The organism is Flavobacterium marginilacus (assembly GCF_026870155.1).
GTDB lineage: Bacteria > Bacteroidota > Bacteroidia > Flavobacteriales > Flavobacteriaceae > Flavobacterium > Flavobacterium marginilacus.
In genome coordinates this window covers 230686-346028 of the sequence record NZ_CP113975.1, presented here as the reverse complement: position 1 = coordinate 346028, position 115343 = coordinate 230686, and the positions used below count along the sequence as shown (strand labels likewise).

Below are 115343 nucleotides of genomic sequence, written 5' to 3'. Positions count from 1 at the left end.
ACTTTCAACATGAATATTCCCATTAACTACAACCAGATTTCTTATCCAACTTGGCATAAGTGTAAAGGAATCAACCACACGACCACCGCTAGCCTCACCACCAACTGTAGGAATCAAAAGACCATTATCAGTTAAATATTCAAATATCTCAATAGCATCTTCAACAAATGATAGTTCTTTATGATTTTTATAGTATGTCCTAGCGTGTCCATTCAGCTTTCTTAGTTTCTTGCCTTTCTTCGTAACGTATCCTGAAGCAATTAACCTTTCAGCTTCTTTTTCAATTTGGTCTATAGTTGGAAGGCTAATGTCCTGATAGAAGCGGATTAGATTCTCACAAATTGGATTCTTTTTGGCTTCACCTAAAACCCTGTAATAGTGCTTATTTAGAAGGCCTATAGCCTCTTTTGTTTTTAAATCACAACTCACTATCCCTTTGCCTAAATAAGGCTCTGTCAAGCGATAAAAATGATTCTTTTCACCAATGATAGGCTTATAGTCACATTCCAGAATTGCCCCTCTTTTCAAGGGTTGTTCTAGTGCTTTGATTACTTTTTTATAGGTCAGGGGACTTAGGCTTAAAAACTCACGTAGATATTCGGCTCGTAGTGATTTCCATCCTTCAGGTTGTTTTCCGTTTTTAATATCAAAATAAGTGGAATTTAATTGGGAACAAAATAACAAACACAGTTCAATAGACACCTCAACATCTTTATGGATTTCTTTTAATAGCTTTCTCGATATGTATTTTCGTATTACGTGTTCCACTTTGCTTGGTATCTTTATTCTATTATTATTGATTGCGAATAGCGATAATTGAGCAGAAATATCAGTAGTGATATTGTCGTCATTATAGGTTGTAACCCTTGGTATATCTAGTATTTCTTTCTCTTTTGGTAATGTGTTTTTATAAACATCATTAATGAGTAGGTAAGTTGATTGATTAGATGATTGAAATTTCCCTAGTAGTGACTCATAAGTAAAGTTATCATGTAATTGGAAGTTATTATCAAAAAAATATAAATTTGATAATAGGGATTGGTTTTGTAGCATGGTTTCATAATTATTCTGCTTTTATGTTATTTTTGGATTCTGCTTCTTTTAACTGGGGCAGAACCCAGATAGGAGCTTACTCTATCTGGACCCAGTAATTGCCTGTTAAAGCAATATTATCAACGATACTTCTTTCTATTGGAATAGTCAATAGGGAAATCATCTAAAAACAATGTTTTTTTAAATTTTCTTTAATGGTGAAACCAAATGAGCAATAACATCAACAGTCATTGCCAATCCAATTGCCTTTAGCTTGTTGGTCTTGGATACTCTTAGTACATCTGAAACATATCCATCAGGAATGGTCATAAGCCTTTCGGATTCTAATACACTAGGTAAACGATAGCATCCGTTTGGGAAATCATATTCATCAAAGCCTGAACGAGATTTTCCTATGTATCCTGATTTGTGAAGTATAAATGGATATTCAAGTAATTTTTGTTCAGTTGGTTGGTCTGCAAATTTTCTGTCCTTATATATAAGGTTTCCAATATTCATTTTATAGTATCTAAAAATTCCGTTGGTTAGGGTGCAATTGCTGCCTAATAATACGTTAGCCTTTTCTTTGTCAACATATCCATTGACTACAATGTCTTGGTACTTTATTAGTTTTGGTTCAGGAACTCCTACATTAGGAATGTTGGTCCAGTAAAGTCTTCTTCTATTGGCTGGTGCAATATCTGCTGAATTTATCTTCACTAATTTCACATCATAGAATATTTCTGAAAGTTCATTAGTAATTATGTCTCGGTCCTTTGCAGTCATACTTGCAACATTCTCCATGAGGAAATATACTTTCTTTTTAGTTGGTGCAAATAAATAGATGTCACGAATGATTCTTTTTGCTTCATAAAACAATTTAGATTCAGTTCCTTCAAGCCCTCTTCTATCAACTGGATTAATGCTAGATAGATTCGTACATGGACTTCCAAAAACTACTAGGTCTATTTCACTTGCTAAGTCTATTCCTTCAATCTTGCAAACATCACCCAATTGGATAAAATTGGTGTCACCAGAATAATGATGGTCCTGAATCGCAAGAGCATGAGGACATATTTCGCTACTGTAATATTTATTGATTTTGATTCCAGCTTTCTCTAAAGCTAATTTGGCACATGAGATGCCATCGAATAATGATAAGACATTTATTCCGTCTTGGTTGATTTGGGTTTGATTCATAATATTTATCTCTTTTTAGATAAATATTTCCCCATGTCAAAAAAGACTAAAAAAAAGAGGTTTAATCTTTAACTATTTTAAAAATCTCTTTATTCACGAGGGCTAACACGTTAAAAAAAAATAAAATATTTTAATTATCCCTGGCGCAGCAAGTAAATTCCTTGTACACTCGCAGTGTACAACAAAACAATAGATATGGAAACCTCAACAAATACAATGGAAATCGCTAGAACAATTTTGGAACAAATCAAATGCGGGGACCGTTCTGCATTATGGGCTTGGGGAGCAACCAATTTCGCAGCTATCTCAGAAACTAAAGAATTTCAAGGTGGATTGGAATTTCAGGTAAACGGACTAACCCATAAAGGTTGGGTTAAGGTTCAGCTTAGATGGGTTGATGATTATACAATTACGTTCGTAAATAAAAAACGTAAAATTGTAAAAACGTTCGAAGGAGCTTATTGCGACATGTTGGTTCCAGTTATAGATTGGATTGAAGGAAAATAAATTTTACTTACTAATAAAAAGTATCATTTTTTTGGAACAGAGTCTTCGGTGTGCCGATATTTGTCACGATATAAGTTGAAAATTGGTTATCTATTTTTAAGGTAATTCCTCTAATTATGGTTCTTTTTTTTAATATTCAATTAATGTTTTTTTAATTAAATATTTAAATGTGATAGACAGGGCTGTAATTATTGACTAAATTATACCAATCTGTACTTTCATCATTTTCAATCCTGGAAATTAATTCCTCAAGATTATATTCATGAGCTTTTAATTCTTTTAATACTGAATCTTTACCTTCTAATAAAAGGTTTAATGAAAATTGGTAAGATTCAAAGAAATTATATGAATACTTTGCTAATCCAATTCCTATCAATGTACCGTAAACGGATGAAATTCTCCAATCTACCATCCAAAGATGAGATAATACATCTTGATTATAGTCAACTAGTAAATTTGGAAAACCTATGTTTTTGAATTCTCCATTTTGAGAATGAACTCCACCTTCACAAATATTTAAAAATATAAGTCTTCTATTTTCGTTTCTATTTCTTAATGAATTGAATTCTCTTATATTTATGCTTTCAGTGTCAGATAATACTATGTGAGATTTATTTGTTTCATAGTGCTCGTGATGTCCATGAGATGATATCCAAATTACATCAAAAATTTCACTATTACATTTTATTAGTAATTCTTCCTTAGTATAATCGTTTGAATTAAGAATGATAAGTTCAATGTTAGAGTAGCTGAAAACTTCTTTAATAGCATTAGTTTCAATTTCAGAAGTCATACTATTTCCTTGCCAATAAAGCACTCTTTCAACTTTTGAGAAAGAATATTTTTCTGTTAAACTCAAGTTTAATGGAAAGGTTAAACCTGTTTGTTCAAGCATTAAAGGTTGAATTGGAAATGAATTTAAGTCAAATTGACATATGGAATATTTAGAAGTAAGTTCTTTAAAATTAATTAAGTCAAATCGATAATAATTAAGAAGTTTACTTTTAAAGATTTTAGCTTTTAGTTTTGTTGGCTGGCCTATTGTTTTATTAGGTACTACTAACTTTTGATTAGTTTTACCTTTTAATAATCTAACTGTATTAAATATTTCATTCTCTAAATCTACAAGTTCGACTAATAAGGTTTTAATATCATTTGGCACAATTGATGTTGTATTGTTAAAACAATATGTTACTCCTTCAGGTTGATTTGGTGATATAAATATGATTTCATTGGAACTACTTGGAAGAATTATATTATAATAGTTAGTTAAAATATTTTCGATATAATCACTTCGCCCATTTGTAACTGCTATTTGTATTGGAGTGTTTAATAAATTTTTAAAAATTCTAGCTCTATTATATGTCAATTCAATTTCTTTTACATTATGAAGAGACACATCATTATTATATGCAGAAATGGCATCGATTAATTCTTGTGAATTTTTATCCAAAATTAAAATATCACAAGAAATAGCTATTGCTGCTTGCATCATATTTAGACTATGTAATAAACCAGAATTTTTCAAGTCTGAATAGATTAATTCTTTTTGCTCAATGGTATGATAATTTTTGAACATTAATAGAGATAATCCAAATTCTGCTTTAACTTTGTTTTTTTCTACATCAGAAGTCCAATTATTTCCATCGTAGGTTAATTGAATAAATTCTTTAATCTTTTTAACGGAATCATGTTTTTCATAAAGCTCTCCCCAAGATAAAAGGGTTGATAAAAAACCAGTATAATATTTAGGAATAAAAGGGTTAACAATTAGTCTGTTTACCAATGCATCATAAAAAAGATTACACCATTCCGATAAGCCAGAAAAAGACTTTGAATAATAAAAAAGTTGATGCAACCATTCGTCAATTAAATCAATACTATTTCGTAAGTACTCACTTTGTGAAAACATGTACCTATACAAAAAAAGAGTATCAAAATATTGCTGCTCTCCATTTTCTGGTACTGTTTCGAAAAGAGATTTATTAAAAATCCCATAGCAATATAAAAATTCACCTTGACAATTAAATCTAGTAGATGCACAAACTCCCCAATTTAATTGTAAATAGGCTAATTTCTCCTCGTATTCGGGTATATCACATCTTCTCCTCAAATCTATTATTTCATCAAAAACAGCATGTGTTATTGCATTGATTTTTTCTGATAGCTTATAATGCTCAACAATTCCAATAAACTCAATTTGCATTAAGTGCTCAATTTCTGCTAATAAACTATCTTCATTCCAATCACAATTTAATTCCCATACAGGATTGTTTTTTGTAACAGAATAAACAAATAACTCTTTAAAAATTTCTTTAACTGTCATATTGGTAGTACTGTCAGGCTTTAAATATTTATAATTAAGTGAATATAGTTAAAATTGATATAATCTAAACCTTTTCATTTAGAACCAATTTATAAGTGTAGGATTTTATAAAACTTTATTCATCTCAAAGATACTTGAAAATCGATGAATCTTTTAAGTTGATATATAGCTATGTACTTATTTTAGCTATATCCTAGATGTAAAGAGAATTAATTATTTTAAATAATTCACCCTAGAAATTTGAATTTTCTTTATTGTCAAAAATAAAACATAAAAAGCTGGCGCAGGAAGAAAATTCCTCTTACACTCGTGGAGTACAGCGGATTCCAAACATCCGTTTAAAGTTTTGCTATAAAACTAAAAAAAAGTCAGATTATAAAGACAAACTATTTTTTTGGACTGTCAATTTTAGATTTACACTATGGTTCTTTTCTAAAGCGGAAGTTGAAAGCTGAAACCCAACAAAACCGATTAGAATGTTTTAAAATAATTTGGACTCTAAAACTAAAACAAAATTCAACCTAAATACCTTAATATTATGAAATACTACTTTTATTCTCGTACCTCAACTGTCCTTCAAAATTCTGCTAGACAAATTGAATCGTTTAAATCGCATGAAGGATTTGACCCCTCCAGATTGTTTGTCGAAAGGATTCAAGGAAATGTTCCGTTTATGGAAAGACCTGAAGCAGTTAAAATGTTTGATGAAATCACAAATCAATCTGAAAGATGTACTGTAGTAGTCGATTCAACGGACCGCTTGGGCAGAAATTTATTGGATATTTTAAATACAATATCTGTCTTTAAAAAAAACCACATCAATTTGAAATCACTTAAAGAAGGATTTTCAACATTCTTGGATAATGGTGAAGAAAACCCAATGGCTAATCTTGTGATTTCCGTAATGGGTAGTATTGGAGAGATGTCTAGAAATCAGATAAAAACCCGTTCTATGGAAGGTATAAAAATTGCTCAGGCTCTTGGAAAATTCGCTGGTAGAAAAATTGGGGCTGTACAAAGTGATGAAAAACTATTGGAACGACACCAGACCGTACAAAAGAAATTACAGAAAGGATTAACTGTAAGAGAGATTACAGAAATTACAGGGGCATCAAGTACTACAATAATAAAAGTTAAAAAAGTTATGAGAAACAGGAATATGATTTGAATCGATTTCTATTAGATTTAAAAAGGCTTCGATTACATAATCGAAGCCTTAACTTTTAATAATGATTGTTAATTTCCACAGTATGCAGATACAAAAGTCGATGGACTATTATATTCACCTCGGGTAAAAGTAAATTCCACTGTTCTTCCATTTACTTTAACTTTATCCCATTTTACATCAATTTCAAAATTTCCATCATTGTCAAGACTACTGCGCCCAACTTGACCTTCTCCCCATTCTTCTACTAAAGATTGATAACCTCTATATTTTACATATGAAATAACCTCTGAACAATCAGAAAAATTGGTTTTTGCTTCTGTTTTCTCATTTTTATCTTCACCGCTGGCAAAAGCTAAAAACACAAAAAAACCTGTTAGTAAAACTGAAGTAATTGTTTTAAAGTGAAAATTCTTGTTTCTCATTTTGATTGAATTTATAGTTAATTATTATTACACTTAAACATAAAGCAAGGATTGTAAAAATTAAGTCTAATATGTCAAATGTGCCAGGGAATAATTTTAACCCTTGTGCAACTTCAACAATTGACCCTAAAATTAGAGGGATAAATAACCAATATTTTCCTTTTTTAAATTGGTCTTTCCATAAAATTAATAATGCTGATGAAAATGAATAAACCCAAAGTGCATCAGGTAAAGAAAAGTAGAACCAAGAAGGAAAATGGCTTTTTGATGGGTGTATTGTGGTACGGATTAATGTTGTTAAGAAATCTATTTTACTCCATTCAAACCAATTAAACATTCTTAAAGATAGACTGCGAAAAGAAATATAAATTAGCCCTCCTAATATTAATGGAACTGCAACATGAATGAAAATTAGTTTTTTCATTATTTACAATCCTAAAATTTGTTTTTTCTTCAAATCAAATTCCTGCTCAGTAATGATACCTTCTTCATGCAATTGCTTCAATTTTTTTAAATCAGAATATGATGTATTTTGGGATGCGCCATCTGTAATTGATTTTCTTCTATTTAAAATTTCCTTTTCAACTTCGGTAATTTTTGAAACTTCGTTATCAAGTGCATAAAACTCAATATTATTTCCACTTTTATTTCCTATTGTTACCAATATTCCATGGTCTGAAAAATGATTATTGATTAATCTACTTAAAAAAGTTGTCTGAATAGCCGCAGAAAATACATATCCCCAAAATATTAAACCTGAAATCAAAAAAGAACAAACAAATATTATTATTGACGACCATGCTAAGAAAATGTCTGATGAACTTGCTGTAAAAAATATGCCACCCCATTCGTCTTTTATTGGTATTGTGATTGTAAAAGCAATAGCCCATCCCAAAACAAGAGTCCTAACAGCTAAAGCAAAAGGAGTAACTCTAGGCTTAGTAACATTTTCATAAGTATAATTGTCTAAATTATCATAGCTTATACTACTATTATAATTGGTACTATTTACATTCAATGAATCATTGAGAAATGTTATATTAACTCCTGTGCTAAAACTAAATTTATTATCTGTACTGTTCATATTTATTAAGTCTTTCCTTGTTAGATTTAAAATTTCAACAAACATAATTATATTTCAATTAACATACTATAGTATGTTAATAAAATTAAGCATTATTCTCAAATTGGCTTCATATGGAAGCTATGGATAACACAAGTGAATTGAAGCGTTTGGGATTGCGGATTAAGCAATTAAGAACGGCTCGTGGTTTATCACAAGCTAAACTTGGTGCACTTATATTTAAAGACCAGCAATCCATCCACAAAGTCGAAGCTGGAGAATTTAATCCTACATATCTCTATCTTCTCGAAATATGTAAAGGACTCGAAGTAACCATGAGTGAATTGCTTGATTTTAACTAATACTTACAATTCCTTATAGTATAGATTTAAAAGAAGTATATAGAACTTTTAAATAAATCAATCCTCTAATATATTATTTACACTAACTACAATTAAACAAATAATTTCTATTCGCTTTTTCCAAATACTATATTTTTACATTCAATCTTAATTTAAAAAGATGAATAAAAAGGAACGACTGGAATACTACAAACTGGTAGAGCCAAAACTAAGAGCAATTTTTATCAGCAATGGATTTACTGCTCCCAACGAGGAGGAATTTCAAAAACTTGACTTATCGAAGAAAAACAGAGAGGAGTTTTTGGCGTATTTCAAAGACAGATGGTTCAATATCGAGCATTTTGGTTCTGAGGAGCTTGCTATAGAATTAAAGGAAAGCTCTGCTTTCCTTGAAAAAAAGCTAGGTTCTGAGGCGATGAAGCACATTTTAGGTTCAGATGAGAATCCTGCCAAATTACAGCTACCCAGCAGTTCAGCACTGTTTCAAATTAGCAGGTACATTGATATTGAGAAATTTTACTATCATTTAGAGAATAGGCACACTTTTATAGTGGTTCACAAACAGACTGGTGCGGTCACAGGCGGTGCAACTTTAAGCACATTATCAATTAGTTATAAAAATGTACTTGAAATTATTAAAAAGGATACTACTCAATTTGAAGTTTTCGAAATAGAAGACCACGTTTTATTCTGTAAGCTCTTGGAAAATGGAGACTTCAAGAAGATAAAAATGGAAAAGTTATTCGAGAATGAAATCTACGAAGTCCCAGATGATTATCCGCTGTCAACTATTTTGAAAAACATAAACCTATATGAATTTGCCGAGGCTCTTAATGAAGGTAAGCCACTAATAAGGTATGATTTACGCATGCGCTGGTACGGTACCTTTAAAGATGTAAACGATTTTCATTCCTTTAATGATACCTATAATAATGTTCTGGAATTGGAAGGTCTTAATCGTATTGACAGGAAAAATGACACAGGATATGTGTGGTTCTATGCGGAAAACCCGCTTCAAATTCGTCAGGAATTGGTCTTTGGAAACTTCAAAATCTTAAAAAGGATAAAAATTATAGAAAATATTTATACTTTTTTACCTAATAATAACGTGTAAAATGAGTTTTTTACTCATTTACCGCACACCTAAGGCGTCTGTAAAACTTGTGAAACTCCTTGATTCGTAGTACATTTGTAAAAGAAAATAAATACAAAATGAAAAAAGATTACAAGAAACATTTCAATATCCATGACATCGTTAGGCTGGTGCAACATCTTGTTAAAGATGAACAGTATGGATATGGTTTTATGCTAATGATTGGGAGTACATTAGGATACAAAATCGGAATGCTATTAGACATGAAATGGGAAAACTTTGTCGATGAGAATGGAAAATGCCTGAGCGAAATCAGAACTGGAATTAGTGAACCTAGGCCAGTTACACTTTTTCTGAAAGGCTTTATTGAATATATATATCAAAAGACTGATAATCCACTATTAGATTCAAGCCCTTTTGTTAATCATGTGACAAAAGAACCATTCAATACCAGAAACCTCAACCGAGAACTCAGGAGAATACAAAAGAAATATGTCTCTATTGTTGGAATGCCTTACCCATTAGAAACAGATACTATGAGGCGGGTCTTCGGGTTGAGTGTTTGGGATAAATGGCATTATCAAAATGCAGCTCTGGGCGTGCTTAGAAAACATTACGGTCATAATTCCGATAAAATGACCAGAGCGTTTCTTATGATACCTGAAAAGCTCACTACTTATAAACCTGAACTCGATTAATAATTTTGGTTGAAAATTTTGTAGAAAAAGGTAAAATTTAGTATATTTAAATTTCTGACAATTAAATATTTAACTAAACTCTACCTTATGATTTGTTTTGATAAAATTACAGATATTTTTTCTATTGTTGATGAATTTTGCAAAGATTTTGATAAAACCACACAGTCTTTTCTGCTAGGAAAACCTTCCAAACGTCCTTCGATTATGTCAAAATCAGAAGTAATTACAATTTATTTACTTTTTCATTTGAGTGGTTTTCGCTGTTTCAAGCATTATTACATTTTTTATGTCCAAAAGCATATGCAAAATGAATTTCCTAATACAGTTTCTTATAATCGCTTTTTAGAACTAATGCAAAGTGTTCTTTTGCCAATGACAATTTTTGCCAAAACCTGTTGCTTAGGCAATTGCACAGGCATTTCGTTTGTAGACTCAACACCAATTAGAGTTTGTAAAAACAAACGAATCAGTAGAAACAAAGTTTTTAAAGGTATTGCCACTACAGGGAAATCTACAATGGGCTGGTTTCATGGGTTTAAACTCCACATCATCATTAATGACAAAGGAGAATTGTTAAGTTTTGCTGTAACTCAAGCCAACGTAGATGATAGAGAGCCACTGAAAAATGAGGGCTTTTTGAATGCTATTTTCGGAAAACTATTTGGTGATAAAGGATATATAAGCGAGAAACTCTCTCAATTATTATTTGTTGATGGAATCCAATTAATTACAAGTATTCGAAATAATATGAAAAATAGTTTGATGGAAATGAGTGATAAAATTTTACTCCGTAAACGTTCAATAATAGAAACGGTTAACGATGAACTTAAAAATATTTGCCAAGTTGAACATTCTAGACATCGTTCATTTACCAACTTTTTGTCAAATCTTATCGCTGGAATAATTGCTTATAATTTTCTGCCTAAAAAACCTTCTTTGAAATACGAAACGATTAAAACTAACCAATTGGCTGTATTTTATTAATCGAGTTCAGGTTATAAAGTAAATGAAATATACGACTGCTATGACCCTAAATGGACTTATGAGACCATAGCCCTCTAAAACCACAATCTAAATTATCAATTATCAAAGCACAAACAATGTTTAATGGCGTAGCTTGCCTAAAATAAAATGACACAAATGACATAAAAATATTCACAAATTTGATTTCAATTAATGAAACAAAAATTCAACTAGTCGGGAGACAGATTGAATTACTTCACAAGACTTTCTACTTCTAGAAAGCAAAAAAATCAAACAGTTTATTAAATCAAAAAAAATCTATTTAAATATGGACAGGAAGAAAACTGCCATAACTCAACCTTAAAAATTTAAAACTATGAAAAATTCAATGACAACAACAGTAAATGATTTCCAAGTAATTAGTGTAGTAATTCCAAGTTTAAATGGTTCTTATGCAAAGCTACTGTTCTTAACTGGTCTAGAATATGCCAAACTTAAGAAGACAAGCAAATCAAACATAGGAAAAAACAAAAAAATATTTTCATTGTATATGGAATCGAATGTTAATCACGATTTGTTGCAATCTGGAATGGGTGTTCTAACAAAGAAACAATTTGATGAATTACTTAAGGAAAACTACAACTCAAAGATGCAACAAGGGCGAGGAGGAAAATTGCTTAGAGATGCAGTATAAAGTTATAATAGTTACCAAGCTTTGACAAAAGATATAATCTAATTTCTCTTTCCGTTCTGGAAAGCAAATAATCAAACAATTTATTAAATCAAAAAAAATCTATTTAAATATGGACAGCAAGAAAACTGCCATAACTCAACCTTAAAAAATTAAAAACTATGGAAAATTTTAAAAATGAAATTAAAAGTATGTTAGAAGAAATAATATTTATTTGTGAAGATAATGAAATTGAATATAACGATGTCATTTTGTATGACATTGCATTTGAAGGAGCAGGCTCATTTTCTTTTCATAATGATATTGAATGTGATGATTTGCCAGATGATTTAGTAAAAATGGCTGATGATATAAATGTCTTGTTCTTAGAAAATATTCTAAAATATGAAGACAGGCAAGATATTATGGATGAAATTATTGATTCAATGATTTAAAAAAATTATAAATTCCCTTTTCACTTACTTTTCATTTCAATTCCGAAAAGAAATCCTAAAACAATTTTATCAAAAACTTTTTTACCCAGCAATTGGGTTCAGGACTTCTTGTGTCCTATTGAAATACAAACAACAATTAAAAATTAAATAATATGGCTGAAAATAGCAAAATTGAATGGACGCATCACACGGCAAACCTATGGTGGAGATGTACAAAAGTACACGCTGGCTGTGACAACTGTTACGCATTAAACTTCGCAAAAAGAGTTGGTAATGATATCTGGGGCAATGATAAACCAAGAAGAATGATTAAAAATGTATGGTCTGAACTTTCAAGATTTCAGAAGGAAGCAAAAAATCAAAGAACAACTCGTAGAGTCTTTGTTGGCTCGATGATGGACATCTTCGAAAAACCAATGCCATTAGTGGACCATAAAGGAAATCCATATTCAGAAGAAGAAAGTGAGTTCTGGAATACGGGTCAATTGAGAGACAAATTCTTTAATGAAGTTGTTCCAAATTCTCCAAATCTAATGTTCTTAATGCTAACCAAAAGACCTTCAAATATCAATAAGTATATTCCTGAGAGTTGGAAAGAGAATCCTCCAAAAAATGTAATGTTTGGAACTTCTCCAGTAAGCCAAGAAACAGCAAACAAATTAATCCTTCAACTTTCAGAAGTTAATGGTTTAAGATTTCTTAGTGTTGAACCTCAATTGGAGAAAGTTGATTTGATGGCAAAAGCTAATGACGGAACAGATAAAGTTTTATTGGACATGGTTCACTGGATTATACAAGGTGGAGAGTCAGGACATCATAGACGACCATTCGATACGGACTGGGGTAGATTGATTAGGAATAACTGTAAAGAAAAAGGCGTTCCGTTTTTCTTCAAACAGATTGATAAAAAATTAGAAATCCCTCAAGATTTATGGATTAGAGAATTTCCAAAATTTAATGATAACATTTAAAAACCTTGCTGGGTATAGGTAACAGTATAAAAATATGGAAAAAAATAACAAATTAGTTTTTAAACTAGAAAAAAAGCAACTCCCAGATTACGAAGAATGTCACAATTATTTGGGTTTTAAAAAGATTGAAATTATTGAATTTAATTACGATGGCAAAGGAAATGCTTTAGTATTTGAAGATGGCGAGATAAGTTATTGCTCTCCAGATACATTAAAGTTTTTATTTTTCGGTGGGTGGTACACTTTGATAAAAAAAGATTGCATTAAAAAAACTAAACAATAAAATTAAATATAAGAAAAATGAAAACAAAAATGAAAAAATTAAAAAGTGCAACTGTCGAAGAATTAAGAATTATTAATAAAAACTCAATTAAAGCAAATTTTAATAGAACTTTTGATATTGATGGCTTAGTAAATGATGGAATCCTCAGTGATATTCCGCATTTTGCGTATAATGTTCAGCTTTGCATGGTTCATCCAAATCAAGATGGCACCATCGCAATGAGAGTTTATATAAGCACTAATACAAGATTTGAGTCATTAATAATGGACATGACCTCAGAAGACTACGATAATTTATTTCGAATGAAGTTTAGAGTAGTTGCTTAATCAATAGTCACTAAGACTGTAAACTTTTAGAGAATTAGGTGCACCATTCTCTAAGTTAAAATCAATTTGTTTTCGATTCCGAAAACAGCAAATTCTAAAGAAAAAAGAACGAAATTTTTTAAACTCACCTAATTGAGTCAAAATTTCTATTTCTAAATTTAAAAATAACCTAAATGTTTTATATAAATAGAATGTACTTAAAGGAGATACCTAAACTAATAAATCGAAAAGATATTAGAACTGCAAAGAAATGGTGCAAGAAAAACCATTTAAAAATCCATAAAGATTCATCAGGCGAATTTGCTTTCCTAAATGATTTTGATTTAGTATTTGATAAGCTTTTAATAAATGATTTGAAGTTGAAGTATGACGATAATTGGGAGGATTATTACCATGCTTACAATAAAAATGAATTGCACAAAATATTGGATTCGCCTCAATCAAAGAAAGTTGTGAAAATGAGTTATGTACCAAAAGGCAAATTGTCATCAAAATTATTTGGCGGGTCACTTAAATAAAGTACACTCGCATTAAACTTAAATTATAAATCATGAAAATACTGAAATATAAAAAATTTACTGGTTTGCATATCGTATGCAAGAAGTGCAACAAACTCATTGAAGTCTCACAGGAGACATACAAAGGCTGTAATCATCCAATTGACAGGCAGAAGTACAAAGCAATACTAAAGCAAAATGGAGGTCGTAAAACGAGAGATTTAAAGTCTGTGGAATACGATGAAGCAATTAGAGAGTTGCTGGATTTTAAACATGAATTGGCTAATCCAATTCGGTTGATTGCTGAGATCCCAAAAGTTGAGGTTAAGCATGAATTGCTGAAAGATTGTATTATGATGTTTGGTGATTGGCTAGAAAACGTAGATGTTCCAAACCATCAAAAAAGACCTCGCTCAAGTAGTCATATTAAAAACACTCTTAGCAATCTTATGAAGTTTAGTAGGTTTCTTGAAGATAATAAATTTGACCTCAACAGATTTAAAATCTATGACTTAAATGATGTAATTATAGGAAAATATTATGACCATTTAGATTTGACTTGCAAGATGGCAACTACTTATAATCATAATACTAAATCCCTAAAAAGTTTTAATAATTTTTTAATTAATCAGAAAGGCTTCAATATTCCTAACTTCTTTGGAAAAGTAAAATTGAAATATGAAAGCATGAACCCAACAAGCATTAAGGATGATTATTTTAAAAAATTATTGAATGCTATATCAAACGAAGATTCTATATGTATATACCCTAATGGGCGCAGAAAGAATGAGTATCGACCTTACACTAGAGATGCTATTGAGTTAGTTGCCTACACTGGAATGAGAATAGAAGAAACCATGAGTTTGAAGTTTTCAGATATTGTGTTAGATGATGATGGAAATATTCAACATTTAGTCGGAACAGATTTAAAATTTGAACGGGCGCATAATTGGAATAACACCAAGGCTCCTAAAAAAGTCTTGATTCCAATTTCAGCAGAGTTGGAGAACGTATTGAATAGATTGGACTATAAAAAATACATGGGAACTGATAAGTATTTGATTGCTGATGATTTTAATATTTCTCGAAAAACACTAGCGACCCAACTAAGTCATTCATTCACGTTTTTTAGAAAGAAAGCAAACCTATCTGATGATTTTAGTATTAAGCATTTGCGAAAAACATTTCTAACAAAGTTGCATACTAAAACTGGATTTATTGAGTCATTAGGTTATCAACGGTCTGCAAAAGTGACATTGAATAATTATATTGATAAGGTTCAGGTTGTAAAGGAGATTAATAAAATAGGGTTTGGATATTTTAATGAATAGTATTTTCTAAGAAAAACTTTAGCGATATACACTTTTCCTTAAGCTAAAAAAGTATTCAACAAATAAAATATTCATTTGATGATTTGTAAAGATTAAAATGTATATTGGGTTTTGAAAAAAATGTTGTACAGAACCGCATATTTAAACAAGTCAGAAAAATAAATTGATGAGTGGATTATTTTTAAATTTCTATCAAGTAGATATTCCAACAAAAGCAGTTTCAATTGATTCAATTGAATACAGTAAGCATTCTTCAAAGGAGGCGTTTATTGCTTTAAAAGATAATTTTCCAAATCTTTTTTTCTATCGTGATGACGATAAATTTTTAATTTGGAAAAACACCAATGAAGCCGAACTTCCTGAAAATGTTAATTCAATAAATATTGACTTTTCCGAGAAACCCAAAATACTTTCAAAAATATTTGAAAGGTCAATTATTGATTTCATAGAACCCAAAGGGTATAAAATTTTCAAGAATAAACATTCCAATTCTTGGGAAATTATTTCATCAAAAGATATCCTTAAGGGTAGTATTGAAGGTTTGATAGTCAACAGAATTGTTAATTTCTCACCTTGCTTTTTTTTCAAAGAAAGCAAATTGCTTTTAGGCTTTTCATTATCAACATCACTAAAAAATTCTTTTACTTGGAGTAAGGCAGAATTTGAAAAACACGGGATTGACATTAAAGGATTGAGGGGAGATGAAGAACGGATTTATGCAAACAGACAATCATTAAAAAGATTCTTAGAGACTAAAGGAGCAACGTCCAAATATGACCAAATCATTAATGATGAAAACAGGAACGCTAAAGTATTCTCAGTAATTGATAGTTTTTACAAATGGCTTGAAAAGAATAAAGCGGAAATTCAATTGCCTTATGGATTGGTGATTAATTCAATTTCCAAAAAATATCTGCCATTTGAAGATGATTTGATAAAATCTGAAATTATTAATAAACCACAACGATACTTTTACAGCAACCGCAAGAACACACAAGGCTTACAATATTACGACCAAATGGTTAAGGCATATCAACCTTATTCATTGGAACTTTATCAAAATAAGCAAATCAATATTGGCATTATTTGCCCATCAGAATACCAAGGTGAAACAGAAGGGTTTGTCAAAAAAACGGAAGCAAAGTTGAAAGAAGTATTTCATTTCAACTCTTTAAACGTTCACTTCAAGACCATTACCAACAAAGATTTAGAAAGCTACAAAGAAGTGCTTTATGATGAAACGTTACTTAAATGTGATTTGGTGTATGTTATTGTAAATGAAGCACAAGAAAAATTAAGCCCTAGCAATTCACCTTATTACGTTTGCAAGGCAAAGTTTATTGGAAATGGAATACCAACACAAGATATTCAAATTGAAACTATTAGGCAAAATTTGAATGCATTTACGATGACAAATATTGCTCTTAACTCTTATGCTAAACTTGGTGGAACGGCTTGGACAATTGAAAAGGAAGAAAAACTAAAAGATGAATTGGTTATTGGAATTGGTTCGACACTTTCAGAAAGTGGACAGTTTGTTTTAGGCATTGCGCAAGTATTTCATAATGATGGCAGGTATATGACAGGGGATTGTTCTCCCCTTTCTTCGTTCGATAATTATGCTGAAAATTTAGAAAACCACCTTTTTAAAACATTACAGCCCTTGGTTGAGGAAATGAGCAAGTCGGGTACATTCCGTTTGATTTTTCATTTGTTCAAATCAGCTAGCGAAGAATACGAAATAAAAGCCATTAACAGATTAAAAGAAAGATTTACTAATTTCAACTTTGAGTTTGCCTTGGTTCATTTGGCTTATGGTCATAATTTCCGACTGTACAACAACGATGGAAATAATGACATCAAGCAAGGAACATATATTCAACTAAGCAAATATTCGGCATTGCTTCATTTTGTTGGCAAAAGTGATTTGCCTTTAAAAATTGATTTAGACAAACGTTCAACCTTTACAAGTTTATTTTACTTAGCAAAACAAGTTTATTGGTTCTCTCACTTATCACATAGAAGTTATATGCCTTCTAAAAGAACCGTAACCATAATGTATCCTTCCTTAATGGCTAAAATGACGGAAGAACTTAAAAAAGTTGAAGGATGGGATTATGAAAGATTAAAAGCAGTAAGCGAAAAATTATGGTTTATTTAAGAGAAATATTAAAACATAATAAGGAAAAGTTGATTCAATACAAGAATATTGAGTTAGCTGCATATTTGCATATCCAATCTTTTGAAGATTTGCCTAATCAAACTTTTGAACTGAGTCCAGAAGAAGAAATTGCGCTGATTGGTTATAAAAAAGAGTCTATTGAAATTGCAAAAGTAATTTCATTAGTTTCTAAACCTTCGATTAAAGGAATAAGTGCAACTTCCAATATTTATAAATTCTCAGGGCTTTATTTATCTGCTAAAAGTGAGTTGAGTCAACAACTGAATGAAAAGTATCAGCAAGGTGATTTAAAACAAAAATACTTTTTGAGCAAAATTGAGCCATCGCTTCAATCTCAATTATCAAAAGAAGTTTTAGGACTGCACAATAATTCTTTAGCAATTCTAATAAAGACAGTATTCGATGTAAATTTGTTAAAAGAAACAGAATTAAATATAGCATTACAAAACATTATGTTAGGAAGTGATATTGATGTTCAATTACAAATCCTATTGGAGGATATTGAAGGCACTTTGATACAAACAAAGTTTGTAAATAAAAATGCTGACGAAATGGTTCGTGATGTGTTGAATAATTTTAGTAATGCCATTCAAAAAATAATAAGTGGAAGAAGGTTAAATCATCCTAATTTTAAAATTGAAGATGAATATGATGTTCAAGATGTTTTGTATGTAATACTAAAATCAATCTTTCCAAATCTTCGGGATGAAGACCCGATTTCAAAAGTAGGTGGAAAATCAACAAAAATAGACTTGATACTTCGAGAAGAGAAAATTTTGATTGAGGTAAAAATGATTAAAGCAAAAGATTCAAACGAAACACATTTCATAGAACAGTTAAAGGTTGATTTTGAATCTTACCATGAATGTAAATGGTTGAGAAAGCTATTTTGCTTTGTTTACGACCCTTACAAAAAAACTCGTGACATTTCAAACTTTAACGATTTGAATGGAGAGAGGACAAAGGGTGAACACAATTTTGATGTTGAAGTAATTGTAACAAATTAAAACTGATTTTTCTAAAAGTACACTCTAAAAGTACACTTAGATAAAATAAAAAAGCCTTACATTTCCGTAAGGCTTGATTTTACTGGTGGAGAATATCGGATTCGAACCGACCACCTCTTGCCTGCCAGGCAAGCGCTCTAGCCAAATGAGCTAATCCCCCAGTATGATGGCGCAAATATAACATATAAAAATAAGAATATGCAAATTTCAAAAAGACTATTCTTGAAATCCAAAAATAATACCATTTTACTTCGGTTACTTTTTTAACTTTACATCAAAATACGGCTTATGCTTGCATCTGATAAAAACGGAACACTTTTAACTTCGATTGAAAACAAAATAGCTACAGTGCAGTTTGGGCATCCAGCGAGTAATTCTTTTCCAAGAATTTTACTTGACAGATTGACCAATGAACTTATTTATTTGAGCAGCAACGAGGATGTTTCTGTGATTGTTTTAAAGAGTGAAGGAACAAGCACTTTTTGTGCAGGAGCTTCTTTTGATGAATTACTGGCGGTAAGCACCCTTGAAGAAGGAACCCGATTTTTTTCGGGTTTTGCCAATCTGATTAATGCGATGCGTTCCTGCAAAAAAATAATTATAGGACGCATTCAAGGGAAAGCTGTTGGCGGAGGCGTTGGTATTATTGCAGCCTGCGATTATGCTTTGGCTAATCTGGAAAGCAGTATTAAATTATCAGAACTGGCTATTGGAATCGGTCCTTTTGTGATTGAACCTGCCGTAAGCAGAAAGATAGGAAAAACGGCGATGTCCGAAATGACTTTGGCTACTCACGAATGGAAAACGGCGACTTGGGCTTTACAAAAAGGATTATATTCTAAAGTTCTGGAAACAAAAGAAGAACTTGATTTGGAAGTTGATGTTTTCTCCAAAAAACTCGCGGGTTACAATCCTGAAGCACTTTCTGAAATGAAAAAAATATTTTGGGAAGGAACAGCACATTGGAACAAATTATTAAAAGAAAGAGCTGCAATTTCCGGCAGATTAGTACTTTCTGATTTTACAAAAAATGCTTTAATTAAATAAAAATGACAGCTGTAATTCTATTGCTTCAGAAAGTAAATGTTGAAGAAAAGATTAAAAATGCTCCAGATTCCGGCTATCAGATAGGCGTTCTTATTGGCTCATATCTGCCGTTTGTCGTATTGGTTTTATTGGCTTATTGGACTTATCATCGGGCCAAAAACAGAAAAGAGTAATTCATTTCAAACCGCTTCTCTTTTGAAAAAAACAATTCTTTTTGGCATAATCTTCTGTTTCTTTATTTCCTGCCGGCAACAGGAACAGCCAGCGGTTTCTTTTTATTATTGGAAAACTATTTTCAGGCTTTCGCCAAAGGAAAAAAGCACACTGACCGAAAATCAAGTCAGAAGACTGTATATCCGATATTTTGATATTGATTTGATCGGACAAAGCCAAAAACCGTTTCCTAGAACTCCAATTCGTTTTGAGGATTCAGCTTCAGGTTTTGAAATTATTCCAGTGGTTTACATCAAAAATAAGGTGATGCTGGACAAGAATTTAAACGTGATTGATTTGGCTCAAAAAACAGACAGTTTCATAAAACAGATTAATTCCAGAAACAATATTTCAGTTCAGGAAATCCAGATTGACTGCGACTGGACACTGGAAAGCAAAGACAATTATTTACGGTTTATAGAAGCTTTCAAAAAAGTTTCCAATAAAAAACTCTCAGCCACCATACGCTTACATCAGATAAAATATTTCGAAAAAACAAAAATACCAAACGTGGACCGAGGCGTTTTGATGTATTACAATATGGGTAAAATTGCCTCTGATTCACTGAATTCGATCTACGACAGAAACATAGCCAAACGCTATTTATCAAGTCTGCAAAATTATCCATTGCCAATAAACATTGCACTGCCAATTTATTCTTGGGGAATTCACATTCGGGACGGAAAAATAATTGGTCTCAGAAACAAAATTGATGTCGATAAATTAAAAAATAACAATAGTTTTGTTCTTACAAAAGAGAATTGGTTTACCGTAAAAAAATCCGCTTTTGCAGAAGGTGTTTTTTACAAGGAAAACGACCAGTTAAAAATAGAATCCATATCCAAAGATGATCTGTTTGAAATAGCAGATGATCTTGAAGAAAATACAATTCAAAATCCGAAGGAAATAATCTTTTATGATTTAGACGAATTCAATTTAAAAAACTATGATACAGCCATTTTTAAAGAAATTACTAGTTGCTTTTAGCGCTCTGATACTTTTAGTTTACGGAACTATTTATGCCTGTTCGGATGGTGATTGGGGCTGGTCGTTTGACTCCAATTTCACTCCCGAAACTTTTGTGGATAAGTCCTATTCTCCTTTGTTTTTATCTTCCGATGTCTTTTACGGAATAGGTTTCGACACCGAACATCTTACCAGATTTAACAGCGAAAATATCAAAGACTGGTCAGCATATCTGGAAGACCGAATCAACGAAAAAGACTTAACCTTTTTCCTGACCGATTCCAGCAGTGCCGATGTTTCCAATTTATATATGTATTACAAAAAAGGAAAGCCGAATAAAACATCTGAAAAATGGAACAAAAAAATAAAGCTGGATGATGTCAAAACCAAGGATTTTCTATTCTTTTTAAATGATGCCCAAACAGTTGAAACTTATTCTACTCAGCGATTCGATTCGTGGAGTTATGACGAGACTATAAAAAACCAAGTCATATCCGATCCCAGATGGATCAAAACATTGGAACAGAAATACAGCGACTCTAAAGATCCTTTTATAAAAAACAGATATTGGTTTTTGACTATAAAAGCAGATTTTTACAGCGACAAACCGGCAAACGGAATTGCTTTCTTTAACCAGACTGAAAAATCCACACCAAAAAACACTTTGTATTACAGAGCATTAGCCTATTTGGCCGGAATTGAATACAGGCAGAAAAATTATGCCAAATCCAATTATCTGTACAGCAAAGTATTCGACAAATGTCCTGCAATGCGTGTGGTTTCGGCCTATTGTTTTCATCCTAAGGAGGAAAAAGACTGGAAACAATCGCTGTCTATGACCAAAAACGATGAAGAAAAAGCCGCTCTTTGGGCGATTCAAGGTTATTATAATGACGAAGAAAAAGCCATTGCCGAAATCTATAAACTACAGCCAAAAAGTCTGCATATCGATTATTTATTGACCCGATTAATCAACAATCAGGAAAACAAAATAGATAAATCTTTCAAAGACAAAACCGTTCTTGAAAACAAAAAAAGAACTAAAGACAGCATACGCAAATCGACTATTGATTTGGTTACCAAAATTGCACAGTCCAACAAAACTTCACAGCCCTATTTATGGAATATTGCTGCTGGTTACCTAGAAACTCTAAATGGAAATTTCAAACAAGCCGACAAAGATTTTGATGATGCCGAAAACAAAATGCCAAAAACACCTTTAGCAATCAGTCAGATCCGCTTATTGCGATTAGTAAATAATCTCAGCAAAATAGACAAGTTAACTCCCGAAAACGAAAAAACAATCCTTGCCGATCTGTCTTGGTTATATTTAGAACTGCCCAAAAATCCTATTGATAATTTCCGTTATGAAAATGCTACGGCTTGGAGCCAAAACTATTTGGCTGCATTATACCGCGCGCAAAAAAATACGGTAATGGCAGAAATTTTCAACCATGATTCTGGTTTTTATGATAATGAAAAACAGCTGCTCGATATGAAGGCTTTTTTGTCAAAAAACAACAAAACCGAAATCGAAAAAATTGGTGCTTCTATCTATTCCTTAAAACTGGATGACATCAACTATTTTCAAGCGGTAAAAGCCACTTTCAATAACAAAATTCCTGAGGCTATCGCTTTCATGAAACAATCGGATAAGCTGCAAAACACAGTTTTTTATGGCAATCCATTCCTCGGAAACATCAAAGACTGTCATGACTGCGACCATCAAGCGCCGCAGAAAAAGAAATACACCATGCTTGATTTTCTTATGATTATTCAAAAATTACAGGATAATATTGACAAACAAACCGATGTCTACAGCAACAGTGGTATACTCGGAAATGCTTTTTACAACATTACGCATTTTGGCAACGGACGTATATTCTATGAAGGAAATATTGCAGGATACGGTTCAACCCCTGATTTTTTCAGAGAGCCAATTATGAAAATGATTACCGACTGTTCTTTGGCGAAAGCCTACTATCAAAAAGCATTTGCATCGTCCAAAAACAACGAACAAAAAGCCAAAACTCAATATATGATTGCCAAATGCGAACGCAACGATTATTATAACAAAAAATACTATTCGCTCAATTTATCGACTTGGGATATTCAGGACGACAAGACTAATTTTATCGCTTGGCAGGGTTTCAAAAATCTGAAAGCTAATTATTCAAAAACCAAATATTATAAAGAAATCATCAACGAATGCGGGTATTTCAGAACCTATGTTCAGAAATAATTTTAGAATTGGGACTGTCAACAATTTGTCCTAATCAGGTCTTGGAGACCTGTTAGGTATGAATTTATTCATCTCGGGATAAATAAAATACCTAACAGGTTGAAAAAACCTGTTAGGATAAACGAAATCAGGAATGTGCCATCGCCATACAAACAATGCTAATCTTGGCTCCAGGAATTTTTAATAACGCTTTCGAACAGGCCTCAAGAGTGGATCCGGTGGTCAAAACATCATCAATTAAAAGATAATGTTTATTAGCATCTTTTTCTGAAAAAGTAACATCAAAAATAGTTTCAATCCCTTCAGTTCTTCCCAAAAAACTTTTCTTTGATTGCGTTTTAGAATATACTTTCCGCTTTAAAATGGAATCATTCAGTGGAATTTTAAAATTTTCGGACAAAGCCATCCCAAAATTTGTAACCTGATTATAACCCCGTTCTTTCATTCTCTTTTTATGCAATGGCACAGGAATAATAGCATCTACATTATTCATTATAGAATTGTCTTTCAAATCGGATGCGTACCATTCGCCCAAAAAAGTACCAATTTCTTCATGACCTTTGTATTTCAAACCGTGAATCATTTCCTGAACCATTCCTTTTTTATGAAAAAATAAAAATGCTGAAACATGTTCGACCGCTACCCTGCCATAAAACTTTTTAAAAGCCTCATTTTCAGGATTCAAATGATGATTCGTTACGGGCAGTTCATGCCGGCAGGACGTACAGATTATGTATTCGTTACCGCCTATAAATGATTTACAGCCAGCACAAACCTTTGGGAAAAACAAATTTATCAGGGAATTAAACATAAAAAAATTGATTTATCCATAAAAATAAGAAAACCTCCTCTTCAAACTTCATTTTTTTTCTTTTTTTAATTTCCCTTTTTATATTTTTGCACCACTATGGCAAAACAAGAAGATTTATTTAAGAATGTCGTTTCGCATGCAAAAGAATACGGATTTATTTTTCCGTCAAGCGAAGTGTACGATGGTTTAAGTGCAGTATATGACTACGCACAAAACGGAGTAGAATTAAAAAAGAATATACGCGAATATTGGTGGAAATCGATGGTTCAAATGAATGAGAACATCGTAGGACTGGACGCGGCTATATTGATGCATCCAACAACTTGGAAGGCATCTGGTCACGTGGACGCTTTCAATGACCCATTGATAGACAACAAAGATTCTAAAAAAAGATATAGAGCTGATACTTTAGTCGAAGATTATGCTGAAAAGTTAAATCAGAAGGCTGTAAAAGAAATTGAAAAAGCAAAGGCTCGTTTTGGAGACGCTTTCAATGAGCAGGAATTTATTACCACAAATGCACGTGTTGTAGAATATCTTTCTAAGAAAAAAGAAATTCTGGAAAGACTTGCAAAAGGTATGAGCGAAGATTTACAGGATGTAAAAGCTTTAATCGAAGAATTAGAGATTGCTGATCCTGAAACCGGTTCAAGAAACTGGACTGATGTAAAGCAATTCAACTTGATGTTCGGAACCAAATTAGGAGCTTCTGCAGATTCTGCAATGGATCTGTATTTACGTCCGGAAACGGCTCAGGGGATTTTTGTAAACTTCTTGAATGTTCAAAAATCTGGCCGTATGAAAGTTCCTTTTGGAATTGCACAGACTGGAAAAGCGTTTAGAAACGAGATTGTAGCAAGACAGTTCATCTTCCGTATGCGTGAGTTTGAACAAATGGAAATGCAGTTTTTTGTGCGTCCAGGCGAAGAAATGCAATGGTACGAGCACTGGAAAACCACTCGTTTGAACTGGCATTTATCCCTAGGTTTAGGAAAAGAAAACTATCGTTTTCATGATCACGAAAAATTAGCGCACTATGCAAACGCTGCAGCTGATATTGAATTTAATTTTCCTTTTGGTTTCAAAGAATTAGAAGGTATTCACTCTCGTACAGATTTTGATTTAAAAGCGCATGAACAATATTCAGGAAGAAAACTTCAGTATTTTGACCCTGAACTGAATGAAAACTATGTTCCTTATGTAGTGGAAACTTCGGTAGGACTGGACAGAATGTTCTTGGCGATTTTCTCTACTTCATTAAAAGAAGAAACATTGGAAGACGGTTCGACTAGAACAGTTTTAAAATTACCAGCAGTTTTAGCTCCAACAAAAGCAGCTGTCTTGCCATTAATTAAAAGAGACGGATTACCTGAAATTTCCAAAAAAATCATCGATGATTTAAAATGGGATTTCAATGTGTCTTATGATGAAAAAGATGCTGTGGGAAGACGTTACAGAAGACAAGATGCTTTAGGAACTCCTTTCTGTATCACAGTAGATCACCAGACTATCGAAGATCAGACTGTTACTATCCGCCATAGAGATACAATGAAACAAGACCGCGTAGCGATCTCTGAATTAAAATCAATTATCGAAAATGAAGTTTCGATGAAAAACTGGTTAATGAAAATGTAATCACATCAAATCAGGATAAAAAAAAGCTTCTCAATCGAGAAGCTTTTTTTATAATTAAAATCGGTATCCCATAGAAAAACCACCGCGTCCTACTATCTGATAATCATCATCATAATAACCATCATTATTGTCGTTTGAACTATTAAATAAATTTCTTCCAACACCTATATTTAGTTCAAATACAAAACCTTTTTTAGTCACCCATTTACCGCCTAAACCAAATCCTAGAGCAAAATCAGTAACTACCTTATCTGGGAAGCTCATCGTAGACACTCCTGTGCTAAAATCGTACACATTATAACCTTCCATCTCATAAGCATTAAGCATCCCAAATCCTTCAACAAAAAATCCTGATGCAGGTTTTTTTCCAAAATAAAATCGATAATAAGGCGTAGCACTAAACTTAACATCGATATCCTTATCAAAACGTGTAAATAAAGCTAATCCCACTCCGGACTCATCATTCAGCAATCGCTCATAAGTAACCTCAAATGCACCTGCAATTAACATTACGGCATTAATTTTTAATTCATTTCTATTAAAAGAAACTGGTTCTTTTTCCTGGCAGTAACCACTGAAACTTATTGTCAAAAGCAGCAAAATTAAAATCTTAGTATTCATATGTGACTTTTATTAATGATTGTTAGTAAATTTTATATCTTAATTTCACCGCAGCCTTTTTGCAATAAACATTTTTTGTCAAAATCGCTTTTTGCTGATTAAAATTTCAAAAAAGACAAACTATTATTTTTTAATTTAAAAATTCTTACAAAGAAGCTTAATTATTTAATAAAATACAAACAAATTTAAAAATAAATTAAACTAGAACAATTTACTAACAGTACTCATAAAACCATACATTCCTAATTAACAGGTATATAGGAAAAATATTTATATTATTTTGAACCAAATTATAATAAAAAAATCATAACTTTGATAGTTTCTATTTTATCTTTTTCAATTATAATCATTTTTTAAATTTGAATTATTCTTTTGAAACCTGCACTTTTAATGTAGAAACCACGATCATTAAGAATAAAATTAAGTATTAAAATTAAGTCGCAAAGAATGAATTACACCTACATTATTATTGATGACGATCCGGAAAGCGTTTTGAGAACAAAGGCAATTGCCAGCGAATTTTCAGAATTAAGTTTTCTTGCCTCCACTGATAATTATGCAGACGGCGTGAATCTAATTCTAGAACATATGCCAAGGCTCATATTTTTAGAAATAGATCCTAATGACAAGAGCAGTAATTTATCATTACAATTAATAAACGGATTATTAATGTATTTGAAAGAATTACCAAAAATTGTTATTACAACCAAGAAAAAGGATTTTGCTTTTGACTGCATAAAATATGAAGTTGTAGATTATTTATTAAAACCATTATTAGTAATTGATTTTGTAAAATTGGTTCATAAACTGAATAAAATAAACACAGAAAACGAAATAGTTCTTGTTCAGAACCCAAGTTCTCAGGAAAAACAGAATCTGGAAAAAATTGAATCTAGGAATAGTAAAAAATCATTCATCTTATGTGTCAAATCATATGGCGATCACAGATACATTGATTCTGATGAAATCTGCTATTTTCAAGCCGATAATAATTCTACAGATATCCATTTAAAAAATGGGGAAATGGTAACGGCTTTCAAAACGCTGAAACATTTTGAAAGTGTATTGACAAACCCTTTCGTTCGAATCCATAATAGTTATATAGTAAACCGTAATTTTATTTCTAGAATCCATACAGGAAACTCTTTGTGTTATATAAAAAAAACTACGATAAAACTTCCTTTTTCTAAGTCATACAAAAGCAATATTGACTTTATAATTAGTGAATTTGCAAATGAAAATTATATAGAAACTTAAAAAATAGCCGTTCACATAGAATTGCTATCCATTCACTATCAGACGAATACCATTGACCATAAACAGCTGTTTTTAAATTGTTTATCCAGGCTTACTGTTTAGTTTTACTAAAGAATTCCAACACAAACGGAATCAAAAAAGTAAAAAATAACAACAACATAAAGCCCAGAAATCATGAAAAAAGCTGTCTTAACAATCGGATTATTTACATTAGTATTAGTATCAACTTCATTCACTTCTCCGACAAATTCAAATTCTTCAATTGCAGACAATACAGAAATAACATCTATCGATGGAACTGGCAGTCAATCAACTGGCGGTAACAAAAAAGTAGATTTTAATGGCAACACTCATCAAAACCAATTTGCTGACATAGACGGAACTGGCGGTCAATCAACTGGCGGTAACAAAAAAGTAGATTAAAAAAATAAATCAAAGCACTAAAAAAGACTGTCAAAATTGACAGTCTTTTTTTATATAGAAAGTTTTAGTATTTTTGATACAATCCAAAACTTTCAATTGAAAAAATTTTATTCCATATTATTATTTTTTTTAATTATTCTCATTGGCTGTACTAATAGAAATAAATCCAAACAAAATAGTATATCTTCCAATGATAGCCTATCTTCATATCTATTATTAGCCAATGATTTTCAATTATCGTATGAGTCCAAACAAAAATACAATCGTAAAGCTTTTGAAATAATAATTAATCAAAAAGACGATTCTATTAACAAGGTTTACCTTTTCAAAATAGCAAATCGCTACTATAATATGAGCGATTGGGAAGGATATTTTAGAACTTCCAAACTTATTTTGGAACGTTCTAAAAACAGTCACGATACCGTCAATATTGCTAAAGCATATACTTATCTTGGGGACTATTACGTCTCAAAATCCGTCTCAGACAGCGCTTTTTACTGTTATTTTAAAGCTGAAAAATTATATATTCTACTCAATGACAATTATAATTTAGCTAAAACACAAATAAGTAAAGCAAACTTAAGATATCATGAAAATGACATTTTTGACAGTGAAATTACTGTTTTTAAAGCTTTAAAGAGTTTAAAAGAAATAAAGGCCAATGATTTGTTATATGAATCCTATAATCTTTTGGGTATTTTATACAATGAACGTGAAGAATATAATAAAGCACTTGAATTTCACCGCAAGGCTTTGGCTACTTTAATAGATCAATCCATACCAGCTGAATTTCAATCCAAGGCAACTTCATTAAACAATATGGGGTATGTCTATTTGAATTTAAAAAATTACAAACTGGCAAAAAGTAATTTTGAAGAGGCCCTAAAACAAAAAAACCTATTTATAGAAAAAACAACTTTGTATGCCATGTTGCTGGACAATTTGGCTTATGCCAAATTTAAACTGAAAGAGAAAAAAGAACTTCCTGATTTATTTTACAAAGCGCTTAAAATTCGAGATAGTTTGAATATTACCTCGGGGATTATTATCAATAAAACACACTTGTCAGAGTACTACGCATTTCAAAAAGATACTTTAAAAGCAATTCAATATGCAAAACAAGCACTTGCTCTATCACGCAGTACCAAGCGATTGAGAAGCATACTTGAAACTCTTAAACAAATGGGAGTGGTAGATCCAAAAAATGCTTCAACATATTCTAAAGAATACATTCTTATTAATGACCGTCTGCAAAAAATAGAACGAAAAATTGGCGAAAAATTCACGCGTATAGAGTATGAAACAGATGAAATTAAAGTAGAAAACACAAATCTGGAAGGTCAAAACAAAAAACTTTTGTTATTTTTTGGAGGTTTTGTTATTTTAGCATTATTGCTTTATGTAATTAATAATCAAAAAGTTAAACAAAGAGAATTACTATTTATACAGCAGCAGCAGCAGGCAAATGCTGAAATATATAATCTATTAATCAATCAGCAGAATACTATTGAAAAAAACAATATCAAAGAAAAGAAAAGAGTAGCAAGGGAATTACACGATGGAGTTCTTGGCAGGATGTTTGGGGTTCGTATCAATTTAGATGGTTTAAATAAACTAAAAGATGACTCAGGAATCGAAATGAGGCTAAATTATTTAACCGAGCTAAAAAATATCGAGCAGGATATCCGCGAAATTTCTCATAATCTAAATAGAGAAAAATCAGAATTAATTAATAACTTCGTAGCAATAGTAACTAATTTATTTGAAGAACAGAAAAAAACATTTTCAACAAAATTTCTGGCCCATGTAGATCCATCTATAAAGTGGGATTCTATCGACAATATTGTAAAGATTAATATATATCGAATTCTTCAGGAATCGCTTCAAAATTGTAATAAATATGCCAATGCAACAAAGATAAAAGTAGAATTTAGAAAACAGAATGATAATTTAGTTTTAAAGATTAGTGATGACGGGTTAGGATACAACGTCAACCGTACAAAGAAAGGAATAGGTCTCCAAAATATAAAAACGAGAACTATAGAATGCGAAGGGACCCTCGAAATAAAATCAAAAAAAGGAGAAGGAACTTCTATAACAATAATAATTCCAATCAAAGAAACACAAAAAACCACTGCATAATGACTATCGATGCAAATGCACAAAAATTAATTAAAAAGAACATTTTAATTGTAGACGATCATCCTTTTATAATTGACGGATATAAAAACGCCATTACCCGTTATAAACCCGAATGCTATGAATATTCATTTACGCAGGGAAAGGACTGCATGACGGGCTATAACATCATTACAAATCCGGAAACTCTTCCATTTGATGTTGCTTTTTTAGATATCAGTATGCCTGTATATGAAGAGAAAGGAATTCATTCTGGTGAAGATTTAGCCAAACTAATTATGGAATACATGCCCAGCTGCAAAATAATTCTGCTAACCATGTATACTGAATTGCTCAAAATAAAAAATATAATTGACACTATAAATCCAGCGGGACTAGTAATTAAAAATGATTTAACCTTTGATGAATTACTTTTCGGATTTGATGTCGTATTGAAAGATGAAATTTATTACAGCCATTCAGTAATTAAAATGGCCAATCAAAACAATAAAGATATTGATGGAATTGACCAATTTGACAAATTGATTTTATTCCACATTTCTAAAGGAACAAAGACTAAAGATATTACCCAATACATTCCTATTTCACTGCATGCTATTGAACAGCGAAAAGTCAATCTTAAAGAATTATTTAAAATTGAAGATGGAAGCGATGTAGATTTAATAAAGGAAGCAAAGATTAGAGGAATTATTTTATAACCTTTCCAAAATTAAAAACCAAAAAACTGCATATAATGAGTGCCGTTTTTTGGTTTTCAACTGACATGCTATATAACAGACCTTTTATTCGCTGATAGCATTCCAGCCTCTAGCTTTTAAAGGTATTTTAGTATTAGCACGAGTTACCAAATGCACACCTTCGCTTTCCTGAGTCATGTGTCCAATTATTGAAAAATTCGGATTTCCTTTTATTTTATCAAAATCTTCCATAGCGATAGTGAAGAGCAGTTCATAATCTTCTCCACCATTGATAGCAACAGTAGTACTGTCGATATTAAACTCTTCGCACACATTGATAAACTGAGGATCAATCGGCAGTTTATCTTCATATAAATTACAGCCTACACCCGATTGTTTACATAAATGTATAATCTCCGAAGATAATCCGTCTGAAATATCAATCATTGACGTAGGTTTTATTTCTAGCGCATGTAATAAAGTACGCACATCTGTACGTGCTTCAGGTTTTAATTGCCTCTCTATCAAATACGTATAAGCATCTAAATCAGGCTGCGAATTAGGATTAACCTGAAAAACCTGTTTCTCTCTTTCCAATACCTGCAGTCCCATATACGCCGCACCAATATCTCCCGTTACTACCAATAAATCAGTTTTACTGGCTCCGTTTCTATATACGATTTCATTTTCTTCAGCTTCGCCGAGAACAGTAATGCTAATAATTAATCCCTTTTGGGAAGATGTAGTATCACCTCCTATTACATCAACTTTATACTCCTGTGCAGCACGCTCAATACCTTCATACAGTTCTTCCAAAGCTTCCAATGGAAAACGGTTGGACACAGCTATCGAAACTGTAATTTGGGTTGGTTTGGCATTCATCGCACAAATATCGGATACATTCACTACTACTGATTTGTATCCTAAATGTTTTAAAGGCACGTAAGCCAAATCAAAATGAACGCCTTCAATCAATAAATCGGTTGATACAACTACTTTCTTTTCTTTAAAATCCAAGACAGCCGCATCATCTCCAATTCCTTTTAGTGTAGAAGGCTGAGTAATTTCAAAGTTTTTGGTTAAATGATCTATCAAACCAAATTCACCTAGTTGACCAATATTAGTACGCTGCGGGTTTTTATCTTCAATCATGATTATTGAGAAGAATGAGATAGAGTTACACTGCAGTGTAACTCTTCATTCAATATTATTGATTTTACAAAATTTTGAGAGTGCAAATATACAAAGAAATATTCGCACCTATTTGAATGGTTTTTTATGATTTTTTTCGCATCTTTATTAATCAAAACATCATAAAAATGAATCCATACGATATTATTACTCTTACTGTCAATCCAGCTTTAGACAAAAGCACTCATTTTAAAGGATTAGCTGCCGAACAAAAAATTCGCTGCTCTGCACCCCGCTTTGATGCTGGCGGAGGAGGAATCAATGTATCTAAAGCTATTTCACGTTTAGGAGGTAATTCATTAGCAGTATTCACATCGGGAGGCCCTTTGGGAAAAATGCTGGAAGAATTAGTTGCCAAAGAATCTATCGACTTTCAGGCTATACCAATCCAGACCTGGACAAGAGAAAGTTTCGTAGCTGTAGATGACAATACTAATTCACAATACCGTTTTGGGTTTACCGGCGGAGAAATTACTAATGAAGAAGAAAAAGCTTTCCTTAATGCTGTTACTAATTTAAAATCAGGGTTTATTGTTGCCAGTGGCAGTTTAAACGAAGGTCTGTCCTCCGATTTTTATCAAAAAATTGCGCAAATAGCAAAACAGTCAGGTGCAAAATTAATAGTGGATACATCAGGAGAAGCTTTGAAAAAAGTACTTGAAACGGGCGCTTATCTGATTAAGCCAAATGTAGGAGAACTGGCTAAATTAATCGGTGTAGAACGGTTAGAAATGGAAGAGGTAAATGAGGCTGCCAAACAGATTATTGCCAAAGGCGGTGCTGAAATTGTGGTTGTTTCGCTTGGTCCCCAAGGAGCAGTTTTGGTAACTAAAGATAAATATGAATTTGTTCCCGCGCCAAATGTTGCCAAAAAAAGCACTGTTGGTGCTGGAGACAGCATGGTGGGCGGAATGGTCTGGGCGCTTTCGCAAAATAAAAACCTAAAAGAAGTAATCCGCTGGGGAGTTGCATGTGGATCAGCCGCTACGATGAATGAAGGAACACAATTATTTAAAGGGACCGATGCTCAGCGATTATTCGACTGGCTAAAAGACAAATAAAACCTTCCTAATACCATTTAGTAATCCTCAAAAGATTTAAAAATATGACCTCAAAAATTGTTAAGAATTATCTTTATTAGATAAAATTAGACGAAAAACAGTTTTTAAAGACTAACTAAACGAATGTATATGTAAGATAAATTCTCTAATATTTTATTTATTTGGAACGAATTAACTCATATTTAAACAGAAATATTAGAATTTCAAACCATCTCCATCACTTCAAGATGTTGATATGCAGTTAATTACACCTAAATCCAATTGTAACCTCCAAAAAATCTGAATAAATAGTTAAAAAATTTGATATTGTATGTTTTTTTTTATATTTTTAGCATACCCCAAATTTATAGAAAACATGAATAATGAATTAACCCATAGTCAAATAGAAGACTTAAAAAAGAAGATCAAAGCAGGAGCTTTTGATATCGACATCGAAAAAAACAACTTGATTTGTTTAGGATTTGAACAGCAAACAGCCAAAGAGCTGGTGATGGATGTAATTAGAAGTCACAAACATGACCTTTTGGATAAAGCTAATGAAAAAAGGGACTATAACGACAGAAACATTATTGCTTTAGGTTTAGCAATCGTTTCTTCGATATCTGTAGGTGTACTAGGAGGTAATAGCGTTTCGATGGTTATGCTTTCTATCGTTCTTGCATGTTTTGCTGGTTACTATGGACACCCTAAAAAAGCAATTCCAGCAATGATAGGATTTACTATTGGCGCAATCATAATGCCATTTGCCTGCCAATTTTATTTTAACAGCAGAGATACATTTATGAATATTGAGCTATTAATCCCAACATTTATCTCATTTGGACCAGCACTTTTGATAAAATATCTGTTATCAAAAATAATGTACTCCGAAGATTAAACATTCGATTAAAGAATAATCAAACCACTAAAGACATTTTGTTCATAGTGGTTTTTTTTTGCTTACAAGTGAAAAACCTAATCTTTTTGCTCCAAGAAACAATAACACTAAGGTTTTTAAATAATTTATAAAAATTGAAAAGCTGCTGACAAACTGTTGTCACCAGCCCTCTCTAATTTTGAAGAAGTAAAATAAAAACTTTAAAATTATGAAAACATTAGCAGCACAAGTTATTACTCCCGAAGATTTATTGAAACACTGGCAAGGACATCGCGCCTTGACACGCCGTGTAATAGAATTGTTTCCAGAAAAAGATTTTTTTGAATTTTCAATTGGCGGTATGAGACCTTTTGCAAAATTGGCCGACGAACTTCTAGCCATTGGCGCACCTGCTTTAAAAGGAATTGTAAATAGAGAAATTAAGCCTTATAATCCAGAAGAAGGAAAATTAATTTTCAAAGCACAATATCTTGAAAAATGGGATGAAGCTACAGCAGAAATTAATGAAAATTGGCAGAAATTAACCATCGAAGATTTTAACGAAACTTTCAATTTATTTGGGCAGTACGAATTCCCAATTATCCATAATATTTTGTATTTTATTGATAATGAAGTTCATCATCGCGGTCAGGGTTATGTGTACTTGCGTGCATTAGGAATTGAACCTCCTTTTTTCTGGGAAAGATAAAAAACTAAAAAAGCTCCTAAAAAATATTTTTTGTTTTAGGAGCTTTTTTTATAAAAGGCGCTGTCTGTTTCTTTCCAGTAATTCCAAAGTTTTGATTTTTAAACTTTCTGGTTCCAGTATCGTTGCATAATCTCCAAACATCAGATACCAGCGCGAAAGGCCTTCCATCGAATCACAAGACATAAAAGTCATTTCAATTTTGCCATCCATTTCCTTTTCCGAAACAAAGCCGTAATATTTCCGGTCGCTTGCCAGATAACTGGCTATTCTTTTCTCCACAAGAATCCGAACTTTGGTAGTCGAAACATTTTTATCTTTATCCAGATACGTCTCTAATGCATTATGTTCTACTGAAAAAGGGATTTCTGTTTTTTGGATTCCATGAACACGGTCAGCTCGAAATTGTCTGTAATCCTTGCGCAGATGACAATAACCAAACATGTACCAATTGTTATTATCGTGAAAAACGCCAACAGGTTCAATATGCCTCACAGTAATTCCCTCTGACTGAATTGCTTCATACGAAAGAATGACCTGTGTTTTCTCTGCAATACTTTCAAAAAGCGTGGCTAAAGTATTGGGAGCTTTATCATTAAAAAGCTTCTCCGAAGACTGCATCAAAATACTGGATTCTATACTCGAAACCCAGTCTTTATCATCGCTCCGTAGTACCGCTTTTAATTTATACATCGCCGACGCATAATGATTTCCAAGAGCTGTGTCAGTGAATTTCTGCATTAACTTATCGGCAGCAATAAAACTGCTGGCTTCCTCACGGGTAAACATTACAGGAGGCAATCGATAACCATCCATTAAAGCATAACCCACTCCAGCTTCACTGTAAATTGGAACTCCCGAAGCTTCCAAGGTGCGGATATCACGATAAATAGTCCGTAAACTCACTTCGAAACGATCGGCTAATTCCTGTGCTTTTACAATCTTTTTGGATTGCAATTGAATCAAAATGGCAACAATGCGGTCAAAACGTTTTGGGGTCTCGTCGAGCATACTCGTGGGATGTTTATTTAGTTTATATTATGGATTTTCGGAAAGATTGAATCATTTGTTGATTATCTTCCAAAACTATCATAATTGTCTTCAGCATATTTTTCAAAACGTTCCAATAGCTTAGAGCCTGTTTAAAAATTTAAAATAAATAATTGTTATGGGTTAAAGAAACCGATTGAAATTTGTCTTTTTGTAGTGACCAAACCATAAAAAGATGTATCCAACCGATTTGACAGAAACCCAGTGGCAATTTATAAAAAAGACTTTAGAATTCGATGATAGAAAGCGGAAATATAATTTGAAAATCATTTGGAATGCGATTAATTATCTCGTAAAAACAGGTTGTCAGTGGCGAATGTTACCTAAAGATTTTCCAAAATGGCAATTAGTGTATTATTACTATTGGAAATGGTCAAATTTGGAATGTTTTGATTTATTACTGTCAAAATTGCGAGAAAAAGTCAGGTTTAATAGAGGTCAAAATACAATGCCAAGTCTAGGAATAATGGATAGTCAAAGTGTACGATGGGGAAATAATCGTTCCTTAAATAGTTTTGATGGCAATAAAAAAGTAAAAGGAATTAAACGGCATATTGTGGTTGATAAAAATGGGTTTCTTTTGGCAATAATGGTAACAGTTGCCAATGTCCATGATAGTAAAGCGGCAGATTTACTAATGAGGACGCTTCACTATTTTTTATGTCCTATAAAAGTAATCCTTGCCGATGGTGGTTACAGAGGCGAAGTGATTGAAAACATAAAAAATAAATTTGGCTATATTATTCAAGTGGTAATGCGTTCAGATGATAGAAAAATGGGGTTTAAACCTATACATAAAAGATGGATTGTAGAGAGAACATTCTCTTGGTTTGACAACGACCGAAGATTATGTAGAAATTATGAACTACTTTTTGAAACATCCGAGAATATGGTCAAAATTGCAACTATAAAATTATTATTAAATAAAATTTAAACAGGCTCTTAATGTTGTTTTTTTCCAAAGAGGTTAATTCTTTATCAACATTTTCAGAAATAGGGATATACCACTCTACTGAATCGAAAAACTGGCGGTAGCTTTTTTTCTTAAAAGTATAACCATGTCGAGCATAAATAGTATTTCGGAGAATTTCCAGCTCTAACTTTTTCAAATTTTTAAGACCTTTTTCGGTCAATTTAGTTGTAGAAGAATTTATTTTTGTAATTATATCCGAAGCAGTACGATAGCTTTCTTCGGTATAGACTTCTGCAACTTCGGTCGTATCAGTCTGCTGCTCAATTATAGTATCGATTCTTGCACTATAATAATCCATATAAGCTCCATCTTTAGGCAGCATAGCATTTGGATTATATTCGAATTCTTGTTTTTTTAATTCAAAAGTACGTTGTGTAACATGCTGGTTTTTATCATTTGAAAACCAAGTTCCTTTTAATACTTGGTGGATTCAACATATAAATGCAACAGTATTCAATTTATTGATTTTTTCGGCGAAAATTTCATTAGGTGTTTTATAGCCAAATCTTTTTCTGGGTCTGTTGTTTAATGTATTAACTACTGTTTTTATTTGTTGTTCTTCGATGTTTTCAAAGTTAGATTTTTTAGGAAAATATTGTCTTATTAATCCGTTTAAATTTTCATTGGCTCCTCGTTCCCAGCTATGGTAGGGTTTGGCAAAATAATAATCGATATCTAAATCTTCTGCAATGGCCCGATGATTGGCAAATTCCTTTCCATTATCCGAAGTAATGGTCTTGATTATTGGTTTCCAATCTTTCAATAATTCAATTGTTTTCTGCTGTATTGCACTAGCTTCTTTGCTTTCTACTTTTCCCATAAAAAGTATTCCAGAGGCTCTGTCATTGATAGTTAGTAACGCTCCTTTGTGATTCTTACCAATGACCAAATCAATCTCTAAATCGCCCAATCTACTTTTCTTTTCTACAATCTTTGGACGCTCGCTAATATCGACCCTACCAATAATAAGTCCTCTTTTATCCTTTAAATGTCCTCTTTTTTTATACTTTTTACCCTTGGTCCTAAGATGTTTATATAAGAGTCCTCCTTTGCGTTTATTTTCCCAAATATATTGATAGATTCTTTCTTTAGAAACCATTGCTCTTTTGTCAATTTTTGCTCTGCCAACAATTTGTTCAGGACTGTAATCTTGCTTTAAATAAAACAAAATATTTGCTTCAACTTCTGAGGTTAAAGTGCATTTTTTGATCTTAACCTTATGCCTGTTTAAAGCTTTTTTATCCGCCAAAACAGCTTTATAAACACCACTTCTTTGATCAGAATTACGTTTTATTTCTCGAAAAATAACTGATTTGTTTTTATCTACCAATTCAGCAATTTCGGAAATACTGATACCGGCATTTCTATATACTTCTATTTTGTATCTTTGTTCTAACGTTAAATGTGCCATCTATTTTGAGTGTTGCAACCCAAAGATATGATGATTTTTTCGCCAACTCTAGTGTTATTCTTTTGACCTAGGTCAAAAGAATAACACTAGAGTTTTTTTTCACGTTGCATTTATTACTTGAATCTAAGCTTTATTTTCAATAGAAAATTTGAATTCCCCATCATATTTGCTATTTCCTGGTTCTCTTAATATAAACTCGTAACCGTTAGCTATCTTTTTAAATTCACCAGATAATGGTCTGCTGCTACCTGCAACAATGCTTCGGCCAGATACTATATTTTTTTCTATTTTTTTGATAACAATATTTATTTTGTTTACATAAACAAAATCGTCGGTAGTATCATGTACACTTGCTACAAAATCGCCAACCCAATTACCATATAAATCTTTATAAGGATCATTTACATTTTCACCTTTTTCTGAAATTTCTAATTTTTCTTTTTTGCAGGAAATCAATCCTAGAATAAACAATAGAATGAATATTTTTCTCATTTATATTTTTGTTTAAATATACAATATTCTATAAATAATAAATTAGGAACCCAGCCTAACCAAGCGATAATTTGATAAACATCCATTGGAGCAGGATGAAATAAAGATACAATGATAACTTTCCATAACCGTAAGGTTACTGCTGAAAAAGTCAAAGCAAAACTCCGCATCATAAATGCTTTATGACATTTGATATTGTTTCTTTTTATCAAAATAAATCCTTTTAATGTAAAGTAAAACCATAGAATGGATAAAATAACAAAAGAAATTTTAGAATAAAATCCGCCATTAGCAAAGATTCCAATAAAGAATCCAGATGGAGACGCTAATACTAAAGTCACAAAAACATACAATTTCCCAATCCATTTGTGTACAGATGGAAATTGTTTTAAAATGTTCGGATTAAATTGAGTAAAGCCAGCAAGTAATGTAAATATAGAAGAGCAGACATGGATATAAAAAATAAAGAGATAGGATTTAATCTCTATAACTTCAGTCTGTTTTATTTGTAAAAAAGCAACATTTGAACTAATTGGAAAATATTTCAATGTTATGAGCAGCATTAAAACAAAAAACCAGACAAAGACTATTAGCCAAAGTGTTTGTTTGTAGTTTTTTAGAATCACTTTTAAAAAAAATATAGGTTTTTTTGAATGCCAAAGTAAATGAATTTGTTTGATAAAATCGTTTTATTTTTTTTAAATTAAACAAAAAAACCTGACAATTTTTACATCATCAGGTTTCCTCTTTATTCTTGTTTCTTTTTTCTATTCTCTAAAAAAAATCTAATCATTCAACTTCAAAACAGCCATAAACGCCTCTTGCGGAATTTCAACATTTCCTACCTGACGCATACGTTTTTTACCTTTTTTCTGTTTTTCTAATAATTTACGTTTACGCGAAATATCCCCGCCGTAACATTTGGCAGTAACGTCTTTACGTAAGGCTTTGATCGTTTCTCGGGCAATGATTTTGGCACCAATAGCCGCCTGAATCGGAATATCAAACTGTTGTCTCGGAATCAGCTCACGCAATTTCTCGGTCATTTTTTTACCAATGTTGTAAGCGTTGCTTTCGTGAATCAAAGCAGAAAGAGCATCCACCTGATTAGCGTTCAATAATACATCCAGTTTTACTAGTTTGGAAGCACGCATTCCAATTGGAGAGTAATCAAAAGACGCATAACCTTTGGAAACGGTTTTCAATCGGTCGTAAAAATCGAATACAATTTCGGCCAATGGCATGTCAAAATTCAATTCCACACGCTCCGTAGTCAAATACGTTTGATTCGTGATAATACCACGTTTTTCAATACACAAACTCATTACGTTACCCACAAAATCAGCTTTAGTAATGATAGTCGCTTTGATGAAAGGCTCTTCCACACGATCCAGTTTTGACGGTTCCGGCAGATCTGAAGGGTTGTTGACTATAACAGCTGTTTCTGGATCTTTTTTGGTATAAGCCAAATACGAAACGTTAGGAACTGTAGTAATTACCGTCATATCGAATTCGCGCTCCAAACGTTCCTGAATAATTTCCATATGAAGCATTCCTAAGAATCCACAACGGAAACCAAACCCTAAAGCCGCCGAACTTTCAGGAGCAAACACCAGCGAAGCATCGTTCAGCTGCAGTTTTTCCATCGAAGCTCTCAGCTCTTCAAAATCTTCAGTATCTACAGGGTAAATTCCGGCGAAAACCATTGGTTTTACATCCTCAAAACCAGTAATCATATTAGTTGTAGGCGTTTTGGCATCAGTAATAGTATCCCCTACTTTTACTTCTTTGGCTTCCTTAATTCCGGAAATCAAATACCCAACATCTCCTGTCGAAATCACACTTTTAGGAACCTGATTTAATTTCAAAGTTCCAACTTCATCGGCAAAATATTCATTGCCGGTAGCCATAAATTTAATTTTTTGGCCTTTCTTTATTTCACCGTTTACAACTCTAAAAATAACTTCAATTCCTCTAAAAGGATTATAATGAGAGTCGAAAATCAAAGCCTGTAACGGTTCTTCTTTATTTCCTTTCGGAGCAGGAACTTTTTCAATAATCGCAGCCAAAATATTCTCCACACCAAAACCGGTTTTCCCCGAAGCATGAATAATATCTTCCAGTTTACAGCCAAGCAGATCAATTATATCGTCACTTACTTCCTCTGGATTAGCGCTTGGCAAATCGACTTTGTTCAAAACCGGAATAATTTCCAAGTCATTTTCTAATGCCAAATACAAGTTAGAAATCGTCTGCGCCTGAATACTCTGCGCAGCATCAACAATCAATAATGCACCTTCGCAGGCAGCAATCGAACGCGAAACTTCATAAGAGAAATCCACGTGACCAGGAGTATCAATCAGGTTCAGAATATATTCTTCCCCTTTATATTTATATTCCATTTGTATCGCATGACTCTTAATCGTGATTCCTCGTTCACGCTCCAAGTCCATATTGTCCAGCAGCTGTGCCTTTTCTTCACGAGCCGTTACCGTTTGGGTAGCACCCAATAATCGGTCAGCCAATGTACTTTTTCCGTGGTCAATGTGTGCAATAATGCAAAAATTCCTAATATGTTTCATTTATGATAATGTCTATGTTATTCCGAACAGCCACTGTCTGTTCTCCTCTTAATATCAAATCTCACGCAAACCCGTCGTTACGACAATTAATCTGCAAATATACTCTAAATTCAACAGTTTCAAAGTTTCAAAACACGAAACTATTTATTTACCATATAAGTCATATAAAGTTTTAGTTTTCAGCCAACAAATCTTAAATGACCTTAAGTTCCCTATTAAGGTTTGAAAATAGTTTTCAGCCATAGTTTTTAAAAACTTATATGACTTATATGTTTCAAAAAAACTCTTTGATTTATTTCAAACAGCACTAAAAATCACGGTTTTAACCCTCTATTAGCAGTTGGCTATTTTCTATTCACTTAAAAGTTGTAATTTTGCAAAAAATTTCAAGGACAATGATTAAGATTGGCAATATAGAATTACCCGAATTCCCATTACTGTTAGCACCTATGGAAGATGTGAGCGACCCTCCATTCCGCCGTTTGTGTAAAGAGCATGGAGCCGACTTAATGTATTCTGAATTTATTTCTTCCGAAGGATTAATTCGTGATGCCATCAAAAGCCGAATGAAATTGGATATATTCGATTACGAAAGACCTGTAGGAATTCAAATTTTTGGAGGAGATGAGGAAGCAATGGCTTTATCATCCAAAATTGTTTCTACGGTAAACCCAGATTTAATCGATATCAATTTTGGCTGTCCTGTTAAAAAAGTAGTCTGCAAAGGTGCCGGTGCAGGAGTTCTGAAAGACGTAGATTTAATGATCCGTCTGACCAAAGCCGTTATCGACAGCACGCATTTGCCAGTTACCGTAAAAACCCGTTTGGGATGGGATGATAGTTCTATAAATATCGACGAAGTTGCCGAACGGCTGCAGGATATTGGCGTAGCCGCCCTGAGCATTCACGCCAGAACACGTGCGCAGATGTATAAAGGTCATTCCGACTGGTCACACATCGCCCGTGTGAAAAACAACCCAAGAATCACGATGCCTATTTTCGGAAACGGAGATATCGATTCTCCCGAAAAAGCATTGCATTATAAAAACGAATACGGCATCGACGGAATAATGATTGGCCGTGCCGCCATTGGTTATCCTTGGATTTTCAACGAAATTAAGCATTACTTCAAAACAGGAGAACATTTGCCTAAACCAACAGTTGCAGACAGAGTTGAAGCAGTTCGCAACCATTTAACCTGGGCAATGCAATGGAAAGGCGAAAGACTTGGAATTGTAGAAACACGTCCGCATTACACCAATTATTTCAAAGGAATACATTCATTTAAAACCTTCAGACAAAAACTAGTAACGCTGGATCGTCCCGAAGAATTATTTGCCCACTTGGATGATATTAAAGAGGCTTATGCTAATTATGAGGCTGTGTAATAATTAATCCTTCTCTTTGATTTTGTAAAATAAAAATTACTTTTGCAAAAAAAGAGTTAATGAAAAAAATTATAGTTCTAGGTTTTGTTTTAATTAGTTTCATCGTAAAAGCACAGGAAGCAGAAAAAGTATCGGTTGAGAAAAATTTATATGGCGTTCAGCTAGGTTTGCTAAGTACAAGTTTTTATTATGAAACTCAATTGCAAAGAAAAATTTCACTTCGAACAGAAATAGGGCTGACATTAATATCTTCTACGAGAGATTATGAAGATCCTGAAATTAAAGATGAAACTGCGACACTTATTAGTCCTTATCTAACACTTGAACCAAGATGGTTTTATAGTTTAGATAGACGTAAAAGACTTGGGAAAAAGACCTATAACAATTCTTCCAATTATATTTCATTGGAAACGTCATATATTTCTAACAAGACTCCATTAATAAATAACGGTGATTTTGATGTTGTATCAGCTATTGCTATTATTCCTAAATATGGAATCCGCAGAGCTTTTGCAAAACATCTCAATTATGAATTTTCAGGAGGCGTGGGTTACCAATATAATATATTTAATAAAAGCAAAGGCTGTGACTGTGACCACAACAATACTGCAGTCGATCTTAAAATAAGAATTGGATACGATTTTTAATCCAGCAGCTTCTTACTCACCCTGCTGCTCGCAATCATCGAAGCAAAAAAACCAAGTGTGACAATAGTCGCCATTACAATCCCAACATTTTCAAAAGTAAAAACCACTGGATAAGCCAGTGTTGGAGTTATCATTATCAATTCATACTGTTGCTGCAGCAACACAATAACAACTCCCAACAACAATCCAATGATCCCGCCAAAAACACTCAGCAAAACACCCTGAAGAAGAAAAATATTTCTCAAATCCTTGATGTCGGTTCCTAGGTTAAAAAGGGTTTTGAGGTTTCCTTTTTTATCCAAAATCATCATGATAAGTGCTCCAACCAAGTTAAAAAGCGCCACCACAATCACCAAAGTAAATATCAGGTAGACTGCTATATTTTCTGTATTCAGCATTTTATACAAGGCCTCGTTAAGTTGTGCCTTGTTCTTTATCGTAATTTTATTTTTGAAGATTGAATTCAGTTTTGCTGTCACAGCGTTTTCGTCAGCATCTTTCTTTAATTTTATTTCTATACCCGAAACCTGATTTTCCTTATATTCCAATAATTCCTGCGCCAAACCTAAATCGGCAAACACATATTTGGAATCCAGATCTTCACTGATGGCATAAATTCCAACTGGAAAAATATCGGTTTTATTAAAGGCCTGTTCAGGATTTTCTATAGCTCCCTTACCGGGTCTTGGAACAAAAACCTCAAAAGCATTTTTATAATCAAGCAATCCCATCGAAAATTTCTGCGCCGTACCATATCCAACCACAACCTGAAAAGTATTTGGCTCCAGCCATTGTCCGTTGTATATTTTTTTGTCGAAATGACTAACTTTGTTAAAAGAAGAATCAACTCCTTTAAGGTAAGTAACCTCCTGTTTTCCATTGAACGTGAACAAGACCCTTTCCTCTACAATTTTCGAATATGAAGCGACACCATCAATCTCCTTAATGTCTTTTTCCTGTTTTGGTTCAATAAAAAAAGATTTCCCAAGCGTACTGCTCACCTTAAGATCAGGATCAATATCGCTGGTAAAGGAAAGACTGAATTCCTTTAACCCAGTAAAAACCGAAAGCACCACAAACAGCGCCATCGCTCCCACAATAGTCGCAAGACTCGCAATACGATTAATAATATTGATAGCATTACTTTTACTTTTGCTAAAAATATACCGCTTGGCTATGTAAAGAGGAAAATTCAAATCTTATTTAAATCTGCGTTTATCCAACAAATCTCTATTCTCTATAGGATTCTCCTTGTTTGCCAATGCATTGTCAATCTTCTCGATATAATCCAAAGAATCGTCAATAAAGAAAACCAAATTAGGCACTTTGCGCAATTGCAGACGCACCCTTTGCGACAAATCGTGCTTAATTAAAGTAGTATTTGTTTTGATACCCTGAAGCGTTTCCTGCGCTTTATCTTGAGGAAAAATACTTAAATGCACCGTCGCCACAGACAAATCTGTAGTCACCGTAACCTTGGATACTGAAATTATCAAATTCGTAATTCCGTTTTTTCTCACTTCACCCTGCAGAATATCAACCAAATCTTTTTGGATCACCCCGCCTATTTTTTTCTGTCTATTTGTTTCCATAGCGCAAAAATACTATTTTTTTGAGAGACAGCCCCACAAAGTCATAAACTCCTAAAGTTTTTTATATTTGTTTTAAGTTTTATAAACCAAATAAGGAGCGAATGATTGAGGCATTTTCGGCAGACATGGATTCCCGCCATCCGCTGCAATCTCCCGTGCCGAACCCCGGCACAGGAGGATTTTCGCTGCTGTCGGGGCTAAAGAGTAAATAATTGGCATTTTTGGGAAGATTTCAAAAAAAGCAGTTCAAGCAATACGCTCTAAATTCGCATTTTCAATCTGCATCCCAAGCAAAAGCGAATAAGCAAAGCAAAATATATACAATCCGCGTGAAATTATTCTTTGAATCAGCAAATCTCTAAACTAACATTCAAAATGAAAAAAATAGAACACATAGGCATCGCAGTCAAAAACCTTGAAGAATCCAATCTGTTATTCGAAAAACTCTTTGGCAAACCTGCTTATAAAGAAGAAGAAGTTGCCAGCGAAGGTGTAAAAACATCTTTCTTCATGAACGGTCCTAACAAAATAGAACTCCTCGAAGCTACCGATCCAGATAGTCCGATAGCCAAATTCCTCGAAAAAAAAGGCGAAGGAATCCATCACATCGCCTTTGATGTCGAAAATATCCTCTCCGAAATTCAACGCCTTAAATCCGAAGGATTCATCGTCCTAAACGAAATCCCCAAAAAAGGTGCCGACAATAAATTAGTCGCTTTTTTACACCCAAAAGGCACAAATGGTGTATTAATTGAACTCTGCCAGGAAATAAAATAAAAACTAGTCAATTCATAATCAGTTCTTTTCAAAAAAGATTTTACATTCTAATAACATAATTCAAAATCAACATAAAAAACGCTTGTGACAATCAAAAAAATGTAGTAATATTGCAAACTCTTAACCGGTCCTATAGCTCAGCTGGTTAGAGCACCTGACTCATAATCAGGTGGTCCCTGGTTCGAGCCCAGGTGGGACCACAGTTAACACTTAAAAAGCCTTATAAACACTGCGTTTGTAAGGCTTTTTTATTTTCTGCATTTAAAATTATTTCAAAAATTCCAAATACTCTTCAACTTTTTAAAAAAAATAAGACAAATTAAATTTTAAAATCTTATCTTTAATTTTGTAAAAAATATTCCTTCAAAGGAATTTTAATTTTATAATATTAAAAAATACACTTACTTGAATTTGCTTTTATGTAGGTTTTTACTCTTATTTAACAATTCACATAGTTGATTTACCGTATAATTTTGTATTTAATCGTAATTAATTTATTTTCAATATAAAAAAAAACATATTTTTGCACTCAAGGATTATTTAAAAAATCATAATACCACATCCCCAAAATGAAGATATTTTTAAACAAAGCTTTATACAAAGGTAGCATTCTATTTTTTCTGCTATATGGATTTGTCATACATGCCGATCCAAATGTTCCAGGCGACCCAGATTATATACCACCACCACCTGACGAAGGAGATCTTCCAATAGATGAAAACATTACAATACTAATCTTTATAGCCGTTATATTTGGGCTTTACATTATATATAATCACAAACTAAACAAAAAAAGACCAATTTAAAATTGGTCTTTTTTTGTTTATAATCTCATTTTCTGTTCTATTTGCTTACATAAAGCCTAGAAACATACTTCCCAATTACATCAAATTCCAAGTTTACTTTGGTTCCCACAACAAACGAATGAAAATTAGTATGTTCATAGGTATAAGGTATAATAGCTACACTAAAATTATTCTTGCCAGAATCCACCACAGTCAGACTAACTCCGTTTACAGTAATTGAACCTTTCTCGATAGTAATATTTTTCAAAGCCGCATCATACTCAAAAGTATACAGCCAGCTTCCTCGGGTTTTCTCAGCTACAACACAAATCGCCGTTTGATCCACATGCCCCTGCACAATATGTCCGTCCAGACGATCTCCTAGTTTCATCGCTCTTTCCAGATTAACTTTATCTCCAGCTTTCCAATCTGAAATATTAGTTTTTTTTATAGTTTCTCCAATAGCAGTAACCGTATAAAGTGTTCCTTCAATAGCTACAACAGTCAGACATATTCCGTTATGAGCAACGCTTTGATCAATTTTTAATTCATCAGCCAACACCGAATCTATAGTGATATGAATATTATCCTGCTCTTTTTTAACTTCTTGAACTTTGCCAAGTGTTTCAATAATCCCTGTAAACATTTCTTATTTTATTTTACTAAATTTGCAGTTCAAAATTAGCAATAAATAACTTGAGGACATTATGAAAAAAGCAGAAAATATAATCGTAGGAATTTCAATAGGAGATTTAAACGGTATTGGAAGCGAAGTAATTCTAAAAACATTCGAAGACAGCCGCATGTTAGAATTATGCACCCCTGTTATTTTTGCCAATGTAAAAATTTTATCATTTATAAGAAAGAGTTTCGAATCCACAGTTCCCTTACATGGTATCGACAAACTAGACCAAATTGTGATTGGTAAAGTAAATGTTTTCAATCTTTGGAGAGAAGGAGTCGATTTAAACCTTGGAACCAATGACGAAAAAATAGGACAATATGCAATCAAATCATTTACTGCTGCCACCAAAGCGTTAAAAGAAGGAGATATCGATGTCTTAGTTACAGCACCTATAAATAAATACAACATTCAGTCTGAAGATTTTAAATTTCCGGGACATACTGATTATCTAAATCAAGAATTAGAAGGCAATGCGTTAATGCTGATGGTGCAGGACAACCTGAGAGTTGGTTTATTAACAGATCATGTACCAATCAACGAAGTTGCTTCACATTTAACCGAAGAGTTAATTTTCAAAAAAATTGAAACTATCAATCAGACTCTAATTCAGGATTTCAGCATCAACAAACCCAAAATTGCAGTACTCGGCCTTAATCCTCACTGTGGTGACGGAGGCGTTATCGGAACTGAAGACGACAAAGTATTAAAGCCAGCATTGAAAAAATTATTCGACAAAGGAACATTAGTATTTGGTCCTTTTGCCGCCGATGGTTTCTTTGGAAGCAGCCAATACGAAAAATACGATGCTATTATTGCTGCATATCATGACCAGGGATTAATCCCTTTCAAAACATTATCTTTTGGAAATGGCGTAAATTATACAGCTGGACTTAACAAAGTTAGGACTTCTCCAGATCACGGAACCGCATATGACATCGCAGGAAAGAATAAAGCCGACTATAATTCTTTCAAAGAAGCTGTCTATCTTGCAATTGATGTATATAATTCCAGAAATCTGCATGCAGAAATCAGCCAAAAACCCCTAAAAACAAAAGAAAAACAGTTATAAACAAAAAAAGGTGAATAACATTCTTGGATTTACAATTATTTTATATCTTTGCACTCCCGAAGTTTAGGGCAAATTGTTGTTGAAATGAGCAAGACAAAAGAATATACAATCCCTTTCGTAGGATTGAAGCTAGGAAAACACAAATTTGAGTATCAAATAGATAATGCGTTCTTTGAAATCTTTGATTATAATGAATTTCAAAATTCAGACATCAAAGTAACTGTAGTTTTAGACAAAAAAAGCAACCTGTTAGAGTTAAGTTTCAAACATGAAGGAACTATCAATGTTCCGTGTGACCTTACAAGTGAAGATTTTGATTTACCAATAAAAGGAAAATTAAAACTAATTGTACGGTTTGGAGAAACTTTCAACAATGACAATGAAGAGCTGCTAATACTTCCTTTTGGAGAATTTGAAATAGACATCGCTCAATATATATATGAGATGATAATACTTTCAGTTCCTCAAAAAAGAATCCATCCCGGTATAAAGGATGGCAGTTTAAACACTGAAGCTTTGACAAAACTGAAAGAGTTAACAATTAAAGAGCAAAAAAAAGAAAAAAAAGAAGAAGAAAATACAGACCCGCGCTGGGACAAATTAAAGCAACTATTAACGGATAAATAATATAGTAAAATGGCACATCCTAAGAGAAAAACCTCAAAAACAAGAAGAGACAAAAGAAGAACACATTACAAAGCTACAGTAGCTCAGATCGCTACATGCCCAATTACTGGAGAAGCACATTTATACCACAGAGCTTACTGGCATGAAGGTAAAATGTATTACAGAGGACAAGTTGTTATCGACAAATCTGAAGTAGCTCTTGCTTAATACGTTTTTGTAAATTATACTAGAACTCTCACCTCGTGAGAGTTTTTTTTGTTGTTTATAATTTACCCCCTCAAATAAGAAAAACTTAACAATATTAGTTTAGTTTTTTTATTGTAATTTTAGAGACTTTTAAAAATTTTGCAAATGGCAGCATTTGCAATAAATAATCGCATATTAATGAGTACAATTACAGCCGCAATTACCGCTGTTGGTGGTTATGTTCCGGATTTTGTTCTTTCCAACAAAGTTCTGGAAACAATGGTAGACACTAATGATGAATGGATAACCACACGCACAGGAATTAAAGAAAGAAGAATACTAAAAGATGCTGATAAAGGAACTTCTTTTCTTGCTATAAAAGCAGCGCAGGATTTAATCGCAAAATCAAATATTGACCCTCTTGAAATAGACTTAGTTTTAATGGCAACCGCAACTGCAGATATGCCAGTAGCCTCAACGGGAGCACATGTAGCAACATCTATAGGGGCTACAAATGCATTCTCTTATGATTTACAGGCAGCATGTTCAAGTTTCCTTTACGGAATGTCAACTGCAGCAGCTTATATTCAATCCGGAAGATACAAAAAAGTACTGCTTATAGGTGCTGATAAAATGTCATCTATTGTTGATTATAAAGACCGATCAACTTGTATTATTTTTGGAGACGGTGCAGGTGCAGTATTATTTGAACCCAATTACGAAGGATACGGATTACAAGATGAATACTTAAGAAGCGACAGCGTAGGCCGTGATTTCTTAAAAATACCTGCTGGCGGATCCCTCTTGCCAACAAGTATTGACACCGTAAATGACAACAAACATAACATTATTCAAGACGGAAAAACTGTTTTCAAATATGCAGTTACCAATATGGCTGATGCAAGCGAATTGATTTTAAAAAGAAACAATTTAACCAACGAAAATGTAAATTGGCTTGTACCCCATCAAGCAAACAAACGCATCATTGATGCAACTGCCCACAGAATGAATCTGGAAGACGAGAAAGTATTGATGAATATTGAAAAATACGGCAATACTACATCTGCGACATTACCCTTAGTATTATACGATTTTGAACATCTTTTCAAAAAAGGAGATACTATCATTTTTGCTGCCTTTGGAGGCGGATTCACTTGGGGATCAATTTACTTAACTTGGGCCTACGACAAAAAATAAATTAAACTAAAAAGAAAAAATTATGGATTTAAAAGAAATTCAAAATCTAATTAAATTTGTAGCAAATTCAGGTGTTGCAGAAGTAAAATTAGAAATGGACGATGTAAAAATCACCATCAGAACTACTTTAGAAGGTAACGTTACCGAAGCGACTTATGTGCAGCAGTTACCTGCCCAAAACATTCTTCCGCAAGCTGCCGCTCCACAGCAGATTGCTCCTGTTGCAGCCGCTGTTCCTGCAGCTGAACCAGTTGAGAAAAACAATTACATTACTATAAAATCACCAATCATTGGTACTTTCTACAGAAAACCTGCTCCAGATAAACCTATGTTTGTTGAAGTTGGAAAATCAATCGCTAAAGGAGATGTTCTTTGCGTAATTGAAGCAATGAAATTATTCAACGAAATTGAATCAGAAGTATCTGGTAAAATCGTAAAAATATTGGTAGACGATATGTCTCCTGTAGAATTTGACCAGCCTTTATTCTTAGTAGATCCATCATAATTTTAGATTTTAGATTGCAGATTTTAGATTACTGACTGATTTTAAATCAAACTAAAAAACTAATTATCTAATTATCAAAATTGCCTAATTATCTAATTGAAAAAAAATGTTTAAAAAAATACTAATAGCAAATAGAGGAGAAATTGCGCTTCGTGTCATCCGAACCTGCAGAGAAATGGGTATCAAGACGGTAGCTGTTTATTCTACTGCAGATGCTGAAAGCCTGCATGTGAAATTTGCTGATGAAGCTGTTTGTATAGGACCGCCTCCAAGTAACCTTTCCTATTTAAAGATGTCCAATATTATTGCTGCTGCCGAAATTACAAATGCAGATGCAATTCATCCAGGTTACGGTTTCTTATCTGAAAACGCAAAATTTTCAAAAATCTGTCAGGAACATAATATAAAATTCATTGGTGCTTCTCCAGAAATGATTGACCGAATGGGAGACAAAGCTTCTGCAAAAGCAACAATGATTGAAGCTGGTGTTCCCTGCGTTCCTGGTTCTGAAGGAATTTTAGATTCTTATGAAGACGCGAAAGAAACTGCTGCAAAAATAGGTTATCCAGTAATGATGAAAGCTACTGCCGGTGGCGGCGGAAAAGGGATGAGAGCTATCTGGAAAGAAGAAGAACTTCTGAAAGCCTGGGAAAGTGCCCGTCAGGAAGCGGCTGCAGCTTTTGGTAACGATGGGATGTACATGGAGAAATTAATCGAAGAGCCGCGCCACATCGAAATTCAGGTTGTTGGTGATGCTTACGGTAAAGCCTGTCACCTTTCTGAAAGAGACTGTTCTGTTCAGCGCCGTCATCAAAAATTGACTGAAGAAACTCCTTCTCCATTTATGACTGACGAACTGCGTACAAAAATGGGTGAAGCAGCTGTAAAAGCAGCTGAATTTATAAAATACGAAGGTGCTGGAACTGTTGAGTTTTTGGTTGACAAACACAGAAACTTCTATTTCATGGAAATGAATACTCGTATCCAAGTTGAACACCCGATTACTGAACAGGTTGTTGATTATGACTTGATCCGTGAGCAGATTCTAGTTGCTGCTGGTGTGCCAATTTCAGGAAGAAACTACCTTCCGCAGTTACACGCTATCGAAGTTCGTATCAATGCAGAAGATCCTTATAATGATTTCAGACCTTCGCCAGGAAAAATTACCACATTACATATGCCTGGAGGTCATGGAGTACGTTTAGACACTCACGTATATTCTGGTTATACTATTCCGCCAAATTACGATTCTATGATTGCTAAATTGATTACTACTGCCCAATCACGTGAAGAAGCTATTAGTAAAATGAGAAGAGCATTAGACGAATTCGTAATCGAAGGAATCAAAACAACTATTCCGTTTCATAGACAATTGATGGATAATCCTAAATATATTGAAGGCGATTATACAACTGCTTTCATGGATACTTTCAAAATGAATCCAGTAGAATAATAATTTTTAAAGGCTGTCAATATTTAGACAGCCTTTTTTATTTTCAGCCCTTTTAGAATTCAAAATTCTGAAAGGGTTTCTTTTTTATGCTTTAAAGTAAACACTATTTGTGTATACTTTTTATACAGCTATCCATAGAATTATACACTTTTCATTCATTTTGAATTTTGGCATGTTTCAAAAAATCCCTTTAAAAACAAGCCCTGACAGCCTTTGATACTTTTATTTTAATTAATGGCATACTATTTTCATTATCTAAAGCGTAAACAACAATTTAAATAATTAAAATAAAACATTATGAAAAATTTATTTTTATCAGCCGCAATTGCTTTAGGAAGTCTAACTTCATTTGCTTCGACTACAGCTCCAGTCATTATTGTAAAAACCATTTCTATCGGAGATGAATACACTGAAATTAAATTAGAAGAATTACCAACTGCTGTTACTGACGCTTTCAAAAAAGCATATCCAGCTGATGCAGTAATTACTAAAGCATACAAAAACGAAAAAAAGGAATACAAATTAGATATTACTGCCGGCGGGAAAACAGAAACCCTTTTTGCAAATGAAGACGGAACCTGGATTAAAAAATAATTTCACCGAGTTTTAAAAATTTAAACAATAAACATTACTAAATACAATCATTATGAAAAATTTATTTTTATCAGCCGCAATAGTTTTAGGAGGTTTGGCTTCTTACGCTTCAGTTTCTCCTATTTCAAATACAATTGTAAAAGCAGTTTCCCTTCAAGAGGAATACACTGAAATAAAATTAGAGGAAGTTCCTGTTGCAGTGACCGATGCTCTTAAAAAAGCATATCCAGACGGGGTTCTTTCGAAAGCATATAAAAATGCAAAATCACAATATAAACTCGAAGTTACTGTTGGTGACAAAATAGGTTCTCTGTATGCAAATGCAGATGGAACATGGATCAAAAAATAAAACAAACATTATAAAAATGCTGATCTTAACAGTGGCTATTATTTTAAGATGCGCAGCAATTTACGCTGACAAGTATACAAAGATCCAATCTGATATTGAATCTCAATACACAGAAGTCAGCATGAATACAGTCCCTGCCACAATAAAAGCAGCCTTAGAAACAGCATATTCTGGCACGAAGCTTATCAGAACATATGTGAACCAGAAAAAAGAATATAAACTAGAATTATCAGTTAATAACCAGAAAGCTACTGTTTATACAGATGTTAATGCCAACTGGTAAAACCATATTTGGGGGAATTGGATTTATGTTTTTGACGAAAAAGAGATTGTTACGGCAATCTCTTTTTTTGCATAATTTTATGACAATCCAAGTTTATTAGTGCTATTTTAGCAGAAAAGGGCTAAAAAATACATGTCAAAGATATTACTAATAGAAGATGATATTTCATTCTGCAGATTATTAGAAAAATTTCTAATAAAGAAAGGATACGATGTGACCATTGCTTTTTCTGCATCCGAAGCTAAAACAGCCATCAAAAATGAATCCTTTAATCTGATTTTGATGGACATCCGTTTACCAGATTCAGACGGAATTGGGTTAATGACAGAATTCAAAAATTCAAATCCAGAAATACCAGTTATCCTCATGACTGGATATTCGGATGTAAATACTGCCGTAAAAGCCATCAAAAACGGCGCTGCTGATTATATTTCGAAGCCTTTTAATCCAGACGAGGTTTTATTAGTCATTACAAATGCAATGCCGTCTTCACAAGAAGAAATTCCAGTCAAAGAAAAGAAAGCGATTAAAAGACAAACAGCTTCTGAAAATGAATTTGTAAAAGGTATTTCAGTTGCTTCAAAAAAATTATTAGATCATATACAGCTGGTGAGTCCAACTGATATGTCTGTTTTAATTATTGGCGAAAGCGGCACAGGAAAAGAAATTATAGCAAAAAGCATCCATCAGCAGAGCAGCAGAAAGAACAATAATTTTATTGCTGTAGATTGTGGTGCAATACCAAAAGAATTGGCTGCGAGTGAATTTTTCGGCCATCTTAAAGGATCTTTTACTGGAGCCATCAGCGATAAAATAGGATATTTTGAAGCAGCAAATGGAGGAACTCTTTTTTTGGACGAAATTGGAAATCTTTCTTATGAAAACCAGATCCAATTGCTGAGAGCTTTGCAAGAGCGGAAAATTAAGCCAGTTGGCAGCAACAAAGAAATTAATGTTGATATCCGAATTGTTACCGCGACGAATGAAGATTTGCGGGAAGCAGTCAAAAATGGTGATTTCAGAGAAGATTTATATCATAGAATAAATGAGTTTTCCATTCTGTCCCCTTCGTTAACAGACAGGGACGAGGATCTAATGGTTTTTGCCGATTATTTTCTGGAGAAAGCTAATCAGCAGCTCAATAAAGAAATAATAGGCTTTTCGCCGGAAGTTGTTGCTATTTTTCAAAAATACAGCTGGCCGGGCAATCTGCGTGAACTGCAGAATTGTGTAAAACGCGCCACTCTTTTAACCCGTGGCAATTATATTGAAAGCGATGTTTTGCCTTCAGAATTTTTTCAAATACAAAAACAGCAGAGTTCAAGCGATGCTTTTTCTTTATCCGAAAATGAAAAAGAAACCATTATTAATGCCTTGTCAAAAACTCAGAATAACAAATCGGAAGCAGCAAAATTGCTAAAAATAACCCGAAAAACGCTTTACAATAAATTAAAGCAATACAATATCACTTAGCCCATTTCCTTATTTAAAGCTGAAAAAAGCAAGCCGCTTTTTATTTTTAGAGAGTTCAGCAGACTTCCTAAATCCAAGACGGCTAACTCACTTTTCTCTAATAACTCCAAAATTCTGCTTATTTCATCTGCTTCAATCTGCCGGAACATTGGTGCTATTCTGTGTGCAATTGCATTGATTTCTAAAGTGTTTTTTTCATGAACCGCATTTTCCAGATAAGCAATGTTGTTTTTACTGCTTTCAATAAATTGTTTTAAAAATACATTTAAAGCTATAGTATCGTTTCCTAAAAATTGTTTTAAGGTTTTTAAAGAATATAGTTTCGGAATTGAAATTTCCTCAGCAGTATTGATTCTAATATCTGTAAAATCTTTGTTTTGTAAAATATGCTGCATGATTTCCAGCAGTACTTTTGGCGAATACGGCTTTTTGATTACGGTTGTAAATCCAGCATCGATACAATCAGAATATTCCAAATCGGCACGGCCTGTAAGTGCAATTATCGGCTGGTTATTGTATGTGGAATAATTAGAGTTTTTTAATTTTTCAACAAATGAAAATCCATCCATTACAGGCATCTGAATATCGGTAATTATAAAATCAAAATCAGTATTTTCGATTATTTCCAAAGCTTTGACAGCACTGTCAAATGATAAAACCGTGTGACCTTCCTGTTTTAAGACACTGCTGGTTAAATGCAGCAGATTGATGTCATCATCAATAACTATAAAAGTATATTTTTTTGTATCGGCAAAAATTGGTTTTTCTGCTTGAGGAAAAGTGTTTACACTATTGTCAAATTGCAAAGGAAGATTAATTATAAAAGTACTTCCTTTGCCAAACTCACTTTCCAGTTTTAAATTTCCTTCTAAAATAGTGACGATTTTTTGACAGATGGACAGCCCTAAGCCTGTTCCTCCGTATTTTTTTTCGATGTTTTCGTTGGCCTGAGTAAATTCTTCAAAGACAAATTTCTGGTTTTCTTTCTCGATTCCAATTCCAGAATCTGCAATAGAAATGCTATAAAAACTATCGTCTGCATTTTTCCTAGCGTTGATTTTAATATATCCCTCATCTGTAAACTTATAGGCATTCCCTATAATGTTGCTCAGAATCTGTTTGAGGCGAAACGGATCGCCTACAATTCTAGCTTGCAGATTTTCATCAATATCGATGACTAGATCAATATTTTTTTGTTTATAAACTGCCTGAATGCTTCTGGCTGCCTCTTCGATAACTTCGGGCAATAAAAAAGGAACTTTTTCAATTGTGATTTTTCCTGCTTCTATTTGGGAAAAGTCCAATAAATCCTGAACTAACTGCGTAATGTATGTGGAAGAATCCTTAATGTTTTTGACAAAATACGACTGTTTTGTATTGACATCAGAATTGCCTAAAAGTTCAGTGTAGCCAACAATGGTACTCAAAGGCGTTTTCAAATCATGGCTAACAGTTGAGATTAACTGTTCGCGGCTTTTTAGCAGATTTTTGGTTTTGAAATTGGCGATTTCCAGCTGTTTTTTATACAATTGTGACTTAGAATAATCACTCACAATTAAAATCGAGAAAATCAATGTCAATACTAAACCTATTATTGCCGATGTCATTACGACTTCGTTGACTTTTTTTAATGATTTTTCTTTAAGTGTATTGTTTTTTATAGAGCTGATAATGATTTCACGTTCAATAATCCGAAGCACTTTCCGAAGCTGTTCGGAGATAGCGATTTCATTTTTGAGCAGTTTGTTTTCCTGAAAATTTAGCGAAACCTTTTTCTTTTCCGCTTTTACTTTTACTGATGTTAAGAGCTTTTTCGAATTGGCAAGAATAGAATCCGAAGCTTTTTTGCTGAGTGTATTTGTGCTGTCGTCTGGAATGTTCTGATTAAGATAATCGACATATTTTCGGAGTACGTTCCGCTGATAACTTCCTAATTGTTCTGGATTTTTGGCAAAATCCTTTAAAACCAGTTTACGGAGTTTGGACTCCATTCTGGTGATTTCATTAATGGCATTATCTACTGAAACTTCATCATCGGCCTTATTTTTTATAGCTTTTAATTGACGGATATTTTTAGTTTTCTCGGACAATAAATAAGTTACACTATCCAATAAAGTCTTTTGATATTGTGTTGTAACAATTTGTTTTAGCGTATCTATTCTCGATTTTAAGGAATCGGTTTCGACAAGATAGCTTTTAAAATCTTTTTCGGAATTTGTCTGGATTGTTTTGCGTCCTAAACTTTCAGTCTTGTAAATATTCGAGAAAAGCTTGCTGACTTTTAAAATCTTCGTTTTTTCGAAAGCAATTTTATCTTCGAGTCTGCTGTAAACCACATTTTCAGAATATAAAACCCAGCCTACAGTAAGGACTAATGCTATCAGTGCAAGATAACCTAAAAGGACTTTAACGGGCGTATAACTTTTTTTGTTTTCCATAAACTATATAACGCTGTTTTGGAAGCTTTAGTCCTTAGTATTTAGAAGAATTATCTTTTACACTGATGTCCCATTCCAATTATAAATAAAACCAGAAATATGAAATAGTTTTTTACCTCACCCCAAGCCCTTTCCAAAGGAGAGGAAGCCAATAGTAGGTCAATTTACATTTCAAAAAAAAAGCCGTTTCAGATTTATGAAACGGCTTTTGAAGTAGTGTTTAAATTAGTTTTAAGCACCAATTTTCTTAACGATATCTGATGGAACCCCTCCTTTATTTACCATCAAGGAAGTGGTTTTGTATTTTACAAAATTCTTGCTCACGTATAAATATCCTTTGTAATCATTTGTAGTTCCCCAAGAATTTTTTACGATATAATATTCTTTGCCCATTTGATCTTTGGCAATACCTACGATATGCATGGCGTGATCATCGGTTGTTTGGTAATTGTCGAATGCTTTCTGACGAATTTCTTCAGTGATTTCCAATTCTGGTTTTGGACCGTTGAACATGTTCTCTTTTTCCTCGGCAGTCATTTCGTCAAACTTTTTGGCAGGAACGTAAGCCACCCCATTCTTCCAGCTAAAACTTTTCTCACTCACATCTGAGGCCCAGGCTACTGTATAACCGTTTTTTAAAGCGTTGTCAATGATGGCCGTCATGTCATTCATTTTGATGTTATACACCAAATCAAATGACCAGTTATCGGGAACCATCATCATCGTTTTGGAATAATAAGGCTGATTCGCATAAGAAGCAAATTCAACATATTCATCCGGATTTATTCCTACCACTTCTTTGGCAAAGCTTTGAGGTGTGTAGCTTTTACCTTTGTATGTGAAGTTTTCTGGAACCTGTCCCAAATAAGAATCTATTACAGCAGCATACGCTTTTTCCCAGTTTGGAGTAAGTTCTCCGTTTGGATTTTTAACTACTGCAGTCAATACTGCTTCAGTCAATGAAGCCATTTCGGCAAATTTATTTTTGGAAGTTCCATAGTTTAAACCGGTGTAAATTGATTGAGGAACTGCTCCGTACTTTCTGTACATATTGATGACGTCATGTAATTCTCCTCCGTCGCCCAAGGTTACTGCACCATGCATACGCACATAGTTTTTTCCTTTTTCGACATAAGCGTTTCTAGCAGAAAAAACCTGAGACAATTCTACTGGCTGTTTTCCAATTCTGATCATTTCTGATTCTAAAAAGGAATTAGTTGAATAACTCCAGCAGGTTCCTGATGAACCTTGATTTTTGATAGAAGTATTCCCTAAATTAATTACATCGGTAAACTGGAAACTCTCAGCACTTTTTGCGCTGGCATTTACTTTCAATGAGTTGACCAACCCGTCTTGAGCAGTCATAGTGTGCATTCCAACAACTAAAGCTGTCGCAATAAAAAACGGTTTGATTGATAATTTATACATTTTCAAATAGGTTAAGATTTTTTAATATGTAACAAAAGACGAAATATTGTTACAAAAATATTGATTCATTTGAGATTTACAAGGTTTCATTAAGCCATTTGTAAAATTCTTTCTGCCAGATCTGAGCGTTCTGAGGATGCAGCACCCAGTGATTTTCTTCTGGAAAATAAAGGAATCTGCTTTTGATTCCTCTTAATTGAGCCGCCTGAAATGCTTCCTGCCCCTGACCAATTGGTACTCTAAAATCAATTCCTCCCTGAATTATTAAAATAGGTGTGTTCCAGTTTTGGACATAATTAATAGGATTGAACTTTGTGTATGCTTTTTGTGCCACAGCATTGTCTTTCTCCCAGTATGCACCGCCAAAATCCCAATTGTTGAAGAAAACTTCCTCGGTAGTTCCAAACATACTCTGAGTATTGAAAACTCCGTCATGAGCAATAAAAGTTTTAAATCTGTTATTATGGATTCCTGCTAAATAAAATACAGAATACCCTCCGTAACTAGCGCCAACACAGCCCAAACGGGTTTTATCTACATAACTCTCTTTGGAAACATCGTCAATAGCCGACAGGTAATCGTCCATTACCTGTCCTCCCCAATCTTTACTGATCTGTTCGTTCCATTCCACCCCGTGTCCCTGCATACCGCGGCGGTTTGGTGCTACAACCACATATCCGTTCGCTGCCATTAATTGAAAATTCCAACGGAAAGAATACGATTGTGTCAATGGAGACTGCGGTCCTCCTTGGCAGAATAACAGTGTCGGGTATTTTTTGGAAGCATCAAAATTAGGAGGAAGAATTACCCATACCAGCATTTTTTTGCCATCAGTAGTTGTTACATAACGTCTTTCAGTTTTGCTTAATACTAATGATGAATAAGTCGCAGTATTAACATTCGTGAGCTGTTTCCAAGTATTTTTCTTTAAATTATAGGAGAATAATTCTGTTGCGTGATTCATGTCAGTTCTTGAAACAATGATATTATCTCCTGAAAAGCCTACCAAATCACTTACATCAAAATCACCATTTGTAATTTGGTGAACTTGAACTGCTATTCTGGTCATTCCAGGGAAATTCACTTCAAATAATTGTTTTGTGCCGTCTATTGGCGCAATAAAGTAAATTTTTCTGCCATCCTGACTCCACATAAAACTGTCTACTGTTCCGTCCCAATTTGCAGTCAGATTCATTTTCATGCCTTTGAAACTAACAATCAAATCGTTTTTGTCCGATTCATATCCGTCACGTTTCATCTGCAGCCAAGTCAAATCTCCAGAAGGAGAAAACTGTGGCGCTGTATCATAACCCAAATTCCCCTCAGATCTGTTGATCGTTTTTCCAGATTCCAGATTGTACTCGTATATATTAGTATCTGTAGAAATCGCATATTGAGTTCCTGCTTTTTTCTTGCACACATATACAATGCTTTTACTGTCCGGCGACCAGATATAATCTTCATCACCGCCAAAAGGTTTTTGCGGACTGTCGAAATTTTCTCCCTTTAGAATATCAATTCCTACAGCACCTTCTTTATTTTCTTTGTAAAAAACGTGATTAAATTTCCCCTCGTTCCAAGTATCCCAGTGGCGGTAATCTAAACCGTTATAGATTTGAACATTGGATTTGTCTAAATCTGGGTAAAAATCTTTCCCTAATACTTTATCGATTTTTACTTCCTCATTGTAAACAATAAATTTTCCGTCAGGAGAGATATTTTTATCAGCCAAAATCTCTTTTGTATCCTTAATTTCTACAGCAGCTCCGCCATTAATAGCTACGGTATAATACTTCGAACTGGATTTGTTTTCATCGACAGAAGGAGTTGATACTTTATAGACAGCATTCCTGCCGTCTTTTGAAATTCCTAATGGAGAAATTCGTCCTAATTTCCAAAGTAATTCTGGAGTCATTACATTTTGAGCACTCGCGGTTAAACCCATCATAGTTATCATTAAAAAGAGTGTTTTTTTCATAATTATTGAAAATATATGTTCAGTTTTCAAATATAGCAATATAATCTTCAATAAGAACAAATGACTGCACTTAAAAAAAACTTAAAAGAATTGAAACATTTTCTGGCCGAAAAATGGAGATAAAAATTTACTGTTTATGTAGTATTTCAGCAGTAATCAGGGTGAAAAAAAAGCACAATACTAATATAATTATACTTGCAATCATTATTTTTTTTAAGAGTGATTTCTCCATTTTTTTTGCTTGAGAATCAAATGCAGATGCAGAATTAATTTTTGAAAATGTTTCAACAGTCTGCATATACTTTATCCATCCGCCGTTCTCATAAATCTGTTTTCCTAAATCTGTCAGATCACATCTAAAACCTTGACTGCTTTCCAGCAAAACAAGTCCTTTTTTAACTAAAATATCTGCAAAGGCTTTGGAATTTTTCAGATTAAAACCATATTCATCCTTGAAATTAATACGCATCATATATTGGGATTTCGATGCATACAGCAGCTTCATATTAACTTCTATGAGCTCATCAATATTTTCAAACATAACAAAGTATTTTAATTTAAATTTTCAGGTTCAGATTTCATCAAATGAAAAAATCTTATTAATAAAGCCTTTATTTACGTCACAATTATAATGCCAAATTATATCACATTTGAAATAATTACGTATTTCAAAAAACTTGTATCTTCGGGTGATATTAGATAGAAGGTGTTTAAAACTAAAAAAATATTTAATTTTATAAAAAAAGTCAAATGCAGTTAAGCTATTGGGAAATAAAGAATTGGTTTACTAACGTAGATTTTGCCATTGCGGGAAGCGGTATTGTAGGGCTTCATACCGCATTACGCCTGCGCGAAAAGTATCCAGCCAGTAAAATATTAATACTCGAAAAAGGAATGCTTCCGCAAGGTGCCAGTACTAAAAATGCAGGATTCGCCTGTTTTGGAAGTATTTCAGAAATCATAGAAGATTTAAAATCACATACCGAAGAAGAAGTAATTGAGCTCATTCAAAAAAGATGGAACGGACTGCAGTTATTAAGAAAAAATCTTGGTGACAACGTGATTGACTTCAAGCCTTATGGAGGTTATGAATTGTTTTTAAAAGATGATGAAAGCAGTTTTTCAGAATGCTCGAATAAATTATCTTTCATAAACGATATTTTAAAACCTTTTTTTAAAGCGGATGTTTTTGCCAAAGAAGTAGACCGCTTTGGTTTTGGAAACATCCATGACTATTTGATTTTCAATCCCTTTGAAGCTCAAATCGACACTGGAAATATGATGCAGGCTTTATTAAAAAAAGCTATTGCACAAGACATTTTGATTCTGAACCAGCAAACACTGACTTCTTATATTGATAACGAAAACAGTGTTGAAGTTGCCTTGGGAGATTTTAGCTTCACTGCCAAAAAATTATTGTTTGCAACCAATGGTTTCGCCAACGAACTCACCAAAGGCAGTGTAAAACCCGCAAGAGCACAGGTTCTAATCACAGAACCAATTCCAAATCTTGATATAAAGGGAACTTTTCATTTGGACAGAGGCTATTATTATTTTAGAAATATTGGTGATAGAATATTGCTTGGCGGAGGCAGAAATCTGGATTTTGAAACCGAAAACACGACCGAATTCGGCCAAACAGAAATTGTGCAAAAAAAATTGGAAGACTTATTAAAAAAAGTAATTTTGCCTAACCAAGAAGTTCAGATTGAACACCGCTGGAGCGGTATTATGGGCATTGGCAACAGTAAAAAACCAATTATAGAACAACTCTCTGAAAATGTGTACTGTGGCGTTCGTCTTGGTGGCATGGGAGTAGCAATAGGCAGTTTAATAGGAACAGAATTAGCAGATTTAGCATAAAAAATGGCAACCAAAATAACACCCAAAAAAACAACAAAGAAGCCCGCTAAAAAAAAACAGGGAGGCTTTATGACTAAAGTAAAATGGTTTTTACTCAAAGTATTGTTATGGTTTTTTGGACTATCAATAGCATCTGTTGTACTTTTTAAATTCGTGCCCGTTCCATTCACTCCTTTAATGGTTATCCGTTACTTCGAAAACAATTCGGCTGATAAAGAAAATCATTTCAGCCACGATTGGGAACCCATTGATAAAATTTCGATGAACCTGCAAAAAGCAGTGATTGCAAGCGAAGACGGTACTTTCCTAACACATAACGGTTTTGATTTTATAGCTATGCAAAAAGCCTATAAAAGCAATGAACGAGGCCGAAAGGTAAGAGGCGGAAGCACTATATCGCAGCAGACTGCCAAAAATGTTTTCCTTTGGCAGGGACGAAGCTACCTTCGTAAAGGTCTGGAAGCTTATTTTACCGTTTTGATAGAACTCATTTGGGGCAAAAAACGCATCATGGAAGTATACCTCAATAGCATCGAAATGGGCGATGGCGTATACGGCGCTTATGCCGCAACCGAGCATTGGTATCGCAGAGACGCATCCAGTTTAACGATGCAGCAGGCCGCCGGAATCGCAGCTATTCTGCCCAATCCAAGGAAATACAAAGCAACCAGTTCCTCATCGTACATCAACAATCGAAAGACAAAAATTGTCCGGATTATGAGACAGATCGGAAAAGTGGAATATTAAAACAAAACCCCAATCGCAATTAGCCATTGGGGTTTGTTTTTTTGGAGCAGAAAGATTAGCCATTTTCAACAAGAATCCTCCGCGTTTCCATTACTCCCGAGCAATAGCAAACTGACAAAGTAATCTTATAATAAGCCGAACCCCGGCTTATAAGGATTTCCATTGTAATTGGGGCTAAAATCAACATTCTGCTTTTTTAAAATTTTAAAATTTGAACGCAACACCCAAAACAAAATTCCTTCCCAGGTTAGGTATTCCAGAAGCTGCCAATCGTGACAAATGCGGAATATACGTTTTGTTCAGCAGATTGTTTCCATTCAGATTAACGTCAAAAGCAGTTTTTCCGAGATTTACTTTTCCGCCAAAACCCATATTCAGCAAAGTGTAGCCATCCGAAGGAATGTCAAAACCGCTAATTTTCTTCTGACTCAAAGTAGTTGAAACATTCAAAGTTGCAAAACTGTCATCAAGCCATTTACCAAGTTTAAAATCGGTTTTTATAGTGTTGTTCCAGTTGTTTGCCGGAATTTGAGGCAAGTAACCGCCATCCTGCAGTTTTCCGGTTACGGTTTCAAAACTGGTTTCAAAATGCAGCCAATCCAACGGATGCGGGTGAATGTGCAGTGCAGCTTCTCCACCGTAAAGACTGGCATTGTTCTGAATATAATCATACACTTTAAAACCATCTATTTCGACACCGCTTGGAGAGGAATAGATATAATCGCTTATATGATTGTAAAAACCGCTTACGCTAAATTCAAAATGAGTGCTTTTGTATTCCAAATCCAAATCGGTCTGGAGGTTTTGCTCAGTTTTCAAATTAGAATTTCCAATTTCATAACGAAATGTGCCTTCGTGAACACCATTGGACGAAAGTTCCGCCAGATTTGGAGCTCTAAAACCTGTTGCGGCATTTAATCGAAAAGTCAAATCTTTAGCAAAATTTGTTTTGTATCCCAATGAGGCATTGAAACTGTCGTACTTTTTATCAAGTGCTTCAAAATAACCTTCTTCATCAGCAATTCCATGTTCATCAGAAACTAAATGTCTGTTATCAAATCGAATACCTGCCTGTAAAGAATTTGAACCCCAGCCATAAATCCCTGTTGCAAAAACCCCAAAATCATTGGTCGCTGCATTTGGAATTAAATATTCTTCCCCCAAGTTTTTATTGCTTTGGGACATTCCCTGAACGCCAACAATAGTCTCTACTTTGCCTATTGCCGGCAGATAGTATTTGACATTATAATCGAATGTGTTTAAAACCATATGAAGGACCGCCACATCACTGTCTTCAAACTCGCTCCGGTCATTTTGAATAAATCCCAAATTCACATCCATTTTTGAATTACTAAAAAACAGCGTGTTGTTCAGAGAGAATAAATTATTGGAAACACCTTGTTTTGGGAAAGCGGTTTTTTTAGTTGTAGTTTGATCCGCAATTCCATCTTCGGGAATTCCTAAATCCAAGTTATTGTAATTGTATCTCAAAACGCTCGAAAATTTGGCATTACTATACCCGATTCCTGCTTTGAAATCCATTTCCTGAAAACGGGTGTTAGTCACACGGTCACCATCGGGAATTTTATAATCAGATTGGGTGCTGTAAGCACCGCGGATTAAATATTTCCAATTATCAGTAGATGCTTTCAGCCCTAAAGTTGTGTTTGATCCAAGTGTATTTGAAAACATCCGCTGTCCAAAATCACCTTGAAAAGTATTGGCCAAAGCAAATTTTTCGGGATTAAAAAACAGAACGCCGCCCAGCGCATCCGAACCATACAGTAAAGAAGCCGGACCTTTTATAACCTCAACATTTTCCACTCCGGCATCATTTAATCCCAAACCGTGTTCGTCACCAAACTGCTGATTCTCCAATCTAATTCCTTGTGTATAAACCAAAACACGGTTACCGCTCAATCCGCGGATTACTGGTTTTCCGATTGATGTTCCCGTAGAAACCTGCGAAACTCCAGGAATTGCTGCCAAGCCTTCTATCAAAGTGGCGCTTCCTTTTTCCTGCATAGATTTCACGCTTTCGCGGTCGACTTTCATCACGTTTTGGGACTGTAACTTGGAGAAAGGCGTGGAGACAATAACCTCGTCCATTTGAAAAGCCATTTCATCCATAACGATATCGAGTGTCTGTGTATTTTGAACTTTTTGGATCTTTTTGTTTTGGCTCGCAAAACCTACATATGAAAACACCAGAGTTTCCTCTCCATTTGGAAGTCCGCTCAAAGTATACATTCCGTTTTCATCTGTTTTTGCTGACTTATGCGCCTCATCAGCATAAACGACAACTCCAATTAAAGGACTGTTTTTGGTATCGGTTACTTTTCCCGTTATGGTGTTTTGTGCCTGTAAAAAAGTGGTAAGTCCTAAAAAGAGGACTAATAAATATTGTTTCATATAATGTATGTTATTTTCCAATCAATGATCTTTTTAAAAGACAGCAATGATTGAAAATGTTTTGTGAATAGTTGAATTAGAGACTAAATCTCTTATTGGATTTAGCCTTTGTGGTGCTTTTTTTATTTGAAAAATTTACAAATTCCGCAATAGAACACGGATGACGCAGATCAAAAAGATTTGCGCGGATTTATGGATTATGCCAAAAATATTTGATAACGTTTGGCAATAATTCCAAAAATGCACTATTACGGCTCTTTAGCCCCGATTGCAGTAAAAATCCTTGTGTGCCGGTGTTCGGCATACAAGATTACTTCGTCAGTTCGCTATCGCTCGGGTGCAGCGGAAAGCGGAACTATTATTGCCGACAAAGCCAATTCTTTCGCTTCAAATAATTTTAGTGGCAGTTATGAATTTGGGGGGCCGCGATGGGAATACAGACTGCCCGAAAATGAAAAAATAGATTCGGTGTATGTAAAGAAATAAGGAATATTATATTTCCCAGCGAATAATGCATAGGAATATTTTATTGGTGTTATAAAACTGCTAAAACCAAACTGGCAAACATAACAATGGTCAAAACTATGATGCTGGTGTGTAAACTCGGCACTGGAATTATAAGTGTGATGACATTCTTTTTCGGAAAACTTCTCTTGAAGGTGGCTTATACTATCAAAAGACTGAAACAATATTGAGAACAATATTGTAACAACTAATGAGAGATTTATTATGAGCTGCTTCCTTTTCACGCTGCAAAGGTAGTAAAACAAAAAAACTACAACCGTTTAAATTGTAGTTTTTGTAGTTATTAAAATGTAAAAAGAATTAAAGCAATTTTCTTTCTATTTTACATTATACTCTTTTATTGTCTTTATAACTAATGTTTCCACTTCTCTATAGCTCATCCCAAATTGTTTTTCTAAAACCGAATTAAAGTTTTCCTTGTTGGAATTGTACAATTTCCAAATTCCTTCTTTGCCCTGTTTTTCATAAACAAGTTTGCAAATTACTCCGCCGGTGACATATAAAATACTGTTATCAAATTTATTCCTGATTTTAAAAGTCATTATATCATCTAATGTAATTTTTTCCTGTTTTTGAAATGTTTTTGAAACTCTTTTTAATGCTTCTTCAAAAGTTTCCTTACTGTTTGGTCCTGCCAGCCATGTAGCTATGCCTTCAGTAATAATCATTGGGCATCCTGAAACATTATCTTTTGAAGCAGGAAATAACATATGAACAAACTCGTGTGGATAGCTCTCTTTGCCATAGGTTGTAAAAATTTCTCGAATAGAAGTCAATGTTTGCCCTCCTAAATACGACATCCAATAATCAAAATTATAAAGTTTACCCATTTCATCTGAATTCGGCAATATGTAATATGTAAAAGGTTCCACTTTGAGATTAAACTGCTTCGCTGTTTTTTCGCAAAAAGCTATCGCCTTTGACGCTTCTTTTTTGTTGAAATCACAATCTGGATGTATTACATAATTAATAAATTTATATTGGTATTTCTCCCATTTTCGAGTGTCATAGGAAATTGTATTCTCTAATTTAAATTGCCCTGCAGCATCTCTCACAGCATACAATTTCGTAATATAATCCGGATTGAATTTTTCATCTTCAGCGTCTGGACATTTGGCAGCAAAAATAGTTTTGATTTGATATCTATTTGCTGCAATACTGTCAATTTGCAATATTTTAGGAATATCGTTAGCAAAAAACTTAATCGAATTGTTGTAAAAAAACATTTTACCGGCGGACCTGTCGACGACCATTTTATTTTTTAAATAATATTTCGCTTCCTTTATGTTCCAATTGGGATTTTGATAAATGCTGTCTGGCTTTGAATTAAGGTAGTTTTTGTATAGATGATATACTTGTTTTACAGATACTTTAGAGGTATCTACTCTCGCCGAAATATTTGGCACAATATTTTGTCCATTAGAAGTTACAGCAATTAAAAAAAGTAGAATTAACAACTTATAATTTTTCATTTTATCCCAACTATATATTAACATTCTGAAAAAGTTTTCACCCGAAAATAAACAAAAAAACTACAACCATTTAAAGTTGTAGTTTCTTTATTTATTAATTCTAAAAATGGATTAAACCAATTTTGCTGCAATTAAGTATTCTGCAATCTGAATAGTATTTGTAGCGGCACCTTTTCTTAAGTTATCGGCAACAATCCACATATTCAAAGTATTGTCCTGACTTTCGTCACGACGGATACGGCCTACGAAAACATCATTTTTACCTTCGGCATATTTTGGCATTGGATAAGTAAAAGTATCTAAATTATCCTGAACCACTACTCCATCTGTCTGGCTCAAAATAGTTCTAACCTCGTTTACGTCAAAATCATTGCTGAATTCAACATTCACCGCTTCGCTATGTCCGCCTACAACAGGCACACGAACCGCAGTAGCCGTTACTTTGATAGAATCGTCGCTTAAGATTTTTTTAGTTTCTTTCACCAATTTCATCTCTTCTTTAGTGTATCCGTTATCTTCAAAAACGTCACATTGCGGGATACAGTTACGGTTGATTTCGTATTTGTAAACCATATCGCCTTTTACTCCGGCTACTTCATTTTCGAATTGCTGAACTGCTTTTACACCAGTTCCTGTAATGGATTGGTAAGTAGAAACAATAACACGTTTTACATTGTATTTTTTGTGCAATGGAGCCAAAGCCAATACCATTTGAATGGTAGAACAGTTTGGGTTTGCAATTATTTTGTCCTCTTTTGTTAATTGATTGGCATTGATTTCAGGAACAACCAATTTTTTAGTTGGATCCATTCTCCAAGCTGATGAATTGTCAATAACAGTAGTTCCTGCTTCAGCAAATTTTGGAGCCCATTCCAATGAAGTTCCCCCGCCTGCAGAAAATAAAGCTATATCCGCTTTCATATCTACTGCTGTCTGCAATCCAACCACGGTATGTTTTTGCCCTTTGAATTCAATTACTTTACCTACTGATCTTTCAGAAGCTACAAGAATTAATTCTGTGTATGAAAAATTTCTTTCTTCTAATACTTTCAACATAATCTCGCCAACCATTCCGGTAGCTCCTACAACTGCTATTTTCATTCTATATATTTTTATTGTGTATTTCTATTTTGAAAGACAAAAGTATGTAATATTCAAAACAAAACAATGGTCTTCACAAAAAATAACAAATTGTTATAAATCAAACATAAAAAAGAACCACCCGTTCATAGAGTGGTTTAGTTAGAATATATAGTGTTGAGCGGTATAATTTCTTTTTAAAGTTGTAAAGTTACTGAGATACTAAGTTGCTAAGATTTTTTCTTAGAATCTTAGGAATTACTTTTTCAATAAATCCCTGATTTGGGTAAGTAATTCTTCCTGTGTTGGTCCTGCAGGCGGAGCTTCTGCAACGACTTCCTGTTTCTTGGTTTTTTCATAAGCTTTCAGTACTATAAAGATACAGAAACCGATAATCACAAAATCAAAAACGGTTTGTATGAAAGCTCCATAATTGAGTGCAACTTCTGCAATTGCAGGCGTTTTTTCAACTCCATTTTCCATTACTGCGGGAATACCGTCCTGAAGCACAAGTTTCAGGTTTTTGAAATCAACCTTTCCTAATAATAATCCAATGGGAGGCATCAAAATATCATTCGTGAATGAAGTCACAATTTTACCAAAAGCCCCACCAACGATTACCGCTGTTGCCAAATTTACTATTTCACCTTTCATCAAAAAGGCTTTGAAATCACTGATAAATCCCATAATATATTGATTTTGGTTCGTTTATAATGTAACGAATATAGTAATTTTTTAACAAAAAAACCGCGTTACTCCCTATAAAAAACACGCTTAACACGCTGGGAAATACTGGTAAGAATCTCATACGGAATCGTTTTCAATTGTTCCGCCATATAAGTCACGGTCGGGCTTTCGCCAAAAATCACTACCGAATCTCCCTCTTTGCAGTCAATATCAGTTACATCAACCATCAGCATGTCCATACATACACTTCCTAGGATGGGAGCTTTTTGATTTTTTATTGTAATGAAGCCAATACCATTTCCCCAATGTCTCGAAATTCCATCAGCGTAACCAATAGGGATTGTAGCAATTTTCGATTCCTTATCTGCCATAAAACGCCTTCCGTAGCCAACACTTTCACCCGATTGAATCGTCCTTATTTGAGAAATAATCGATTTTAACGTTCCCACGTTTTCCAGATATTTTTGCTCTTCTGAATCATTGGAAACGCCATAAAGACCAATTCCCAAACGAACCATATCATACTGCGCCTCCGGAAAATTACTGATGCCCGAAGTATTCAAAATATGACGAATAGGAGTAATTTGAAGTTCATCCATCAATTTTGAGGACAGTTTTTCGAATAACCTGATTTGGTATTGAACAAAATCTTTTTGCTGTAAATCATCGCTAGTCGCTAAATGGGACAGAATACTCTTTACTTTAACCGTTTGGTTTCCTTTCAAAGTGGCAATTAAATCATCAATCGTGTTTAACTCAAAACCCAAACGGTGCATTCCAGTATCCATTTTTATGTGAATCGGAAAGTCTTTTAGTTTTTTCTGTTCCGCAATTTTCAGGAAAGCATTCAAGCCTTTCAGACTGTAAATTTCAGGTTCCAGCTGATGCTGAATAATTGCTGGAAAACTCGTGTTTTCGGGATTCAAAACCATGATTGGTAATTTGATTCCCATCGTTTTCAGTGAAATTCCTTCATCGGCGAAAGCCACACCCAAATAATCCACCTTGTGATGTTCCAATAATTTCGCGATTTCAAATCCTCCACTTCCATAACCAAACGCTTTGACCATCGCCATCATTTTGGTGCCGGATTTCAGTTTTGATTTAAAGAAATTAAAGTTATGGCTTATTGCATTTAGATTGATTTCGAGAACCGTTTCGTGTGTTTTCTCAGCCAATGCCGACACAATTTCTTCAAATTGAAACGATCTTGCGCCTTTTATCAGAATGGTTTCATTTTCAAAATTAAGCTGTTCCAACTGCAATAAAAATTCGTCGGTATCTTTGAAAAAGAAGGCATTGTCAAGTTTTGTTTTTAATGTCGAAACCGTTTCGCCGATTCCGATAAAACGACCGATTTTATTGGAAACTATCAGCTCGGCCACTTTAGAATACAGCTGTTCATTCGACAATCCGCTTTGGAAAATATCCGAAAGAATCACCGTTTTTTTCTGATGCTGTTTTTGACTTTCCAAAAAATCCAAAGCTATTTTCAATGACTGAAAATCGGAACTGTAACTGTCGTCAATCAGACTGCAGTTGTTGATTCCCTTTTTCACTTTCAGGCGCATTTCCATCGGAAACAATAATTCGATTCGGCTTTGAATCGTTTTAGCATCGTATTCCAAATACAGTAAAACCAAAAGACAGGAAATCACGTTTTCGACAGATGCATCATCCACAAAAGGAATCTGCAAGGTCGAAATATTCCCTTTATAGGTATATTCAATATAAGTATGGTCGTGCGTGTGTTCTTTTTTGGCTACAAAAACCGTAGCGGTTTTATCAGTAAAAGACCAAGAAATCGCTTTTGTTTTTGGAAGAATAAATTTCTCTACACTGTTGTTTTTTTGATAAATCACCACTTCGGAATTTTGGAAAAGCAACATTTTTTCGCTGATTTTTTCTTCCAGATTTTCAAAACCTTCATCGTGAGCAGAACCGATATTGGTCAGGATTCCGATCGTTGGCCGAATGATTTTTTCGAGTTTATCCATTTCTGAAACCGTCGAAATTCCAGCTTCGAAAATTCCAAGATTATGCTGTTCATTAATCGCAAGCACAGACAAAGGCACACCTACCTGCGAATTATAACTTTTCGGACTTCGGATGATATTACAGTCAGGACTCAGCAGGAAATTGAGCCATTCCTTCACAATGGTTTTGCCGTTGCTTCCCGTCACGCCGATAATAGGAAACGAAAAAAGACTTCGGTAATAGGACGCCGTTTGCTGTAAAGCTTCAAGGGTATTTTTGACAACCAAAAAATTGGCTTTTCCCTCAAAACCATCTGGAATATGGGTCACCACAAAATGACGAACGCCTTTTGCAATTAAGTCTTTTATATAAATATGGGCATCGTGATTGCTTCCGACTAATGCAAAAAAGAGTGTTTTTTCGTTGTTTTGCAGGGAACGGCTGTCGATGGAGATATTATCAATTTCAATAGTATCCTGAATGTCGATTGTTTTAGCATCCAGAATTGAAATGATTTTTTTTAAGGATAAATTCATTTTGAAGAAGATTTAAAAATTTTAAAACACATTATTTTGTTCTTTTAATTTTTAAAGGTTCTTGCCGGCAATCAAAGATATCGACAATTTCAACTAAGTTTATTTCTAAATCTACATAATAAACTATCTTATGATTTCCACATAAAAAATAACGAAATTCTTGTTCTCTATTTACTAAAAGCTTTTCTTTTTGACCTATAAATGGGTACTTCTCAAGAATAAGTACTTCTTTTGAAATTTCTTTTACTTTATTTTTTGCAGTTTTTAAATTGGATTTGCTTTTATAATATAAAAATATTTTTCGCAATTCATTTTTGGAATATTCCGTCCAATTTAATTTTAGCTCCATTTTTCAATCTCTTTCAATAACTCGTTTGCTTCAATAACTCGTCCATTTTTTGAATCATCCATTGACTGGTCAATTCTACTTTCAAACTCTTCCATTGTCATCGGCTGGAAATTGATGTCTTCTATTCCGTTTTTTTTAATTTTTAACAATTTTTCTAAGCGGGAAATCATTTCCTCACTTTCAATTGAAAGAAATTCTTGAACTAATGCTATTTTTCTTGCTTGTAAATCCATTGCCGTTAATTTTACATCAAAGTTAAAAAAAATAGCAATGGAATAGTCCTTATTTTAGAGTTTTATTAAGTTAAAAAAACCTCTGAAATCATTATCAGAATTTTAGATTTTTTACTCCTTTTGATTTTCATTAAAAAAGAAAATTAATCGGCGATTAATCTAAATTTTACAGGTTGAAAAAATATATTGGAATTTTTCTCAAAATAAATTCCGTTTTCTTTTTTATCTAATTTTACTTGATAATTATGAATTATGGCAGTTTGTGCAATCACATTTACTGTATAAGTATCTCCAATTTTGTTTACTTCGGATATATCCTGAACAATACCATTAATCACAACCGATTTAGGAATAACAGCAGTATTATTTAATTCAAAACTAACTACATATCCTTTCTCGCTATTCCTGTTGTAACTTTTATACGTTTGGTTTTGAATCTCTAAAAGTTGTCTGGAACAGGAGAAAAGAAAAAGAATTCCGAAAGAAAACAATAAAAACACGGCTTTTGGAATACTATTCTTCATACTTTTAGAGTTTTATATCTACAAAGCTAACTTAATTTAAACATTGAAAAAACAATGAGATTAAAATATATTATTCCAACATTAATTCTAGGATTGGCCTTTACTGCTTGCAGCAAGGATTCTGACTCTAATGAAACAACTGCTTCCAAGCCAGACGAGATTAACAACTTTGTTTGGAAAGCGATGAATTCCTGGTACTACTGGCAGCCCAACGTTACCGATTTGTCCGACAGCAAAATCACTTCTACCTCAGCATATAACAATTTTATTAACGGAAAAACTCCTGATGCGCTTTTTTATTCACTCCTGTATCAAAGAGAAACTGTCGATCGATTTTCTTGGATTGAAAACAGTAATGAGGTAGTGTATGCTACAAAAATTGCAGAAGTCGAAAAAAAAGGTGGTTTTAGCTATGGAATTTATCCTAAAGACGCATCCAGTATAAATATGGTAGCCTTAATCAACTACGTTGTGCCTGGCTCACCATCAGCTTTGGCAGGATTGAAAAGAGGCGACGTTATTACAAAAATAAATGGAAGCCAGCTTACTTCAAGCAATTATGACCAGCTGGAAAACACACAAATCACAATTACTCTGGCAGCAAGCGTGCAATTTACAAGCAGCAGTTTAGTAACCACAGACAAAGCAGGAACTGTGACTGTAACCAAAACCGAAATTGACGAAAACCCAGTTGCTTATTACGAAAAGAAAATATATGGAGCGAAGAACATTGGTTATCTGGTTTTTAATGGTTTCAAATCAGATTATAATGATGAACTCAATTTGGCTTTCGCTAAAATGCAATCGGATGGAATTAACGAATTGGTTTTGGATTTAAGATACAATGGAGGAGGCTCAGTAGAAACGGCAATTGCTTTGGCGCAGATGATTAACGGCAGTTTTACCAATAAGCCTTATATTTATTTGGACTTCAATGATAAACACAATAGTGAAGATGGCTATGAAAATCTTTCGGAAAAAGTGAAAATTTTTAACTTAGTTGATAATCAGCCAACTTTTCAGAGAGAAGAAAGTATAAACAGTCTTGCTTTGACAAAAATATATGTGCTGGTAAGTTTTCAAACTGCTTCTGCGAGTGAGCTTACGATACAATGCCTAAAAAAATACATTAGTGTAATAACAATAGGTGAAGAAACAGTTGGTAAATTTGTAGGATCTAACACACTATACGATTCTCCTGCTTATGATTATACCTCCTATGCTAATCGAAGCACCAAACACAAATGGCAATTGCAGCCCATTACCTTTTCATATTATAACAAAGATAAAGATGCGAATCCAGCGAATATTAAACCCGATTACGAAATTAATCCTTATAGCATTTTCTTAAATCTGGTTGAATTTGGAAACGTAAAAGATCCTTGTTTAAAGAAAGCCATCGAATTAATTACGGGCCAGACTTTGCGAACGACAGCAAAAAACACCGATCTCTCTTTGCCTTTTAAAATTGACAATCTTACTGCATTTAACCCTACAAATACAGCCAAAGGTCTATATATCGAAGATTTTAAAAGGTTGAAAAAACAATAAACAGCAACGAAATTAAATTTAAAAGTTAAAAATCATCAATCTCAGCTAAGGCTTTTCAATTTAGATAAAATTGGTGTTTTAAAAATATAACCTAACCCTTTTATCTCAATAAAAGAGCTTTGTTTTTTTAGCAACTTTGTCAAAAAGCAGCAGTTATGATAACCGACATTAATTCATTGGATTTAAACAAAAAATATTCCTATGCCGATTATTTAACATGGCAATTTCAGGAAAAACTGGAATTGATAAAAGGAAAAATTTATAAGATGAATCCCGCACCAAGCACTACTCATCAAAGAATATCTAGAAAACTGACAGGCATTATGATTAATGCTTTCAAAAAAAATTCTTGTGAATTATTTATTGCACCGTTTGATGTTCGATTGCTTGACAAGAAAAAATCGACCTTAGACAAAGAAATATATAATGTAGTACAACCTGATTTGTGTATGATTTGTGATGATTCCAAAATTGATGAACGAGGCGCTATTGGTGCTCCTGATTTAATCATTGAGATTCTATCGCCGGGAAATTCAAACAAAGAAATGAAGTATAAATTTGATTTATATGAAGAAGCGGGAGTATTAGAATATTGGATCGTAAACCCCGCAGACAAAACGGTTTTCATCTATGTCTTAAAAGAAAATCAGTTTATAGGAATGCATCCTCTGATTGAGGAAGACAACATTCAAAGTAAATTATTTCCTGAATTGGATTTTAAATTGGAATCTATTTTTAACTAAAAAACAACAAAAGCCCCTTTCAAAATTTAAAGATTCGAAAGGGGTTATTGTTTTAGTTCTTTTCCTCGTCTTTCCGCATGGCATGATAATAAGCGGCACGGCTCAAAGGCTCATACTCCTCGGTTTCGCCAAGCATTACGAGTTTATCATTATCGGTTTTTCGAAAACTGTAATGGGCTAAATTTCCGGTTCGGGTACATACAGCATGTACTTTGGTTACATACTCAGCCGTAGCCATAAGTGCTGGCATAGGACCAAAAGGATTTCCTTTAAAATCCATGTCCAAACCGGCTACAATTACACGAATTCCCTGATTGGCAAGGTCATTGCAGACCGTCACGATTTCGTCATCAAAAAACTGGGCTTCATCAATCCCGATTACATCACAGCCTTGTGCCAAAATAGCAATATTGGCCGCTGCAGGAACTGGCGTTGAACGGATTTCATTGCTGTCATGAGAGACTACCATTTCGTCATGATAACGGGTATCAATGGCGGGTTTGAAAATTTCTACTTTCTGTTTGGCAAACTGAGCCCGTTTTAATCTACGAATAAGTTCTTCGGTCTTTCCCGAAAACATTGAGCCACAAATGACTTCAATCCATCCAAACTGCTCTTTATGATTTACTGTGTTTTCGAGAAACATTTTGTTTTTTTCTGCCTTAAAAAATGAATAGTTTTTATTACTTTGTATCGGTAATAAATCAATTGGGTAAATTTCTGTTTTACCTCGTTTCAAAAGTAGATAATTTTTATCAATTCGAAAATCTGAGAAGTCTTATTTCAATAATAAAATTGAAAAAGAAATTTAACCCGCTTCATCGATTACCAGTAAAGAACAATTTATATAAAGCCACATATTCATATAATTTCAAAAGTTATGCAAAAAAAACTAGAAGCCGATTTAATCAGCATTGCTCATAGAATTTTACAACTTAAAAATAAATCAGACATCAATCAGCTTTATTTGGAAACACAAAAATTATATGAAAAATTAGCTGTTTTACGATTTGTTGAAGAGCATTTTGGAGATCCAAAACCTACCATTGGTCAAGCTGAAGTTGTAGAGAAAATGAAAGAGTTTTTTGAAAACATGGCTATACCAGAGTTTCAAAAACCAATTCCGGTCAGTGAACCAATTATAGAAGAAACACCTATAACTGAGAAAATAAAGGACAAAACTGTTGAAATTGAGACTGCAGAAGTTGTATCTCCTGAACCAATTGCAGTTGCAGAAGAACCTGAAATTATTGTTTCTGAAATTATCGAAAAACCAGCACCAATTGAAGAGCCAGTCGTTTCTGAAAAAATGGCATTTGAACCAATTGTTGACGCTATAGAAACCATAATACCCGAAACTCCAAAGAAAAAAGAAGCCGTTCAGATTTCGTTTGATGATCTTCTTGGAGGCCACTATACCGATCCTGATTTTGTAAAAGTTTCAGATAAAAAACAAGAGCCGGAAGCTATCAAAACTGCTCCTTCTTTTCAGCTTGAAAAAGAACCAATTTTATCCGCTCCGCAAACTAATTTCGAAAAAGCTGAGCCTAAATCAGCTACTTTGAATGAGAAGCTGGCAAAAGAAATTACCATTGGCCTAAACGACCGAATTGCATTTGTAAAACATTTATTTGGCGGAAGCAATGAAGATTATAACCGTGTTCTCAACCAGCTGATAACATTTGACACTTTTCTGGAAACTAAAAGTTTTATCGATGAAATGGTAAAACCAGATTACGATAATTGGGAAGGAAAAGAAGAATATGAACAGCGTTTTATGGAAATCATAGAGAAAAAATTCTTGTCGTTTTAAAGGCATTTGGTTCAAAATATTTTATTAAATCCCTTCTTTAAACAAGAAAAATGTCAAAATTATATATCGTACCCACTCCTATCGGCAACCTCGAAGACATGACTTTTCGGGCTATTAGGATTCTTAAAGAAGTAGATCTAATCCTTGCCGAAGATACCCGAACGAGCGGAAAACTGCTCAAACATTTTGAAATTGGCACGCACATGCACAGCCATCACATGCATAACGAACACAAAACAACAGAGAATGTAATTTCCAGATTGAAAGCCGGTGAAAACATCGCTTTGATTTCGGATGCGGGGACACCGGCTATTTCCGATCCTGGTTTTTTATTGACTCGTGCCTGTATCGAAAACGGAATTGCAGTGGAATGTTTGCCTGGCGCAACGGCTTTTGTACCAGCATTAGTCAACAGCGGACTGCCAAATGACAAATTCGTTTTTGAAGGTTTCCTTCCGGAAAAAAAAGGAAGACAGACCCGATATCTAGAACTTGCCGAAGAAACCAGAACGATGATTCTGTATGTTTCGCCACATAAATTGGTGAAAACCTTGGCTGAATTCGTTACTTATTTTGGCGAAGACCGGCAAATCTGCGTTTGTCGTGAATTGTCCAAACTGCACGAAGAAAATCGTCGCGGAACAGCTCGCGAAGTGCTGACACACTTTGAAAAAACAGCTCCTCGTGGTGAGATTGTTATAATTGTTGCAGGAAAACCAATTGTAAAAGAAGCCAAAAAAAATAAATTTCAGAAAGAAGAAGAATAAATACATAAATATGACTATCAGTACCTTTTTAGAAAATCTAAGACAAAACCCAACAGCCAACACATTTGCAGAAACAATTGCAGTAATAGAAGAAAATTACAATTTTACGCCAACTGCATTTCAAAACGGAGACACTCACAATGAAGCAGGGACCAATTCAGGATCTTGTAAATTATTTTCTTTTGCGCTATTGCAAAAATTATCTGTTGAGGAAACATTAGCTTGTTTTGGAGCCTATTATTTTGAAGAAACTTTGGGAGATCCAAACGGTACCAACCACCAAAATATCCGCAACTTTATGAAAACTGGCTGGGATGGAATTAAATTTGAAGGTAAAGCATTAGAACTTAAATAATTTTAAAATTGTAGCTTTTTTGATTCATTATGTGTATTTTTAATATATATTGAATCAAAAAAGTTACAATTTAAACAAAACAATCTGATTGTCAATTTGCTCTATTTGATTGTTTTCAATACCTGCTTTAACGGCATAATCCTTCCAATTGGAAAGCACATCATTGCACTGCTCGATAATTGGTTTCGGTTTTTTAAGGTTTATATTTTTGGCCACAGCCAAAAGATCCTCCAATAAAATATTCTCCCTTTTTCCGTTAACACTCATTTGATGGGCTTTCAGCCAAAAATTATCCGGATTGTAAGCATAAGTCACATCATAAGCCGGAGAGAGTTGCCATTCACCATTCGGGAACATTAAAAACGAAATATTCTTGGTGTGATCATCCTGATTTCTTGACATCACATTAAAAACCATTCGCCTGTACAATTCTTCCATATCCGAATGGGGCAGTCTCATTTGGCGCATCACCTGAAACGCCTGCTCATAAGAATAAGCCCTCGGCTGATTGTAATCAAAGTGAGCCATTCCGCATAAAGTCTGCATATGGATTTTTTGATTATTCTGCCTGTCAAAACGTTTGGTCATAAAATGTGAGCGGTTATTCTCGGTCATCAATTTACTCTCAGACATTGTTATTCCGGCATCGACAGCCATCAAATAATAAGCATACTCAATATTTCCATAACCTTTCGGGTCACCCAGCTGATGATTGGTAACCCCATCAAATTTAATCAGCCAATAATCAAAACCTTCCAATCCATCCACTTGTCCTGAACGCACATCGCCAGTGGTTTCGTTATAGGCAATAACCGCTTTGGCTCTTGCACCTCCCGCTGAACTTCCCACCTGCAGTATATCCGAAAATCCTTTTTCCGAGTTCAAATCAGAATGAAAACCACTTCGGGTATCAAGAACTTCCTTGGCAAATTTTACCAGTTCCTGAATTTCGATGGGATTCGATTTTTCGACAACACTGTTACTCGCAGGTTCAAATTCCAGAGCTCCCATTCCCCGTTTGCCAATATAGCAAAGACGGTCAACGGGATTGAAATCACTACCGCTTTTACCCTGTTGAGCCAGCCAGGCATCTATCATTTGATTACCAAATTTATCGGGCAGACTGTCTGAAAGTAAACCAGGCAAACCTTTAAAAGTGTCTGGATTTAATTGAGGAAAAGAAAAAACTTTTCTGCCTCTTTGCGCATCGGCAACAGGCATCATTATCGGAGAAAGATCCAATCCTGTTTTAAAAAACTGCTTGTCGTATTCAAAAACACCATAATTTCTCTGCTGCTCCCAAAGTATAACTCCAACCTTATGGCTCCAAATTTTCACATCGGCAATTGCAATCATAATCCGTATTCGTTAGAATTAGAATTTCGGGATGTTGGCGAAGCTTTCTTGCGGAGTTTTTTCTGGGCTTCCATCACCATCATCGGACTGATTTCGGGTTCTTCGTTCAGGTAATTTAACAATTCCAGTTTTTCCAAAGCCCGAAGCAATTGTATCAATGTCATCAAATTGATTGCTTTTCCGGTTTCCATCCTGCTGATTGTAATCCTGTTGACACCTGATCTTTCGGAAAGTTCTTCCTGCGAGATATTTCTATTCAAACGCATTTGTTTGATACTTTTGCAAAGTGTCTCTACAATGGCATTGTCTGTCAATGCATACCAGTTTTTATAGTAGCTTTTTTGTTCCATTATATATTGTTTTTAATTATAACGAAGCTTATTTGTTTCAAAGTTACTATTTTTTATCGGATATTTTACTTTTGTCCCAATAATTTAAGAAACAATTGTCGTCTGTTTTGATTTAAAAAAATTAAATTCGTATCCTAAAAATTGTTGCTAGAATACACTTGATTTTACATACAATTTATCAAACCTCCATAAAAAATGCGTTGGACAATTAAGCCAAAACCTTCAGAAGAAAAAATAAAGCACTTAGCTCAGGCTCTTAACATAGAAGACTTTGTCGCCACTTTACTAATCCAAAGAGGAATTGAAACTTTTGAGCAGGCCAAACAATTTTTTCGTCCAACGTTAGACGATCTGCACGATCCTTACCTGATGAAGGACATGGACAAAGCTGTCGAACGCATCGAAAGAGCAATTCAAAATCAGGAAAACATACTCATATTTGGCGATTATGATGTTGATGGTACAACGGCTGTTTCGCTGGTTTCGTCCTATTTGAAAAGCTATTACCCAAATATTGCTACTTATATTCCCGATCGATATGATGAGGGCTATGGAATTTCTTTTAAGGGAATTGATTTTGCCGACGACAACGGATTTTCATTAATCATAGCTTTGGACTGTGGTATAAAATCAATCGATCATATCGCTTACGCAAAAGAACGAAACATTGATTTCATCATTTGTGACCACCACAGACCCGGAGCAGTTTTGCCAGAAGCCGTAGCGGTTCTCGATCCAAAACGCGAAGACTGCAATTATCCTTATGACGAATTGTGCGGCTGCGGAGTGGGTTTCAAGCTTATTCAGGCTTTGGGGACAAACAGAAACCAAACGATTGAGGATTTAGTATTATATCTTGATTTAGTTGCTACTGCAATAGCCGCTGACATTGTTCCTATGACTGGCGAAAATCGTGTTTTGGCCTATTTCGGATTACAGGTAATCAATTCACAGCCAAGACCAGGAATTAAAGCATTAATACATCAAATAAAAAAGAAAACACTCGATATTACCGATGTTGTTTTTATAATTGCCCCTCGAATCAACGCTGCCGGACGTATCAAACACGGTAATCATGCCGTTGAATTGTTAACCGAATTTAATTTTGAACAGGCACAGCAATTTGCTTCCGAAATTGAACAATATAATTCGGACCGAAAGGATTTAGACAAACAAATCACTAAAGAAGCACTCCAGCAGATTACACAAAATCAGGAAGAAAAAAACTTTACTTCGGTAGTTTTTCAAGAAGATTGGCACAAAGGCGTGATTGGAATTGTAGCTTCCCGATTAATTGAAACTTATTACCGCCCAACATTGGTTTTTACAAAAAGCGGAGACAAATATGCCGCTTCTGCACGATCTGTAAAAGGGTTTGATGTGTACAATGCTCTCGAAGCCTGTTCAGAACATTTAGAACAGTTTGGAGGACATATGTATGCCGCAGGGATGACTTTGGCGGCAGAAAATTATCAAAGTTTTAAAAATGCTTTTGAAAAAATAGTTGAAGAAACTATTCATCCCGATCATTTAACCCCAGAAATCACCATTGACGCCGAAATTAATTTTGCAGACATTTCACCAAAATTAATCCGGATTTTAAAACAATTTGAACCTTTTGGCCCTCAAAATATGACGCCTGTTTTTTTGACAAAAAAAATAAAAGATACAGGTTATGCCAAAACATTAGGATCCGAGGACGAACATTTAAAACTGTTTGTAAAACAAAATAACTCCGAAGGTTTTGCTGCAATTGGCTTTGGGTTGGGAAATAAAAAAGATTTGACTAACAGTCAGCAGGAATTCGATGCCGTATACTGTATCGATGAAAATGAGTGGAATGACAAAGTGAGCATTCAATTGCGATTGAAAGATATTAAATAGAAAAGACTATGAGTAAGAAGAAAAATGATCCTTATGCAGCCCTGCGCTATAGAGAGTTTAACGTGTTTTTATTATTGCGTTTTGCTATGGTTTTTGCGTGGTCAATGCAGTTTATCATCATAGAATGGGAAGTATATAGTTTAACAAAAAGCGCACTTTCGCTGGGAATGATCGGATTGATGGAAGTGATTCCGGCCATTGGAATGGCATTATTTGCCGGTCATATTGTAGATCAGAAAGAGAAAAAAGGAATGCTTCTTAAATGTATTCTAGGGTTTTCAATCATAAGTTTTGGATTATTTTTACTTACTTGGCCAAAAATTGTGAGCGGATGGTCTACCAATGCGATTTTGTATTCTATTTATTTTTTGGTTTTTCTAGGCGGATTGGTTCGGTCTTTTCTTGGGCCGACAATCTTTTCTCTTTTGGCATTGATTGTTCCTAAAAAAGCTTATCCGAATGCTGCTACCTGGAGCAGTTCGGTTTGGCAGATTGGATCTGTGGCGGGACCTGCTGTGGCGGGATTTTCGATTACCTGGATTGGAGTTCATTGGTCTATGTGTTCTATTTTTGCCTGTTCCGTTTTTGCTTTATTGATTCTAACACAAATTTCCAAGAAGCCTATTTTAAACACAAAAATCGGAGAGCCAGTGATGGAAAGTTTAAAGGAAGGAGTCAAATTTGTTTTTACCAATAAATCTATTTTGGGAGCATTGACTCTCGATATGGTGGCAGTTCTTTTTGGCGGTGCAGTGGCATTACTGCCTATCTTCGCACAGGATATTTTAAAAGTAGGTCCCGAAGGTTTTGGTATTTTAAGAGCTGCTCCGGCTGTAGGTGCATTGCTGACGATGTTCGTTTCTACTCATCTGCCTTTTTACAAAAACGCAGGAATTAAGCTTTTGGCTGCTATTTTTGGTTTTGGTATATGTATTATTGTTTTTGGGCTTTCAACCTGGTTTTGGTTATCTGTTTTTGCTTTGTTTATGAGCGGTGTTACCGATGGTTTTTCAGTAGTGATCCGCCAGACGATTTTACAGCTAAAAACTCCGGATCATATGCGAGGGCGTGTATCTGCAGTGAATTCGATATTTGTGGGTTCTTCGAATGAATTAGGCGCTTTCGAAAGCGGATTGACAGCAAAGCTTATGGGAGCTGTTTCGGCAGTTGTTTTTGGAGGAAGCATGACATTGTTGGTCGTAATCTTTACAGGACTGAAACTACCGGGATTTAGAACGCTGGATTTACAAAAAGACTTAGAAGAACACGAAAACCACAAATAATTGAGAAAAAAGATTCAATACATTAAAAAATAAAACTGCTTCTCTTTTTAAACAAGGATTAAGTCCCATTCACTTAAACCAAGGCATAATTGTATCGGGGACGCTTTCGATAATTTCAATTTTAGGTGTCAGCACTTTTCTCTTGACTGCATTATCCATTAAAAAGAAATTGAATCTGCCAATAATGATTGCTATTAGCTATTTGATGTGGCCAATACAAATCTTATTGATAATTCCTTTATAAAAGTTAGAAAATTTATTTTTTCGGTGCCGTCAACTCATCATACAGCACAAGAAATCATCAATTCTTTTTAAAATATTTTTCCCCAGACACTAAACTCTCTTTCTTTTGAATTACTGTGCGGTTTAGAAGGCTGGCGGCCGACGGCAGTTCCTATTCCTGTCGGGTCTATGGAGTATCTCTTTTGTTTTTAAAGAAGAATTGATTTAGCGGTTAGTTATTCCACAGGAATGCAAAAATCAACAATAGCTATTTTTTCAGGATGCTCATTAAAGTTGTTGTGATAGATTTCAAACGGATTTCGGTCTGCTTTCTTAAAACCATTTTCGTTCATCCAAATAAAAAGACCAGTCCAAGCTTTTTCAAATTCATGAATTCCAATTTCAAAATGCCCCACAATACATTTTCCTTTTTCGATTGCTGTCAAGCCAATTTCGCCATCCGCTTTGATTTTTTCTTTTAAAATAAGGCAGGCACTCATTCTAACTTTATTAGGGTCAGTTATTTTAAAACTATCGTGATAAATAGTCAGCATTTTAGAATCTTCTTTCAAAAGACCCTTAGGAATTGCCCACTGCATCAATCTACCGTAAGCATTTCCTAATCCTTCGTGACCAATTTGAGTGATAAAAGCCAAATCTAGTTTTGGCATTTCTATAATTTCAATTTTTGCATTCATTTTAATCCAATTAACGTGATTCGTAATGCTGCAAATATATTCTTCAAACAATCCGTTTTGTTGTCCATTCTTGCTTTCAGCTTGTCTGATCTTGCTATATTTACTGGGGCTTGATTTTCGAAAGTCTGAAGGACTTATTCCGTAAAATTTTTTGAACGTTTTTGTAAAGGAGGAGTTGCTGCTGAATCCGTATTGAAGCGAAAGTTCAGTTATGCTTACATTTTTTTGATGCAAAAGTATCGATGCCGTTTTTTCAATTCTTTTTCGAGTGATGTATGCGTTTAAAGTTTCATTTGTTATCGCTTTAAAAATCCGATGAAAATGAAATGGAGAATATGACCCGATACTGGCAATAATTTCTAACGATAATTCCGAGTCCAGATTGTCGTCAATGAACAGTAAAATGGTGTTTATCCTTTTTATATAATCTTCTTTCATTCTTTAATTTCTAAACTTTGATGTTATTTAAAGTAAAAACTAAATGTCCTTAAAAAGACTTATATTGTCAAAGGTTTTTATTCGAATTTTTTCACTTCAAATGTTTCTCCATCAAAAACACCATAAGTGAAATAACTAATCCAATCACCCAGATTAACATACTCCGAATTTTCGCCTACAGTTTTTATCATTGGCAGATGGCGATGTCCAAAGATAAAATAATTATAATGCTTAGTTTCTAATTTACGTTTCGCATAAAGTATTAACCATTCATTTTCATCACCGAGAAATTTCACATCAGCTTCGCCGGAAATCAGCTTGTTTTTCACTGAAAGATATTGTGCCAATTTAACTCCAATATCCGGATGAAGCCAGCGATACAGCCATTTTGAAAATGGATTAGTGAATACCTTTTTCATTCGTTTGTATCCTTTATCGCCAGGACCTTTTCCGTCGCCATGACCAATCAAAAAGGTTTTATTGTTAAAAGTAAATTCTTTATTATCGTGGTAAACAGGAATATTTAACTCTGTTTCAAAATAATCAGACATCCATAAATCATGATTTCCTACAAAGAAATAAATCGGTATTCCGCTGTCACGGATTTCGGCCAGCTTGCCTAAAATACGGACAAATCCTTTGGGAACGACAGTTTTATATTCGAACCAAAAATCAAATAAATCGCCCAGTAAAAAAATAGCTTCCGCATCTTTTTTTACTTCGTCAAGCCAAGCGACAAATTTTTGTTCTCTTGGAAAACTTAATTCAGGTGTTGGCGCACCAAAATGCTGATCGGATGCGAAGTAAATTTTTTTATTATTGGATAACTGCATGAATTACTTTGTAGATAAATTATTGATTGTCACTTGCAAACCATTCAGCAAAAGATGACTCGGTTTCCTGCAGTTTCAAAGAAAAAAGTTTAATATTCGAAGGTAATCTTTTGATAATTCTTTGCGAAAAATCAACTACCATATTTTCACTTGTAGGCTGATAATCAACCAATATTACATGGTGACCGCGATCTTTTAATTCATTAGCCAATTCAATATGAGGAGTAGTTTCATTAAAAACAGTCGCATGATCAAACTGATCAACAATCTCTTCTTTTACTATCTTTTTTAAATCCGAAAAATCAATGACCATACCAAACTTTACGTTATTACGATCAGTAATTGGTTTTCCAATAACGGTAACAGATAATTTATAACTATGGCCATGCACATTTTTACACTTTCCGTCGTAACCATACAAAGCGTGGCCGGTTTCAAAATTAAATTGTTTGGTGATTCTGATATTGCTCATTGAAGTTTTATTTTGGGTGCAAATTTAATGAATTCACACGAGAAATGGTCATTAAAAAGAGGGTTTCAGTCACTACAAATCCATAGCCAAGATGGTAGCGGCATCCTTTTTATAAAGCAATTTTTCTTTCCTTTATAAAAAGATACAGCGGAAAGCAGGAAATCGAAGATTCAACAAAGTTAAACAGCTCCTAATAATTTGCAAAATATTTCGATTACAGTAAATATAATTGTTATTTTGTAAAATAAAATTTTAGCACATTATGTTCAAAAAACATTTTAAATATATTCCTTTTTTGCTTCTGATTTTTTTTATAAGCTGTGCCAAAAGAGGTTCTATTACCGGTGGCGCGAAAGACACCATTGCACCTACTTTGAAATCCAGTTACCCCGAAAATTATTCTATTAAATTTACTGGGAATAAAATCAAACTTACTTTTGACGAAAATATCAAACTTAAAAATTTAAATAAGCAATTGATTGTTTCGCCTCCTATGAAAAATGAATTACTTGTTCTTCCTACGACGGCCTCGAAAACATTAACAATTACTATTAATGATACTTTGGCACCAGATACTACTTACAGCATGAATTTTGGCCAAAGTATTGCCGATAACAACGAGGGCAATCCCTACAACCAGTTTAAATATGTGTTTTCGACGGGAAATTATATTGATTCACTAGCTCTTGGCGGGAGAGTAAAAGATGCTCATGAGAAAGAAGTGGCTTCGTTTGTTTCTATTATGCTTTATGAAGCAAACGAAAAATTTAATGATTCGACTATTTACAAAGAAAATCCGCGTTACATTACCAATACTTTGGATAGTTTAAAAACGTTCCGATTGGAGAATTTAAAAGCTGGAAAATACTTTCTGGTTGCACTTAAAGACAATAACAGCAATAATAAATTCAATCCAAAATCGGATTTAATTGGGTTTAACAAAGGCATTGTAACGATTCCAAATGACACCGTTTTTGAGTTGGAATTATTTAAAATGACATTACCATTTAAAGCAATTAGACCCACTCAGGCATCTGGAAACCGATTAATAGTAGGTTATGAAGGAAGTTCTGGAAAGAATAGTGAACTGGCAAAACTTACTTTGAAAAATCATAACGAAATAGTGCCGGCTATTATTACTAAAATGGGTAAGAAAGACTCTCTGCAGGTTTGGTATAAACCGCTGAAGACTGATTCTCTCTCAATGCATATCGAAAAAGGCAAATACTCGAAAGACTTCTCTTTTAAAATTAAAAAACAAAAAAACGACACGTTGAGCATCAAAGCCCTGCAAGCTGGTTCACTTAATTTTAGAGACCGATTTACATTGGAATCCAGTCTTCCTCTTATTAATTTTGACAAATCTAAAATGACGCTTACAGACAAAGATTCAGCTGCTGTGCCTTTTACTACAGCTTATGATGAGTTTAACCAGCAGTTATATGTTGATTTTAAAATCGATGAAGCGCAGAAATATAATTTTAAGATGATGCCGGGCGCTGTTACCGATTTTTTTGAAAAAAAGAATGACACTTTAGATTTTAAAACAGAGACTCGAAATTTTGCTGATTACGGAAACATCATTCTTTCTTTAAAAAATGTAAATCGCTTTCCGGTTATTATCGAACTGACCAATGATAAAGGAGATATTATAAAAGCAAGCCAATATACTGAAGGAAAAACCGAACTTGAATTTAATTTGCTAGAACCCGGCGTATATGGTGTTAGGGCAATTTATGATGACAATAAAAATAAGGAATGGGATACCGGAGATTATCTTGAAAAACGACAAGCCGAAGAAGTTGTTTATTCTAAGGATATAGAACTTCATGCTAATTTTGATCAGCAGGAAACCTTCGACTTAAGTATTCCGTATACTCCAGAACCCAAAAAGAAGAAACCTAAAGACGCTGACAAGAAGAAAAAGAAATCAGCTTTTTAGCGTGAAAGCATCACGGTCATTTAAAAAATTGAATTTTTTTCTGGCCAGAAGCAGTTCAGCTTTATTCAATTCGAGTTTAAAAACGCCTTCATTCTCTACAGGTTCTAAAATATAATTTCCCAAGAAATCAACCGCTTGGGAATGTCCGTTGTGTACAAATTTATTATCATCTTCCCCAACCCTATTAACTCCAATAGTATAACTCACATTTTCTATGGCTCGTGCTTTGAGTAAAGAATCCCAGGCATTTATCCTTATTTTTGGCCAATTGGCAACATAAATTAACAAATCATATTCTTCGACATTTCGGGCAAAAACTGGGAATCGTAAATCATAGCAGATTAACGGACAGATTTTCCAGCCTTTATATTCAACAATTAATTTTTTATTGCCTGCAGTGTAGATTTCGTCTTCACCTGCCAGTGTAAATAAATGCCTTTTATCATAAAACTGAATTTCACCCGACGGAAAAACAAATACCAATCGGTTATAGAAATTACCATTCTCAGTTATAACCAAACTTCCTGTAATGGCTGTTTTTTTGGCTTTCGCCAAAGACTGCAGCCATAAAACAGTTTCTCCCTGCATGGTTTCGGCAACTGCTGATGAATTCATCGTGAAACCCGTCGAGAACATTTCAGGAAGTACAATCAAATCTACTGTTTCATCAATAGCATTGATTTTTTTTTCGAAATGATTTCGATTGGCTTGGGGATTTTCCCAAACTAATGCAGATTGCAGGATAGCTGTTTTCAACTTTAGGATTTTATTCAAAGATAAAAAACACTTTTCATTTATCTCTCAACCCAAATTTTTTTTTGATTCGCAGCTAATATCAGGGAAAACCCCTAGATGAAAAAATCAATAATTACCCTGACAATTAAACTATTAAGTAATACTAGCTTGCCATGGTAAATAATAATTTATTAATTCTCTTTTTTCAAAACAGTATCAACAAAAAAATGTACACAATGAAAACAAAATTTAAAACAATCTTCTTTATTCTAATAGTTTTACCTTTTATACTAATCTCCTGCTCAAGTGATGACGATTCTACTCCTTCAAATTCAAAAGCAACAGATGTTTACATCGTAGGCATTACTCGAAATAGTGCCAACAAAGCCATTCCAACCATCTGGAAAAATGGAGTCCCAACAATCTTGCCCTCAGATACAAACATCAATACTACGGGCTTTAAAATAGCTGTAAGCGGAAATGATGTTTATGCCATAAACGGAAACTTTGACGAAACAAATGCTATTATATTGTGGAAAAACGGAATCTCAAGTGTTGTGGCAGCAAATGCCATTGCCGAAGATTTAATAGTCGAAAACGGTGATGTTTATATCTTAGGCAGAATCGGTAATTCTTTCAGATATTGGAAAAACGGAGTAGAGACCATACTTACTAATGGGCTAAGCAACAACTTTGTTAGTGATATGGTAGTCATCAATGGTGATGTTCATATTACAGGATCTGAAAATAATGGAGTTAAAAACGTGGTAAAATATTGGAAAAATGGAGCCGCAACCACTGTCTCAAATCCTGATCTAAGAGCTTTTGTCAATGGAATTGATGTAAATGGAACCGATGTTGCCATTCTGTTTCGCGAATTAACCGCTGAAAACACCTATACTCTAAAAGTTTGGAAAAATGGAACCATTACTACTCTTGAATCTGGAATACATAATGATTTTAGTATTGGACGAGGAAAAATAGTAACTAGAGCAAATACCATTTTTGCCACAGCGCATTTAGCTGTTAATAATGAAAACAGCAAAATTGGGTTTTGGAAAAATGGTTTAAAAACAAATTTAACCTCAGGAATCACTTCTTCCTCACCCCTTGGCATGGAAGTTATAGGGGATGATGTCCACATTATTGGTATCGAAAGAAATCCTGGCACAAATGGAAGGTCAGTGTTGAAATACTGGAAAAACAGTCAAGAAACTGTTTTAACATCTGATGCTGATGGCAATATCTTCAATCCTGCTATGGCCATTTCTAAAAATGGCGATGTACATATTACAGGTAAAAACAAATATTTTCTGAATAGCACACCAACAGTCTTAGCAGGAACTAATCCTGAAGCCTTTGATGTTTTTGTAGTGAATTAAAAACATAAGGAAAACATCCTCTTCTAGCTGTAAATTAATAAAAGTAACTTATGAAAACTACAACTATACAACCCTTTTTTCTTTGCATTGTATTCTTGTTTTTATCGGCTTGTAATGAAACCAATTCGCAAAACAAGAAATCCAAACCATTGACCCAAACCAAAAAAACAATGGCGGCCACCGGTTTATTTACAGGAAACTATGCAGCCTCCTATGAAAACGCAGCTATATCGGCAGAAATGACAGAAAATCAAAATGTTGTGCGAGGCTTTTTTTATATGGATGGCGTAAAAAATGAAATGATTGCCATAAGTGACCGCAATACTATGAAAGGAAAACTGAAGGACAAAAGCAAAAACATTCATTATGATTTTTCGGCAGTATTAAAAGATAATGTGCTTCATTTTTCCATCACTTTCCCAGAATTAAACAATCAAGTTATTGCTCTTGTTTTAACCAAGCAAGGCAGTTTAACTACGATAGAAAATGCACCAATTTCAAATTCTAAACCGAATGCTGCAATCAATTCAAAAACAAAAGACAGACGGCTTATTGGTACTTGGCGCTATACCGAGGTGCTAAGCAGTGGCGGTTATGGCAGTAATTATACTTCATTAGCAACGGATTACTTTATACAATTCAAGCCCAATGGCGAATGTCTATCTTGGACAGGAAGTAGTGCTGGAGGCTCAAGCGATACCACTATAGAAAGCAGAGGCACCGGTAATGTAACCAAAGAAGGATGGTATACAGAAGGTAAGAATGTGATTTTTTATGACCTAAATACCAATGAGGAAACAAGCATTCCTTTCCTGGCAGACGAAAACAGATTCCTGCTCAAAGGAGGAAGCACAAAAATATACCAACGCGTAAATTAATTTTAAAAAACGAAGAAAAAAAACAAGTATTCCCGTCAAAATTAATAAACGGAAATTGCAGTGCTTTACCAGTAAATTACAAATCATCACAGCAAGAAACAGGATTTTTTTTCACTCTTACCGGCTATTCACAATCAATTTATCCTAGTACTGTATACCGATTTAGCACGCTAAAAATCTGGCGTCAACTCCATACACACGTTTCACAAAAAGGAGTGCAATAAACTTGAATACTGACATCTTTGATCCCAATATAATTGAAAGTAATACTAAGCTGACAATGACAATACCGAAGATTTATATGGAAATTTAAAATTAGATTCTTTCAAAACAAATGGAATAACAAAAATTACGAATTATACATTTTGGGAAAGAAAAGGAGAAACCTATGACACCAATTCAGCAAAAGGAGTAACATCTGCATATAATGGAACGGATACTAAAATAAATTCATCAAAGGTTTTGCTTTCTAATTGTACCAATGACGATTTGTTAGCTTGTAGTATTTTGTAGAAGGACAGTTATATGATAAAGACCTGATGAACCCAAAATATGTTTGTAAAGAATGCAATGGGGCACCACGAGAAATTAATCTTAGTGCTTATGCCAGCCAAATAAATGCATTACTTCCAAATGAAACCATAAAGTTAAAAATAGGTGATGACTCCTTTTTTGAATTGAATTTTTTCGAAAACGGAGATAAAAATAGTTCGCATATTAAAACCTATTGGTCAATTGAGGTCACTGCAAAATAATTTTTGATTTGCTACTTCAAATTTAAAATAGCTGCAAATTACTTTTACTAGCAATTTGCAACTATATTTATTAATAACTTTAGAAAAAAAATATCAAATGCAAAAGCATTATTTTTTCATTATTATCTATCTGTTTTCTTTCTGTGCCATAGCTCAAAAAGACAGCTTGACCATCCAAAAAATAATGGATGAAGCGTATTCTTTTGAACAAAATCAACCTCAAAAAGCATTACGATTGTATACCAAAAGTCATCAATTAAGTTTGAAATCCAACTACAGTGATGGCGCTTACAAATCCCTATTATACAGCGGAATAGTGTACAGTAATATCGGAAAATATGACTCCGCACAATACTATTACAACAAATGCATCAACTATTGTAAAAAAACAAAAATTCTTATAGGAGAAGCAAAAGGATATGCCAACTTAGCCAATATGCATCAATATAAAGGAGATTATTCTAGGGCTGTCAAAAATTATTTAGCCTCTATTAAAATATTTGAAAAAACAAAAGATAGCAGTATAATCAGCCAGAGCTATCAAAATCTTTCAGCAATATATACTCAATTCAAAAACAAGGAATTAGAATTTTTTTATTTAAAAAAAGCAGAGCAATTTGTTCCAAAAACAAATGCAGTGCAATTAGCTTTACTGTATGGAGATATTGGTCTTGGTCATATTAAATATAAAAATTTTGTCGAAAGTTTTGATTATTTCAAGAAAGCAGAAACTATTGCCCTCAAAGAACAAAACAATGAATTATGGTTTTATGTCTATCGTAATTTTGGAGAATATTATAGATTAAAGAAAGACTATACAAAAGCAATTCCATATTATGAAAAAGCTTTCAAATTAGCTGATTCATCAGTCGATATTATAAGAAAAGCAGATTTGATATACATTGTAAGTGATGTATATTTAAAACAAAAAAACTATACTAGAGCATTGGAGTTGGCCAATCAATCCTTAGAACTCTCCAAGAAAATAGGTTCTGGTGAATTAGAATATAAATCCTTGAAACGTCTTTCTGATATTCATAATAAACTGCATCAACCCCAAAAAGCTTATAATTATTTAGAAGAGAGTTATATACTTATGGATACTGTTTTCTCTCAAAACCATGTAAAAGAAACTACTTTACTCCAAACCAAATTTGAAAGTGAAAAAAAAGACAAATCAATTGCAGAACAACAAATAATGCTCAAACAGCAAGAGTTGGATTTAATCAAAAGTAAAAAAGAAAAACAACTGTATTTTATCGCTTTTATAGCATTGGTTGTCATTTCTATTGGTATTTGGTATTTCTTTAAACAAAGACAGAACATCAAAAACAAAGAAATACTCGCCTTACAACAACAACAAGAAATCAATACACTCGAAGCCCTGATGGACGGGGAAGAAAAAGAGCGACGCCGTATTGCTCAAGAACTTCACGATGGACTCAATGGCGATTTATCTGCAATAAAATACCGATTATCCACATTAGAAGAAGCTGGGCTGAGTCCAATAGATGCTGACAATTTAAATAAAGTTATTGATATGATTGACGAATCTTGTGCACAAGTTCGGAATATTTCACATGATTTAATGCCTGCTTCAATTCTGGAATACGGTCTAATCGAGACCATTAAAGAGTATTGTTTCAAGATTAATAGTTCCAAAAAGATCAAAATTGATTTTCAATATTTTGGCAATTATATCGCTCTCGCCAAAAAAAATGAGACTGTTATTTATCGTATCATTCAAGAAATGGTAACCAATATGCTCAAGCATTCTAAAGCCACTGAAGCGATGATCCAATTCAATTATAGAGAAGAGGAACTTTTTATTACCGTTGAAGATAATGGTATTGGTTTTGACAAAAATGCAATTACTGAAGGAATAGGTCATAAAAACATCAAAACCAGAGTTGCCTTTTTGAATGCACAATTAGACAGTAACAGCTCCGATTCAGGAACTTCCTACACGCTTTCCATCGACTTAAACAAAACGAAATGATCCCAGTAGCCATCACAGACGACCACACAATTGTAATCGAAGGCATCAAAACAATGCTGAAATCTAATAAAGAAGTCGAAATTGTACAATCTTTTGAAAACCTAAAAGATACCTTTGAGCATCTGGATGCTTCAATTGCTGTTTTACTTTTGGATATAAACCTTCCTGATGGAAATGGAATCAATGCCTGCAAAGAGTTATTGAAGAAACATCCAAATCTAAAAATTATAGCCCTCACAAATTTTGAAGACAGTTTGTTTATCAAACAGATTTTAAAAAATGGTGCTTCTGGTTATTTGCTGAAAAACACTAGTAAAACAGAAATGATAGAAGCCATTAAAGAAGTAATGGAAGGCAAAAGATACCTCCCTAAGAGAATAAGTGAAATATTATTAAATGATTCGATAGGTTTAGAAACCTCTAGCTATTTTATCCCAAAACTAACCGCAAGAGAAAAAGAAATTTTAAATCTCATTATCCAAGAATACACGACAGAAGAAATGGCAACAAAACTATTCGTAAGTGCTAAAACAGTGGAGTCCCATCGAAGTAATTTGATTCAAAAATTGGGAGTAAAAAACACTGCTGGTCTAGTTCGAGTCGCTTTTGAGAAAGGCTTGATATAACAAAGTGCCCATTTCTCAGATTTTGCTAAATTAGTGAGTATTGAATTAAGGCGGTTTTCATACTAAAAAATTAGCCACGGATTATACAGATATGACAGATTCAGACAGATTATATACATCATTTACTAACTTTTGCAAAGCCTTTTTTCATCGATCAATGGGACTGTTTGCTATCGCTATCGTATCACGATTTAAAAAAACAGAATTCCGTAACATTTTTCCAATCAAAATAAAACAAATAACAAGTAATAATCCTGACTGCAAATATGTTGTTAAATAAAGCTGTTTTGGATTATAAAACACAAATAGACTAGACGTTAGAATATATAAACAGAAAAAAATCACTTTGAGTATTTGTGGTTTTTTATTCATTTCCATATCTTTTTTATCAAATATATTCCATGTCAATAAGACATCCATCATAGGTTGTACTTGATCTTTTTCTAGAATCATTCCTCTTTGCTTAATTCTTCCCGATTCCATAAAAGAAATAGATAAAATATTTTGAGACATTTTACTATTCACTTTTATGCTGGTAATATTGGCAAAACTAACAACTGGTGATCCCGAGCTAAATAACATAATATTTAACGCTGCTGTTAAGAACATGAAAGCGAATGTAGTTCCGTAAATGGCCATTGGAATATTTGATATAGTATAAAAATAAATACCCATCGCAGTAAATAAAGGAATTGATATTAAAAATACCATTAGTGTTCTAAAAACATAGGTTACCGATTTGCTATAATCCGCTACTAAATTAATATCTGGAGTTTTACTAAAAACCAATTTGTCTTCAAAAAAATGCACATATTCATGTTTAGTTTTTAAAACAATTTTAGGCACTTCTTTTTCAGATTCAAATTCGATTAATTCATTTGGTGCAACACCCAAAACAGAAGCCAATCTTTTAAGTGTTTCAGCTGTTGGGATCGTTTCCCCATTTTCAACCCTCTGAACTGTACGCAATGATAATCCTGCTTTTCTGGCTAATTCATCCTGCGATAAAGCTTCTCTTTTTCTTAATTCTTTTACTCCTTGTGCTAAATTCTGGTTTTCCATAAATCAATTAATAATCCTCCAAAATTAATTCAAATCTGTTGTAATTAATGAAATCTGATTATGTCATCTTTACGTCATTTTCCTTATTTTGAGAAAAAAAGATTCTATAAAGATTTTCAAACAAAAAAACGTCCCAATTTCTCGGGACGTTTTAGATTCTTACTTCATCAGAATGACAAAGCAGATTATTATTTCAAACTTGCAGAAAGATATTCTCTGTTCATACGGGCGATATTTTCCAAAGAAATTCCTTTTGGACATTCAACCTCACAAGCTCCAGTGTTTGTACAGTTACCAAAACCTTCTTCATCCATCTGGCGTACCATGTTTAAAACACGGGCTGTTGCTTCTACTCTACCTTGTGGTAACAAAGCATATTGAGAAACTTTTGCTCCAACGAATAACATTGCAGAACCATTTTTACAAGTAGCCACACAAGCACCACAACCGATACAAGCTGCTGCTTCAAAAGCTTTATCAGCATCATCTTTAGGAACTGGAGTTGCATTTGCATCAATAGTATTTCCAGAAGTATTTACAGAAACGAAACCTCCCGCTTGCTGGATTCTGTCGAAAGATGTTCTGTCAACAATTAAATCTTTAATTACTGGAAATGCTGCTGAACGCCAAGGCTCTATAACGATTGTATCACCGTCGTTGAACATTCTCATGTGTAACTGGCAAGTAGTAATTCCTGTATCTGGTCCGTGCGCACGTCCGTTGATGTACAAAGAACACATTCCGCAGATTCCCTCACGGCAATCGTGGTCAAATGCTACTGGTTCTTTTCTTTCGTTTACTAACTGCTCATTTAATTGATCTAACATTTCCAAAAACGAACTTGCCGTAGAAACATCATTCAATTTATATGATTCCATTTTTCCTTTCTCTTTGGAGTTTTTCTGACGCCAAATCTGAAGGGTGATATTTATATTTTTTGCTGCGCTCATGATTCCTATTATTTGTAATTTCTAGCTGCGATTTTGATAAACTCGTAATTCAATTCTTCTTTGTGAAGTTCTTCATTTTTGATGTCGTAGCCTTTGTATTCCCAAGCTCCAACAAATTTGAAGTTTTCATCATCACGAAGCGTTTCACCTTCAGCATCCTGATATTCTTCACGGAAGTGTCCTCCGCAAGATTCTTTACGTTGTAAAGCATCCATAGCCATTAATTGTCCCAATTCGATAAAATCGGCAACACGAAGTGCTTTTTCCAATTCTGGGTTCAATTCATCAGAGCTTCCTGGAACGTAAACTTCTTTGAAGAATTCTTCTTTCAAAGCTGCAATTTCTTCAATAGCTTCTGTTAAACCTTTTTCATTACGCCCCATTCCAACTTTATTCCACATAATGTTTCCTAAACGTTTGTGGAAATGATCCACTGATTTAGTTCCATTATTGGCCAAGAATTTATTGATTTGATCTTTTACATTTTTCTCTGCTTCCACGAATTCTGGTAAATCTGTAGAAATTTTTCCAGTACGGATATCGTCAGCTAAATAATCAGAAACAGTATAAGGCAATACGAAATATCCATCAGCCAATCCCTGCATTAAAGCCGAAGCTCCCAAACGGTTAGCTCCGTGATCAGAGAAGTTAGCCTCTCCTGCAACGAAACAGCCTGGAATAGTTGATTGTAAGTTATAATCAACCCAAACACCACCCATTGTGTAGTGAACGGCTGGATAAATTTTCATTGGAGTTTCATAAGGATTCTCATCGGTGATTTTTTGGTACATAGTAAACAAGTTACCATATTTTTCCTCCAACCATTTTTTTCCTAAAGTAAGAATCTCTTCTTGAGTAGGATTGTGATTTCCTTTAGCGTAAGCGGTTTGTTTTCCTTTATTTTGAATCTCAGTAGAGAAATCCAAATAAACACCTTCGTTAGTATCGTTAGCCTCAATTCCGCGGCCTTCATCACAAACTTCTTTACCAGCTCTTGATGCAACGTCACGAGGAACTAAGTTTCCAAACGCTGGATATTTTCTTTCTAAGTAGTAATCTCTATCTTCTTCAGCAATTTGTGTTGGTTTCAATTTACCCGCACGAATCGCTTCAGCATCTTCTTTTTTCTTTGGAACCCAAATACGTCCAGAGTTTCTTAACGACTCAGACATCAAAGTTAATTTGGATTGGTTCGTTCCGTGAACTGGAATACAAGTTGGGTGAATCTGTACATAACATGGGTTTGCGAACAAAGCTCCTTGTTTGTGGATTTTCCAGCCAGCAGTCACATTCGATCCCATTGCATTGGTAGAAAGGAAATAAACATTTCCGTAACCTCCAGTTGCAATAATTACAGCGTGAGCAGAATGTCTTTCTAATTCTCCTGTAATTAAATTACGAGCAATGATTCCGCGGGCTTTTCCATTCACTTTTACCAATTCCAGCATCTCGTGGCGGTTGTACATATCGACTTTTCCTAAACCGATCTGTCTTGATAAAGAAGAATAAGCTCCTAATAATAACTGCTGTCCAGTTTGTCCTGCAGCATAAAAAGTACGCTGTACCTGCGTACCTCCAAAAGAACGGTTGTCTAACATTCCGCCGTAATCACGGGCAAAAGGAACTCCCTGAGCCACACACTGGTCGATGATGTTTCCAGAAACTTCAGCTAAACGGTGAACGTTTGCTTCACGTGCTCTGTAATCCCCTCCTTTAATTGTATCGTAAAACAAACGGAAAGTACTGTCACCATCATTTTGGTAATTTTTTGCAGCATTGATACCTCCTTGTGCTGCAATAGAGTGCGCACGACGTGGAGAATCCTGATAACAAAATGCTTTTACATTATAACCCATTTCGGCAAAAGACGCAGCTGCAGAAGCTCCAGCCAATCCAGTTCCTACTACGATAATATCTATTTTTGGTCGGTTGTTTGGAGCAACTAACCTTAAATGGTCTTTATAATCAGTCCATTTTTGTGAAATGTGACCTTCTGGTATTTTAGAATCTAACTTCATTATAGATTGATATTAATTATTTATAAAATGATGAAATAATGCAATGAAAATAAATCCAAAAGGAACTATGATTGCAAATCCATAACAGATTTTATGCAGTGACTTCCCAATTTTATTATCGAATCCTACAGATTGTAAAGAGGAAGTGAAACCATGCCAAAGGTGTAACGCTAATAAAACAAAAGCAACAACATACAATCCTGTACGAACCGGGCTTTCAAATTTAGCAACTAATTCATGGTAATATCTTGTTTCATCAATTGAATTGACTTCAACATATTTATAAAGCATTTCATGAAACCAGAAATCGTACATGTGCAATCCTAAAAATGCCAACACAACCAAGCCAGAAATAATCATGTTTCTAGATGCCCATGAAGCATTTGCAGCACCATCATACTTAACGTACGCAACTGGTCTTGCTTTTCTGTTTTTCAATTCCAGGACGAAACCCATAACGAAGTGAAAAACTACTCCCGCAACCAGAACAGGCTGCATAACAAATTGAATTAACGGGTTGTAACCCATGAAATGTGACATCGCATTGAATGAACTCTCACTAAAAACAGATACGAAATTAATGAAGAAATGAAGCGATAGAAACGAAATCAGAAAAAGTCCTGAAAGCGCCATAGCCACTTTTTTAGCTATCGACGACTTCAATATTGCAGATTTTGCCATAATGTTATAAATATTATATTTTTTTAAAAAGTCGAACAAATTTAGGGTAATTAGGAAAGAATAACAACCAAATATGCAATTTTACTTCGCAATTTATAATCATTTTAAAGTACGTAAAAAATACGTATTAAATACTTATGAAAATACGTAGTTTTGTTTTTTTTATAACAAATTGCAATCGATTACATATCTAAGAAAATATTGTTTCTGAAATTAAATGATAAAAATCAGCTGTCAGCTAAAATTTAAGTAGTAAAATGAAACACAAAATTATATTTCGCTGACAAAAGACACAAAAACTGATAATCTTATAATACAAAACAAGATTTGCAGCTTATTCACTAAAAATTGTAAAACACTTATTTTATAGCCCCTAAAAAATTGTATTTCCCCAAAAGCAATTTTAACTTTACCGCTTTTAAATTTTACACATGAAAACTGGAATTGACGCTATTGCATTTGATGTTGCCAAATTGCATTTACCTATAAAAACATTAGCCACAGCTAGAAATATAGAACCTGAAAAACTCGAGAAAGGCTTAGGGTTATTGAAGATGACATTGCCTGATACACATCAGGACACTGTGGTTTTTGGTGTCAATGCTTTGACCAAACTAATTCTGGATAACAACATCAAGCTAGACGAAATTGCCCGGATATATGTCGGAACCGAAAGCGGCATTGACAGTTCAAAACCAATAGGCTCCTACTTAATTTCACTGATAGAGCAGAAGTTTGGAGATAATACTTTGTCTGAATGTGATGTTGTCGATTTTACTTTCGCCTGCATTGGCGGTGTTGACGCCATGCAGAACTGTCTTGATTTTGTTCATCTCAATCCGACCAAAAAAGCAATTGTTGTTACAACAGACTTTGCCAAATACGATTTAAATTCTACTGGAGAATACACACAAGGTGCTGGCGCAGCTGCTATGCTGATTTCTTCAAATCCGAGAATTATCACTTTTGAAAATCACTGGGGCGTAAGCACGAAAGGCGTTTTTGATTTTTTTAAACCGTACAGAACTATTTCGAAAAAGGAAATTACAGGAAATACAAACAACGAATCTTGGTTTGATAATCTGGAAAGCGAAATCGAAATCCACAAGGATCAGCCCGTTTTTGACGGCCAATATTCGAACCAATGCTATATGGACCGTACCAGAGAAGCTTACTTCTCTTTCAAGAAATTAAAAAATACTACTGATACTGTTTATAATTCCTGGAAAAGTATTGTGATGCATTTGCCATATGCTTTTCAAGGACGCAGAATGTTATCTGAAATTTATGCTCTCGATGCAGTAACGCCAATTTTATCTGGTAATGAAAATGCTTCTGAATACCAAAATAAACTGAAGGAAATCAGTAAATCGGATGATTACAAAACTTTTGTTTCAGAGAAATTACAGCCTGCGGAACTGGCTTCTTCATTAATTGGAAACCTATATACTGGTTCTATTTTCATGGGACTGCTTTCTACTCTGGCTCATTTTTATGATACCAAAAAAGAAATAACAGATGAAAAATTCGGTTTTCTCGCTTACGGAAGCGGTTCAAAATCGAAAGTTTTTGAAGGAACTATTCAGTCTGAGTGGAAATCGGCCTTAACGAATGTCAACCTTTTTGAAACGCTGGAAAAAAGTTTTGAAATTGATTTTGAAACTTATGAAAAATTACACAAAAAAGAACAAAAGCAAAGTATTCAAACTCCAAAAAACGAATGGATTCTTGACCGAATAGAAAGCGAAATTCCAAATTTAATTGGAGCTCGTTATTACAAATGGATTGATTAATTTGTTCTTTAAAACCCAACAAAATGTCACAATGGAATTATTCTTTTGTGGCATTTTTTTTTGAGATCTAACAAGTTTTAAGAACCTGTTAGATCTTGCGTTTTGTTTAACGTTTTTTTAATGACAGCAAAAAAGCGGGACCAATACCTGCTAAAAATGCCTAATCTTTCTGCTTCAAAAAAAATAATCGGGATCAAAATTATAAACAATAACGTTATAATGCAGCTAGTAATTGTTAGCTACGGATTTAAACAAATTCATTTAGTACCTTTGTATTTCATTTTAAAGAGCGACGACTTTGCAATATTTTAATTTTATAGGGTGGTATAAAGCCAAAGGAAAATACAAAAAAAACTATCGAGATGTCAAAGCATCCTATCTGCTTAGGATTCGTATGGCGGTTTCTATGTTTTATTTTGCTATGGGTTTGTGTTTTGCGACTTGGGCAAGCCGTATTCCAACTATTAAATCAACTTTGCATTTAAGTGACGGGCAATTAGGTACTATTCTTTTTGCGTTGCCAGTCGGGCAGTTAACGATGATGTATTTTTCGGGAAAATTAGTGACCCGTTTCGGCAGTCATCGGATTTTACCTTTTGCTATTTCAATGTATGCAGTAAGTTTAACCAATTTGGGATTGGCACAAAATGCATGGCAATTGGCACTTGCATTGTATGCTTTCGGAATTTTTGGTAACCTGACCAATATCTCTGTAAACACTCAGGGCATTTATACCGAAGGGCTTTTTAAAAGAACCATTATGTCCTCTTTTCACGGAATGTGGAGTTTAGCTGGATTTACTGGTGCGCTGGTAGGTTTGGGGATGTTAGCGTTACAGCTTAGTACGTATACTCATTTTTTAATCGTTGCTTTTACTGCTTTTTTGTTAATTGGTCTCAATTTCAAACTCTTGATAAAAGCCAAGGAAACGGTTAAGGCGGAGAAGAAAAAAGGATTCCGTAAACCAGATAAGACCTTGATTTTACTTGGAGTTATAGGATTTTGCAGTATGGCCAGCGAAGGAATTATGTTTGATTGGAGTGGGGTTTTCTTCAAAGATATTGTCAAAGCGCCAGGTGCGCTGATAATTTTGGGTTACACTTCGTTTATGATTATGATGGCCAGCGGGCGTTTTTTTGGGGACAAATTAATCAATAAATATGGGCGAAAAAAAGTAATGCAGATTAGTGGAATCATGATTTCATCTGGTTTCTTTACTGCAGTGGCTTTTCCATATATAATTCCATCAATGCTTGCTTTTATGGTTATCGGATTGGGAGTTTCTACTGTAGTTCCTACTTTGTACAGTATCGCAGGAAAACACCCGACAATACCAACTGGTGAAGCTCTGACAACTGTTTCAAGTGTGAGTTTCTTAGGCTTTTTGATGGGGCCGCCCGTTATAGGCCATATAGCCGAACTTTCAAGTCTGCGGTTTTCCTTCGCATTTATTGGAATCTTCGGTTTTCTTATCGCTTTTATGGTAGGACGCATAAAAGTGATTAGTGAATAATCACAAAAAATAAGTTTTTACTTCTTTTTTTAAATAGTTTTTTTCTTATGTTTGTTTCCGAAGTTAATCGGGAGCTATTTCTATTTGGTTGATATTCAAAATACCATTTTATTTTTCCAAAACATTTTTTATCCTTTTTGAACAAATTTAATCTCTGGGTTTGTTTGTGTTTTGTCGCAGTGCATTCCATTTGTTTACAAAATAGGTATGAAGAAATTTTTGTTAGGAATGCTTTTTTTATGGAAAATAACTTTTGTTTTTGCTCAAAAACCAACAGGTGTTAAAGGGAAAATAATAGATTCTAAAACTCAGAAGCCATTAGAAAATGTAGTAGTTACTGTTGCAAATACTCAGTTGATACAACTCACTTCGAGTGATGGCATTTTTAGTTTTTATAATGTTTTGTCGGGAAATCAATTAGTGCTTTTACATAGTCAGGGTTTTAAGGATCTGTTGCTTTCTATTGTGATTTCAAAAGATCAAATGCTTGACTTGGGAGTTATCCCGATGGAAGACAGTCAAATGGTCGAACAGCAGACGGGCTTAATCACGCTTCTCGAAACCGATTTGAGCGATGATAACAGCGGTTCCGAAAGCACTTCGGGACTTTTGCAGTCTTCCAGAGATGCTTTTCAGCAGGCGTCAGCGTTCAATTGGGGTCAGGCTCGATTTAGAATTCGAGGATTGGACAGCCAATATGCCACGACAACCATTAATGGCATTACAATGAACAAATTGTACGACGGCCGTCCGCAGTGGGGTGATTGGAGCGGACTGAATAATGCCGTTCGGAATCAGGAATTTACAATTGGTTCTTTCCCTTCGGACTATGTTTTTGGTGGAATTTTGGGAACCCAGCAGATTAATACCCGAGCTTCTATTTACAGAAAAGGAACGGTGCTTTCCTTCTCGGGAACCAATACCAATTATGATTGGCGGATGGTCGGAATGTATGCCTCGGGAATGAATGCAAAAGGATGGGCATTTGTAGTTTCTGCAGGTACCCGCTGGGCTGAAGAAGGTTATTTTGAAGGGACGAATTATAATGCTATTGCTGGTTTTATTAGTGTCGAAAAGAAAATAAACGATCAGCATTCTTTAAATTTCTCCGGATTCTACACACCAAATTCCCGAGCCAAAAATTCGCCAAATACCGCCGAAGTTACCGAATTGACAAGCGAAAAGTACAATTCCTACTGGGGCTGGCAGAACGGGAAAAAACGAAATGCCAGAATAAAAACCATCGAAGAACCGATCTTGATGCTGAATCATTTTTTTACCATCGATGAATATTCAACGCTAAATTCAAGTTTAACGTATCAATTTGGAAAAATCACAAACAGTAATATTGACTATCAAAACGCCATTAGTCCGGATCCAACTTATTACAAAAAAATGCCAAGCTATTACTCTTCAATGTATGCTTCGGATGATGGTGAATTTTCGGGAGCATTTACTCCTGATTATGAAGAAGCGCAGAAAAGCAGAGAGCAGTTTCTAGCCAATAATCAAATTGATTGGAACGCTTTGTATTATGCCAATCAGGCGCCGGTTTTGGATGGAAACGGAAATATAACTGCCTATAAACCCGCAAAAAGCAATTATGTTTTGTATGAAGATCATACTGACGACCAAACTATGACGGCAACTTCCTCTTTCAATACACAGATAAATGATAATCTTTTTTTGACGGCGGGTGGTTTTTACAGCCATTTAAAATCTCATAATTACCAGCAATTAACAGATTTATTGGGAGGTTTGTATTTTGAAGATATTGATGTTTTTTATAATGGAGATCAAGCGCAGTCGGATTTGAACCATCCCGACAGACAAGTTGTGGAGGGGGACACCTACGGCTACAATTTTAATTATGTGGCGAATTCTTTAAATCTGTTTACCAATTTTAAATTCACCTACGACAAAGTCGATTTTTATTTGGCACAAAATTTTGTAAGTACCAATTATCAACGGGAAGGTTTGTATCAAAACGGAATTTATCCAACGAATTCTTTTGGCAAAAGTGAGAAAGTGCAATTGGAGAATTTTGGCTTCAAAGGTGGAATTCTTTTCAAAATTTCGGGCAGACAACAAGTAAATTTTAATGGGGCCTATCTTTCGAATGCACCGACAATTAGGAATGCTTTTCCGAATTCTCGTTTGAATAATTCGGTTGTTGCTGGATTGGAAAATGAAAACATAAGCAGTCTGGATGCGAGTTATTTTTATCGTACCCCAAAATGGCAAACACGCCTCACTCTTTTTTATGCCAAAATAAAAAACATCACACAAACTTCGTTCTTTTATGCCGAAGGAATTTTTGATGACGGAGCAGGATATGCCAGCACTGATGCTTTTGTAAGCCAGACTTTAACACATTTGGACAAAAGGAATTTGGGTGCCGAGTTCAGTTTTCAATATCAATTAAGTCCGACACTGATGGCTAATTTTTCGGTGGCGTATGGGCAATATACTTATGCTAGCAATCCCAATGTCACTATAACCAATGACGCCCAAGCCACTGAAGAAAATCCAAACCCAGTATTCAATTTTGGAACTTCTGCATTAAAAAATTACCATCAGGCAGGAATGCCACAGCAGGCCGTTTCATTAGGGATCGAATACCGCGATCCAAAATATTGGTGGATTGGTGCCAATATCAATTATCTGGCCGAGTGTTTTATAGATGTTTCTCCTATTTCCAGGACCGATACATTTTATAAAAATCCGGCGAGCGGTTTCAATTTCCCTGAAGCTTCAGAGGAAAGAGCTCGTGAATTATTGACACAGGAAAAATTTGATCCTATTAATTTGTTGAACATTTCTGGCGGAAAATCTTGGAAAATAAAAGGCAAGAATGTTGGGCTTTTTGCTTCGCTAAATAATGTTTTGGATTTGAAGTACAAAACTGGAGGATATGAACAAGCGAGAAATGCCAATTTCAGACAGCTCAATCAGGATGTTTCCAGCGGGACTCCCAATTTTGGTAATAAATATTTCTACGGTTATGGGAGAACCTATTTTGTAAACCTGTACATCAATTTAAAAAATTAATGAATATGAATTTAAAATGCTGCACTGTTTTTTTAGGAATTGTAATGATTTTAAATGGTTGTGCCAAAGAAGAATTTGATGTGCCAAAATTAGCCTGTAATCAGCCTGACCTAAATGTAAACCGTACTGTTGAAGAAGTCCGCGCTATTACAAGTTCCATAGTGACAGAATACAAATATGATGATATTATTGAAGCCTATGTGGTTTCCAGTGATGAGGAAGGGAATTTTTTTAAGACTATTTCGTTTCAGACTTTGGCAACAGCCAAAGCACCAGCGACGGGTTTTAGTGTTCCTGTTGATGCCTCGAATAGCTATATTGATTTTAGATTGGGCAATAAAGTTTATATCAAAATGAAAAAACAATATACCGATATTTATTATGGCGGTCTGCGCATTGGGGATATTTTTGTTAATAGCTATAACGAAGGCGGTGTTGGCCGAATTTCTCAAAACGATTATAAAAAAGTACTGAATGCTTCCTGTACAATGATTGATGAAAGCCAATTGGTCAAGCTGGTTAGTGTTGAAGAGGCTTTAGATGATGCCAAGATTAATACATTAATCGAATTGAAAGATGTGGAGTTTACCGAATCGGCGCTGGGACGGCATTATTATGAAGAAACCAATGATGTTGGCGGAGCAACAAACTGGAATCTGCGGGACAAAACAGGAAGTCAGATTATTTTCAGAACAAGCGGTTATGCTGATTTTTCAGATCATTTAGTACCAGAAGGAAGCGGTACAATCCGTGGAGTTTTGACAAAATTCGGCACCGATTATCAATTAATGGTAAGGTCTGAAAAAGATATTGTAATGAACGGAAATAGAAGTATTCCCTTCTTTGCTGAAGATTTTCAATCCGTTAAAAATAATGTAAATTTTGCGTTGCCTGGCTGGAGCAATGTTGTCGAAAAAGCCACCAAATTATGGAAAAGCATAGTCTATAGTGGTAATGGCTATGCCGAGTTCAATACGACAAGTACTACCGCAGCAGAAAATATTGCCTGGCTGGTTTCCCCAAAAATTAATTTGAAAGATTATAAAAAGTCTGTATTGTCTTTTCGAAGCGCACAGCATGATTTGAAAATCGATTCTCCTCTCAACACATTGGAAGTATATGTATCAGCCAATTTTGACGGTTCGAGTATAACCAAGGCAAAATGGACAAAATTAACTGCCAAAGTACCGTCCTTATCAACACCGGCCCGCACATTTATCAGTTCCGGCGGTATTGATTTGTCTTCTTATACAGGAAATATTCACATCGCATTTAAATACATTGGTTCTGGCAAAGACAAAACTTTAAACGGAGCTTTTATGATCGATGATGTCAAGATTTTTGGAGAAAAATAATTAAATGAACCATTAAGGAATTAAGGGTACATTAAGAATTAAAACCTTAATTCCTTAATGGTTCAAAAAGAAAATTACTTTTTATTTTCAATAATGCTAATCGCATAACCACCTCCTGCGGCGCTCAGTTGAGAAAGCTTAGATTTATTGGTCACTTCTATTTTTCGAATGATGTAAGCCTGCGGATTTGTTTTGTAATCAGCATCTTTTGCATCAGCATAAATAGTGGCGGTATATTTTTTTCCTTTTTCCAGGAAAGAAAAATTAATGTTCGAAGTTCTCGGTTCATATCCGTTTACATTCCCGACAAACCAATTATTTGTTCCTTTTGCTTTTCGGGCAACAGTGATGTATTGTCCTGGTTCAGCTTCCAGATAATTACTTTCACTCCAATCTATTGCTACATCTTTAATAAATTGAAAAGCATCCGGAAACTTATTGTAATGTTCAGGGAAATCGGCCGCCATCTGCAAAGGACTGTAAAGCGTGACATACAGTGCTAATTGATTTGCAATAGTGCTGTTTACATGTGATTTATTGTTTGGACTGAATTTACTTAAATCCATTTCGAAAATTCCGGGAGTATAATCCATTGGTCCGCCAATCAATCGGGTGAAAGGTAATAATGTCACGTGATTGGGTTTTGAACCTCCAAAAGCCTGATATTCTGTTCCTCTAGCCGCTTCGTTACCGATTAGATTTGGATAGGTTCTGCAGATACCTGTTGGCCGAACCGCTTCGTGTGCATTGAGCATAATTTTATAATCGGCCGCTTTTTCTATGGCATATTGATAATGATTAATCATAAATTGGTTGTAATGATTATTGCCATTAGATATGATGTCGCCTACATAACCGCTTTTTACAGCATCATATCCATTATCTTTCATGAACTGGTATGCTTTGTCCATATGGCGTTCATAATTGCGAACTGATCCAGATGTTTCATGGTGCATAATTATTTTTACGCCTTTAGATTTTGCATATTCATGAAGTCCTTTTACATCAAAATCTGGATAAGGTGTCACAAAATCAAAAACGTAGTCTTTGTAATGGCCAAACCAGTCTTCCCAGCCTTGGTTCCAGCCTTCGACTAATACGGCATCAAAACCATTTGCAGCAGCAAAATCAATATATTTTTTTACGTTGGCATTGTTAGCGCCATGTGTGCTGTTTGGTTTTGCTTTTGAAAAATCGGTAACACCAAGCTGTACTGATGGGAATTCGTCAGTGTAGGACCATGAGCTTTTTCCTGTAATCATTTCCCACCATACACCTACATATTTTACAGGTTTAATCCATGAAGTATCTTCTATTTTGCAGGGATCATTCAAGTTTAAAGTCATTTTGGAAGCTAAAATTTCTCTGGCATCATCGCTTACAATGATGGTTCGCCACGGCGAATGGGATGGAGCCTGAATATATCCTTTGGCACCCTTTTCATCTGGAGTCAGCCATGATTCAAATACCATGTTTTTATCATCCAGATTCAAGTGCATACAGGAATAATTAATCAATGCGGCTTCGTGCAGATTGATGTAAATCCCTTCATTTGTTTTCAGCATAAGAGAGGTTTGCACTCCTGTTGGTGAAAAGGATGTCTGTGATAAGTTAGCAGTTTTTGCTTTTTCGGTTAATCCTCTTATTTCAGATAATTTTGAAGTCGTATAATCGTATTCCTGAGTGTCATAATCTCCCGGAATCCAAAAAGCTGTATGATCGCCTGTCATGGCAAATTGGCTTCTTTCTTCTTTTATAACAAAATAAACTAAGTTCTTTTGTGCCGGGAATTCATAGCGGAAACCAAGACCGTCATTAAACAGCCGAAAACGGATGACGATTTGTCTATCGGTTTCTTTTTGGTTTAATGTAAGTGCCAGTTCGTTATATTGATTGCGGATCGACTCCGTTTCTCCCCAGACCGGTTTCCAGGTTTCATCAAAAGTTGAAGTTTTATGATCTATTACTGTAAAATCATTGAGTAATGACTTTTTATCATTTTTTAGTTCAAGCCCCAATTTACTCGGCTTTATGATTGTTTTGTTTTTGTAGCTTAAACTATAACTTGGAGTTCCGTCATTTTGTAATGCAAACTCCATAATAAAATTACCATTGGGAGATTTCAGCTGCTGTGAATTGGCATACTGCAAAGCCAAAAAATAAAATAAAGCGGTATAGACTAACTGTTTCATATAAATAAAATTTGGTTATTATTTCAAATCTAAGTTTTTCAAAATCGATTATTTTTAAATCATTAGGCTTGATCAAATTGACCAAAGATGCCGTATTTTGATATTCAAAAAAAAATCGTTTTCGAAAAAGTAAAAGTATACGCTTTGAAGTCCTGAAAATTTTGATTTTTATAAAAAGTAGATTGGTTTTTTAAAAATACAAAATAAATTACTAAAAATCAATAAGTTGATTTTTTTTTGATTTTAAAAAAAAGTGGTGCAGGAATAGCTTAGAATTCCAAAAACGAGTAAAATAGTGTCCCATAAATTTAAGAAATAGAAGGTTTTATTCCTCAGTTTTTCCAATCTGCATTACTCTTTCTTCAAATTCATCTCTGGGACCGGCAGATTTGTTTTTGAGCTGGGAGCGGTAATTGTATATAGTCGAAATCGAGTAGCGAAGGAAAACAGCAATTTTAGCACTGTCTTTTATACCCAGACGGATGAGTGCAAAAATCCGCAGTTCAGTATTGAGCTGTTCGCCTTCTTTTGGCAGAATAGCTTCACTGGGAAGCAACAGCGTATTAAAATCATTGATGAAATTTGGAAATAACTGTAAAAAAGTTTTGTCAAAATTGGTATAAAATTCTTTTAATTCATTTTCGATATATTCTTTTGACTTCACCGTATTTACAAGATCGTTTATTTTTCCGGTCGTTGCCAGTACATTAAGTTTCCGCTGATATTCATCTAGTTTTCCTAAATAATCTGAACTTTGGTCCATATAACGGCCAATATAAATTTCTTTTAAAAAATTGGCTTCAGATAAAGTATTGTTTGAAAGATTTAATTTTTCATTGAAGATATTTAGTTCGGAATTCAATTCAGAAAGTTTATCATTTGCCAAACTCAGCTCTTTTTTTGCGGCTGCTAATTTTTTCATCTGCTTAAAAAACAAAAGCAAAAGTGCTAATAAAATCAGTACTAAGAAACTGGCACTAATTAAAAAGATAACCAATTGGAATCTGTTAGTTTCATTTTGCTGCTGGTAGGATTCACTGATGATGGGCAGCATCTTTGATATTTCATAAGTTCTTAAGCGTGCGTTGCACAGAACTGCGTCATCCATTGAACGTTTGATATACGTATAAGCCCGATCGATATCGCCATCTTCATATAGTAAAAAAGCTAACGAACGAAGAGAAATATACTCTTTTTTGGACAGCTGTAAGTCTGATAAAGCCGAAATACCGAGCCATTTTTTTTCTTTATCTCTATTCTTTTTTTGCTTGTAAGCTTGGGAAATAACATAGGCTATAATTGCTCGGTTAGGGTCATTCTGATGAATTTTTGGAAAAAGAGGAAGTAATAAATCAAGAGCTTCATCTTGTTTTTTAATGTCAAGATACCAATCTGCCTTTGCGATAATGTATGAAATGGAATTGACAGGATAAAAATTCACACAGGAATCCCGATATTTTTTGGAAAGCAGCTGGTACTTTTCTTTTTCTTGTTTAGAAGAAGCATTGTCAGCCATTTGTCCATAAATCATTCTGCTCACACTAAAAAAAGAACCTTTTAAATTTGCAATAGAAACTGTTTTAAGGGAATTCAAAGCGTCGATACCTTCTTTGTACATGCCTAAAGTTCCCATTATTGTTATGAGATTTAATTTGGCTTGATTCAGTTTTTCAGTTTCATTTAGTTTTTCAGCTATTTTGAGATTCTTTCTGGCATATACTAAAGCAGAATCAGACTGATATGAATTATATCTATTGTACAGTTTTTGGGTAACCTCATATTCAGAAATAGGAGTATGGGTGTTTTTTAAAAGTGATTTGAGCTGGGAAATCTCACGTTCTTTTTTTTGAGTGTAAAAGGAATTATTTTCAATTGTCTGATCTATTTCAGACAATAAGGCATCTGATTTTTTTTGTGCCAATGAATAGTAGGGCAGTAACAAAATGGCAGCAAACACTAAAAATTTATTCATTGAACGCAGATTTGTTTCCTGTAAAAATAATTAAAAATTGAAATGAAAAACCGCCTTGAATCTTTAAAAGATTTAAGACGGTTTTATATTTTGATGTACTAAAAGTTACTCTATTTCAGAAACTCTTAAGGTATTTACCATACCTTTTTCAACAATAGGCATAGCAGCAAGGTTGATTAAGAAATCTCCTTTTTTCACAAAACCTTTCTCTTTTACGATATTATTTACGTCTACAACAGTATCATCTGTGCTAACTGATTTTTCGTAATAAAATGATTTTACTCCCCAAAGTAAATTAAGCTGAGTCAAAATTCTTTTATTTGAAGTAAAAACCAAAATATGTGCAGATGGTCTCCAAGCCGAAATTTGAAATGCAGTATAACCGCTGTTGGTTAAAGTACAAATTGCTTTTGCTTTGATAGCATTGGCCATGATAGCGGCATGCTGGCAAACTGTTTTTGTGATAAAACGGTTTGTTCTTACCTGAGGTGAGTTTTGTGGAACTTGAATAAGCGGTGAATCTTCAACAGCTTCAAGGATTTGAGTCATTTTTTGGATTACCTGTACTGGATAATTACCTGTAGCAGTTTCTCCGGAAAGCATCACGGCATCAGCTCCATCCATAACCGAGTTGGCTACGTCGTTTACTTCTGCACGGGTTGGAGTTAAGCTGGTAATCATTGTTTCCATCATTTGAGTAGCAACAATAACTGGGATTCTGGCAGTTTTAGCTCTGCGGATTAATTCTTTTTGAACCAATGGTACTTCATGCGCAGGTAATTCAACTCCAAGGTCACCTCTTGCAACCATCAAAGCATCACAATAAGCAACAATTCTATCCATATTGTCTAATGCTTCCGGCATTTCGATTTTGGCAATAATTGGAATTTTATGCTCAGAATGTTTTGCAATCAATTCTTGTAAATCTTGTAAATCTCTAGGTGTTTTTACAAATGAAAGAGCGATCCAGTCTAATTTCATTTCTATTGCAAAAATGGCATCAGCAATATCTTTTTCTGTCAATGCAGGTAATGAAATCTTAGTATTTGGCAAATTCACTCCTTTTTTGGATTTCAATTCACCTCCTTGGATAACACGTGCAACAACTTCAGATTTTTTATCGGTTTCAACGATTTCAAAAATCAATTTACCATCGTCCAATAATACTCTTTCTCCAGGATTAACATCATTAGGGAAATTTTGGTATTTCATAAATACTCTTTTAGAAGTACCTATTATATCTTCAGCAGTTGTGAAAGTAATCAAATCACCATCATTAACAACAACTCCATCTTCCATAACCCCAACACGAAGTTTAGGGCCTTGTAAGTCTCCAAGAATACCAGTAGTGTATCCAAATTCTTCGTTTATGCCGCGTATAATATTGATTTTGTTTTTAACATCTTCATAATCAGCATGAGAAAAATTCACTCTAAATACATTTACACCTGCCTCGATCATATCTTTAATGATCTCTCGTGTACTACATGCAGGCCCAAGAGTGGCTACAATTTTGGTTTTTTTGTTTGTAAGCATTTTTTTTAAAAAATTAGATTGTTTTTTGATTTTATCTTATTTATTTCAACAATATAGTTGGCAGCTATTTGATCTATTGAATTCAGCTCACTTTGAATTTTCAAAAGATTGGTGTCGTCTTCGCTGTTTTCAATTTTCAAAAAGTAATTTACTTTTTTAAATTCAGGAATCATGTACACTTTTTTTGCTACTTCTATGTCAAAATTTGTAAACAAACTTTGATTGTCTTCTTTTTTTTGTTGAATGACTTCGTTTATATTTTGTATCAAATCCCATAAAATATCTTTTTTCTTTTCATAATAATGAAATCTAGAAAAATGAACTTCTCCTTCTTTATCAGTAATTTGAATTTCTTTGATAGATTTATTCAGGTTTACATGAAGTTTTTGATTGATAAAATAAGCCAATCGGTAATCTTCTAATGTGGTGTGAATAGCAATAAGACTATAATCTATCTCGTCAAATTCACCAAAATTCAGTTTATGAATCGCCATGGTCATTAAAAAATAAGCTGTAAATATAATATTTCTAAATTAGTAAAAGGACGCTTACTGACTAGGATTATGATATTTTATTAACGAAAACGATGTAGCATTAATAATCATTTAGCTATTTTCTTTCAATTTTTTCCTGAAAAGCAAAGTAAGCGCGCTGCGAAGCTTTCTCTTCTGCTTTCTTTTTTGAAGTAGCTCTGGCTTTTGCAACTACTTTGTCATCAATACTTAGTTTAACACCAAACAGCCGCTGACCATCAATTGCATTGTCGTCAAAAATATCATAATGGAATTGTTTTTTCTCTTTTTGACACCATTCTATCACTAGGCTTTTATAACTGATTACTTTGCCTTCCAGTCTTGCAATGTCCACATAGGGAATAACAACCCTTTTTTGTATAAATTTTTCACAGTATTCGTACCCTTTATCTAAATAAATTGCGCCTATTAAAGATTCAAATATGTTTCCATGTATGTTCTCTCCAAAGTGATGTACAGGAACTTTGCTTTCAACAAATTCAATTAGGTTTAAGTCTTTGCCTAGTTCATTCAGATGCTCCCGGCTTACTATTTTTGAACGCATTTTCGTTAAGTAACCTTCATCTCCTAATGGGGCTTCATTGAATAAGTAGGCAGCAATAACCGAACTCAGCATCGCATCACCTAGAAACTCAAGTCTCTCATAATTAATTGGATTGCCTTTTAAATCGATGCGGTTTGATGAACGATGCGTAAAGGCTTTTCTGTAAAATTCCAGAGAAATAGGGTCAAATCCAAGGATGGATTGAATAGCAGTAAAAAAAATCCCGTCTTCTTGAGAACGGGATTTTGAGAATATTTTTTTTAGAAAACGCATTTTATGCTTTGTAATCTAATTTTTTAACCAAAACGCAGGCGTTATGGCCACCAAAACCAAATGTATTACTCATAACAACATTCATTTCTCTTTTTTGAGCAACGTTAAAAGTAAAGTTTAATTTTGGATCGATATTTTCATCATCTGTAAAATGATTTATTGTTGGAGGCACAATTCCGTGCTTTAATGAAAGAATACATGATATTGCTTCTATTGCTCCAGTTGCACCAAGTAAATGACCAGTCATAGACTTTGTTGAATTCAGATTCATTGTATATGCATGTTCACCAAAAACATGAAGAATTGCTTTAGATTCTCCAATATCACCAAGCGGAGTTGAAGTTCCATGCATATTTACACCGTCTACATCTGTTGGCTCTAAGCCAGCATCTCTTAAACAGTTTAGCATTACATTTTTAGCTCCTAATCCTTCAGGATGCGGTGCAGTAATGTGATATGCATCTGCAGACATTCCGCCTCCTCCTATTTCGCAGTATATTGTTGCACCACGGGCTACCGCATGCTCGTATTCTTCTAAAATTAATGCTCCAGCACCTTCTCCAAGTACAAATCCATCTCTTCCTTTGTCCATCGGTCTTGAAGCTGTTTTTGGATCATCATTTCTTGTTGATAAGGCATGCATAGCATTAAAACCTCCCATTCCAGCAATTGTTACAGCAGCTTCAGAGCCGCCAGTTACAATAACGTCTGCATGACCAAGACGGATATAATTGAAAGCATCGATGATAGCATTTGTTGATGATGCACAAGCAGAAACTGTTGTGAAATTTGGCCCTCTAAATCCATGCTTCATAGAAATAAGACCGCCAGCTATATCTGCAATCATTTTTGGTATAAAGAAAGGATTGAACTTAGGTGTACCATCCCCTTCTGAAAAATTAAGAACTTCAATTTGAAAAGTTTCTAATCCTCCAATTCCTGAACCCCAAATAACACCGACTCTGTCTTTATCTAATTTGTCATAGTCAAAATTAGCATCATTTACGGCTTGGTCAGATGCAACCATAGCGTATTGTGCATAACGGTCCATTTTTCTGGCTTCTTTTCTATCAATAAAATCTTCTACATTGAAGTTTTTTACTTCACAGGCAAATTTTGTTCTAAACTTTGAAGCATCAAAATAGGTTATTGGTGCAGCGCCGCTAACACCGTTAATTAAGCCATTCCAAAACTCCTCAACAGTATTACCAATGGGAGTAAGGGCTCCAAGGCCTGTTACAACAACTCTTCTTAAAACCATAAACGTTTTTATTTTTGTTATCTTTTAACAAATAAAGCCCATGCTTTCTATACTATAAAAAGTAACTAAAGAGTCATGGGGATTTATTGTAAATATAATTTGATTGAAATTCAATCGGAATTTAATTTTTTAAATAATAACACCCGATTTAAAATTAAGAAATTTTAGAAATCGGGTGTGTAATTATTATTTTTTAGCTTCCTCGATGTAAGAGATAGCTTGACCTACAGTAGCGATGTTTTCTGCTTGATCGTCTGGAATTTGAATGTCAAATTCTTTTTCGAATTCCATAATAAGCTCAACAGTGTCTAATGAGTCAGCTCCCAAATCATTAGTGAAGCTTGCTTCTGTTACAACTTCGTTTTCGTCAACACCTAATTTGTCTACGATAATCGCTTTTACTCTTGATGCAATGTCTGACATAATCTTTTAATTTTAGAATTTAATTTGTTGGCAAAAATAAAACAACTTTATTTTAAAACAACTATTTAGTGAATAAATGTGAGTACTAATTTATAAAATTTATTCCAACAAAGATTTTGTAAACCTATTTATTTTCGTTTTTTATTCCTTTTTTTGCATAAAATCTAAAAATAGAATTATGAAAAGAATACTGATATTTGCTTCTGGATCGGGGACTAACGCTGAAAACATTATAAAATATTTTGGCAATGGGGAGATTGGGAAGGTAGCAGCTGTTTTTACCAATAATGCAGCAGCTACTGTTCTTGATAAAGCAAAAAAATTAGATGTTCCTAC

111 protein-coding genes and 2 tRNA genes (2 of these 113 only partly in view) are annotated in these 115343 nt (G+C 34.1%); 64 read left to right on the top strand and 49 right to left on the bottom strand.

The annotated features are described in order from the left end of the window. Both OZP07_RS01575 and OZP07_RS01570 read right to left on the bottom strand, forming a co-directional pair. Positions 1-1053 carry the 5' portion of a hypothetical protein gene (locus OZP07_RS01575; RefSeq protein WP_281637043.1) on the bottom strand. 765 nt of this gene lie to the left of the window's left edge, so 1053 of the gene's 1818 nt are visible here — the first part of the coding sequence; its start codon is at positions 1051-1053; its stop codon lies beyond the left edge, outside the window. Between the two features lie 180 nt (positions 1054-1233). Next, positions 1234-2232 carry a DNA cytosine methyltransferase gene (locus tag OZP07_RS01570; RefSeq protein WP_281637042.1) on the bottom strand — a complete coding sequence of 333 codons (999 nt, stop codon included), beginning with the start codon at positions 2230-2232 and terminating at the stop codon, positions 1234-1236. Positions 2233-2427: 195 nt separating this feature from the next. Here OZP07_RS01570 and OZP07_RS01565 point away from each other — a divergent pair, with 195 nt between their 5' ends. After that, positions 2428-2739, top strand: coding sequence for a hypothetical protein (locus OZP07_RS01565; RefSeq protein ID WP_281637041.1), 312 nt, complete (start codon positions 2428-2430; stop codon positions 2737-2739). A 163-nt stretch (positions 2740-2902) separates the two neighbouring features. Here the strand turns inward: OZP07_RS01565 and OZP07_RS01560 are convergent, their stop codons facing one another. Continuing rightward, complete coding sequence (locus tag OZP07_RS01560; RefSeq protein ID WP_281637040.1) at positions 2903-5065, bottom strand: CHAT domain-containing protein; 2163 nt, start codon at positions 5063-5065, stop codon at positions 2903-2905. A 538-nt stretch (positions 5066-5603) separates the two neighbouring features. On the opposite strand from OZP07_RS01560, the gene OZP07_RS01555 reads away from it, so the two are divergent. Next, positions 5604-6233: a recombinase family protein gene (locus OZP07_RS01555; protein WP_281637039.1), complete on the top strand. Its 630-nt coding sequence runs from the start codon at positions 5604-5606 to the stop codon at positions 6231-6233. Between the two features lie 68 nt (positions 6234-6301). Here OZP07_RS01555 and OZP07_RS01550 read toward each other — a convergent pair whose 3' ends face one another. Genes OZP07_RS01550 through OZP07_RS01540 form a run of 3 tightly spaced genes read right to left on the bottom strand, consistent with a single transcriptional unit; the run spans position 6302 to position 7739 of the window. After that, positions 6302-6655: a hypothetical protein gene (locus tag OZP07_RS01550; RefSeq protein ID WP_281637038.1), complete on the bottom strand. Its 354-nt coding sequence runs from the start codon at positions 6653-6655 to the stop codon at positions 6302-6304. Further along, a complete protein-coding gene (locus OZP07_RS01545) occupies positions 6630-7079 on the bottom strand; it encodes a hypothetical protein (RefSeq protein ID WP_281637037.1) in 450 nt (149 codons plus the stop codon). The genes OZP07_RS01550 and OZP07_RS01545 overlap by 26 nt, the downstream gene beginning before the upstream one ends. A gap of 3 nt (positions 7080-7082) precedes the next feature. Then, positions 7083-7739, bottom strand: coding sequence for an SHOCT domain-containing protein (locus OZP07_RS01540; protein WP_281637036.1), 657 nt, complete (start codon positions 7737-7739; stop codon positions 7083-7085). Positions 7740-7852: 113 nt separating this feature from the next. Between OZP07_RS01540 and OZP07_RS01535 the strand changes: the two genes are divergently transcribed. The 13 genes from OZP07_RS01535 (at position 7853) to OZP07_RS01475 (ending at position 18556) form a co-directional block, all read left to right on the top strand. Further along, entirely contained in the window at positions 7853-8080 is a 228-nt protein-coding gene (locus tag OZP07_RS01535) for a helix-turn-helix domain-containing protein (RefSeq protein ID WP_281637035.1), read from the top strand. Between the two features lie 160 nt (positions 8081-8240). After that, complete coding sequence (locus tag OZP07_RS01530) at positions 8241-9194, top strand: hypothetical protein (protein ID WP_281637034.1); 954 nt, start codon at positions 8241-8243, stop codon at positions 9192-9194. Positions 9195-9292: 98 nt separating this feature from the next. Further along, positions 9293-9871, top strand: a complete 579-nt coding sequence (locus tag OZP07_RS01525) for a site-specific integrase (RefSeq protein ID WP_281637033.1) — start codon at positions 9293-9295, stop codon at positions 9869-9871. 87 nt (positions 9872-9958) lie between these two features. After that, on the top strand, positions 9959-10855 hold the full coding sequence (locus OZP07_RS01520; protein ID WP_281635207.1) for an IS982 family transposase: 897 nt from the start codon (positions 9959-9961) through the stop codon (positions 10853-10855). A 355-nt stretch (positions 10856-11210) separates the two neighbouring features. Beyond that, positions 11211-11528, top strand: a complete 318-nt coding sequence (locus tag OZP07_RS01515) for a hypothetical protein (protein WP_281637032.1) — start codon at positions 11211-11213, stop codon at positions 11526-11528. Between the two features lie 158 nt (positions 11529-11686). After that, complete coding sequence (locus OZP07_RS01510; RefSeq protein WP_281637031.1) at positions 11687-11959, top strand: hypothetical protein; 273 nt, start codon at positions 11687-11689, stop codon at positions 11957-11959. 152 nt (positions 11960-12111) lie between these two features. Continuing rightward, a complete protein-coding gene (locus OZP07_RS01505) occupies positions 12112-12930 on the top strand; it encodes a DUF5131 family protein (protein ID WP_281637030.1) in 819 nt (272 codons plus the stop codon). A 34-nt stretch (positions 12931-12964) separates the two neighbouring features. Continuing rightward, positions 12965-13213 carry a hypothetical protein gene (locus tag OZP07_RS01500; protein ID WP_281637029.1) on the top strand — a complete coding sequence of 83 codons (249 nt, stop codon included), beginning with the start codon at positions 12965-12967 and terminating at the stop codon, positions 13211-13213. Between the two features lie 17 nt (positions 13214-13230). Next, on the top strand, positions 13231-13539 hold the full coding sequence (locus tag OZP07_RS01495; RefSeq protein WP_281637028.1) for a hypothetical protein: 309 nt from the start codon (positions 13231-13233) through the stop codon (positions 13537-13539). Positions 13540-13712: 173 nt separating this feature from the next. Beyond that, a complete protein-coding gene (locus tag OZP07_RS01490) occupies positions 13713-14057 on the top strand; it encodes a hypothetical protein (RefSeq protein ID WP_281637027.1) in 345 nt (114 codons plus the stop codon). Between the two features lie 32 nt (positions 14058-14089). Further along, on the top strand, positions 14090-15367 hold the full coding sequence (locus OZP07_RS01485) for a tyrosine-type recombinase/integrase (RefSeq protein WP_281637026.1): 1278 nt from the start codon (positions 14090-14092) through the stop codon (positions 15365-15367). Between the two features lie 166 nt (positions 15368-15533). Beyond that, entirely contained in the window at positions 15534-17528 is a 1995-nt protein-coding gene (locus OZP07_RS01480) for a Piwi domain-containing protein (RefSeq protein ID WP_281637025.1), read from the top strand. Continuing rightward, entirely contained in the window at positions 17516-18556 is a 1041-nt protein-coding gene (locus tag OZP07_RS01475) for a PD-(D/E)XK nuclease domain-containing protein (protein ID WP_281637024.1), read from the top strand. The genes OZP07_RS01480 and OZP07_RS01475 overlap by 13 nt, the downstream gene beginning before the upstream one ends. Before the next feature lie 83 nt (positions 18557-18639). Here OZP07_RS01475 and OZP07_RS01470 read toward each other — a convergent pair. After that, positions 18640-18716 (bottom strand) — tRNA-Ala (locus tag OZP07_RS01470). A gap of 128 nt (positions 18717-18844) precedes the next feature. Here OZP07_RS01470 and OZP07_RS01465 point away from each other — a divergent pair. Genes OZP07_RS01465 through OZP07_RS01450 form a run of 4 tightly spaced genes read left to right on the top strand, consistent with a single transcriptional unit; the run spans position 18845 to position 23024 of the window. Next, a complete protein-coding gene (locus OZP07_RS01465) occupies positions 18845-19603 on the top strand; it encodes an enoyl-CoA hydratase/isomerase family protein (RefSeq protein ID WP_281637023.1) in 759 nt (252 codons plus the stop codon). A 2-nt stretch (positions 19604-19605) separates the two neighbouring features. Further along, positions 19606-19776 (top strand): hypothetical protein, encoded by a 171-nt coding sequence (locus OZP07_RS01460; protein WP_281637022.1) that lies wholly within the window; start codon positions 19606-19608, stop codon positions 19774-19776. A gap of 22 nt (positions 19777-19798) precedes the next feature. Then, positions 19799-20803 carry a hypothetical protein gene (locus tag OZP07_RS01455; protein ID WP_281637021.1) on the top strand — a complete coding sequence of 335 codons (1005 nt, stop codon included), beginning with the start codon at positions 19799-19801 and terminating at the stop codon, positions 20801-20803. Continuing rightward, positions 20763-23024: a hypothetical protein gene (locus OZP07_RS01450; protein ID WP_281637020.1), complete on the top strand. Its 2262-nt coding sequence runs from the start codon at positions 20763-20765 to the stop codon at positions 23022-23024. Before OZP07_RS01455 ends, OZP07_RS01450 begins: the two co-directional genes overlap by 41 nt. A 127-nt stretch (positions 23025-23151) precedes the next feature. Here OZP07_RS01450 and OZP07_RS01445 read toward each other — a convergent pair whose 3' ends face one another. Further along, positions 23152-23835: a ComF family protein gene (locus OZP07_RS01445; protein WP_281637019.1), complete on the bottom strand. Its 684-nt coding sequence runs from the start codon at positions 23833-23835 to the stop codon at positions 23152-23154. Positions 23836-23931: 96 nt separating this feature from the next. Between OZP07_RS01445 and OZP07_RS01440 the strand changes: the two genes are divergently transcribed. Then, a complete protein-coding gene (locus tag OZP07_RS01440) occupies positions 23932-25470 on the top strand; it encodes a glycine--tRNA ligase (RefSeq protein ID WP_194640408.1) in 1539 nt (512 codons plus the stop codon). 54 nt (positions 25471-25524) lie between these two features. On the opposite strand, the gene OZP07_RS01435 is transcribed toward OZP07_RS01440, so the two are convergent. After that, the gene (locus OZP07_RS01435) at positions 25525-26091 is read right to left on the bottom strand and encodes a DUF3575 domain-containing protein (RefSeq protein ID WP_281637018.1); all 567 of its coding nucleotides are present in this window, start codon (positions 26089-26091) and stop codon (positions 25525-25527) included. A 447-nt stretch (positions 26092-26538) separates the two neighbouring features. Here OZP07_RS01435 and OZP07_RS01430 point away from each other — a divergent pair, with 447 nt between their 5' ends. The 4 genes from OZP07_RS01430 (at position 26539) to OZP07_RS01415 (ending at position 30608) form a co-directional block, all read left to right on the top strand. Next, positions 26539-27348 (top strand): LytR/AlgR family response regulator transcription factor, encoded by an 810-nt coding sequence (locus OZP07_RS01430; protein WP_281637017.1) that lies wholly within the window; start codon positions 26539-26541, stop codon positions 27346-27348. A gap of 174 nt (positions 27349-27522) precedes the next feature. Further along, positions 27523-27771 (top strand): hypothetical protein, encoded by a 249-nt coding sequence (locus OZP07_RS01425; protein WP_281637016.1) that lies wholly within the window; start codon positions 27523-27525, stop codon positions 27769-27771. A 96-nt stretch (positions 27772-27867) separates the two neighbouring features. Further along, positions 27868-29913, top strand: coding sequence for a tetratricopeptide repeat-containing sensor histidine kinase (locus OZP07_RS01420; RefSeq protein WP_281637015.1), 2046 nt, complete (start codon positions 27868-27870; stop codon positions 29911-29913). Next, positions 29913-30608: a response regulator gene (locus OZP07_RS01415; protein ID WP_194640412.1), complete on the top strand. Its 696-nt coding sequence runs from the start codon at positions 29913-29915 to the stop codon at positions 30606-30608. Before OZP07_RS01420 ends, OZP07_RS01415 begins: the two co-directional genes overlap by 1 nt. Positions 30609-30692: 84 nt before the next feature. On the opposite strand, the gene thiL is transcribed toward OZP07_RS01415, so the two are convergent. Next, positions 30693-31739 (bottom strand): thiamine-phosphate kinase, encoded by a 1047-nt coding sequence (thiL, locus tag OZP07_RS01410; RefSeq protein WP_281637014.1) that lies wholly within the window; start codon positions 31737-31739, stop codon positions 30693-30695. Positions 31740-31906: 167 nt separating this feature from the next. On the opposite strand from thiL, the gene OZP07_RS01405 reads away from it, so the two are divergent. The 3 genes from OZP07_RS01405 to OZP07_RS01395 all read left to right on the top strand — a co-directional run bounded on the left by OZP07_RS01405 (position 31907) and on the right by OZP07_RS01395 (position 34404). Beyond that, positions 31907-32839 carry a 1-phosphofructokinase family hexose kinase gene (locus tag OZP07_RS01405; RefSeq protein ID WP_281637013.1) on the top strand — a complete coding sequence of 311 codons (933 nt, stop codon included), beginning with the start codon at positions 31907-31909 and terminating at the stop codon, positions 32837-32839. A gap of 355 nt (positions 32840-33194) precedes the next feature. After that, positions 33195-33716, top strand: a complete 522-nt coding sequence (locus tag OZP07_RS01400; protein ID WP_194640415.1) for a hypothetical protein — start codon at positions 33195-33197, stop codon at positions 33714-33716. Between the two features lie 208 nt (positions 33717-33924). Then, positions 33925-34404, top strand: coding sequence for a DinB family protein (locus tag OZP07_RS01395; RefSeq protein WP_281637012.1), 480 nt, complete (start codon positions 33925-33927; stop codon positions 34402-34404). Positions 34405-34452: 48 nt separating this feature from the next. Here OZP07_RS01395 and OZP07_RS01390 read toward each other — a convergent pair whose 3' ends face one another. Further along, positions 34453-35412 carry a helix-turn-helix transcriptional regulator gene (locus tag OZP07_RS01390; RefSeq protein ID WP_281637011.1) on the bottom strand — a complete coding sequence of 320 codons (960 nt, stop codon included), beginning with the start codon at positions 35410-35412 and terminating at the stop codon, positions 34453-34455. A 214-nt stretch (positions 35413-35626) separates the two neighbouring features. On the opposite strand from OZP07_RS01390, the gene OZP07_RS01385 reads away from it, so the two are divergent. Then, a complete protein-coding gene (locus OZP07_RS01385) occupies positions 35627-36385 on the top strand; it encodes an IS5 family transposase (RefSeq protein WP_281636298.1) in 759 nt (252 codons plus the stop codon). Here the strand turns inward: OZP07_RS01385 and OZP07_RS01380 are convergent. From OZP07_RS01380 to lepA, 5 genes are all read right to left on the bottom strand, one after another. Continuing rightward, a complete protein-coding gene (locus tag OZP07_RS01380; protein WP_281637010.1) occupies positions 36357-36746 on the bottom strand; it encodes a YARHG domain-containing protein in 390 nt (129 codons plus the stop codon). The two genes, OZP07_RS01385 and OZP07_RS01380, sit on opposite strands and share 29 nt — an antisense overlap. A gap of 108 nt (positions 36747-36854) precedes the next feature. After that, positions 36855-37835 (bottom strand): IS30 family transposase, encoded by a 981-nt coding sequence (locus OZP07_RS01375; RefSeq protein ID WP_281635332.1) that lies wholly within the window; start codon positions 37833-37835, stop codon positions 36855-36857. Positions 37836-37958: 123 nt separating this feature from the next. After that, complete coding sequence (locus OZP07_RS01370) at positions 37959-38327, bottom strand: hypothetical protein (protein WP_281637009.1); 369 nt, start codon at positions 38325-38327, stop codon at positions 37959-37961. Continuing rightward, positions 38324-38953, bottom strand: a complete 630-nt coding sequence (locus OZP07_RS01365; RefSeq protein ID WP_349293650.1) for a DUF2306 domain-containing protein — start codon at positions 38951-38953, stop codon at positions 38324-38326. The genes OZP07_RS01370 and OZP07_RS01365 overlap by 4 nt, the downstream gene beginning before the upstream one ends. A 159-nt stretch (positions 38954-39112) precedes the next feature. Further along, positions 39113-40909 (bottom strand): translation elongation factor 4, encoded by a 1797-nt coding sequence (gene lepA, locus OZP07_RS01360; RefSeq protein ID WP_281637008.1) that lies wholly within the window; start codon positions 40907-40909, stop codon positions 39113-39115. 395 nt (positions 40910-41304) lie between these two features. Here lepA and dusB point away from each other — a divergent pair, with 395 nt between their 5' ends. Beyond that, positions 41305-42297, top strand: coding sequence for a tRNA dihydrouridine synthase DusB (gene dusB / locus OZP07_RS01355; protein ID WP_281637007.1), 993 nt, complete (start codon positions 41305-41307; stop codon positions 42295-42297). Between the two features lie 59 nt (positions 42298-42356). Then, on the top strand, positions 42357-42944 hold the full coding sequence (locus OZP07_RS01350; protein WP_281637006.1) for a DUF3575 domain-containing protein: 588 nt from the start codon (positions 42357-42359) through the stop codon (positions 42942-42944). Here the strand turns inward: OZP07_RS01350 and OZP07_RS01345 are convergent. Further along, a complete protein-coding gene (locus tag OZP07_RS01345; protein WP_281637005.1) occupies positions 42941-44140 on the bottom strand; it encodes an ABC transporter permease in 1200 nt (399 codons plus the stop codon). The genes OZP07_RS01350 and OZP07_RS01345 overlap by 4 nt on opposite strands. 3 nt (positions 44141-44143) lie before the next feature. Next, positions 44144-44536: a 30S ribosome-binding factor RbfA gene (gene rbfA, locus OZP07_RS01340; protein WP_194640422.1), complete on the bottom strand. Its 393-nt coding sequence runs from the start codon at positions 44534-44536 to the stop codon at positions 44144-44146. Between the two features lie 375 nt (positions 44537-44911). Here rbfA and mce point away from each other — a divergent pair, with 375 nt between their 5' ends. From mce to OZP07_RS01325, 3 genes are all read left to right on the top strand, one after another. Then, positions 44912-45313, top strand: coding sequence for a methylmalonyl-CoA epimerase (gene mce / locus OZP07_RS01335; protein WP_194640423.1), 402 nt, complete (start codon positions 44912-44914; stop codon positions 45311-45313). A 126-nt stretch (positions 45314-45439) separates the two neighbouring features. After that, positions 45440-45513: transfer RNA gene (locus OZP07_RS01330), tRNA-Ile, on the top strand. A gap of 369 nt (positions 45514-45882) precedes the next feature. Further along, positions 45883-46119 carry a hypothetical protein gene (locus OZP07_RS01325; RefSeq protein ID WP_281637004.1) on the top strand — a complete coding sequence of 79 codons (237 nt, stop codon included), beginning with the start codon at positions 45883-45885 and terminating at the stop codon, positions 46117-46119. A 37-nt stretch (positions 46120-46156) separates the two neighbouring features. Here the strand turns inward: OZP07_RS01325 and OZP07_RS01320 are convergent, their stop codons facing one another. Continuing rightward, entirely contained in the window at positions 46157-46744 is a 588-nt protein-coding gene (locus OZP07_RS01320) for a riboflavin synthase (protein ID WP_281637003.1), read from the bottom strand. Positions 46745-46802: 58 nt separating this feature from the next. Here OZP07_RS01320 and pdxA point away from each other — a divergent pair, with 58 nt between their 5' ends. The 10 genes from pdxA to OZP07_RS01270 all read left to right on the top strand — a co-directional run bounded on the left by pdxA (position 46803) and on the right by OZP07_RS01270 (position 54519). After that, the gene (gene pdxA, locus OZP07_RS01315; protein ID WP_194640535.1) at positions 46803-47852 is read left to right on the top strand and encodes a 4-hydroxythreonine-4-phosphate dehydrogenase PdxA; all 1050 of its coding nucleotides are present in this window, start codon (positions 46803-46805) and stop codon (positions 47850-47852) included. An 84-nt stretch (positions 47853-47936) separates the two neighbouring features. Then, positions 47937-48479, top strand: coding sequence for a YceD family protein (locus OZP07_RS01310; RefSeq protein ID WP_194640386.1), 543 nt, complete (start codon positions 47937-47939; stop codon positions 48477-48479). A 9-nt stretch (positions 48480-48488) separates the two neighbouring features. Beyond that, a complete protein-coding gene (gene rpmF / locus OZP07_RS01305) occupies positions 48489-48686 on the top strand; it encodes a 50S ribosomal protein L32 (RefSeq protein ID WP_035639771.1) in 198 nt (65 codons plus the stop codon). Positions 48687-48863: 177 nt separating this feature from the next. Continuing rightward, complete coding sequence (locus tag OZP07_RS01300; protein ID WP_194640536.1) at positions 48864-49862, top strand: beta-ketoacyl-ACP synthase III; 999 nt, start codon at positions 48864-48866, stop codon at positions 49860-49862. Between the two features lie 22 nt (positions 49863-49884). Further along, positions 49885-50367 (top strand): acetyl-CoA carboxylase biotin carboxyl carrier protein, encoded by a 483-nt coding sequence (gene accB, locus OZP07_RS01295; protein WP_281637002.1) that lies wholly within the window; start codon positions 49885-49887, stop codon positions 50365-50367. A gap of 106 nt (positions 50368-50473) precedes the next feature. Then, positions 50474-51820, top strand: a complete 1347-nt coding sequence (accC, locus tag OZP07_RS01290; RefSeq protein ID WP_194640388.1) for an acetyl-CoA carboxylase biotin carboxylase subunit — start codon at positions 50474-50476, stop codon at positions 51818-51820. A gap of 297 nt (positions 51821-52117) precedes the next feature. Continuing rightward, the gene (locus OZP07_RS01285) at positions 52118-52414 is read left to right on the top strand and encodes a hypothetical protein (protein WP_281637001.1); all 297 of its coding nucleotides are present in this window, start codon (positions 52118-52120) and stop codon (positions 52412-52414) included. A gap of 52 nt (positions 52415-52466) precedes the next feature. Beyond that, positions 52467-52763, top strand: a complete 297-nt coding sequence (locus OZP07_RS01280) for a hypothetical protein (RefSeq protein WP_281637000.1) — start codon at positions 52467-52469, stop codon at positions 52761-52763. A gap of 16 nt (positions 52764-52779) precedes the next feature. Then, entirely contained in the window at positions 52780-53046 is a 267-nt protein-coding gene (locus OZP07_RS01275; RefSeq protein ID WP_281636999.1) for a hypothetical protein, read from the top strand. Positions 53047-53178: 132 nt separating this feature from the next. Then, on the top strand, positions 53179-54519 hold the full coding sequence (locus OZP07_RS01270) for a sigma-54-dependent transcriptional regulator (RefSeq protein ID WP_281636998.1): 1341 nt from the start codon (positions 53179-53181) through the stop codon (positions 54517-54519). Here OZP07_RS01270 and OZP07_RS01265 read toward each other — a convergent pair. From OZP07_RS01265 to OZP07_RS01250, 4 genes are all read right to left on the bottom strand, one after another. Then, positions 54516-56957: a hybrid sensor histidine kinase/response regulator gene (locus OZP07_RS01265; protein ID WP_281636997.1), complete on the bottom strand. Its 2442-nt coding sequence runs from the start codon at positions 56955-56957 to the stop codon at positions 54516-54518. The genes OZP07_RS01270 and OZP07_RS01265 overlap by 4 nt on opposite strands. Positions 56958-57188: 231 nt before the next feature. After that, positions 57189-58385, bottom strand: coding sequence for a C1 family peptidase (locus OZP07_RS01260; protein ID WP_281636996.1), 1197 nt, complete (start codon positions 58383-58385; stop codon positions 57189-57191). Between the two features lie 76 nt (positions 58386-58461). Continuing rightward, on the bottom strand, positions 58462-60363 hold the full coding sequence (locus OZP07_RS01255; protein ID WP_281636995.1) for a S9 family peptidase: 1902 nt from the start codon (positions 60361-60363) through the stop codon (positions 58462-58464). Between the two features lie 127 nt (positions 60364-60490). Beyond that, on the bottom strand, positions 60491-60904 hold the full coding sequence (locus tag OZP07_RS01250) for a hypothetical protein (RefSeq protein ID WP_194640395.1): 414 nt from the start codon (positions 60902-60904) through the stop codon (positions 60491-60493). A 209-nt stretch (positions 60905-61113) separates the two neighbouring features. Here OZP07_RS01250 and OZP07_RS01245 point away from each other — a divergent pair, with 209 nt between their 5' ends. Further along, positions 61114-62226, top strand: coding sequence for an NAD(P)/FAD-dependent oxidoreductase (locus OZP07_RS01245; RefSeq protein ID WP_281636994.1), 1113 nt, complete (start codon positions 61114-61116; stop codon positions 62224-62226). A 3-nt stretch (positions 62227-62229) separates the two neighbouring features. Continuing rightward, positions 62230-62973, top strand: coding sequence for a monofunctional biosynthetic peptidoglycan transglycosylase (gene mtgA / locus OZP07_RS01240; protein ID WP_194640397.1), 744 nt, complete (start codon positions 62230-62232; stop codon positions 62971-62973). A gap of 204 nt (positions 62974-63177) precedes the next feature. Here the strand turns inward: mtgA and OZP07_RS01235 are convergent, their stop codons facing one another. After that, positions 63178-65385 (bottom strand): TonB-dependent receptor, encoded by a 2208-nt coding sequence (locus tag OZP07_RS01235; protein WP_281636993.1) that lies wholly within the window; start codon positions 65383-65385, stop codon positions 63178-63180. A gap of 240 nt (positions 65386-65625) precedes the next feature. On the opposite strand from OZP07_RS01235, the gene OZP07_RS01230 reads away from it, so the two are divergent. Beyond that, positions 65626-65871, top strand: a complete 246-nt coding sequence (locus OZP07_RS01230; protein WP_281636992.1) for a hypothetical protein — start codon at positions 65626-65628, stop codon at positions 65869-65871. A 356-nt stretch (positions 65872-66227) separates the two neighbouring features. On the opposite strand, the gene OZP07_RS01225 is transcribed toward OZP07_RS01230, so the two are convergent. The 7 genes from OZP07_RS01225 to OZP07_RS01195 all read right to left on the bottom strand — a co-directional run bounded on the left by OZP07_RS01225 (position 66228) and on the right by OZP07_RS01195 (position 72768). Continuing rightward, the gene (locus OZP07_RS01225) at positions 66228-67382 is read right to left on the bottom strand and encodes a hypothetical protein (protein ID WP_281636991.1); all 1155 of its coding nucleotides are present in this window, start codon (positions 67380-67382) and stop codon (positions 66228-66230) included. 111 nt (positions 67383-67493) lie between these two features. After that, positions 67494-68483, bottom strand: a complete 990-nt coding sequence (locus tag OZP07_RS01220) for an aspartate-semialdehyde dehydrogenase (protein ID WP_281636990.1) — start codon at positions 68481-68483, stop codon at positions 67494-67496. A 237-nt stretch (positions 68484-68720) separates the two neighbouring features. After that, entirely contained in the window at positions 68721-69149 is a 429-nt protein-coding gene (gene mscL, locus OZP07_RS01215) for a large-conductance mechanosensitive channel protein MscL (protein ID WP_281636989.1), read from the bottom strand. Between the two features lie 65 nt (positions 69150-69214). Continuing rightward, positions 69215-71662, bottom strand: coding sequence for a bifunctional UDP-N-acetylmuramoyl-tripeptide:D-alanyl-D-alanine ligase/alanine racemase (locus tag OZP07_RS01210; protein WP_281636988.1), 2448 nt, complete (start codon positions 71660-71662; stop codon positions 69215-69217). A gap of 31 nt (positions 71663-71693) precedes the next feature. Continuing rightward, positions 71694-72011, bottom strand: coding sequence for a type II toxin-antitoxin system RelE/ParE family toxin (locus tag OZP07_RS01205; protein ID WP_194640463.1), 318 nt, complete (start codon positions 72009-72011; stop codon positions 71694-71696). Beyond that, the gene (locus tag OZP07_RS01200) at positions 72002-72244 is read right to left on the bottom strand and encodes a hypothetical protein (RefSeq protein WP_281636987.1); all 243 of its coding nucleotides are present in this window, start codon (positions 72242-72244) and stop codon (positions 72002-72004) included. The genes OZP07_RS01205 and OZP07_RS01200 overlap by 10 nt, the downstream gene beginning before the upstream one ends. Positions 72245-72387: 143 nt before the next feature. Then, positions 72388-72768 (bottom strand): hypothetical protein, encoded by a 381-nt coding sequence (locus OZP07_RS01195; protein WP_281636986.1) that lies wholly within the window; start codon positions 72766-72768, stop codon positions 72388-72390. Positions 72769-72822: 54 nt separating this feature from the next. On the opposite strand from OZP07_RS01195, the gene OZP07_RS01190 reads away from it, so the two are divergent. Then, positions 72823-74319: a S41 family peptidase gene (locus OZP07_RS01190; protein WP_281636985.1), complete on the top strand. Its 1497-nt coding sequence runs from the start codon at positions 72823-72825 to the stop codon at positions 74317-74319. A gap of 155 nt (positions 74320-74474) precedes the next feature. Next, positions 74475-75062 (top strand): Uma2 family endonuclease, encoded by a 588-nt coding sequence (locus OZP07_RS01185; RefSeq protein WP_281636984.1) that lies wholly within the window; start codon positions 74475-74477, stop codon positions 75060-75062. A gap of 52 nt (positions 75063-75114) precedes the next feature. On the opposite strand, the gene OZP07_RS01180 is transcribed toward OZP07_RS01185, so the two are convergent. Next, entirely contained in the window at positions 75115-75708 is a 594-nt protein-coding gene (locus OZP07_RS01180) for a thymidine kinase (RefSeq protein WP_194640541.1), read from the bottom strand. 234 nt (positions 75709-75942) lie between these two features. Between OZP07_RS01180 and OZP07_RS01175 the strand changes: the two genes are divergently transcribed. The 3 genes from OZP07_RS01175 to OZP07_RS01165 are packed head-to-tail and all read left to right on the top strand — an operon-like array spanning position 75943 to position 77997. Continuing rightward, a complete protein-coding gene (locus OZP07_RS01175) occupies positions 75943-76875 on the top strand; it encodes a DUF8457 domain-containing protein (RefSeq protein ID WP_281636983.1) in 933 nt (310 codons plus the stop codon). A 50-nt stretch (positions 76876-76925) separates the two neighbouring features. Continuing rightward, positions 76926-77642: a 16S rRNA (cytidine(1402)-2'-O)-methyltransferase gene (gene rsmI, locus OZP07_RS01170; protein WP_281636982.1), complete on the top strand. Its 717-nt coding sequence runs from the start codon at positions 76926-76928 to the stop codon at positions 77640-77642. A 10-nt stretch (positions 77643-77652) separates the two neighbouring features. After that, entirely contained in the window at positions 77653-77997 is a 345-nt protein-coding gene (locus OZP07_RS01165) for a HopJ type III effector protein (RefSeq protein WP_281636981.1), read from the top strand. Between the two features lie 63 nt (positions 77998-78060). Here OZP07_RS01165 and OZP07_RS01160 read toward each other — a convergent pair whose 3' ends face one another. Next, positions 78061-79353 (bottom strand): type II toxin-antitoxin system HipA family toxin, encoded by a 1293-nt coding sequence (locus OZP07_RS01160; RefSeq protein WP_281636980.1) that lies wholly within the window; start codon positions 79351-79353, stop codon positions 78061-78063. Continuing rightward, positions 79350-79703, bottom strand: coding sequence for a helix-turn-helix domain-containing protein (locus tag OZP07_RS01155; RefSeq protein WP_281636979.1), 354 nt, complete (start codon positions 79701-79703; stop codon positions 79350-79352). The genes OZP07_RS01160 and OZP07_RS01155 overlap by 4 nt, the downstream gene beginning before the upstream one ends. Before the next feature lie 195 nt (positions 79704-79898). On the opposite strand from OZP07_RS01155, the gene recJ reads away from it, so the two are divergent. Beyond that, positions 79899-81587 (top strand): single-stranded-DNA-specific exonuclease RecJ, encoded by a 1689-nt coding sequence (gene recJ, locus OZP07_RS01150; RefSeq protein ID WP_281636978.1) that lies wholly within the window; start codon positions 79899-79901, stop codon positions 81585-81587. Positions 81588-81595: 8 nt separating this feature from the next. Continuing rightward, on the top strand, positions 81596-82870 hold the full coding sequence (locus tag OZP07_RS01145; RefSeq protein WP_281636977.1) for an MFS transporter: 1275 nt from the start codon (positions 81596-81598) through the stop codon (positions 82868-82870). A gap of 458 nt (positions 82871-83328) precedes the next feature. Here the strand turns inward: OZP07_RS01145 and OZP07_RS01140 are convergent, their stop codons facing one another. The 3 genes from OZP07_RS01140 to OZP07_RS01130 form a co-directional block, all read right to left on the bottom strand. Next, positions 83329-84228 carry an AraC family transcriptional regulator gene (locus OZP07_RS01140; protein ID WP_281636976.1) on the bottom strand — a complete coding sequence of 300 codons (900 nt, stop codon included), beginning with the start codon at positions 84226-84228 and terminating at the stop codon, positions 83329-83331. A gap of 77 nt (positions 84229-84305) precedes the next feature. Continuing rightward, positions 84306-85061 (bottom strand): UDP-2,3-diacylglucosamine diphosphatase, encoded by a 756-nt coding sequence (locus OZP07_RS01135; RefSeq protein WP_194640474.1) that lies wholly within the window; start codon positions 85059-85061, stop codon positions 84306-84308. A 19-nt stretch (positions 85062-85080) separates the two neighbouring features. Then, positions 85081-85533, bottom strand: coding sequence for a 6-pyruvoyl trahydropterin synthase family protein (locus OZP07_RS01130; protein ID WP_194640475.1), 453 nt, complete (start codon positions 85531-85533; stop codon positions 85081-85083). 262 nt (positions 85534-85795) lie between these two features. Between OZP07_RS01130 and OZP07_RS01125 the strand changes: the two genes are divergently transcribed. Continuing rightward, the gene (locus OZP07_RS01125; RefSeq protein WP_194640476.1) at positions 85796-87475 is read left to right on the top strand and encodes an Ig-like domain-containing protein; all 1680 of its coding nucleotides are present in this window, start codon (positions 85796-85798) and stop codon (positions 87473-87475) included. Here the strand turns inward: OZP07_RS01125 and OZP07_RS01120 are convergent. Further along, a complete protein-coding gene (locus OZP07_RS01120; RefSeq protein WP_281636975.1) occupies positions 87464-88231 on the bottom strand; it encodes an amidohydrolase in 768 nt (255 codons plus the stop codon). The two genes, OZP07_RS01125 and OZP07_RS01120, sit on opposite strands and share 12 nt — an antisense overlap. 215 nt (positions 88232-88446) lie before the next feature. Here OZP07_RS01120 and OZP07_RS01115 point away from each other — a divergent pair, with 215 nt between their 5' ends. The 5 genes from OZP07_RS01115 (at position 88447) to OZP07_RS01095 (ending at position 93850) form a co-directional block, all read left to right on the top strand. Next, positions 88447-89592 carry a hypothetical protein gene (locus tag OZP07_RS01115; protein WP_281636974.1) on the top strand — a complete coding sequence of 382 codons (1146 nt, stop codon included), beginning with the start codon at positions 88447-88449 and terminating at the stop codon, positions 89590-89592. A 50-nt stretch (positions 89593-89642) separates the two neighbouring features. Further along, entirely contained in the window at positions 89643-90470 is an 828-nt protein-coding gene (locus OZP07_RS01110; RefSeq protein ID WP_281636973.1) for a hypothetical protein, read from the top strand. Between the two features lie 539 nt (positions 90471-91009). Next, entirely contained in the window at positions 91010-91225 is a 216-nt protein-coding gene (locus tag OZP07_RS01105) for a hypothetical protein (RefSeq protein WP_281636972.1), read from the top strand. A gap of 97 nt (positions 91226-91322) precedes the next feature. After that, a complete protein-coding gene (locus OZP07_RS01100; RefSeq protein ID WP_281636971.1) occupies positions 91323-93224 on the top strand; it encodes a tetratricopeptide repeat-containing sensor histidine kinase in 1902 nt (633 codons plus the stop codon). Beyond that, a complete protein-coding gene (locus OZP07_RS01095; protein WP_194640482.1) occupies positions 93221-93850 on the top strand; it encodes a response regulator in 630 nt (209 codons plus the stop codon). The genes OZP07_RS01100 and OZP07_RS01095 overlap by 4 nt, the downstream gene beginning before the upstream one ends. Before the next feature lie 147 nt (positions 93851-93997). Here OZP07_RS01095 and OZP07_RS01090 read toward each other — a convergent pair whose 3' ends face one another. From OZP07_RS01090 to OZP07_RS01075, 4 genes are all read right to left on the bottom strand, one after another. Then, complete coding sequence (locus tag OZP07_RS01090; protein WP_194640483.1) at positions 93998-94912, bottom strand: helix-turn-helix domain-containing protein; 915 nt, start codon at positions 94910-94912, stop codon at positions 93998-94000. A 188-nt stretch (positions 94913-95100) separates the two neighbouring features. Next, a complete protein-coding gene (locus OZP07_RS01085; RefSeq protein WP_115813277.1) occupies positions 95101-95862 on the bottom strand; it encodes a succinate dehydrogenase/fumarate reductase iron-sulfur subunit in 762 nt (253 codons plus the stop codon). Positions 95863-95870: 8 nt separating this feature from the next. Next, positions 95871-97880 (bottom strand): fumarate reductase/succinate dehydrogenase flavoprotein subunit, encoded by a 2010-nt coding sequence (locus OZP07_RS01080; protein ID WP_281636970.1) that lies wholly within the window; start codon positions 97878-97880, stop codon positions 95871-95873. 12 nt (positions 97881-97892) lie between these two features. Continuing rightward, entirely contained in the window at positions 97893-98561 is a 669-nt protein-coding gene (locus OZP07_RS01075; RefSeq protein ID WP_281636969.1) for a succinate dehydrogenase cytochrome b subunit, read from the bottom strand. Positions 98562-98992: 431 nt separating this feature from the next. On the opposite strand from OZP07_RS01075, the gene OZP07_RS01070 reads away from it, so the two are divergent. The 4 genes from OZP07_RS01070 (at position 98993) to OZP07_RS01055 (ending at position 106273) form a co-directional block, all read left to right on the top strand. After that, the gene (locus OZP07_RS01070) at positions 98993-100354 is read left to right on the top strand and encodes a hydroxymethylglutaryl-CoA synthase family protein (protein ID WP_281636968.1); all 1362 of its coding nucleotides are present in this window, start codon (positions 98993-98995) and stop codon (positions 100352-100354) included. A 298-nt stretch (positions 100355-100652) separates the two neighbouring features. Further along, complete coding sequence (locus OZP07_RS01065; RefSeq protein ID WP_281636967.1) at positions 100653-101867, top strand: MFS transporter; 1215 nt, start codon at positions 100653-100655, stop codon at positions 101865-101867. A 207-nt stretch (positions 101868-102074) separates the two neighbouring features. Then, on the top strand, positions 102075-104918 hold the full coding sequence (locus OZP07_RS01060) for a TonB-dependent receptor (RefSeq protein ID WP_281636966.1): 2844 nt from the start codon (positions 102075-102077) through the stop codon (positions 104916-104918). 5 nt (positions 104919-104923) lie between these two features. Then, positions 104924-106273 carry a DUF5689 domain-containing protein gene (locus tag OZP07_RS01055; protein WP_281636965.1) on the top strand — a complete coding sequence of 450 codons (1350 nt, stop codon included), beginning with the start codon at positions 104924-104926 and terminating at the stop codon, positions 106271-106273. 74 nt (positions 106274-106347) lie between these two features. Here the strand turns inward: OZP07_RS01055 and OZP07_RS01050 are convergent, their stop codons facing one another. The 7 genes from OZP07_RS01050 to OZP07_RS01020 form a co-directional block, all read right to left on the bottom strand. Next, a complete protein-coding gene (locus OZP07_RS01050) occupies positions 106348-108465 on the bottom strand; it encodes a glycoside hydrolase family 97 protein (RefSeq protein WP_281636964.1) in 2118 nt (705 codons plus the stop codon). Positions 108466-108790: 325 nt separating this feature from the next. Beyond that, entirely contained in the window at positions 108791-110437 is a 1647-nt protein-coding gene (gene susR, locus OZP07_RS01045; protein ID WP_281636963.1) for a SusR family glycan utilization regulator, read from the bottom strand. A gap of 105 nt (positions 110438-110542) precedes the next feature. Continuing rightward, positions 110543-111973 carry a pyruvate kinase gene (gene pyk / locus OZP07_RS01040; protein WP_194640491.1) on the bottom strand — a complete coding sequence of 477 codons (1431 nt, stop codon included), beginning with the start codon at positions 111971-111973 and terminating at the stop codon, positions 110543-110545. Between the two features lie 5 nt (positions 111974-111978). Next, the gene (locus OZP07_RS01035; protein ID WP_281636962.1) at positions 111979-112467 is read right to left on the bottom strand and encodes an IPExxxVDY family protein; all 489 of its coding nucleotides are present in this window, start codon (positions 112465-112467) and stop codon (positions 111979-111981) included. A 115-nt stretch (positions 112468-112582) separates the two neighbouring features. Beyond that, complete coding sequence (gene rnc, locus OZP07_RS01030; protein ID WP_194640493.1) at positions 112583-113323, bottom strand: ribonuclease III; 741 nt, start codon at positions 113321-113323, stop codon at positions 112583-112585. A 1-nt stretch (position 113324) separates the two neighbouring features. Further along, the gene (gene fabF, locus OZP07_RS01025; RefSeq protein ID WP_194640494.1) at positions 113325-114584 is read right to left on the bottom strand and encodes a beta-ketoacyl-ACP synthase II; all 1260 of its coding nucleotides are present in this window, start codon (positions 114582-114584) and stop codon (positions 113325-113327) included. A 186-nt stretch (positions 114585-114770) separates the two neighbouring features. Beyond that, entirely contained in the window at positions 114771-115007 is a 237-nt protein-coding gene (locus OZP07_RS01020) for an acyl carrier protein (RefSeq protein ID WP_007137004.1), read from the bottom strand. Positions 115008-115185: 178 nt separating this feature from the next. Between OZP07_RS01020 and purN the strand changes: the two genes are divergently transcribed. Beyond that, positions 115186-115343 carry the start of a phosphoribosylglycinamide formyltransferase gene (gene purN / locus OZP07_RS01015; RefSeq protein ID WP_281636961.1) on the top strand. 412 nt of this gene lie beyond the right edge of the window, so the window shows 158 of its 570 coding nt (coding positions 1-158); the start codon lies at positions 115186-115188; its stop codon lies off the right edge, out of view.

Excerpts from the sequence above, each read along its gene's own strand:
- OZP07_RS01570 (WP_281637042.1), bottom strand. The coding sequence starts at position 2,232 with ATGAATCAAACCCAAATCAACCAAGACGGAATAAATGTCTTATCATTA.
- OZP07_RS01565 (WP_281637041.1), top strand. The coding sequence starts at position 2,428 with ATGGAAACCTCAACAAATACAATGGAAATCGCTAGAACAATTTTGGAA.
- OZP07_RS01560 (WP_281637040.1), bottom strand. The coding sequence starts at position 5,065 with ATGACAGTTAAAGAAATTTTTAAAGAGTTATTTGTTTATTCTGTTACA.
- OZP07_RS01555 (WP_281637039.1), top strand. The coding sequence starts at position 5,604 with ATGAAATACTACTTTTATTCTCGTACCTCAACTGTCCTTCAAAATTCT.
- OZP07_RS01550 (WP_281637038.1), bottom strand. The coding sequence starts at position 6,655 with ATGAGAAACAAGAATTTTCACTTTAAAACAATTACTTCAGTTTTACTA.
- OZP07_RS01545 (WP_281637037.1), bottom strand. The coding sequence starts at position 7,079 with ATGAAAAAACTAATTTTCATTCATGTTGCAGTTCCATTAATATTAGGA.
- OZP07_RS01540 (WP_281637036.1), bottom strand. The coding sequence starts at position 7,739 with ATGAACAGTACAGATAATAAATTTAGTTTTAGCACAGGAGTTAATATA.
- OZP07_RS01535 (WP_281637035.1), top strand. The coding sequence starts at position 7,853 with ATGGAAGCTATGGATAACACAAGTGAATTGAAGCGTTTGGGATTGCGG.
- OZP07_RS01530 (WP_281637034.1), top strand. The coding sequence starts at position 8,241 with ATGAATAAAAAGGAACGACTGGAATACTACAAACTGGTAGAGCCAAAA.
- OZP07_RS01525 (WP_281637033.1), top strand. The coding sequence starts at position 9,293 with ATGAAAAAAGATTACAAGAAACATTTCAATATCCATGACATCGTTAGG.
- OZP07_RS01520 (WP_281635207.1), top strand. The coding sequence starts at position 9,959 with ATGATTTGTTTTGATAAAATTACAGATATTTTTTCTATTGTTGATGAA.
- OZP07_RS01515 (WP_281637032.1), top strand. The coding sequence starts at position 11,211 with ATGAAAAATTCAATGACAACAACAGTAAATGATTTCCAAGTAATTAGT.
- OZP07_RS01510 (WP_281637031.1), top strand. The coding sequence starts at position 11,687 with ATGGAAAATTTTAAAAATGAAATTAAAAGTATGTTAGAAGAAATAATA.
- OZP07_RS01505 (WP_281637030.1), top strand. The coding sequence starts at position 12,112 with ATGGCTGAAAATAGCAAAATTGAATGGACGCATCACACGGCAAACCTA.
- OZP07_RS01500 (WP_281637029.1), top strand. The coding sequence starts at position 12,965 with ATGGAAAAAAATAACAAATTAGTTTTTAAACTAGAAAAAAAGCAACTC.
- OZP07_RS01495 (WP_281637028.1), top strand. The coding sequence starts at position 13,231 with ATGAAAACAAAAATGAAAAAATTAAAAAGTGCAACTGTCGAAGAATTA.
- OZP07_RS01490 (WP_281637027.1), top strand. The coding sequence starts at position 13,713 with ATGTTTTATATAAATAGAATGTACTTAAAGGAGATACCTAAACTAATA.
- OZP07_RS01485 (WP_281637026.1), top strand. The coding sequence starts at position 14,090 with ATGAAAATACTGAAATATAAAAAATTTACTGGTTTGCATATCGTATGC.
- OZP07_RS01480 (WP_281637025.1), top strand. The coding sequence starts at position 15,534 with ATGAGTGGATTATTTTTAAATTTCTATCAAGTAGATATTCCAACAAAA.
- OZP07_RS01475 (WP_281637024.1), top strand. The coding sequence starts at position 17,516 with ATGGTTTATTTAAGAGAAATATTAAAACATAATAAGGAAAAGTTGATT.
- OZP07_RS01465 (WP_281637023.1), top strand. The coding sequence starts at position 18,845 with ATGCTTGCATCTGATAAAAACGGAACACTTTTAACTTCGATTGAAAAC.
- OZP07_RS01460 (WP_281637022.1), top strand. The coding sequence starts at position 19,606 with ATGACAGCTGTAATTCTATTGCTTCAGAAAGTAAATGTTGAAGAAAAG.
- OZP07_RS01450 (WP_281637020.1), top strand. The coding sequence starts at position 20,763 with ATGATACAGCCATTTTTAAAGAAATTACTAGTTGCTTTTAGCGCTCTG.
- OZP07_RS01445 (WP_281637019.1), bottom strand. The coding sequence starts at position 23,835 with ATGTTTAATTCCCTGATAAATTTGTTTTTCCCAAAGGTTTGTGCTGGC.
- OZP07_RS01440 (WP_194640408.1), top strand. The coding sequence starts at position 23,932 with ATGGCAAAACAAGAAGATTTATTTAAGAATGTCGTTTCGCATGCAAAA.
- OZP07_RS01435 (WP_281637018.1), bottom strand. The coding sequence starts at position 26,091 with ATGAATACTAAGATTTTAATTTTGCTGCTTTTGACAATAAGTTTCAGT.
- OZP07_RS01430 (WP_281637017.1), top strand. The coding sequence starts at position 26,539 with ATGAATTACACCTACATTATTATTGATGACGATCCGGAAAGCGTTTTG.
- OZP07_RS01425 (WP_281637016.1), top strand. The coding sequence starts at position 27,523 with ATGAAAAAAGCTGTCTTAACAATCGGATTATTTACATTAGTATTAGTA.
- OZP07_RS01415 (WP_194640412.1), top strand. The coding sequence starts at position 29,913 with ATGACTATCGATGCAAATGCACAAAAATTAATTAAAAAGAACATTTTA.
- thiL (WP_281637014.1), bottom strand. The coding sequence starts at position 31,739 with ATGATTGAAGATAAAAACCCGCAGCGTACTAATATTGGTCAACTAGGT.
- OZP07_RS01405 (WP_281637013.1), top strand. The coding sequence starts at position 31,907 with ATGAATCCATACGATATTATTACTCTTACTGTCAATCCAGCTTTAGAC.
- OZP07_RS01400 (WP_194640415.1), top strand. The coding sequence starts at position 33,195 with ATGAATAATGAATTAACCCATAGTCAAATAGAAGACTTAAAAAAGAAG.
- OZP07_RS01395 (WP_281637012.1), top strand. The coding sequence starts at position 33,925 with ATGAAAACATTAGCAGCACAAGTTATTACTCCCGAAGATTTATTGAAA.
- OZP07_RS01390 (WP_281637011.1), bottom strand. The coding sequence starts at position 35,412 with ATGCTCGACGAGACCCCAAAACGTTTTGACCGCATTGTTGCCATTTTG.
- OZP07_RS01385 (WP_281636298.1), top strand. The coding sequence starts at position 35,627 with ATGTATCCAACCGATTTGACAGAAACCCAGTGGCAATTTATAAAAAAG.
- OZP07_RS01380 (WP_281637010.1), bottom strand. The coding sequence starts at position 36,746 with ATGCTGCCTAAAGATGGAGCTTATATGGATTATTATAGTGCAAGAATC.
- OZP07_RS01375 (WP_281635332.1), bottom strand. The coding sequence starts at position 37,835 with ATGGCACATTTAACGTTAGAACAAAGATACAAAATAGAAGTATATAGA.
- OZP07_RS01370 (WP_281637009.1), bottom strand. The coding sequence starts at position 38,327 with ATGAGAAAAATATTCATTCTATTGTTTATTCTAGGATTGATTTCCTGC.
- lepA (WP_281637008.1), bottom strand. The coding sequence starts at position 40,909 with ATGAAACATATTAGGAATTTTTGCATTATTGCACACATTGACCACGGA.
- dusB (WP_281637007.1), top strand. The coding sequence starts at position 41,305 with ATGATTAAGATTGGCAATATAGAATTACCCGAATTCCCATTACTGTTA.
- OZP07_RS01350 (WP_281637006.1), top strand. The coding sequence starts at position 42,357 with ATGAAAAAAATTATAGTTCTAGGTTTTGTTTTAATTAGTTTCATCGTA.
- rbfA (WP_194640422.1), bottom strand. The coding sequence starts at position 44,536 with ATGGAAACAAATAGACAGAAAAAAATAGGCGGGGTGATCCAAAAAGAT.
- mce (WP_194640423.1), top strand. The coding sequence starts at position 44,912 with ATGAAAAAAATAGAACACATAGGCATCGCAGTCAAAAACCTTGAAGAA.
- OZP07_RS01325 (WP_281637004.1), top strand. The coding sequence starts at position 45,883 with ATGAAGATATTTTTAAACAAAGCTTTATACAAAGGTAGCATTCTATTT.
- OZP07_RS01320 (WP_281637003.1), bottom strand. The coding sequence starts at position 46,744 with ATGTTTACAGGGATTATTGAAACACTTGGCAAAGTTCAAGAAGTTAAA.
- OZP07_RS01310 (WP_194640386.1), top strand. The coding sequence starts at position 47,937 with ATGAGCAAGACAAAAGAATATACAATCCCTTTCGTAGGATTGAAGCTA.
- rpmF (WP_035639771.1), top strand. The coding sequence starts at position 48,489 with ATGGCACATCCTAAGAGAAAAACCTCAAAAACAAGAAGAGACAAAAGA.
- OZP07_RS01300 (WP_194640536.1), top strand. The coding sequence starts at position 48,864 with ATGAGTACAATTACAGCCGCAATTACCGCTGTTGGTGGTTATGTTCCG.
- accB (WP_281637002.1), top strand. The coding sequence starts at position 49,885 with ATGGATTTAAAAGAAATTCAAAATCTAATTAAATTTGTAGCAAATTCA.
- accC (WP_194640388.1), top strand. The coding sequence starts at position 50,474 with ATGTTTAAAAAAATACTAATAGCAAATAGAGGAGAAATTGCGCTTCGT.
- OZP07_RS01285 (WP_281637001.1), top strand. The coding sequence starts at position 52,118 with ATGAAAAATTTATTTTTATCAGCCGCAATTGCTTTAGGAAGTCTAACT.
- OZP07_RS01280 (WP_281637000.1), top strand. The coding sequence starts at position 52,467 with ATGAAAAATTTATTTTTATCAGCCGCAATAGTTTTAGGAGGTTTGGCT.
- OZP07_RS01275 (WP_281636999.1), top strand. The coding sequence starts at position 52,780 with ATGCTGATCTTAACAGTGGCTATTATTTTAAGATGCGCAGCAATTTAC.
- OZP07_RS01270 (WP_281636998.1), top strand. The coding sequence starts at position 53,179 with ATGTCAAAGATATTACTAATAGAAGATGATATTTCATTCTGCAGATTA.
- OZP07_RS01265 (WP_281636997.1), bottom strand. The coding sequence starts at position 56,957 with ATGGAAAACAAAAAAAGTTATACGCCCGTTAAAGTCCTTTTAGGTTAT.
- OZP07_RS01260 (WP_281636996.1), bottom strand. The coding sequence starts at position 58,385 with ATGTATAAATTATCAATCAAACCGTTTTTTATTGCGACAGCTTTAGTT.
- OZP07_RS01255 (WP_281636995.1), bottom strand. The coding sequence starts at position 60,363 with ATGAAAAAAACACTCTTTTTAATGATAACTATGATGGGTTTAACCGCG.
- OZP07_RS01250 (WP_194640395.1), bottom strand. The coding sequence starts at position 60,904 with ATGTTTGAAAATATTGATGAGCTCATAGAAGTTAATATGAAGCTGCTG.
- OZP07_RS01245 (WP_281636994.1), top strand. The coding sequence starts at position 61,114 with ATGCAGTTAAGCTATTGGGAAATAAAGAATTGGTTTACTAACGTAGAT.
- mtgA (WP_194640397.1), top strand. The coding sequence starts at position 62,230 with ATGGCAACCAAAATAACACCCAAAAAAACAACAAAGAAGCCCGCTAAA.
- OZP07_RS01235 (WP_281636993.1), bottom strand. The coding sequence starts at position 65,385 with ATGAAACAATATTTATTAGTCCTCTTTTTAGGACTTACCACTTTTTTA.
- OZP07_RS01230 (WP_281636992.1), top strand. The coding sequence starts at position 65,626 with ATGCACTATTACGGCTCTTTAGCCCCGATTGCAGTAAAAATCCTTGTG.
- OZP07_RS01225 (WP_281636991.1), bottom strand. The coding sequence starts at position 67,382 with ATGAAAAATTATAAGTTGTTAATTCTACTTTTTTTAATTGCTGTAACT.
- OZP07_RS01220 (WP_281636990.1), bottom strand. The coding sequence starts at position 68,483 with ATGAAAATAGCAGTTGTAGGAGCTACCGGAATGGTTGGCGAGATTATG.
- mscL (WP_281636989.1), bottom strand. The coding sequence starts at position 69,149 with ATGGGATTTATCAGTGATTTCAAAGCCTTTTTGATGAAAGGTGAAATA.
- OZP07_RS01210 (WP_281636988.1), bottom strand. The coding sequence starts at position 71,662 with ATGAATTTATCCTTAAAAAAAATCATTTCAATTCTGGATGCTAAAACA.
- OZP07_RS01205 (WP_194640463.1), bottom strand. The coding sequence starts at position 72,011 with ATGGAGCTAAAATTAAATTGGACGGAATATTCCAAAAATGAATTGCGA.
- OZP07_RS01200 (WP_281636987.1), bottom strand. The coding sequence starts at position 72,244 with ATGGATTTACAAGCAAGAAAAATAGCATTAGTTCAAGAATTTCTTTCA.
- OZP07_RS01195 (WP_281636986.1), bottom strand. The coding sequence starts at position 72,768 with ATGAAGAATAGTATTCCAAAAGCCGTGTTTTTATTGTTTTCTTTCGGA.
- OZP07_RS01190 (WP_281636985.1), top strand. The coding sequence starts at position 72,823 with ATGAGATTAAAATATATTATTCCAACATTAATTCTAGGATTGGCCTTT.
- OZP07_RS01185 (WP_281636984.1), top strand. The coding sequence starts at position 74,475 with ATGATAACCGACATTAATTCATTGGATTTAAACAAAAAATATTCCTAT.
- OZP07_RS01180 (WP_194640541.1), bottom strand. The coding sequence starts at position 75,708 with ATGTTTCTCGAAAACACAGTAAATCATAAAGAGCAGTTTGGATGGATT.
- OZP07_RS01175 (WP_281636983.1), top strand. The coding sequence starts at position 75,943 with ATGCAAAAAAAACTAGAAGCCGATTTAATCAGCATTGCTCATAGAATT.
- rsmI (WP_281636982.1), top strand. The coding sequence starts at position 76,926 with ATGTCAAAATTATATATCGTACCCACTCCTATCGGCAACCTCGAAGAC.
- OZP07_RS01165 (WP_281636981.1), top strand. The coding sequence starts at position 77,653 with ATGACTATCAGTACCTTTTTAGAAAATCTAAGACAAAACCCAACAGCC.
- OZP07_RS01160 (WP_281636980.1), bottom strand. The coding sequence starts at position 79,353 with ATGATTGCAATTGCCGATGTGAAAATTTGGAGCCATAAGGTTGGAGTT.
- OZP07_RS01155 (WP_281636979.1), bottom strand. The coding sequence starts at position 79,703 with ATGGAACAAAAAAGCTACTATAAAAACTGGTATGCATTGACAGACAAT.
- recJ (WP_281636978.1), top strand. The coding sequence starts at position 79,899 with ATGCGTTGGACAATTAAGCCAAAACCTTCAGAAGAAAAAATAAAGCAC.
- OZP07_RS01145 (WP_281636977.1), top strand. The coding sequence starts at position 81,596 with ATGAGTAAGAAGAAAAATGATCCTTATGCAGCCCTGCGCTATAGAGAG.
- OZP07_RS01140 (WP_281636976.1), bottom strand. The coding sequence starts at position 84,228 with ATGAAAGAAGATTATATAAAAAGGATAAACACCATTTTACTGTTCATT.
- OZP07_RS01135 (WP_194640474.1), bottom strand. The coding sequence starts at position 85,061 with ATGCAGTTATCCAATAATAAAAAAATTTACTTCGCATCCGATCAGCAT.
- OZP07_RS01130 (WP_194640475.1), bottom strand. The coding sequence starts at position 85,533 with ATGAGCAATATCAGAATCACCAAACAATTTAATTTTGAAACCGGCCAC.
- OZP07_RS01125 (WP_194640476.1), top strand. The coding sequence starts at position 85,796 with ATGTTCAAAAAACATTTTAAATATATTCCTTTTTTGCTTCTGATTTTT.
- OZP07_RS01115 (WP_281636974.1), top strand. The coding sequence starts at position 88,447 with ATGAAAACAAAATTTAAAACAATCTTCTTTATTCTAATAGTTTTACCT.
- OZP07_RS01110 (WP_281636973.1), top strand. The coding sequence starts at position 89,643 with ATGAAAACTACAACTATACAACCCTTTTTTCTTTGCATTGTATTCTTG.
- OZP07_RS01105 (WP_281636972.1), top strand. The coding sequence starts at position 91,010 with ATGAACCCAAAATATGTTTGTAAAGAATGCAATGGGGCACCACGAGAA.
- OZP07_RS01100 (WP_281636971.1), top strand. The coding sequence starts at position 91,323 with ATGCAAAAGCATTATTTTTTCATTATTATCTATCTGTTTTCTTTCTGT.
- OZP07_RS01095 (WP_194640482.1), top strand. The coding sequence starts at position 93,221 with ATGATCCCAGTAGCCATCACAGACGACCACACAATTGTAATCGAAGGC.
- OZP07_RS01090 (WP_194640483.1), bottom strand. The coding sequence starts at position 94,912 with ATGGAAAACCAGAATTTAGCACAAGGAGTAAAAGAATTAAGAAAAAGA.
- OZP07_RS01085 (WP_115813277.1), bottom strand. The coding sequence starts at position 95,862 with ATGAGCGCAGCAAAAAATATAAATATCACCCTTCAGATTTGGCGTCAG.
- OZP07_RS01080 (WP_281636970.1), bottom strand. The coding sequence starts at position 97,880 with ATGAAGTTAGATTCTAAAATACCAGAAGGTCACATTTCACAAAAATGG.
- OZP07_RS01075 (WP_281636969.1), bottom strand. The coding sequence starts at position 98,561 with ATGGCAAAATCTGCAATATTGAAGTCGTCGATAGCTAAAAAAGTGGCT.
- OZP07_RS01070 (WP_281636968.1), top strand. The coding sequence starts at position 98,993 with ATGAAAACTGGAATTGACGCTATTGCATTTGATGTTGCCAAATTGCAT.
- OZP07_RS01060 (WP_281636966.1), top strand. The coding sequence starts at position 102,075 with ATGAAGAAATTTTTGTTAGGAATGCTTTTTTTATGGAAAATAACTTTT.
- OZP07_RS01055 (WP_281636965.1), top strand. The coding sequence starts at position 104,924 with ATGAATTTAAAATGCTGCACTGTTTTTTTAGGAATTGTAATGATTTTA.
- OZP07_RS01050 (WP_281636964.1), bottom strand. The coding sequence starts at position 108,465 with ATGAAACAGTTAGTCTATACCGCTTTATTTTATTTTTTGGCTTTGCAG.
- susR (WP_281636963.1), bottom strand. The coding sequence starts at position 110,437 with ATGAATAAATTTTTAGTGTTTGCTGCCATTTTGTTACTGCCCTACTAT.
- pyk (WP_194640491.1), bottom strand. The coding sequence starts at position 111,973 with ATGCTTACAAACAAAAAAACCAAAATTGTAGCCACTCTTGGGCCTGCA.
- OZP07_RS01035 (WP_281636962.1), bottom strand. The coding sequence starts at position 112,467 with ATGGCGATTCATAAACTGAATTTTGGTGAATTTGACGAGATAGATTAT.
- rnc (WP_194640493.1), bottom strand. The coding sequence starts at position 113,323 with ATGCGTTTTCTAAAAAAAATATTCTCAAAATCCCGTTCTCAAGAAGAC.
- fabF (WP_194640494.1), bottom strand. The coding sequence starts at position 114,584 with ATGGTTTTAAGAAGAGTTGTTGTAACAGGCCTTGGAGCCCTTACTCCC.
- OZP07_RS01020 (WP_007137004.1), bottom strand. The coding sequence starts at position 115,007 with ATGTCAGACATTGCATCAAGAGTAAAAGCGATTATCGTAGACAAATTA.